At 67.7% G+C, this 111,450-nt stretch carries 109 protein-coding genes (2 of these 109 only partly in view); 47 read left to right on the forward strand and 62 right to left on the reverse strand.

Translation table 11 applies throughout. The features are described from left to right. The 5 genes from BMY35_RS20595 to BMY35_RS20615 form a co-directional block, all read right to left on the reverse strand. Window positions 1-3,753, reverse strand: partial view of a two-partner secretion domain-containing protein gene (locus BMY35_RS20595; protein ID WP_093203068.1) — the 5' end (the start) only. It extends 5,073 nt beyond the left edge of the window; only the first 3,753 of its 8,826 coding nucleotides appear in the window; it begins with the start codon at window positions 3,751-3,753; its stop codon lies off the left edge, out of view. Window positions 3,754-4,020: 267 nt separating this feature from the next. Further along, on the reverse strand, window positions 4,021-4,977 hold the full coding sequence (locus BMY35_RS20600) for an alpha-E domain-containing protein (protein WP_019656032.1): 957 nt from the start codon (window positions 4,975-4,977) through the stop codon (window positions 4,021-4,023). 13 nt (window positions 4,978-4,990) lie between these two features. Next, window positions 4,991-6,487 carry a circularly permuted type 2 ATP-grasp protein gene (locus BMY35_RS20605; protein WP_093203071.1) on the reverse strand — a complete coding sequence of 499 codons (1,497 nt, stop codon included), beginning with the start codon at window positions 6,485-6,487 and terminating at the stop codon, window positions 4,991-4,993. A 98-nt stretch (window positions 6,488-6,585) separates the two neighbouring features. Further along, window positions 6,586-7,434, reverse strand: coding sequence for an oxepin-CoA hydrolase, alternative type (locus tag BMY35_RS20610; RefSeq protein ID WP_093203073.1), 849 nt, complete (start codon window positions 7,432-7,434; stop codon window positions 6,586-6,588). Between the two features lie 159 nt (window positions 7,435-7,593). Continuing rightward, window positions 7,594-10,050, reverse strand: coding sequence for a DNA internalization-related competence protein ComEC/Rec2 (locus BMY35_RS20615; RefSeq protein ID WP_093203076.1), 2,457 nt, complete (start codon window positions 10,048-10,050; stop codon window positions 7,594-7,596). Between the two features lie 141 nt (window positions 10,051-10,191). On the opposite strand from BMY35_RS20615, the gene BMY35_RS20620 reads away from it, so the two are divergent. The 6 genes from BMY35_RS20620 to BMY35_RS20645 all read left to right on the forward strand — a co-directional run bounded on the left by BMY35_RS20620 (window position 10,192) and on the right by BMY35_RS20645 (window position 19,582). Beyond that, window positions 10,192-13,710: a transglutaminase family protein gene (locus BMY35_RS20620; protein WP_093203079.1), complete on the forward strand. Its 3,519-nt coding sequence runs from the start codon at window positions 10,192-10,194 to the stop codon at window positions 13,708-13,710. A gap of 64 nt (window positions 13,711-13,774) precedes the next feature. Beyond that, window positions 13,775-16,531 (forward strand): circularly permuted type 2 ATP-grasp protein, encoded by a 2,757-nt coding sequence (locus tag BMY35_RS20625; RefSeq protein ID WP_093203081.1) that lies wholly within the window; start codon window positions 13,775-13,777, stop codon window positions 16,529-16,531. A 124-nt stretch (window positions 16,532-16,655) separates the two neighbouring features. After that, window positions 16,656-17,477 carry a basic amino acid ABC transporter substrate-binding protein gene (locus BMY35_RS20630; protein WP_093203084.1) on the forward strand — a complete coding sequence of 274 codons (822 nt, stop codon included), beginning with the start codon at window positions 16,656-16,658 and terminating at the stop codon, window positions 17,475-17,477. Between the two features lie 34 nt (window positions 17,478-17,511). Then, window positions 17,512-18,480 (forward strand): transglutaminase family protein, encoded by a 969-nt coding sequence (locus tag BMY35_RS20635; protein ID WP_093203086.1) that lies wholly within the window; start codon window positions 17,512-17,514, stop codon window positions 18,478-18,480. Continuing rightward, the gene (locus tag BMY35_RS20640) at window positions 18,477-18,935 is read left to right on the forward strand and encodes a RidA family protein (RefSeq protein WP_093203089.1); all 459 of its coding nucleotides are present in this window, start codon (window positions 18,477-18,479) and stop codon (window positions 18,933-18,935) included. The genes BMY35_RS20635 and BMY35_RS20640 overlap by 4 nt, the downstream gene beginning before the upstream one ends. 65 nt (window positions 18,936-19,000) lie before the next feature. Beyond that, window positions 19,001-19,582 (forward strand): nucleotidyltransferase family protein, encoded by a 582-nt coding sequence (locus BMY35_RS20645; RefSeq protein WP_093203093.1) that lies wholly within the window; start codon window positions 19,001-19,003, stop codon window positions 19,580-19,582. Window positions 19,583-19,597: 15 nt separating this feature from the next. Here BMY35_RS20645 and BMY35_RS20650 read toward each other — a convergent pair whose 3' ends face one another. Together BMY35_RS20650 and BMY35_RS20655 are read right to left on the reverse strand one after the other, a co-directional pair. Next, window positions 19,598-20,131: a hypothetical protein gene (locus BMY35_RS20650; protein ID WP_093203095.1), complete on the reverse strand. Its 534-nt coding sequence runs from the start codon at window positions 20,129-20,131 to the stop codon at window positions 19,598-19,600. 88 nt (window positions 20,132-20,219) lie between these two features. Further along, on the reverse strand, window positions 20,220-21,806 hold the full coding sequence (locus BMY35_RS20655; RefSeq protein WP_093203098.1) for a serine hydrolase domain-containing protein: 1,587 nt from the start codon (window positions 21,804-21,806) through the stop codon (window positions 20,220-20,222). Between the two features lie 258 nt (window positions 21,807-22,064). Here BMY35_RS20655 and BMY35_RS20660 point away from each other — a divergent pair, with 258 nt between their 5' ends. After that, entirely contained in the window at window positions 22,065-23,801 is a 1,737-nt protein-coding gene (locus BMY35_RS20660) for a GMC family oxidoreductase (protein WP_093203100.1), read from the forward strand. On the opposite strand, the gene BMY35_RS20665 is transcribed toward BMY35_RS20660, so the two are convergent. The 8 genes from BMY35_RS20665 to BMY35_RS20700 all read right to left on the reverse strand — a co-directional run bounded on the left by BMY35_RS20665 (window position 23,701) and on the right by BMY35_RS20700 (window position 30,680). Continuing rightward, on the reverse strand, window positions 23,701-24,726 hold the full coding sequence (locus tag BMY35_RS20665; RefSeq protein ID WP_093203101.1) for a LacI family DNA-binding transcriptional regulator: 1,026 nt from the start codon (window positions 24,724-24,726) through the stop codon (window positions 23,701-23,703). The two genes, BMY35_RS20660 and BMY35_RS20665, sit on opposite strands and share 101 nt — an antisense overlap. 124 nt (window positions 24,727-24,850) lie before the next feature. Continuing rightward, the gene (locus BMY35_RS20670) at window positions 24,851-25,834 is read right to left on the reverse strand and encodes a 2-hydroxyacid dehydrogenase (protein ID WP_093203104.1); all 984 of its coding nucleotides are present in this window, start codon (window positions 25,832-25,834) and stop codon (window positions 24,851-24,853) included. 5 nt (window positions 25,835-25,839) lie between these two features. Further along, window positions 25,840-26,793 carry a sugar kinase gene (locus BMY35_RS20675; RefSeq protein ID WP_093203106.1) on the reverse strand — a complete coding sequence of 318 codons (954 nt, stop codon included), beginning with the start codon at window positions 26,791-26,793 and terminating at the stop codon, window positions 25,840-25,842. A 16-nt stretch (window positions 26,794-26,809) separates the two neighbouring features. Further along, entirely contained in the window at window positions 26,810-27,553 is a 744-nt protein-coding gene (locus tag BMY35_RS20680; protein WP_093203109.1) for a sugar phosphate isomerase/epimerase family protein, read from the reverse strand. Window positions 27,554-27,564: 11 nt separating this feature from the next. Further along, window positions 27,565-28,320: an amino acid ABC transporter ATP-binding protein gene (locus tag BMY35_RS20685; protein ID WP_093203111.1), complete on the reverse strand. Its 756-nt coding sequence runs from the start codon at window positions 28,318-28,320 to the stop codon at window positions 27,565-27,567. Window positions 28,321-28,457: 137 nt separating this feature from the next. Continuing rightward, window positions 28,458-29,255, reverse strand: coding sequence for a transporter substrate-binding domain-containing protein (locus tag BMY35_RS20690; protein ID WP_093203114.1), 798 nt, complete (start codon window positions 29,253-29,255; stop codon window positions 28,458-28,460). A gap of 71 nt (window positions 29,256-29,326) precedes the next feature. Then, entirely contained in the window at window positions 29,327-29,980 is a 654-nt protein-coding gene (locus BMY35_RS20695) for an amino acid ABC transporter permease (protein ID WP_093203117.1), read from the reverse strand. Window positions 29,981-30,008: 28 nt separating this feature from the next. Beyond that, window positions 30,009-30,680, reverse strand: coding sequence for an amino acid ABC transporter permease (locus BMY35_RS20700; protein WP_093203119.1), 672 nt, complete (start codon window positions 30,678-30,680; stop codon window positions 30,009-30,011). Window positions 30,681-30,848: 168 nt separating this feature from the next. Here BMY35_RS20700 and BMY35_RS20705 point away from each other — a divergent pair, with 168 nt between their 5' ends. Further along, window positions 30,849-32,519 carry a magnesium transporter CorA family protein gene (locus BMY35_RS20705; protein WP_093203578.1) on the forward strand — a complete coding sequence of 557 codons (1,671 nt, stop codon included), beginning with the start codon at window positions 30,849-30,851 and terminating at the stop codon, window positions 32,517-32,519. Between the two features lie 24 nt (window positions 32,520-32,543). Here BMY35_RS20705 and BMY35_RS38815 read toward each other — a convergent pair whose 3' ends face one another. After that, window positions 32,544-32,882 (reverse strand): hypothetical protein, encoded by a 339-nt coding sequence (locus BMY35_RS38815; protein ID WP_256229014.1) that lies wholly within the window; start codon window positions 32,880-32,882, stop codon window positions 32,544-32,546. Between the two features lie 342 nt (window positions 32,883-33,224). Here BMY35_RS38815 and BMY35_RS20715 point away from each other — a divergent pair, with 342 nt between their 5' ends. Then, window positions 33,225-33,968 (forward strand): metallophosphoesterase family protein, encoded by a 744-nt coding sequence (locus BMY35_RS20715; protein WP_093203124.1) that lies wholly within the window; start codon window positions 33,225-33,227, stop codon window positions 33,966-33,968. Window positions 33,969-33,975: 7 nt separating this feature from the next. Here the strand turns inward: BMY35_RS20715 and BMY35_RS20720 are convergent, their stop codons facing one another. The 3 genes from BMY35_RS20720 to BMY35_RS20730 form a co-directional block, all read right to left on the reverse strand. Continuing rightward, window positions 33,976-34,512, reverse strand: coding sequence for a cysteine hydrolase family protein (locus BMY35_RS20720; protein WP_093203127.1), 537 nt, complete (start codon window positions 34,510-34,512; stop codon window positions 33,976-33,978). A 35-nt stretch (window positions 34,513-34,547) separates the two neighbouring features. Then, a complete protein-coding gene (locus tag BMY35_RS20725) occupies window positions 34,548-34,964 on the reverse strand; it encodes a hypothetical protein (protein WP_093203130.1) in 417 nt (138 codons plus the stop codon). Window positions 34,965-35,062: 98 nt separating this feature from the next. Beyond that, window positions 35,063-36,658 carry an esterase/lipase family protein gene (locus tag BMY35_RS20730; RefSeq protein ID WP_093203132.1) on the reverse strand — a complete coding sequence of 532 codons (1,596 nt, stop codon included), beginning with the start codon at window positions 36,656-36,658 and terminating at the stop codon, window positions 35,063-35,065. A gap of 198 nt (window positions 36,659-36,856) precedes the next feature. Between BMY35_RS20730 and BMY35_RS20735 the strand changes: the two genes are divergently transcribed. Next, window positions 36,857-37,978 carry an MBL fold metallo-hydrolase gene (locus BMY35_RS20735; protein WP_093203135.1) on the forward strand — a complete coding sequence of 374 codons (1,122 nt, stop codon included), beginning with the start codon at window positions 36,857-36,859 and terminating at the stop codon, window positions 37,976-37,978. A gap of 27 nt (window positions 37,979-38,005) precedes the next feature. Here the strand turns inward: BMY35_RS20735 and BMY35_RS20740 are convergent, their stop codons facing one another. Genes BMY35_RS20740 through BMY35_RS20760 form a run of 5 tightly spaced genes read right to left on the reverse strand, consistent with a single transcriptional unit; the run spans window position 38,006 to window position 44,718 of the window. Further along, on the reverse strand, window positions 38,006-38,197 hold the full coding sequence (locus tag BMY35_RS20740; RefSeq protein ID WP_093203137.1) for a hypothetical protein: 192 nt from the start codon (window positions 38,195-38,197) through the stop codon (window positions 38,006-38,008). Between the two features lie 2 nt (window positions 38,198-38,199). Further along, window positions 38,200-40,596, reverse strand: coding sequence for a DNA topoisomerase IV subunit A (gene parC / locus BMY35_RS20745; RefSeq protein ID WP_093203140.1), 2,397 nt, complete (start codon window positions 40,594-40,596; stop codon window positions 38,200-38,202). 47 nt (window positions 40,597-40,643) lie between these two features. Beyond that, entirely contained in the window at window positions 40,644-41,765 is a 1,122-nt protein-coding gene (locus BMY35_RS20750) for a Kelch repeat-containing protein (protein ID WP_093203143.1), read from the reverse strand. Window positions 41,766-41,788: 23 nt separating this feature from the next. Continuing rightward, on the reverse strand, window positions 41,789-42,697 hold the full coding sequence (locus BMY35_RS20755; protein WP_093203146.1) for a lytic transglycosylase domain-containing protein: 909 nt from the start codon (window positions 42,695-42,697) through the stop codon (window positions 41,789-41,791). A 23-nt stretch (window positions 42,698-42,720) separates the two neighbouring features. After that, a complete protein-coding gene (locus tag BMY35_RS20760) occupies window positions 42,721-44,718 on the reverse strand; it encodes a DNA topoisomerase IV subunit B (protein ID WP_093203149.1) in 1,998 nt (665 codons plus the stop codon). Window positions 44,719-44,874: 156 nt separating this feature from the next. On the opposite strand from BMY35_RS20760, the gene BMY35_RS20765 reads away from it, so the two are divergent. From BMY35_RS20765 to BMY35_RS20785, 6 genes are all read left to right on the forward strand, one after another. Continuing rightward, on the forward strand, window positions 44,875-46,104 hold the full coding sequence (locus BMY35_RS20765) for an MFS transporter (RefSeq protein WP_093203151.1): 1,230 nt from the start codon (window positions 44,875-44,877) through the stop codon (window positions 46,102-46,104). Window positions 46,105-46,132: 28 nt separating this feature from the next. Beyond that, on the forward strand, window positions 46,133-46,273 hold the full coding sequence (locus tag BMY35_RS38335; RefSeq protein WP_177213670.1) for a hypothetical protein: 141 nt from the start codon (window positions 46,133-46,135) through the stop codon (window positions 46,271-46,273). 13 nt (window positions 46,274-46,286) lie between these two features. Then, on the forward strand, window positions 46,287-46,856 hold the full coding sequence (locus BMY35_RS20770) for a class I SAM-dependent methyltransferase (RefSeq protein WP_093203154.1): 570 nt from the start codon (window positions 46,287-46,289) through the stop codon (window positions 46,854-46,856). A gap of 78 nt (window positions 46,857-46,934) precedes the next feature. Continuing rightward, complete coding sequence (gene dapA, locus BMY35_RS20775; protein WP_093203156.1) at window positions 46,935-47,825, forward strand: 4-hydroxy-tetrahydrodipicolinate synthase; 891 nt, start codon at window positions 46,935-46,937, stop codon at window positions 47,823-47,825. Window positions 47,826-47,969: 144 nt separating this feature from the next. Continuing rightward, window positions 47,970-49,055 (forward strand): outer membrane protein assembly factor BamC, encoded by a 1,086-nt coding sequence (bamC, locus tag BMY35_RS20780; protein WP_093203159.1) that lies wholly within the window; start codon window positions 47,970-47,972, stop codon window positions 49,053-49,055. A gap of 5 nt (window positions 49,056-49,060) precedes the next feature. Then, complete coding sequence (locus BMY35_RS20785) at window positions 49,061-49,837, forward strand: MBL fold metallo-hydrolase (protein ID WP_093203161.1); 777 nt, start codon at window positions 49,061-49,063, stop codon at window positions 49,835-49,837. A 94-nt stretch (window positions 49,838-49,931) separates the two neighbouring features. On the opposite strand, the gene BMY35_RS20790 is transcribed toward BMY35_RS20785, so the two are convergent. From BMY35_RS20790 to BMY35_RS20800, 3 genes are all read right to left on the reverse strand, one after another. Next, a complete protein-coding gene (locus tag BMY35_RS20790; protein WP_093203164.1) occupies window positions 49,932-50,213 on the reverse strand; it encodes a hypothetical protein in 282 nt (93 codons plus the stop codon). Between the two features lie 94 nt (window positions 50,214-50,307). Then, a complete protein-coding gene (locus BMY35_RS20795; protein ID WP_093203166.1) occupies window positions 50,308-50,811 on the reverse strand; it encodes a hypothetical protein in 504 nt (167 codons plus the stop codon). Further along, window positions 50,801-51,943: a JmjC domain-containing protein gene (locus BMY35_RS20800; protein ID WP_093203169.1), complete on the reverse strand. Its 1,143-nt coding sequence runs from the start codon at window positions 51,941-51,943 to the stop codon at window positions 50,801-50,803. The genes BMY35_RS20795 and BMY35_RS20800 overlap by 11 nt, the downstream gene beginning before the upstream one ends. A 14-nt stretch (window positions 51,944-51,957) precedes the next feature. On the opposite strand from BMY35_RS20800, the gene BMY35_RS20805 reads away from it, so the two are divergent. Further along, a complete protein-coding gene (locus tag BMY35_RS20805) occupies window positions 51,958-52,482 on the forward strand; it encodes an FKBP-type peptidyl-prolyl cis-trans isomerase (RefSeq protein WP_093203171.1) in 525 nt (174 codons plus the stop codon). Between the two features lie 71 nt (window positions 52,483-52,553). Here BMY35_RS20805 and BMY35_RS20810 read toward each other — a convergent pair whose 3' ends face one another. The 4 genes from BMY35_RS20810 to coaBC form a co-directional block, all read right to left on the reverse strand. After that, a complete protein-coding gene (locus BMY35_RS20810) occupies window positions 52,554-53,054 on the reverse strand; it encodes a glycine zipper 2TM domain-containing protein (RefSeq protein ID WP_093203174.1) in 501 nt (166 codons plus the stop codon). Between the two features lie 205 nt (window positions 53,055-53,259). After that, window positions 53,260-53,706 carry a dUTP diphosphatase gene (gene dut / locus BMY35_RS20815; RefSeq protein WP_019655978.1) on the reverse strand — a complete coding sequence of 149 codons (447 nt, stop codon included), beginning with the start codon at window positions 53,704-53,706 and terminating at the stop codon, window positions 53,260-53,262. Further along, on the reverse strand, window positions 53,707-54,168 hold the full coding sequence (locus tag BMY35_RS20820; RefSeq protein WP_093203177.1) for a hypothetical protein: 462 nt from the start codon (window positions 54,166-54,168) through the stop codon (window positions 53,707-53,709). It lies immediately after the preceding gene. Further along, entirely contained in the window at window positions 54,168-55,391 is a 1,224-nt protein-coding gene (gene coaBC, locus BMY35_RS20825) for a bifunctional phosphopantothenoylcysteine decarboxylase/phosphopantothenate--cysteine ligase CoaBC (protein ID WP_093203179.1), read from the reverse strand. The genes BMY35_RS20820 and coaBC overlap by 1 nt, the downstream gene beginning before the upstream one ends. A 125-nt stretch (window positions 55,392-55,516) precedes the next feature. On the opposite strand from coaBC, the gene BMY35_RS20830 reads away from it, so the two are divergent. From BMY35_RS20830 to BMY35_RS20860, 7 genes are all read left to right on the forward strand, one after another. Then, window positions 55,517-57,199 carry a CTP synthase gene (locus BMY35_RS20830; protein WP_093203182.1) on the forward strand — a complete coding sequence of 561 codons (1,683 nt, stop codon included), beginning with the start codon at window positions 55,517-55,519 and terminating at the stop codon, window positions 57,197-57,199. After that, window positions 57,196-57,486, forward strand: coding sequence for a DUF1330 domain-containing protein (locus tag BMY35_RS20835; protein ID WP_093203184.1), 291 nt, complete (start codon window positions 57,196-57,198; stop codon window positions 57,484-57,486). Before BMY35_RS20830 ends, BMY35_RS20835 begins: the two co-directional genes overlap by 4 nt. Before the next feature lie 73 nt (window positions 57,487-57,559). Then, window positions 57,560-58,843: a phosphopyruvate hydratase gene (eno, locus tag BMY35_RS20840; protein WP_093203187.1), complete on the forward strand. Its 1,284-nt coding sequence runs from the start codon at window positions 57,560-57,562 to the stop codon at window positions 58,841-58,843. A 19-nt stretch (window positions 58,844-58,862) separates the two neighbouring features. Next, window positions 58,863-59,141 carry a cell division protein FtsB gene (ftsB, locus tag BMY35_RS20845; RefSeq protein WP_093203189.1) on the forward strand — a complete coding sequence of 93 codons (279 nt, stop codon included), beginning with the start codon at window positions 58,863-58,865 and terminating at the stop codon, window positions 59,139-59,141. A 54-nt stretch (window positions 59,142-59,195) separates the two neighbouring features. Next, a complete protein-coding gene (gene pnuC, locus BMY35_RS20850; protein WP_093203192.1) occupies window positions 59,196-59,822 on the forward strand; it encodes a nicotinamide riboside transporter PnuC in 627 nt (208 codons plus the stop codon). After that, entirely contained in the window at window positions 59,819-60,490 is a 672-nt protein-coding gene (locus BMY35_RS20855) for an AAA family ATPase (RefSeq protein ID WP_093203195.1), read from the forward strand. Before pnuC ends, BMY35_RS20855 begins: the two co-directional genes overlap by 4 nt. 33 nt (window positions 60,491-60,523) lie before the next feature. Beyond that, entirely contained in the window at window positions 60,524-61,498 is a 975-nt protein-coding gene (locus BMY35_RS20860; protein ID WP_093203197.1) for a hypothetical protein, read from the forward strand. A 19-nt stretch (window positions 61,499-61,517) separates the two neighbouring features. Here BMY35_RS20860 and BMY35_RS20865 read toward each other — a convergent pair whose 3' ends face one another. The 6 genes from BMY35_RS20865 to BMY35_RS20890 all read right to left on the reverse strand — a co-directional run bounded on the left by BMY35_RS20865 (window position 61,518) and on the right by BMY35_RS20890 (window position 66,719). Continuing rightward, entirely contained in the window at window positions 61,518-62,516 is a 999-nt protein-coding gene (locus tag BMY35_RS20865; RefSeq protein WP_093203200.1) for a MurR/RpiR family transcriptional regulator, read from the reverse strand. Continuing rightward, complete coding sequence (locus BMY35_RS20870) at window positions 62,476-63,540, reverse strand: C45 family autoproteolytic acyltransferase/hydrolase (protein ID WP_093203202.1); 1,065 nt, start codon at window positions 63,538-63,540, stop codon at window positions 62,476-62,478. The genes BMY35_RS20865 and BMY35_RS20870 overlap by 41 nt, the downstream gene beginning before the upstream one ends. Window position 63,541: 1 nt before the next feature. Further along, window positions 63,542-64,270, reverse strand: coding sequence for a glutamine ABC transporter ATP-binding protein GlnQ (glnQ, locus tag BMY35_RS20875; protein ID WP_093203205.1), 729 nt, complete (start codon window positions 64,268-64,270; stop codon window positions 63,542-63,544). Then, entirely contained in the window at window positions 64,267-64,923 is a 657-nt protein-coding gene (glnP, locus tag BMY35_RS20880) for a glutamine ABC transporter permease GlnP (protein WP_093203207.1), read from the reverse strand. Before glnP ends, glnQ begins: the two co-directional genes overlap by 4 nt. A 22-nt stretch (window positions 64,924-64,945) precedes the next feature. After that, on the reverse strand, window positions 64,946-65,698 hold the full coding sequence (gene glnH, locus BMY35_RS20885; RefSeq protein ID WP_093203210.1) for a glutamine ABC transporter substrate-binding protein GlnH: 753 nt from the start codon (window positions 65,696-65,698) through the stop codon (window positions 64,946-64,948). Window positions 65,699-65,918: 220 nt separating this feature from the next. After that, window positions 65,919-66,719 (reverse strand): AraC family transcriptional regulator, encoded by an 801-nt coding sequence (locus BMY35_RS20890; RefSeq protein WP_093203212.1) that lies wholly within the window; start codon window positions 66,717-66,719, stop codon window positions 65,919-65,921. Between the two features lie 145 nt (window positions 66,720-66,864). Between BMY35_RS20890 and BMY35_RS20895 the strand changes: the two genes are divergently transcribed. Both BMY35_RS20895 and BMY35_RS20900 read left to right on the forward strand, forming a co-directional pair. After that, complete coding sequence (locus BMY35_RS20895; RefSeq protein ID WP_093203215.1) at window positions 66,865-67,632, forward strand: SDR family oxidoreductase; 768 nt, start codon at window positions 66,865-66,867, stop codon at window positions 67,630-67,632. A 34-nt stretch (window positions 67,633-67,666) separates the two neighbouring features. Next, window positions 67,667-68,521: an NAD(P)-dependent oxidoreductase gene (locus tag BMY35_RS20900; RefSeq protein ID WP_093203217.1), complete on the forward strand. Its 855-nt coding sequence runs from the start codon at window positions 67,667-67,669 to the stop codon at window positions 68,519-68,521. 21 nt (window positions 68,522-68,542) lie between these two features. Here BMY35_RS20900 and BMY35_RS20905 read toward each other — a convergent pair whose 3' ends face one another. Together BMY35_RS20905 and BMY35_RS20910 are read right to left on the reverse strand one after the other, a co-directional pair. Beyond that, complete coding sequence (locus BMY35_RS20905) at window positions 68,543-69,541, reverse strand: Hsp33 family molecular chaperone HslO (protein WP_093203219.1); 999 nt, start codon at window positions 69,539-69,541, stop codon at window positions 68,543-68,545. A 46-nt stretch (window positions 69,542-69,587) separates the two neighbouring features. Continuing rightward, window positions 69,588-70,112: a gamma carbonic anhydrase family protein gene (locus BMY35_RS20910; RefSeq protein ID WP_093203221.1), complete on the reverse strand. Its 525-nt coding sequence runs from the start codon at window positions 70,110-70,112 to the stop codon at window positions 69,588-69,590. A gap of 41 nt (window positions 70,113-70,153) precedes the next feature. Here BMY35_RS20910 and BMY35_RS20915 point away from each other — a divergent pair, with 41 nt between their 5' ends. Further along, complete coding sequence (locus BMY35_RS20915) at window positions 70,154-70,966, forward strand: ferritin-like domain-containing protein (protein ID WP_093203224.1); 813 nt, start codon at window positions 70,154-70,156, stop codon at window positions 70,964-70,966. Further along, a complete protein-coding gene (locus tag BMY35_RS20920; protein WP_093203227.1) occupies window positions 70,963-71,649 on the forward strand; it encodes a pentapeptide repeat-containing protein in 687 nt (228 codons plus the stop codon). The genes BMY35_RS20915 and BMY35_RS20920 overlap by 4 nt, the downstream gene beginning before the upstream one ends. A 7-nt stretch (window positions 71,650-71,656) precedes the next feature. Here the strand turns inward: BMY35_RS20920 and BMY35_RS20925 are convergent, their stop codons facing one another. The 7 genes from BMY35_RS20925 to BMY35_RS20955 all read right to left on the reverse strand — a co-directional run bounded on the left by BMY35_RS20925 (window position 71,657) and on the right by BMY35_RS20955 (window position 78,045). Continuing rightward, window positions 71,657-72,109, reverse strand: a complete 453-nt coding sequence (locus BMY35_RS20925; protein ID WP_093203229.1) for a MaoC family dehydratase — start codon at window positions 72,107-72,109, stop codon at window positions 71,657-71,659. Between the two features lie 51 nt (window positions 72,110-72,160). Next, complete coding sequence (locus BMY35_RS20930) at window positions 72,161-73,294, reverse strand: thiolase family protein (RefSeq protein ID WP_093203232.1); 1,134 nt, start codon at window positions 73,292-73,294, stop codon at window positions 72,161-72,163. Between the two features lie 95 nt (window positions 73,295-73,389). Then, entirely contained in the window at window positions 73,390-73,965 is a 576-nt protein-coding gene (locus BMY35_RS20935; protein ID WP_093203235.1) for a TetR/AcrR family transcriptional regulator, read from the reverse strand. A 55-nt stretch (window positions 73,966-74,020) separates the two neighbouring features. After that, entirely contained in the window at window positions 74,021-75,013 is a 993-nt protein-coding gene (locus tag BMY35_RS20940; protein WP_093203237.1) for a Bug family tripartite tricarboxylate transporter substrate binding protein, read from the reverse strand. Window positions 75,014-75,064: 51 nt separating this feature from the next. Continuing rightward, a complete protein-coding gene (locus BMY35_RS20945; protein ID WP_177213671.1) occupies window positions 75,065-76,036 on the reverse strand; it encodes a Bug family tripartite tricarboxylate transporter substrate binding protein in 972 nt (323 codons plus the stop codon). 43 nt (window positions 76,037-76,079) lie between these two features. Continuing rightward, window positions 76,080-77,000 (reverse strand): site-specific tyrosine recombinase XerD, encoded by a 921-nt coding sequence (xerD, locus tag BMY35_RS20950; RefSeq protein WP_093203240.1) that lies wholly within the window; start codon window positions 76,998-77,000, stop codon window positions 76,080-76,082. A 70-nt stretch (window positions 77,001-77,070) separates the two neighbouring features. Further along, entirely contained in the window at window positions 77,071-78,045 is a 975-nt protein-coding gene (locus BMY35_RS20955; protein ID WP_093203242.1) for a tripartite tricarboxylate transporter substrate binding protein BugE, read from the reverse strand. A 110-nt stretch (window positions 78,046-78,155) separates the two neighbouring features. Between BMY35_RS20955 and BMY35_RS20960 the strand changes: the two genes are divergently transcribed. Further along, on the forward strand, window positions 78,156-79,073 hold the full coding sequence (locus BMY35_RS20960; protein ID WP_177213674.1) for an AEC family transporter: 918 nt from the start codon (window positions 78,156-78,158) through the stop codon (window positions 79,071-79,073). 667 nt (window positions 79,074-79,740) lie between these two features. Here BMY35_RS20960 and BMY35_RS20975 read toward each other — a convergent pair. Both BMY35_RS20975 and BMY35_RS20980 read right to left on the reverse strand, forming a co-directional pair. After that, the gene (locus tag BMY35_RS20975; protein WP_093203247.1) at window positions 79,741-80,493 is read right to left on the reverse strand and encodes a sulfite exporter TauE/SafE family protein; all 753 of its coding nucleotides are present in this window, start codon (window positions 80,491-80,493) and stop codon (window positions 79,741-79,743) included. Window positions 80,494-80,542: 49 nt separating this feature from the next. After that, window positions 80,543-81,808 carry an MFS transporter gene (locus tag BMY35_RS20980; RefSeq protein WP_093203250.1) on the reverse strand — a complete coding sequence of 422 codons (1,266 nt, stop codon included), beginning with the start codon at window positions 81,806-81,808 and terminating at the stop codon, window positions 80,543-80,545. Between the two features lie 89 nt (window positions 81,809-81,897). Between BMY35_RS20980 and BMY35_RS20985 the strand changes: the two genes are divergently transcribed. The 4 genes from BMY35_RS20985 to BMY35_RS21000 all read left to right on the forward strand — a co-directional run bounded on the left by BMY35_RS20985 (window position 81,898) and on the right by BMY35_RS21000 (window position 85,117). Then, complete coding sequence (locus BMY35_RS20985; RefSeq protein WP_093203253.1) at window positions 81,898-82,776, forward strand: AraC family transcriptional regulator; 879 nt, start codon at window positions 81,898-81,900, stop codon at window positions 82,774-82,776. Between the two features lie 62 nt (window positions 82,777-82,838). After that, window positions 82,839-83,573: a phosphatase PAP2 family protein gene (locus BMY35_RS20990; RefSeq protein WP_093203255.1), complete on the forward strand. Its 735-nt coding sequence runs from the start codon at window positions 82,839-82,841 to the stop codon at window positions 83,571-83,573. A 96-nt stretch (window positions 83,574-83,669) separates the two neighbouring features. Further along, entirely contained in the window at window positions 83,670-83,912 is a 243-nt protein-coding gene (locus BMY35_RS20995) for an acyl carrier protein (protein ID WP_093203258.1), read from the forward strand. Further along, on the forward strand, window positions 83,909-85,117 hold the full coding sequence (locus tag BMY35_RS21000) for a beta-ketoacyl-[acyl-carrier-protein] synthase family protein (RefSeq protein ID WP_093203261.1): 1,209 nt from the start codon (window positions 83,909-83,911) through the stop codon (window positions 85,115-85,117). The genes BMY35_RS20995 and BMY35_RS21000 overlap by 4 nt, the downstream gene beginning before the upstream one ends. Here BMY35_RS21000 and BMY35_RS21005 read toward each other — a convergent pair. Beyond that, entirely contained in the window at window positions 85,114-86,025 is a 912-nt protein-coding gene (locus tag BMY35_RS21005) for a LysR substrate-binding domain-containing protein (RefSeq protein ID WP_093203264.1), read from the reverse strand. The two genes, BMY35_RS21000 and BMY35_RS21005, sit on opposite strands and share 4 nt — an antisense overlap. Window positions 86,026-86,185: 160 nt before the next feature. Between BMY35_RS21005 and BMY35_RS21010 the strand changes: the two genes are divergently transcribed. The 4 genes from BMY35_RS21010 (at window position 86,186) to BMY35_RS21025 (ending at window position 90,817) form a co-directional block, all read left to right on the forward strand. Further along, the gene (locus BMY35_RS21010) at window positions 86,186-87,550 is read left to right on the forward strand and encodes a M20/M25/M40 family metallo-hydrolase (protein WP_093203266.1); all 1,365 of its coding nucleotides are present in this window, start codon (window positions 86,186-86,188) and stop codon (window positions 87,548-87,550) included. Window positions 87,551-87,645: 95 nt separating this feature from the next. After that, window positions 87,646-88,110 carry a DUF2501 domain-containing protein gene (locus BMY35_RS21015; protein WP_093203269.1) on the forward strand — a complete coding sequence of 155 codons (465 nt, stop codon included), beginning with the start codon at window positions 87,646-87,648 and terminating at the stop codon, window positions 88,108-88,110. 87 nt (window positions 88,111-88,197) lie between these two features. Then, entirely contained in the window at window positions 88,198-89,916 is a 1,719-nt protein-coding gene (locus BMY35_RS21020) for a SulP family inorganic anion transporter (RefSeq protein ID WP_093203271.1), read from the forward strand. Between the two features lie 13 nt (window positions 89,917-89,929). Beyond that, a complete protein-coding gene (locus BMY35_RS21025; RefSeq protein WP_093203274.1) occupies window positions 89,930-90,817 on the forward strand; it encodes a LysR substrate-binding domain-containing protein in 888 nt (295 codons plus the stop codon). Between the two features lie 10 nt (window positions 90,818-90,827). Here the strand turns inward: BMY35_RS21025 and BMY35_RS21030 are convergent, their stop codons facing one another. Continuing rightward, window positions 90,828-91,412: a DUF3299 domain-containing protein gene (locus tag BMY35_RS21030; RefSeq protein ID WP_093203276.1), complete on the reverse strand. Its 585-nt coding sequence runs from the start codon at window positions 91,410-91,412 to the stop codon at window positions 90,828-90,830. 128 nt (window positions 91,413-91,540) lie between these two features. Here BMY35_RS21030 and BMY35_RS21035 point away from each other — a divergent pair, with 128 nt between their 5' ends. After that, window positions 91,541-92,074, forward strand: coding sequence for a DUF2306 domain-containing protein (locus tag BMY35_RS21035; protein WP_093203583.1), 534 nt, complete (start codon window positions 91,541-91,543; stop codon window positions 92,072-92,074). On the opposite strand, the gene arfB is transcribed toward BMY35_RS21035, so the two are convergent. From arfB to clpB, 4 genes are all read right to left on the reverse strand, one after another. Next, window positions 92,043-92,450 (reverse strand): alternative ribosome rescue aminoacyl-tRNA hydrolase ArfB, encoded by a 408-nt coding sequence (gene arfB, locus BMY35_RS21040; protein ID WP_093203279.1) that lies wholly within the window; start codon window positions 92,448-92,450, stop codon window positions 92,043-92,045. The genes BMY35_RS21035 and arfB overlap by 32 nt on opposite strands. A 5-nt stretch (window positions 92,451-92,455) precedes the next feature. Then, complete coding sequence (locus BMY35_RS21045; RefSeq protein WP_093203281.1) at window positions 92,456-93,640, reverse strand: acetyl-CoA C-acyltransferase family protein; 1,185 nt, start codon at window positions 93,638-93,640, stop codon at window positions 92,456-92,458. 124 nt (window positions 93,641-93,764) lie between these two features. Beyond that, a complete protein-coding gene (locus BMY35_RS21050) occupies window positions 93,765-94,109 on the reverse strand; it encodes a hypothetical protein (protein ID WP_256229043.1) in 345 nt (114 codons plus the stop codon). 9 nt (window positions 94,110-94,118) lie between these two features. Then, complete coding sequence (clpB, locus tag BMY35_RS21055) at window positions 94,119-96,740, reverse strand: ATP-dependent chaperone ClpB (RefSeq protein WP_093203286.1); 2,622 nt, start codon at window positions 96,738-96,740, stop codon at window positions 94,119-94,121. Window positions 96,741-96,849: 109 nt separating this feature from the next. Here clpB and BMY35_RS21060 point away from each other — a divergent pair, with 109 nt between their 5' ends. Continuing rightward, entirely contained in the window at window positions 96,850-97,842 is a 993-nt protein-coding gene (locus BMY35_RS21060; protein WP_093203289.1) for a Bug family tripartite tricarboxylate transporter substrate binding protein, read from the forward strand. Between the two features lie 9 nt (window positions 97,843-97,851). Here the strand turns inward: BMY35_RS21060 and BMY35_RS21065 are convergent, their stop codons facing one another. Then, window positions 97,852-98,328, reverse strand: a complete 477-nt coding sequence (locus tag BMY35_RS21065; protein WP_093203291.1) for a molybdenum cofactor biosynthesis protein MoaE — start codon at window positions 98,326-98,328, stop codon at window positions 97,852-97,854. A 264-nt stretch (window positions 98,329-98,592) separates the two neighbouring features. Between BMY35_RS21065 and dapA (BMY35_RS21070) the strand changes: the two genes are divergently transcribed. Further along, on the forward strand, window positions 98,593-99,489 hold the full coding sequence (dapA, locus tag BMY35_RS21070) for a 4-hydroxy-tetrahydrodipicolinate synthase (RefSeq protein WP_093203294.1): 897 nt from the start codon (window positions 98,593-98,595) through the stop codon (window positions 99,487-99,489). Here the strand turns inward: dapA (BMY35_RS21070) and BMY35_RS21075 are convergent. From BMY35_RS21075 to BMY35_RS21105, 7 genes are read right to left on the reverse strand one after another with little or no spacing between them, the layout of a single operon-like run. Further along, window positions 99,476-99,727 carry a MoaD/ThiS family protein gene (locus BMY35_RS21075; protein WP_093203296.1) on the reverse strand — a complete coding sequence of 84 codons (252 nt, stop codon included), beginning with the start codon at window positions 99,725-99,727 and terminating at the stop codon, window positions 99,476-99,478. The two genes, dapA (BMY35_RS21070) and BMY35_RS21075, sit on opposite strands and share 14 nt — an antisense overlap. Window positions 99,728-99,732: 5 nt before the next feature. Continuing rightward, window positions 99,733-101,019, reverse strand: a complete 1,287-nt coding sequence (glp, locus tag BMY35_RS21080; RefSeq protein ID WP_093203299.1) for a molybdopterin molybdotransferase MoeA — start codon at window positions 101,017-101,019, stop codon at window positions 99,733-99,735. Then, complete coding sequence (mobB, locus tag BMY35_RS21085) at window positions 101,012-101,557, reverse strand: molybdopterin-guanine dinucleotide biosynthesis protein B (RefSeq protein WP_093203301.1); 546 nt, start codon at window positions 101,555-101,557, stop codon at window positions 101,012-101,014. The genes glp and mobB overlap by 8 nt, the downstream gene beginning before the upstream one ends. Window positions 101,558-101,572: 15 nt before the next feature. Then, window positions 101,573-102,988: a threonine synthase gene (thrC, locus tag BMY35_RS21090; RefSeq protein WP_093203304.1), complete on the reverse strand. Its 1,416-nt coding sequence runs from the start codon at window positions 102,986-102,988 to the stop codon at window positions 101,573-101,575. Between the two features lie 22 nt (window positions 102,989-103,010). Further along, complete coding sequence (locus BMY35_RS21095) at window positions 103,011-104,333, reverse strand: homoserine dehydrogenase (RefSeq protein WP_093203307.1); 1,323 nt, start codon at window positions 104,331-104,333, stop codon at window positions 103,011-103,013. Window positions 104,334-104,356: 23 nt separating this feature from the next. Continuing rightward, complete coding sequence (locus BMY35_RS21100) at window positions 104,357-105,397, reverse strand: DUF1176 domain-containing protein (RefSeq protein ID WP_093203309.1); 1,041 nt, start codon at window positions 105,395-105,397, stop codon at window positions 104,357-104,359. Then, the gene (locus tag BMY35_RS21105; protein ID WP_093203312.1) at window positions 105,394-106,626 is read right to left on the reverse strand and encodes a pyridoxal phosphate-dependent aminotransferase; all 1,233 of its coding nucleotides are present in this window, start codon (window positions 106,624-106,626) and stop codon (window positions 105,394-105,396) included. Before BMY35_RS21105 ends, BMY35_RS21100 begins: the two co-directional genes overlap by 4 nt. A gap of 110 nt (window positions 106,627-106,736) precedes the next feature. Between BMY35_RS21105 and BMY35_RS21110 the strand changes: the two genes are divergently transcribed. From BMY35_RS21110 to BMY35_RS21140, 7 genes are all read left to right on the forward strand, one after another. Then, window positions 106,737-107,120, forward strand: coding sequence for an Mth938-like domain-containing protein (locus BMY35_RS21110; protein WP_093203314.1), 384 nt, complete (start codon window positions 106,737-106,739; stop codon window positions 107,118-107,120). Between the two features lie 149 nt (window positions 107,121-107,269). Beyond that, window positions 107,270-107,746 (forward strand): peroxiredoxin, encoded by a 477-nt coding sequence (locus BMY35_RS21115; protein ID WP_019655927.1) that lies wholly within the window; start codon window positions 107,270-107,272, stop codon window positions 107,744-107,746. Between the two features lie 211 nt (window positions 107,747-107,957). Further along, window positions 107,958-109,736, forward strand: coding sequence for a PhoH family protein (locus tag BMY35_RS21120; protein WP_093203317.1), 1,779 nt, complete (start codon window positions 107,958-107,960; stop codon window positions 109,734-109,736). Between the two features lie 155 nt (window positions 109,737-109,891). Next, window positions 109,892-110,263, forward strand: a complete 372-nt coding sequence (locus BMY35_RS21125; RefSeq protein WP_093203319.1) for a VOC family protein — start codon at window positions 109,892-109,894, stop codon at window positions 110,261-110,263. 6 nt (window positions 110,264-110,269) lie between these two features. Beyond that, entirely contained in the window at window positions 110,270-110,719 is a 450-nt protein-coding gene (locus BMY35_RS21130; RefSeq protein WP_093203322.1) for an EVE domain-containing protein, read from the forward strand. 13 nt (window positions 110,720-110,732) lie between these two features. Then, window positions 110,733-111,182 carry a GyrI-like domain-containing protein gene (locus BMY35_RS21135; protein ID WP_093203324.1) on the forward strand — a complete coding sequence of 150 codons (450 nt, stop codon included), beginning with the start codon at window positions 110,733-110,735 and terminating at the stop codon, window positions 111,180-111,182. Beyond that, window positions 111,179-111,450: the 5' portion of an MGMT family protein gene (locus BMY35_RS21140; RefSeq protein ID WP_093203327.1), read on the forward strand. Its footprint extends 199 nt past the window's final position; 272 of the gene's 471 nt are visible here — the first part of the coding sequence; the start codon lies at window positions 111,179-111,181; its stop codon lies beyond the right edge, outside the window. The genes BMY35_RS21135 and BMY35_RS21140 overlap by 4 nt, the downstream gene beginning before the upstream one ends.

Consider the following 111,450-nt stretch of genomic DNA (forward strand, 5'->3'; position numbering starts at 1 on the left):
ACTGAAGATGAGGGCGCCGTCCTCGTTGTTGAGAGTGCCTACGCCAAGGTCCAGGCGCACTCGCGCGGCGATGGTGGCGGCGCTGGTAGTGGCCCCCGAGGGACCATTGACGGTCTCGGCCTGATTGTTGAGCGTGCCGACAGCGATGGAGATCTGGTTGCCGTAGATGCGACCGGTGCCGATGTTGGTCAGCGTGTCCGCATCGATGCGGGTCACGGTGCCGTCGATCACGCCCCGGTTGGTCACGGTGCCGCTGGTGCTCAGGCGGGTGGTAGTGCCCTGGATGTCGCCGGTCGCTTTGTTGTCGATGTTCGCGGCCGACAGCGAAAGATCGTCGCCGGAGGCGATCCGGCCGCTGTTGGAGAGGTTGCCGCTGGTGGCGATGCCCAGATCGTGATTGGCGATGGTCTCGCTGCCTGAGGCCAGCGCGATGTTCTGCGTCGCCGCAACGTTCAGGTCGCCCTGGGAGAGCAGCTTGCCGCTGCTGGTAAGCGAAGCCACATTCACCATGAGCGACTTGCCGGCAAGCATGGTGCCGCCAGAGTTGGATACGCTCAGAGTCTTCGTGGCCGGATTTGCGGCATTGGGATCGACGACGCTGACGGTATCGCCTGCGGAGATCAGGCCACCGGTACCGTTCTCGACGAGAGCCGTACTCGTCAGAGTGGTGTTCACGTCGGCACGGATGGCTCCAGACGTGTTCTTGACAGTCGCAGCCGTAATGGCAACGTTCTGGCCCTCGATGCCCTGGTCGGTGCCGGAGGTGGCTGTGTTGTCGAGGCTTGCGGCGCGTACCGTGGTCTTGGCGCCCGAACGGATCAGGCCGCCCGTGTTCTTCGCGGCACCGGCTCCGGCATCGATCAGCAAGTCGCCCGCCGCCAGCGTTTGGCCGTCCTTGTTGTCGTAGGCGGCGCCTTGGGTGTTGATGGACAGCGTCGATTGACTCAACACCACCCCTGCATCGCTGTTGACGAACTTGCCGTTGACGAATTCTCCAGTGTTTGCGCTCAGCGCACTCTTCGAGCCGATGAAGCCGGCCGTGTTACTGACGTTGCCGGTCTTCAGCGTGAGGGCGTCGCCGCTGACGATGCCGCCCAGGCCGTTCGCGTAGCCTGCGGCATTCGTATTGACCAATGCGCCGCCATGCGTGTCGACGGCCATCGCGCCGCCTGACTGGATCAGGCCCGCATCGTTCGAGATCGCGCCGGAATTCACGTCGAGGGTGCCGCTTGCGCTCAGGGTTCCTCGCGTATTGACCAGCGCACCGCCGTGCGTGTCGATGGCAAGACTGCTACCGCTGGCTTTGCCGTCCGTATTGGTCAGACCGCCGTTCGCAAGCACAACAGCACCCGAAGCCAGCAGACTGCCTGAGGTGTTATCGGTCGCGCCGGTGGTCGCGACGTGAAGGTCTCCTGCCACCGCGGCAATCGTTCCGGATGCGTTGCTCAGGCTCGCGGCATTGACGAGGGTGCCACTGTTGGAGCCCAGCGTACCTCCGATGTTCGACAACGCACTGGCTGCCGTGATGCTCAGTGTGCCAGGGGTTGTGACCGTCGCACTATTGGTGTTGACATCGCCCTGCGTGGCTGTGATGGCCACGTTGCCACCGTTGGTCTTGCTGGCAGAGAGATCGACACTTGCACCTTGGAGCGTCGCATTGCCTGCGGCCAGATGGGTGCCCTTGGCAACCAGCGCACCTGTGGAGGCAACGTGCAGATCGCCAGCGCTGCCCAACGTGCCGTCGCTCTTGATGCCGGCACCGAGTACGCTCGCCTTGCTGCTCTGCACGCTCGCGGCCGTAATCGTTGCGTTCCGACCGGATGTGATGTTGCCGTCGTTGACGAGCGTGCCGGCGACGGCCACGCTGACGTCGTTCTCGCCGCGCAGCGTGCCGGCATTCGTGAGCACTCCTGCCTGGACTCCCAGGTCGGTGGTCGCTTTGATCGAACCGCCTCCGCCGTTGACAAGTTGACCTGTCGACGTGACCCGCACGCCGGCCTGGGCCGATTGGATGTTGCCCTTTGTGTTTTCCAGTGAGCCGGTATTGAGCGTCAGGCCCTGATTGGAAGCCAGGGTGCCGGAGCTGTTGACCGTGGCTCCGGTGACGCTGGCTGCAAGTGCCCCTGCAGCCGAGACGTTGCCGCGCAAGTTGTTGGCCGAACCGCCGACGGTGAAGTTTGCATTGCTGTCGCTGGTCAGCACACCGTCCTGGTTGTTCAGGTCGCCGGAGGTAGTGATGTCCAGACTGCCGGTGCGCAGGGTGCCGGATGAGTTGTCGAAACTGCCCAGATTGGCAGTGAAGGCCCCGGACACATTGATGGTCCCGCCCTGGTTGGAAAAGGTGGGCTGACTGAGTGCCAGACTCGCCACGCTCAGGGTTCCGCCGTTGTTCAGCAGGTTCGCCGTCTGCAGCGTGATCGGGCCACCTGCGTAGACCTTGCCGCCATCGTTGCGGAATGCGCCCGCGGCATTGATGCTGCCTGGCTTGATCGGCGTTGCGGCGGGTGCCGAGGTACCTCCGGTGGTAGTTCCACCTGTCGATGTCGTGGTGCCGGTCGAGCCGCTCGAGCCCGTGCCCGCGGTGGTGCCCGTGCCAGGGTTGCCGCCGTCACTGCCACCCGTTGTCGGCGTCGATGTGGGCGGAGGCGGAGGCTCGCTGCCGATCCACCCGCCCTGGGTATTGCTGATCGTCGGTGCCGACAGCGACAGCGACGCCATGCTGGTCTGGCGGATCGTGCCCTGGTTCACGATGTCGCCGCCCGTGCTGGCAAGCTGCACGCTCTGGCCTTCGAGTGTGCCGGTGTTCTCCAGGCGGCCGGAAGCCGTGACGACGAGGCTGCCGGCGCTCGCGCCGATGTTCCCGGCGTTGCGCACGCCCAGGCCCTGCTCGGTTCCCAGGAGCACGATCTTTCCGGCGTACATGCCTCCGAGCGCAGCCACGTCCAGAGCGAAGGTCGGTGCAGCGCCGGCGCCTGTCGTGGGCGTGATCTGCGCGTGGTCGGCGCTGATCTGGTTCGCACCGGTCACCACCTTGAGATCCGTGGCGTAGATCGCCGCGTTGAGCTGCACGGCACGAGCGAGGACGGCAGCGTAGTCGGTCTTGCTGGCATCGAGGCCCGCGCCGTCGATGGTGACGGTGCCACCACGAACAAGGAAACTGTCGAGACCGCCGACGGCGTTGAATTGCGGCGTACCGGTAGTGAGGGTGGCGCGGCTGGCATTGATGAAGCCACCACCATCCACACTGATGCCCGCCGGGTTCGCAATGATCACTTCGGCGCGTTGGCCACCCACTTCGATGTAGCCACGAAGCTGGCTGGGCGTTCCGCCGTTGACCTCATTGAGGATGATGCGTGCCGGACCCGATGCCAGGAACGGGTTGCCCTGAACGAACCCACCAAGCTGGGTCTGCACGTTCACCCGACTGTTGTTCAGGATGGCGCCATTCGCACCGACGTTGAACTGGTTGTAGACGTTGCGCGAGACACCTGCTGCGGAAGGCGTCTGGATGTTGACCAGCGGCACGCCATTGGGCGCTGTCAGCACGGTCGGGCGGAGATTGCCGGGAACGTTGGGAGCGCCGACGATCTGGGCATGTGCCGCCCCTGCGATAAGTGCCCCTGCGACGGCTGCAGCACCTGCGACGGTAGTAGCTCTACTCGCTCCCTTGCCAGTGCTCGCGGCCGTTTCCTGGACCGCCATGCGCAGTCCTCTCGCCGCGTTGAAGACCACGCGGTGCAAGTGCCGATTCATCGCTTTTACGCTCCCTCATAGTTGTCAATCTGCAGCCACATCTGTGACCAAATGAAAACTGCGGAGCGCGATTATGAAAGAGCGGTGCTTGCTTTCAAGGAATTAATACATGCTTTTCAACGACAGAATTTGCTCAATTCCGTCGAGTTAATCCTTATTTATTAAATTCCCATTAACAGGGATCGACCCGTCAACAATTGTCAAAAATTCGCATCAAGCCAGGCAGGCTTCACCCCCGGAAAAAGGATGAAGCCTCCGCATTCCCAATCAATGCGCCGGAACCAGAAAATCCTGGCTGATCCGCACACCCAGCTCATTCACGCGATCGAGGAATTGCGTGAGATACGCATGCAGCCCCGTCGCCAGAATTTCGTCGACGCGCGCATATTGCAGATCGGCAAGCAGCTTTCCGGCGCGGCGCTGGGTTTCGGCGCTCTGCTCGTTCTGCACCTTCGCTAGGTTGTTGACCACCTCGACCAAGCTGGCGTGCAGCGAGCGCGGCATGTCGGCGCGAAGAATGAGCAGCTCAGCCACGCGCTCGGGCTTGATCACGTCGCGGTACACCTTGCGGTAGACCTCGAAGGCCGAGACGCTGCGCAGGATCGCGCTCCAGTGATAGAAGTCGTACTCCTGATCTTCCTCGGTGGCGGCGCCGAAGAACTCGCTGTTGAGCGCGTGGAACTTCACGTCGACCAGGCGCGCGGTGTTGTCGGCGCGTTCCAGGAAGGTTCCCAGGCGCGAGAAGTAGAAGGCCTCGTCCTGCAGCATGGTGCCCAGCGTGACGCCGCGCGACAGGTGCGAGCGGAACTTGACCCATTCGAAGAACTGGCCGGGGTCGCGCTCGAAGTCGCCCGAGCGCAGCATGCGGTTGACTTCGAGCCAGGTGGTGTTCTGCGTTTCCCAGGCTTCGGTGGTGAGCGCGCCGCGCACTGCGCGAGCGTTCTCGCGAGCGGCCTTGAGGCAGGAGACGATCGACGAGGCGTTGCTCTCGTCCTTGACCATGAACTCCATCACCTCCTTGGGCGCGATCTGGTCGTACTTCTGGTTGTACCAGGGCAGCAGCTCGCTGATGGAAAGCACGCCCTGCCAGCCGTACTTGGCCACTTCGGCGGACTGCGGCAGCAGCGAGGTCTGGTAGTTGACGTCCAGCATGCGCGCGGTGTTCTCCGCGCGCTCGGTGTAGCGGGACATCCAGTAGAGATGGTCGGCGGTACGTGACAGCATCTTCGTTGTCCTCCTACGATTGGCTTTGCGACTGCTCGGCCGCAGCCTTGGGCTTGGGGGTTCGGTCGGCCTCGAGGATCCAGGTGTCCTTGGTGCCGCCGCCCTGCGACGAGTTGACCACCAGCGAGCCTTCTTTCAGCGCCACGCGCGTGAGGCCGCCGGGCACCATCTGCACCTCGCTGCCCGAGAGCACGAAGGGGCGCAGGTCGATGTGGCGCGGCGCGATGCCGGCGTCGACGAAGGTGGGCGAGGTCGAAAGGCTCAGCGTGGGCTGGGCGATGTAGCCGTCGGGCTTGGCGATCACGGCCTTCTTGAAGTCCTCGATCTCGGCCTGCGTGGCGGCCGGGCCGATCAGCATGCCGTAGCCGCCGGCGCCGTGCACTTCCTTGACGACCAGGTCCTTCATGTTGTCGAGCGTGTATTGCAGCTCATCCTTGTTGCGGCACATGTAGGTGGGCACGTTCTTCAGGATCGGCTTCTCGCCGAGGTAGAACTCCACCATCTTCGGCACGTAGGGGTAGATCGACTTGTCGTCGGCCACGCCGGTGCCGACCGCATTGCAGATGACGACGTTGCCGTCGCGGTACGCGCGCATCAGGCCCGAGCATCCCAGCGTCGACGTAGGCCGGAACACCTCGGGGTCGAGGAAGTCGTCGTCCACGCGGCGGTAGATGACGTCGACGCGCTTCGGCCCGCGCGTGGTGCGCATGTAGACGAAGTTGTCCTTGACGAACAGGTCCTGCCCTTCGACCAGCTCCACGCCCATCTGCTGGGCGAGGAAGGCGTGCTCGAAGTAGGCGCTGTTGTACATGCCGGGCGTGAGCACCACCACCGTGGGCTCGGCCGTGGCCGGCGGCGCGCTGGCGCGCAGGGTCTCGAGCAGCAGGTCGGGGTAGTGCGCGACCGGCGCGATGCGGTTCTGGTTGAAGAGCTCCGGGAAGAGCCGCATCATCATCTTGCGGTTCTCGAGCATGTAGCTCACGCCGCTGGGCACCCGCAGGTTGTCTTCGAGCACGTAGTACTCGCCGTTGCCCGAGGCATCGGGGGCACGCACGATGTCGATGCCGGAGATGTTCGAGTAGACGTTGTGCGGCACGTTCACGCCCATCATCTCGGGGCGGAACTGGGCGTTGTTCAGGATCTGCTCGGCCGGGATGATGCCGGCCTTGATGATTTCCTGGTCGTGGTAGACATCGTGAAGAAAGCGGTTGAGCGCCGTGACGCGCTGCACCAGCCCTTTTTCCATGCTCGCCCACTCGTGGGCGGGAATGATGCGAGGCAGCAGGTCGAACGGTATGAGCCGCTCGGTGCCGGAGCCGTCCTCGTCCTTGGCGCCGTACACCGCGAAGGTGATGCCGACCCGGCGGAAGATCATTTCCGCCTCTTCGCGTCGCGAACGCATCACCTCACCGGGTTGCTTCGCGAGCCATTGGTCGTAGCGCTTGTAATGCTGTCGGATCGCAGCTCCAGCGTAGGGAAGCTGCTCGTACATCTCGTCAAATTTGTGCATGGAACGACCAATCTCCTTGAGTTCATAGCTTAGCAAGTTCAGGGCCAGTAGAACCCCTGATGCCAAGGCCGGAGACGGGTCGGATGATCTTTCCGCGCTCAGGTCGCGGGGCCCTCCTCGCTCGTTTCCTGCTTCTTGCGGGGCGACAGAAATTCCTTGATGCGCTCCCCGCTCTCGTCGCCGTAGAGGCTGGCCAGGAAGGACTCGCGCTCGGCCTCGAGTTGCTCGCGCCGGCTGCGTCCGCGCGCTGAATACACCAGCTGCTTGATGCGCGCCTGCACCTCGAACGGGCCGCGCGCGAGTTGCTGTGCCCAGGCGAGAGCCGTGGCGCAGGCTTCCCCGTGCGGCACGACCTTGTTGACCACGCCCAGCTCGTGCAGCCGCCCGGCGGTGCAAGGCGTGCCGTCGAGCAGCATCTCGAGCGCGGCCTGCGGCGGCAGCGCGCGCACGAGCGAATCGGTGCCGCCGCCATCGGGCGACAGGCCGACGTTGACGTACGACATCGCGAACTTCGCGTCCTCGGCGGCCACGATCAGGTCGCAGGCCAGGCACAACGAGAAGCCGCCGCCCATCGCCGCGCCCTCCACCGCCGCGATGACGGGCTGGGGCGCCTCCTGTATCGCCATGATCCATTCGTGCAGCGCGCCGATGTGGCCGTGCTGCTCGGAGGCCGGCAGCTTGCGTTGCCGCGCAAGGCGGCGGAGGTCGCCGCCGCCGCTGAAGTGTTCGCCCTCGCCGCACAGGACGATGGCGCGCACCGTGCGAAAGCCCGAGGTGGCCCGCATCGCCTTGGCGGCTGCCCGATAGACCGACGGATTGATCGCATTGCGCGCCGTCGGATTGCTCAGCGTGAGCACGAGCACCGGGCCTTCACGGTGCATCTTGAGCCGCGCGCCCGGCGCAGGCGCGGCGCTCACGCTGGTGATGGCCGGAACCGCTGTCGTCATGAAACGCCCCCCGCAGTCATGCCCCACCTGAAGCGTGGACGGTTGTACATGTTGCCCCCTGGTTGTCGAGTTGTAGCCAAACGATACAACGCGGAAGGCCCCCGCGTGGATTCATAAAAAGAGTACTTTCAAGCTACTTTTGACAATTAGTTCACGATTTCAAGAATCCGGCGGCTCCGACGGAGACGAGCGATGCTGCCAATACCGGGCGCGGCGCTCGCGCTCGCAGGCCACCTCGGCGGGACGGGCGCTGCTCCAATGCGCGGCGCCGCAACGGGTGTTCTCGACCAGCTGCACGCCCCGGTCCAGGTAGCGCGCGACCACCTCCGGCGCCGGATGGCCGAAGCGGTTGCGGTACCCCGCCTGCACGAGCGCGATGCGAGGCTGGACCGCGTCGAGAAACGCTTCGCCCGACGAGGTCCTGCTGCCATGGTGCGGTGCCAGCAGCACGTCGGCGCGCAGCAGTTGCGGCGTGCGCATGACAAGCGCGGTTTCCTGCAGCCGCTCGATGTCACCGGCCAGCAGCGCCGATGCGCGCCCGTTGTCGATGCGCACCACACACGACACGGCATTGGGTTTGGTGAAGCTCCTGTAGTCGCTCTCGAACGGATGCAGCACCTCGAAGCGCACGCCATCCCAGGTCCACGCCTGCCCGGCCTCGCAGCGCCGTGCCGGGCGCACCGCCTGCAGTGGGTGCGCGGCCTCGATGGAGCTCAGCAGCGCGGCGCCCGGCTGCATCGCGAGCACTGCGGGCGCGCCGCCGATGTGATCGGCATCGCGATGGCTCACCACCAGCGTGTCGAGGCGCTCGCCGTAGGCCCGCAGCAGCGGCACGAGCACGCGATGGCCCGCGTCGCTCTCCAGGCTGTAGCGCGGACCGGCGTCGTAGAGCAGGCTGTGCGTGGCGGTGCGCACCAGCACCGCGTTGCCCTGGCCCACGTCGGCCGCGAGCAGTTCGAACTCGCCCACCGCGGGCCGGGGTGCCTGCCACAGCAGCACCGGCAGGAGCAGAGGAACGCCGAGGCTGCGCAGCGACCACGGCAGCCGCATCGCCAGCAGTGCACCACCGCCCACGCCGCAGGCGGCCATCCACAGCGGAGGCGCCGCCATAGACAGCGTGGCATGCGGCAGGCCGGCCAGCCATTGCAGCATGAGCGCCAGCGCATGCACGGCCCAGGTCGCGAGATCCCACAGCGTGGGAACGAACACGCCGAGCATGGCAAGCGGCGTGATGACGAGCGTAACCCACGGAATCGCCACGGCATTGGCCAGCAGCCCGACCAGCGACACCTGCTGGAACAGCAGCAGGCTCAAGGGCGTGATCGCCAGCGTGATGGTCCATTGCTCGCGGAAGAACCGGAGCATGCGCACGGCCGCGCCGGCCTTCTGCCCGTCAGACGGCCCATCCGTGGCGAAGAGCACGCCCACCGCCACGAAGCTCAGCCAGAAGCCGGCCTGCATCAGGGCCCACGGGTCGAGCGCGACCACCACGGCGGCCGTCAGCAGCCACACGTTCGGCCACGGCCAGCGCCGGCCCGTGAGGCGCAACAGCCCGACAGTCGCCAGCATCCAGACCGTGCGCTGCGCGGGCACGCCCCAGCCGCTGAAAAGCGCGTAGAGCGTGGCCAGCAGCACGCCGCCGACCAGCGCGGCCTGCTGCGCGGGCAGACACAGCATCAGCCGCGTGCTCCGCCGCCAGAGCAGGCCCACGGCATGGGCCGCCAGCCAGGCGAACATCGTGACGTGGAGGCCCGAGATCGACATCAGGTGCGCCACGCCCGTGGCGCGGAACACGTCCCAGCCCGCACGGTCGATGGCACCCTGGTCGCCGGTGACCAGGGCCGCGATCACGCCAGCCCTGGCGCGGTCCGGCACGCGCTCGAAGACGGCATCGCGCACCGCCTCGCGGGCTCTCTCGACGGGATGCCACCAGGTGCTTTCCAGCAGCACGGGAGCATCGTCGCGCGCGCCTGTTCGTACATGGCCGCTGGCGTGGAGGCCCTGCTCCCACATCCAGAGCTCGCTGTCGAAACCGTGGGGGTTGCGGTTGCCGTGGGGTGCTCTCAGGCGCACTGTGAGCTGCCATCGCTCGCCGGCGTGCGGAGAGCGGTTGGCGTCCGTCGACGGCATCGGGCTCCCGGAAGACCGGCTCCACAGGCTGGAACCGTCGGCGTACCAGCCGAGGGCGATGCGATCGGGTACGGCAGGTCGTCCGGCGATTTCCGGGTCGGCCCAGCGCGCGGACTCGACATCGAGACGAAACCGCGTTCCGGCTTCGCTGCGCTGCGGCATCTCCGACACGACGCCCGTGAGCCGGAGGTCGCGCCCTTCGAGCGACGGGTCGAGCGCGCCGTCCAGGTAGGCCGTCGCGCGCCATCCCGCAAGCCCCGCTCCAATCATCGCGCCACATGCGAAGGCGACGATCACGAGCGCCCTGCCCGGCATGCGCCGCCACCATGCAGCGGCGACGCCGAGGGCCGACAAGCCCATGTAGATCCATGCCGGCCAGAGCGCTTCCTGCTGCAACTGCAAGGCCGCCCCGACGAGCGAACCACCCAGTGCGGCGAACGCGCGAGCCCCGCCCACGGCACTGCCGGACGCACGCGACGGCGTCATCGGACGACTCCCGAAACCATGATGCAAACCCTCCCCAGACTCACGCTCAGTGGCGCGTTAATTGCTAAGCATCTGGGCTAGTATGCGTCTCACCAAAGACATCTTCTCGATGCAATCTGCCAGCTCTGCACACAAAAACGCATGTCCATTCACGCCGCTCTCCACCACGTCACCCACTACAAGTACGACCGCCTGGTGCAGCTGGGCCCGCAGGTCGTGCGCTTGCGGCCCGCGCCGCATTGCCGCAGCAACGTCATCTCGTATTCGCTGCGCGTCGAGCCGGCCGAGCACTTCGTCAACTGGATGCAGGACCCGTTCGCCAACTACCAGGCGCGGCTCGTGTTTCCCGAGAAGACGCGCGAGTTCAAGGTCACTGTCGACCTCGTGGTCGAGATGGCGGTCTACAACCCCTTCGACTTCTTCCTCGAGCCGCAGGCCGAGAACTTCCCCTTCAAGTACAAGCCCTCGCAGGCCGAGGAGCTCGCGCCCTACCTCGTGGCCGACCCGGTCACGCCGCTGCTGCAGGCCTACCTCGACAAGATCGACCGCAAGGAGCAGCGCACCATCGACTTCCTGGTCGGCATCAACCAGCAAGTCCAGAAGGATGTCAACTACCTGATCCGCATGGAGCCCGGCGTGCAGACGCCGGAAGAAACGCTCACCAACGGCAGCGGCTCCTGCCGCGACTCGGGCTGGCTGCTGGTGCAACTGCTGCGCCACTGCGGACTGGCCGCGCGCTTCGTCTCGGGCTACCTGATCCAGCTCACGCCCGACGTGAAGGCGCTCGACGGCCCGAGCGGCACCACCGTCGACTTCACCGACCTGCACGCCTGGTGCGAGGTGTTCCTGCCCGGCGCCGGATGGATCGGCCTCGACGCCACTTCGGGCCTGCTGGCCGGCGAAGGCCACATTCCGCTGGCCTGCACGCCCACGCCTTCGAGCGCCGCGCCCATCGAGGGCGGAGTCGACGAATCCGAGGTCGAGTTCGGCCACGAGATGAAGGTGACGCGCATCTACGAATCGCCACGCGTCACCAAGCCCTACACCGAAGACCAGTGGGCCGAGGTGCTGGCCCTGGGCGACGCGGTCGATGCGCGCCTGAAGGCCGGCGACGTGCGCCTGACCATGGGCGGCGAGCCCACCTACGTGGCCACCACCGACCGCGACGCGCCCGAGTGGAACACCGACGCGCTCGGCCCTACCAAGCGCGGCTACGCCACCGAGCTCGTGCACAAGCTGCGCGCCGAATACGGCCAGGGCGGCTTCCTGCACTTCGGCCAGGGCAAGTGGTATCCGGGCGAGCAGCTGCCGCGCTGGGCGCTCTCGATCTTCTGGCGCGCCGACGGCCAGCAGCTGTGGCACGACCCGGCCCTCTTCGCCGACGAGCGCTTTCCCACGCACTACACGAGCGAGGACGCGCGCCGCTTCACCAACCTGCTCGCGCAGAAGCTGGGGCTGACCGAGCGCTACATCCAGCCGGGCTACGAGGACATCTACTACTACCTCTGGCGCGAACGCCGCCTTCCCGTCAACGTCGACCCTTTCGACTCGAAGCTCGACGACGAACTCGAACGCGTGCGCCTGCGCCGCGTGTTCACGCAGAAGCTCGACGCGGTGATCGGCTACATGCTGCCCATCGAGCCCGGCAACGCGAACGGTGATGCTCCCGCGCTCGCGGGTCCGGCCTGGAAGACCGGCCCCTGGTTCCTGCGCGACGACAGGCTCTATCTCATTCCGGGCGACTCGCCCATGGGCTACCGCCTGCCGCTCGACTCGCAGCCGTGGGCCAGCAAGGGCGACTACCCCTACCTGATCGAACGCGACCCCACCGCGCCGCGCGGCGCGCTGCCGAGCTCTGCCGACTACCGTGCGCGCTATGCCGTGGGCACGGGTGAAATTGGCAGCGCGGGCGCAGACCTCGGCGCCGTGCCCTACGCCTTCGGCACGCCGCCCGTCGTGCCCTCTGCATTGCGCATGCAGACGCCGGGCGCCGCGAGCGACGGTGAAGGCGACGGCACGGACGACAACGACGACGCCGACTCCCTTTCGGCCCGCCAGCCCCGTCGCGGCGAATCGGCCCACTGGATCACTCGCACCGCGCTGTGCGTCGAAGTGCGCGACCCGCGCCGCGCCAACGGCCCCGCCGCCGAGAAGAAGGGCGATGCCTCGGGCGTGCTCTACGTCTTCATGCCGCCGCTGGCCCGACTGGAGGACTATCTCGACCTCGTGGCCGCCGTGGAAGCCACCGCGCGCGACCTGGGCGTGCGCATCGTGATGGAAGGCTATCCGCCGCCGCGCGACCCTCGCCTGAAGATGCTGCAGGTCACGCCCGACCCGGGCGTGATCGAGGTCAACATCCATCCGGCGCACAACTGGAAGGAACTGGTCGACCACACCGAGTTCCTCTACAACGCCGCCTTCGAAACCCGCCTGTCGGCCGAGAAGTTCATGACCGACGGCCGCCACACCGGCACCGGCGGCGGCAACCACTTCGTGCTGGGCGGAGCCACGCCCGCCGACAGCCCCTTCCTGCGCCGGCCGGAGCTGCTGGCCAGCCTGCTGCTGTACTGGCACAACCATCCGTCGCTGAGCTACCTGTTCTCGGGCATGTTCATCGGCCCGACGAGCCAGGCGCCGCGCGTGGACGAGGCGCGCAACGACCAGGTCTACGAGCTGGAAATCGCGCTGAAGGAAATCGCGAAGAACCGCGAGATCTACGGCCAGAACATGCCGGCGTGGCTGGTCGACCGCACGCTGCGCAACATCCTGATCGACGTGTCGGGCAACACACACCGCAGCGAGTTCTGCATCGACAAGCTCTACTCGCCCGACTCCAGTACCGGCCGCCTCGGCCTGCTGGAGTTGCGCGCCTTCGAGATGCCGCCGCATGCGCGCATGAGCGTCGCGCAGCAGCTGCTCATCCGCGCGCTGGTGGCCCGCTTCTGGAATGAGCCCTACAAGGCTCCCGTCACCCGCTGGGGCACCGAGCTGCACGACCGCTTCCTGCTGCCGACTTTCGTGAAGATGGACTTCGACGACGTCATCAGCGAGATGCGCCAGGCCGGCTTCGCCTTCGACCCCGACTGGTTCGCGCCGCACTTCGAGTTCCGCTTCCCGCTGGTGGGCCAGATGCAGGCGATGGGCGTGGAGTTCTCGCTGCGCAACGCGCTGGAGCCCTGGCACGTGATGGGCGAGGAAGGCGCGGCCGGCGGCACGGTGCGCTACGTCGATTCGTCGCTGGAGCGCATCGAGGTGCGCGTGACCGGCCTGAACGAGAGCCGCCACGTCGTCACAGTCAACGGCAAGGTGCTGCCGCTGCAGCCCACGGGCGTGGCCGGCGAGTTCGTGGCCGGCGTGCGCTACAAGGCCTGGAACCCGCCCTCGTCGCTGCACCCCAGCATCAAGGCCCACGCGCCGCTGACCTTCGACCTGGTCGACACCTGGATGAAGCGTTCGCTGGGCGGCTGCCAGTACTTCGTCGCCCACCCGGGCGGGCGCAACTACGAGACCTTCCCGGTCAACGCCTACGAGGCCGAGAGCCGCCGCCATTCGCGCTTCACCCGCACCGGCCACACGCCCGGGCTGCTGCGCACGCCTCCCGCGACCATCGAGCTGCCGGGCAGCCGCGAATTCCCGTTCACGCTCGATCTGCGGCGCTGAAGGGGACATTCAGCACACTGCCCGAACGGCCACCCCGTGACGGCAGTGTGACAATCCATCCCCTGTGGAACCTTTGAACGAATCCCTGTTCGACGCCCAGGCACTGGAGTTTCCGGCGGCCCTGGCGTCGGCGCTCGCCCCGCCCGCCCTGCCAGGCCACTACGACGAACTGCGCGGCCAGGCCACTCCGGTGGCGCCCGTCCGGCCGGCGCCCGGGCCCGCGACGGCCCCCGCCCCTGCCGCCCCGCAGCTCTACGATGCCGCGGCCGAGCGGCCGGTGGCAGCCGGCCAATCGCAGTCCCAGCTCCAGTCCCCGTCCCAGTCGCAATCCCAGACACAGACGCAGGCCCCGGCCGGCGAGCAGCCGCCCCTCACCCCCGCCTGGAACGCCTTCTTCGAGCAGCTCGGCCCGGGCGGCTTCAACGACCTGCCCCGGCGCGCGGCCAGCCTGGAGCGGCAGATCCGCGACAACGGCGTCACCTACAACGTGTATGCCGACGCCAACGGCCCGCAGCGGCCGTGGTCGCTCGACCTGTTCCCGCTGATCGTCTCGCCCGAGAGCTGGAGCCAGATCGAGGCTGGCGTGCTGCAGCGCGTGCGCGTGCTCGACCGCGTGATGGCCGACGCCTACGGCCCGCAGCAGCTGCTGGCCGAAGGGCTCATTCCCCCGGCGCTGGTACGCGGCCACCCCGGCTACCTGCGCGCGCTGCACGGCGTGAAGCCGCCGGGCGACACCTGGCTGCACATCGCCGCCTTCGACCTCGCGCGCGGCCCCGACGGCAACTGGTGGGTGGTCTCGCAGCGCACCCAGGCGCCCTCGGGCCTGGGCTACCTGCTCGAGAACCGCCTTGCCATCACCCGGCAGTTTCCGCAGGCCTTCGAGGCGCTGCACGTGCAGCGGCTTGCCGCCACCTACAGCGCCATGATGGAAGGCCTGCAGCGCATGTGCCCGGCCGGCGTGCCGCCTCACATAGCGCTGCTCACGCCCGGCCCGTACAACGAGACCTACTTCGAGCACGCCTACCTCGCGCGCTACCTGGGCATCACGCTGGTCGAGGGCAGCGACCTCACGGTGCGCGACCAGCGGCTCTACCTGAAGACGCTGCAGGGCCTGCGCCCGGTGCACGGCCTCATCAAGCGGCTGGACGACCAGTTCCTCGACCCGCTGGAGCTGCGCCCCGATTCCACGCTCGGCGTGCCGGGCCTGCTGCAGGCGATCCGCGCGGGCAACGTGCTGGTGGCCAACATGCCGGGCTCGGCGTTTCTCGAATCGCCCGCGCTGCTCGGCTTCCTGCCCGGGCTGGCACGCCGGCTGATCGACGAGAAACTCATGCTGCCCGCCCTGCCCACCTGGTGGTGCGGCGAGCGCGCCGCGCTCGAATCGGTGCTGCCGCAGCTGGGCGACTGCGCCATCAAGCCCACCTACCCCGGCTTCGACGGCCGCGCCAGCTTCGACGCGGTGCTCGGCAGCCAGCTAGGCCGGCGCGAGCTCGACGAATGGGCCGGCCGCATCGTGCGCGAGGGCGACGTCCACACCGTGCAGGGCTACCTGCCGCTGTCGCAGATGCCCACCTGGGCCAACGACATGGGCCCGGGCCACATCGCGCCGCGCGCGGTGATGCTGCGCGTCTTCGCGGTGAGCGACGGCGCGCGGTCGTGGCGCGTGCTGCCCGGCGGGCTGGCGCGGCTCACCGAGCCCGATGCGCAGTTCGCCTCGATGCAGCGCGGCGGCAGCAGCGCCGACGTGTGGGTGCAGACGCACGGCGAAGTCGACCGGACCACGCTGCTGCAGCCGCACAGCACGCCGGCCTCGCTCGCGCGGCACCGCGCGCCGGTCACCAGTCGCGCGGCGGAGAACATGTTCTGGCTCGGCCGCTACACCGAGCGCGCCGAGAACGCCGTGCGGCTCGCCCGTCTCACGCTCAGCCTGCTGGGCAGCGAAGACCAGTCCTCGCGCCCGCTGCTCGAATGGCTGCACCACATGGCGCTGCGCAATGCGCTGGTGCCGTCGGGCGTGCCGAGCGCGCCGCAGTCGCGCCGCGTGTTCGAGCGAGCGCTCATCGCCGAGCTGGGCGACGTGACGCGCGGCGGCAGCGTGGGCTTCAGCCTGCGCTGCATCCGGCAGGCCGCGGCCGCGGTGCGCGAGCGCCTGTCGCAGGACAACTGGAACCAGATCGTGCGCACCGAGGCCGATTTCCTGCGCCGTGCCGCCGAGCAGGCCGACGAAGGCAGCTTCGCCGCCAGCGCCGCACTGCGCGCCCTCGAATCCGCCAGCACCGCGCTCGCCGCCATGACCGGCGCACAGACCGACCGCATGACGCGCGACGACGCCTGGCGGCTGCTTTCCATCGGCCGCCACATCGAGCGGCTGGGCTTCCTGGCGAATGCGCTGGAGGCCGGCTTCGACAACGGCGCGGTGCACGAGGTGAGCGGCTTCGAGGCCATGGTGGCGCTCTTCGACAGCACCATCACCTTCCACGCCCGCTACCAGCAGCGCCGCGACGTCGCCACCATGGTCGACCTGCTGGTGCTCGACGCCGAGAACCCGCGCTCGCTGGCATGGGTCACGCAGACCCTGCGCGGGCGCATCGCGCGGCTGGCCGGCAGCGCGCCGGGCAAGCTGACCGCGCTGTCGTACGAGCTGCCCGACCCCGCCGGCTGGACGCTCGAGCACCTCTGCGCCGCCGGGCCGGATGCCGACTATCCGGAACTCGTGAAGCTGCTCGCCAGCTGCGAGGCGGCGGCCTACCATGTGTCCGACGCCATCGGCACGCGCTACTTCACGCTGACTTCCGAATCGCTGCGCTCCGTCGGAGCGTGAACTGGTACTCCCCCATGCTTCGCGCACTTCGTGTCGCTTCGCACACCCCCTCACCGGGGGCAACGCCTGCGGCCCGGCAAAGCCGGTTCCGCGGCGTTTCTCGATAAACCCCAAGGAGGCACCCATGCTCGACAACAACATCAACCGCCGCTTCGCTCTCACCGCCGCAGGTCTCTTCGCGGCCCTCGCCATCGCCGGCTGCGGCAAGCAGGAATCCGCGTCCGCCCCCGCAGCCGGCGCGCCGCCCGCGCCGGCCGCCGCGCGCGTGCTCGTGGTGGGCACCGATGCCGCCTACACGCCCTTCGAGTCGCAGAACGACAAGGGCGAGATCGTGGGCTTCGACATCGAAGTGGTGAAGGCCGTCGCGCAGAAGGCCGGCTTCGAGGTGAAGTTCGTCAACACGCCGTGGGAAGGCATCTTCAACTCGCTCGACCAGGGCGACCGCGACCTGCTGGTGTCGGCCATCACCATCACCGACGAGCGCCGCCAGACCATGGACTTCTCGCAGTCCTACTTCGACGCGCGCCAGCTCATCGCCGTGCGCAACGATGCGCCCATCACCAGGTTCGAGGACATCAAGACGCTGAAGGTCGGCGTGCAGAACGGCACCACAGGCGACGAGGTGGTCGGCAAGCTGCTGGGCAAGTCGAGCACGGCCATCAAGCGCTTCGAGTCGACGCCGCTGGCGCTGAAGGAACTGGAGGCCGGCGGCGTGCAGGCCGTGGTGGCCGACAACGGCGTGGTGGTGCACTACCTCGCCAACAACACCGCCGGCGGCTTCAAGACGGTGAGCGACACGAGCTTTCCGGTCGAGAAGTACGGCATTGCCGTGAAGAAGGGCAACGCAGAGCTGCTCGCCAGGATCAACCAGGGGCTGGAGGCCATCCGCGCCGACGGCACCTACGCGAAGATCTACGCTTCGTACTTCGGCTCCGAGTCGAAGTAGGCAGGCGACGCAAGCCATCCAACGGGCATCGGCCATGCTGCTCCACGTCACCCACGAAACGCGCTACGAATACTCGCCGCCGGTCGAGACGGCGCAGCACCTCGCGCACCTGAAGCCGCTGGCCACCGGCTCGCAGAAGCTCGTGAGCCACAAGCTCGCCATCGATCCCGCACCCGCGCAGCGCAGCGAGCAGGCCGACCTGTACGGCAACACGCGCGCCTTCTTCGCGCTCGAGGCCACGCACGACCGGCTGGTGGTCACGGCCGAGAGCGTGGTCGAGACCTCGGTGCCCGTGCTCTCGCCCGCCGTGGCGCGCGACCTGCCCTGGGAGGCCGTGCGCGAGCGCTTCCGCTTCCGCAAGGACGCCACCTTCGACGCGGCTTCGGAATTCGTCTTCCCCTCGCCCTACGTGCCGCGCCACGACGACTTCGTGGCCTACGCGCGCGCCAGCTTCATCCCCGGGCGTCCGACCTTCGACGTGGCGATGGACCTCACCGAGCGCATGTACGAGGACTTCGCCTACGACGCCGACAGCACCGAGATCAACACCCCCGCCGTCGAGGCCCTCGCGCAGCGCAAGGGCGTGTGCCAGGACTTCGCCCACATCATGATCGCGTGCTTCCGCACCATGGGCCTGCCCGCGCGCTACGTGAGCGGCTACCTGCTCACGCAGCCGCCGCCCGGCCAGCCCCGGCTGGTGGGCGCCGACGCCTCGCACGCGTGGGTGTCGGTGTACCTGCCCGGCGAGGACGACGGCACCGGGGGCAGCCCCGGCGACTGGGTCGACTTCGACCCCACCAACGGCCGCCAGCCCGGCGAGGACTACGTCACGCTGGCCATCGGCCGCGACTACTCCGACGTCTCGCCGATGCGCGGCGTACTGCATGGCGGCGCAAGGCACACGCTGAGCGTCGGCGTGACCGTGCAGCCGGTGGGGGAAGTGGTCGATGGCCTGCCGCAAACACAGACACAATCGCCTTCCCAAGACAAGGAGTCTCCATGAGCGTTTACGACAAACTTTCCAGCCTCGGCATCACCCTCCCGCCCGTCGCCGCCCCCGCCGCCGCGTACGTGCCCTTCGTGCAGACCGGCAACCTCGTGTTCCTCTCGGGCCACATCGCGAAGAAGGACGGCAAGGTCTGGACCGGCCAGCTCGGCGCCAACATCAGCACCGAAGAAGGCAAGCAGGCCGCGCGCGCCATCGCCATCGACCTGCTGGGCACCCTGCATGCGGCCGTGGGCGACCTGAACAAGGTCAAGCGCATCGTCAAGGTGATGAGCCTGGTCAACTCCGTCGGCACCTTCACCGAGCAGCACCTCGTGACCAACGGCGCGAGCGAGTTCTTCGCCGAAGTCTTCGGCCCCGAGAAGGGCGCGCATGCGCGCAGCGCCTTCGGCGTGGCCCAGGTTCCGCTCGGTGCCTGCGTGGAGATCGAGCTGATCGCCGAAGTCGGCTGATCCCTGCGCTCGCAGGATTCGAGGCTTGGCGGCGATGGTCGCCAAGCCTCTTTTCATTTGGCACCATGACATTGACTTCAACCGAATTCATCGATCAGGCCATGCGGGACCCAGTCAATGCCGCGCTGATGTCGCGGCTGCCAGGCCTCGGCCTGCAGCAGGGTTTCCTGACAGCCGGCAGTCTCTTCCAGGCGACATGGAATCACCTCTCCGACAAGCCGCCCGGATGGGGCGTGAAGGACTACGACGTCTTCTATTTCGATGATTCGGATCTCTCGTGGAATGCCGAAGACGCCGTGATCCGGCGCGTGCACGAAGCGGTGGCGGACCTGGGGGTGTCCGTCGAGGTGAAGAACCAGGCGCGCGTTCACCTCTGGTACGAGAAGCGATTCCACTCGCCCTATCCTCGACTCCTCTGTTCGCGCGACGGCATCGATCGCTACCTGATCGCCTGCACCCGCGTCGGCATCGACCTTGCGTCCGGAACGCTTTACGCACCCGACGGGCTTGGCGATCTGGCAGCAGGCATCCTGCGCATGAATCCCTTGCTGCCGATGCGCGAGCTTTTCCTCAGGAAGGCTGGCGACTATCAGGCGAGATGGCCATGGCTTCAGGTGGTTGCGCCTGAATCCGTACAGGCCGATTGACAGGCCAGTTGCACTTCAACTCGGCTCGCGCTCGAACGCTCGGGTATCCCGCCGTGTGGCAGCGACGTGTGCTCTTTCCCGCCGGCCGCGAAACTTGGCGGGTCGAGTCCGACGCCAGGCCGGCACCCTCGCACGCCCCCGCTGCACTGCCTCGACAACAAGCGCTGGCTGCGCAGAATTCCGATGCGCCTCGAAGCGCGCTTCCTTCTGCTTCAGGTAGTGCATGAGCACGTGCGAGACCATGTTCAGCCCGAAGGTGCCGAACGCGGCCGGAAAGATGTAGAGCGCGATCGACAGCTCCGAGGAGAAGACGATGTCGTCGGCCAGCGAAGGCGTGGCCTGCGCCTCCAGAGAAAGCGCCCGCAGCAGGAAGATGTCCATGCCCGCGAGCACGATCAGCAGCAGGCCGAAGGCAAGCACCGTTCTCTTGGAGAACTCGCGCCGCACGAAGAGCGTGATGAAGATCGCGCCCGGGATGACGAGCGAACACAGCACCAGCCCCCAGAAGCGCACCTGCGTGAAGAGGCTGGCATCGGACAGTGCATGCATGGTGGCCGATTGAGCCACGAAGCGCGCGCAGCAGTTTGTCCGGCAGGTGAAGCGCCGGTAAAAGCGCCTCTCAAATGGTGAAGCCCCTCTAGGCGGCCGCCTTCGCGCGCGTTCCGGTGAGCGTGGGCATCTCGGTCGCACTGGAGTTGACGTTCACGCTGCGGTCGAAGCGCAGGTACGGCCCGGAGAAGCGGCACACCGCGGTGTCGCGGAAGGCCGACTCGACGAAGGTCCAGGTCATGACGAAGGTTCGCGCGTCGAGCCATTCGCCGCTGGCCACCACGCGCATCACGTCGGGCTGGTACTCGTGGTGCAGCTTGTTGCCGGTGATGGTGGTGTCGCCCTCCACCGGCTTGCGCAGGCCGACCTGCACCTTGTGCGTGCCGCGCTCGTCCTCCATGGTGAAGGTGCAGGCCTCGCCGGAAGCGGCGAAGTCGAGCTGCATCGACTTGATCTTCTCGGGGTTGTCCGCGAAGTCGTAGCGCCGGCCGGAGACGTTCGCTGCAACCGGCGAGCTCGTCGGCTTCACAGGAGGCAGCAGATGCAGCGTGCGCGTGCGGGCCTTGAGCGCGGCGTTGTCCTTCTCGCTGGCGGGCACGCCCGAGGCCGGGCCGAAGGCCGCCGGGAAGTGCTTGTAGAGCATGCCTGCGTTGAAGCCCGCCTTGGGTGGCAGCGCCGAATTGAGCGCGAGCACCGCGTTGTGCTCCGGGAACACCACCGAGTACTGGCCGAAGAGGCCATCGGCGTTGTAGGCGCCGTTGGGGCCCAGCCACCACTGGTAGCCGTAGCGGTCCTTGGTGTGCGGCGCGTGCACAGAGTCGACCCACTCTTTCGTGAGGATCTGCTTGCCGTTCCACATGCCGTTCTGCGCATGCAGGATGCCGAGCTTGAGCGAGTCGACCGTCTTCCAGCTCAGGCCGTTGGCGCCGGGCGAGATGCCCTCGGGGCCCACGTCCCACTCGTAGCCGGTGATGCCCAGCGGCTCGAAGAAGCGCGGCTTGAGATAGTCGGCCACCGATTGGCCGGTGGTCTTGGTGACGATGGCCGAGAGCATGTAGGTCGCAGCGCTGGTGTAGACGAACTTGCTGCCCGGCGCATGGACCACCGGGATCTTGAAGAACTCCGCGATCCAGCTCGTGCGGATCGGCCGCCACACCGAGCCCGACACCATCGACTCGTGGCCGGTGCGCATGGTCAGCAGGTCGCGCACCGTCATGGCCGCGAGGTTGGCGCTGACCGTGGGCGGCAGGTGCTCCGGGAAGAAAGAGACGACCTTGTCGTCGGGCTTGAAGCGCCCCTCGGCGATGGCCATGCCGACCGCGCACACGGTCACGCTCTTGGTCAGCGAGTGCGTCATGTGCCTGCGCTCGGGCTTGTACGGGTCCCACCAGCCCTCGGCCACCACATGGCCGTTGCGCCACAGCATGAAGCCGTGCAGTTCGAACGCGCCGCGTTCGGCGTCGTCGAGGAAGGCGAGGATCGACGCCGGCGAGATGCCCTGCGCCTCGGGCCGGCTTCGCGGCAGGCCGTCGGAGAAGGCGGCCGTGCTCGCGGCGCCGGTCGCTGCCCAGCCGATGCCCGGCAGCGAGGCCATGGCGGTGCCGCCGAGCGAAAGGCGCAGCAGGCCGCGGCGCGAGATGGAAGAGGAAGAAGGTGCTGTTGTTGTAGTCGTCATCGTTGTCTCTTGAATGCTCCTGGAGGCTCCGTCCTGCCGCACGGAGGGATGCACCAGTTTCGTGCGGAGACCTGTCAATCGCCTGTCGCCGACGGCAGGGGAAACCCGGGAACCATCGGGAAAAAACCACCACGCTGACACAGGCTGCGTACCTTCGGCCAACGGGAAAACGCTAGGAATGCGCCTTCGCGTTGTTCCTACAGTCGATCCCGCCCCGAAAGGGCGAGGCGGGACACGACAACAAAAGGAAGAAGCGCCATGGAATTCGACTACGTCATCGTGGGCGGCGGCTCCGGCGGCGCCACTCTGGCCAGCCGGCTCAGCGAAGACCCGGCCGTGCGTGTCTGCCTGGTAGAGGCCGGCGGCGACGGTCGCGGCATCCTGGTGCGGGCGCCGGCCGGCGCGGCGGCCATGATCTCGGGACGCCCGCGCATCAACAACTACGCCTACCAGACCGTGCCCCAACCCGGCCTGAACGGGCGCCGCGGCTACCAGCCGCGCGGGCGCTGCCTGGGCGGCTCCAGCGCCATCAACGCCATGCTCTACGTGCGCGGCCATCCCGACGACTACGACGACTGGGAACGCGCCGGCTGCAAGGGCTGGTCCTTCGACGACGTGCTGCCCTTCTTCAAGCGCGCCGAGGGCAACCAGCGCGGCGAGAGCGCGATGCACGGCGCCGGCGGCCCGCTGCAGGTGGCCGACCAGCAGTCGCCGCGCGAGATCGGTGAGGCTTTCGTGCGCGCCGCCATGGAATGCGGCATTCCGCGCAACGACGACTTCAACGACGGCGTGCGGCAGGAAGGCGCCGGGCTCTACCAGGTCACGCAGTTCCACGGCGGCGCGAAGAACGGCGAGCGCTGCTCGGCGGCGGCTGCCTACCTGCACCCGGTCATGAACTCGCGCTCCAACCTCACGGTGATGACCGGCGTGCAGGCGCAACGCGTGCTGCTCGACGAGCGCCGCGCCACCGGCGTCGAGATACGTCGCGACGGCGAGATCGACACCCTCTTCGCACGCCGCGAGGTGGTGCTGTGCGGCGGCGCCTTCAACTCGCCGCAGCTGCTGATGCTCTCGGGCATCGGTGACCCGGAAGAACTGGCGCGCCACGGCATCGAGGTGCGGCACGCGCTGCCGGGCGTGGGGCGCAACCTGCAGGACCACGTCGACTTCATCCTCTCCTGTCGCACGAAGGAAAAGGGCCTGCCCGGGCTCGGCCCCGCCGGCCTGCTCAACTTCGCGAAGGCGATTCCCGAATGGCGGCGCAGCGGCAAAGGGCTGGTCGCCACGCCCTACGCCGAGGCCGGCGCCTTCATCAGGACAGATCCCGGGCTGGGCAAGCCCGACCTGCAGCTTCACTTCGTGATCGCGCTGGTCGACGACCATGCGCGCAAGCTGCACGGAGGCTTCGGCTTCTCATGCCATGCCTGCGTGCTGCGCCCCAACGGACGCGGCGACGTGCGGCTGAACGACGTCGATCCGGCGTCGGCGCCGCGCATCGATCCGAAGTTCCTCTCGGACGAGGAAGACGTGGCGCGGCTGCTGGCGGGCGTGAAGAAGATGCGCGAGATCCTGCGCGCGCCCGCGCTGCAGAAGTACCGGCAGGCCGAGCTCTACACGGCCGGCGTGAACACCGACGAAGAGCTGCTCTCGCACATCCGCTCGCGCGCCGACACCATCTACCACCCGGTGGGCACCTGCAAGATGGGCACCGACGCCATGGCGGTGGTCGACACGAAGCTGCGCGTGCACGGCATCGCGAACCTGCGCGTGGTCGACGCCTCGGTAATGCCCACGCTGATCGGCGGCAACACCAATGCGCCGACGATCATGATCGCCGAGCGTGCCGCCGAGTGGATGCGCGGCCCGCTCACCTTCGACCGTGCCGAGATCGACGCTAGACGGCCCGCGACGATCCCCGCACCACCAGTTCTCCAGGCAGCAGGAGCTGGCGCGGCGCCGCATCCAGCCCCCGCAACCGTTCGATCAGGCATGTAGCGGCCGCGCGGCCGATGGCGTCGGTGGGCTGAGCCACCGTGCTCAGGCCGGGGCCGATGAGCGAGGCCCATTCGGGATCGTCGAAGCCCACGAAGCCGAGGTCGGTGCCGAACTGCCAGCCCAGCCGCGCCATCGCCTGAGCGATGCGCAGCGTGACCACGGCATTGCCCGCGACCACCGCCGCGCGACGGCCGCGCTTCGCACGCTGGCGCAGGGCGCGCAGGGCCTCGTCGAGCGCATCGGTCTCCCCTTCGACGGACTCGAACACCTCGCCCGCCACGCGCGGCTCGTGCGCGGCCACGCAGGCGCCGAAGGCCGCCGTACGTTCGCGCCGCGAGCTCACGCCCTTCTGCGGCTCCGTGACGTAGAGCAACTCGCGGTATCCGCCTTCGACCAGATGGCCGCAGGTGGCGGCCATCGCGGAATGGTTGTCGAGCGAGACGAAATCGGTGTGCATGCCCGTGTGGCGCCGGTCCACCAGCACAGCAGGCTTGCCGTGCAGCGTGACCGCATCGACCACGTTGCTGCCGCGCCCCAGCGTGTTGAGGATGAAGCCGTCGACCTGGTAGCCCGCGAGCGCGTCGATGGCCTCGCGCTCGCGTTCGCTCTCGTTGCCGAGGTTGAACAGCATCACGAGGTAGCCGGCGTCCTGGCAGGCCTTCTCGGCGCCGCGCAGCACCGCGACGGAATACGGGTTGGTGATGTCGGCCACGATCAGGCCGACGAGCCGCGAGCGGCCATGGCTCAACGCCTGCGCCATCGGGCTGGGCGAATAGCCCAGCTTGGCGATGGCGACTTCGACGCGCGCGGCGATGTCGGGGCTCAGCAGCCGCTCGCGGTGGTTGAGAAAGCGCGAGACGGTGGCCTTGGAGACGCCGGCGGCTTCGGCGACATCGGCGATGGTGGCGCGGCCCGTGGGCTTCATGGTCTTGCTCCTTCCCCCTCTGGGGGAAGGTCGGGATGGGGGCAGGCAGAGCGCTCCGTGGATGCGCCGCTTGCCCCCACCCCGGCCCTCCCCCAGCGGGGGAGGGAGAAAAGCCTGGCACCGGTCATGCGCTTGCCGTGTCGTACGGCGCCGTGGGCTTCTCGCCCGCCAGCACCTGCAGCAGATTGGTTGTCGCGAGCTCGGCCATGGCATGGCGCGTCTCGTGCGTGGCCGAGCCGATGTGCGGCAGCGGCGTCACGCGCGGGTGCGTGCGCAGCGACGAATCGGCCGGCAGCGGCTCCTTCGCGAACACGTCGAGGCCGGCGGCGCGCAGCGTGCCGTGGTCGAGCGCGTTCAACAGCGCTTCTTCGTTCACCGAGGCACCGCGGCCGCCGTTGATGAAGGCCGCGCCGGGCTTCATGCGCGCGAAGAAGGCGGTGTCGATCATGCCGCGCGTGGCGTCGGTCAGCGGCAGCATCGCGAGCACGATGTCGGCGCGCGCGAGCAGGTCGTCCAGCGGCGTGTGCGTGGCGCGGCCCTGCAGCTCGGGCGCCTGCGCGGCCAGGTCGACCGGGCGGCGCGAGTGGTACAGCACCGGCATGCCGAAGCCCAGCGCAGCACGGCGCGCCACGGCCTGGCCGATGCGGCCGAAGCCGAGAATGCCCAGCGTCTTGCCGTGCACGTCGGTGCCGAAGAGTTCCTCGCCGATGTTCTTCGTCCAGCGGCCTTCGCGCACCATGGTCGAGAGCTCGACCACGCGGCGCTGCGTGGCCATGAGGATCGCGAACACCGTGTCGGCCACCGTCTCGGTGAGCACGTCGGGCGTGTGGCACAGCACGATGCCGCGCTTGTGCAGCTCGGCGAGCGGGTAGTTGTCGACGCCGACGGACACGCTCGAGATCACCTGCAGCTGCGACGCCGCGTCGAGCAGCGCTGCATCGACCGGATGGCTGGAGCCGATCAGCCCGTTCGCGGTGCGCAGCGCGGCGGCGAAGGCCTCGGGCTCCTTGCGCGGATCGGCCACCACCACGTGGTGCACGGCCTGCAGGCGAGCCAGCTGATCCGCGGGCAACGGGCGGAAAACAAGGACGTTCTTCTGTTGCGTCATGGCGTTCAGAGCCCCGCTTCCTCGAGCTGCGCCCGCGTCGGCAGGCCTTCGGTATCGCCCAGCACCTGCACGGCGCGCGCGCCGATCCATGCGCCGCGACGCACTGCATCGGGAACGCTGCGGCCTTCGAGCAACGCGCTCACCACGCCGGCCGCGAAGCCGTCGCCGGCGCCCACGGTGTCGATCACTTCCTTCACCGGGAAGCCGTCGACACGGCCAGTGCCGGCCACGTCACTGTCGTAGTAGGCCCCCTCTGCGCCGAGCTTCACGACCACCAGCTTGGCGCCACGCTCGCGATAGAACTTCGCCACGTCTTCCGGCTTGCTGTGGCCGGTGAGCAGCAGGCCCTCCTCGATGCCGGGCAGCACCCAGTCGGCGCGCGAGGCGAGCTCGTTGACCCAGTGGCGCATGGTCTCGGTGGACGACCACAGCGTGGGACGCAGGTTGGTGTCGAAGGAGATGGTGCGGCCGGCGGCGCGCATCACGTCCATGCTCTTGAGCGCGGCCTGCAGGCTGGTGTCGGAGATGGCGGCGAACACGCCGGTGGCGTGCAGGTGGCGCGCCGAGCGCAGCCATGCCTCGTCGACATCGGCCGGGCCCATGTGGCTCGCGGCCGAGCCCTTGCGGTGGTATTCGATCGGCGGGTCGCTGCCGTCGGTGACGCGGCCCTTGAACTGGAAGCCGGTGCGCTGCGTCGCGTCGGTGATCACGTGCGAGCAGTCGATGCCCTCGGCGCGCATCGCGGCCAGCAGCGCGCGGCCCATCGAGTCGGTGCCGAGCCGGCTGGCCCAGCCCACCTTGAGGCCCAGGCGCGAGAGGCCGATGGCCACGTTGGTCTCTGCGCCGGCGGTGCGCTTGTGGAAGGACTGTGCGTCCTCCAGCGGACCGGGCCGGTCGGCCACGAGCAGCAGCATGGCCTCGCCGAAAAGCGCGACGTCGAAGGCAGCGGGTTCCGTCATGTGTGTTCTTGTGTGCTTATGCGCGCGCGGCGCGGATGAAGTCGATCTGTGCGCGGGTGACGGCCAGCAGGTCGTCGCCCACCAGAGGGTATTCGATGGCGTGCGGCACGTCGGCAGGCAGCGCGCGCAGCACCGAGCGCCACGGCGCGACCGAATCGCCCAGCGGCACCGCCACCCACTTGTGCGGCAGCCGCTGCGCGCCCTTGCAGTGCACATAGCGCACGCGGTGGCCGAGCGCCTGCGCGGCCTGCAGCGGGCACTCGCCTAGCCAGTGCCAATTGCCCATGTCGAAGGTCATGCCCAGCGACAGGCCCGCGCGGTCGGCCGCGTCGAAGAAGGCCTGCAGCGCGGGCAGCGTGCCGGCGCGCACGGTCTGGTCGTTCTCGATCAGGAGTTCGACGCGGGTTTCGGCGAGTTCCACCTTCAGGCCCCAGAGCGAGCCATGCGACGAAGGCTGGAAGTCGCCGATGGACATCTTCAGCCGCCTGGCACCCACGCGCGTGGCGGCGGCGATGCCGCGCTTGAGCGCGGCGCTGTCGAGCCAGCCGCCCTCGGCCCAGAGGCCTTCGGGGCTGGAGTAGACCGAAGCAAGGCCGTTCAGTACGGGCAGCTCCGAATCGGCGTCGCGCAGCATCTCGCCGCGCACTTCGACCGAATCGGCGCCGGCAGTTCTCGAGAGCTGCGAGCACCAAAGCTGGCCGTGCCGTCCCACCTCGGCCGCGCCGAAGGACGACAGGGAAACAAGAAGCTCGAAAGACATCAGTGGGCGGGTCAGTGGGCTTGGTGCGAACTCAGGATCTGGCCGAGGAACTGGCGCGTGCGCTCGTCCTTCGGGTTGCCGAAGAACTCCTGCGGCGGCGCCTGCTCGACGATCTTGCCTTCGGCCATGAAGATCACGCGGTCGGCCACGCTGCGGGCGAAGCCCATCTCGTGCGTCACGCACAGCATGGTCATGCCGTCTTCCGCAAGGGCGATCATGGTGTCGAGCACTTCCTTGACCATCTCGGGGTCGAGCGCGGAGGTGGGCTCGTCGAACAGCATGATCTTGGGCGCCATGCACAGCGCCCGCGCGATCGCCACGCGCTGCTGCTGGCCGCCCGAGAGCTGGCTGGGGTACTTGCTGGCCTGCTCGGGAATGCGCACGCGCGTGAGGTACTTCATGGCCACCTCCTCCGCCTGCGCCTTGGTCATGCCGCGCGAGCGCATCGGCGCGAGCGTGCAGTTCTCGAGGATGGTGAGGTGCGGGAACAGGTTGAACTGCTGGAACACCATGCCCACTTCGGCACGCACGGCATCGACGTTCTTGCCGCCGGCCGTGAGGTCGATGCCGTCGACCACGATGCGGCCCTTCTGCACCGTCTCGAGACGGTTGATGCAGCGGATCAGCGTGGACTTGCCCGAGCCCGAGGGCCCACAGATCACGATGCGCTCGCCCTGGCGCACCGACAGGTCGATGCCGGTCAACACCTGGAATTCACCGTACCACTTGTTGACCGCTTCCATGCGGATGATCGATTCCGTCGTCATGCTCGTTGTTCCGATACTCACTGTGGGGCGCCCTGCGCCTTCTCAAGGAACACCGCGGAACCGGCTTTGCCGGGCCGCAGGTGTTGCCCCCTGCAAGGGGGTTGGCGTAGCGACACGAAGTGCGCGAAGCCTGGGGGTTAGTTCATTTTCGGCAGGTCGGCCTGCAGCCACTTCTGATACAGCTTGTTGAGTTCACCGTTTGCAGTGTTCTTCTGCACGAACTCGTTCACCGCCTTGTGCAGCTCTTCCTGGCCGGGGCGCATCGCGATGCCCATCGACTGCTGCACCAGCGTGAACTTGTTTTCGAAGGTGTTGGCGGGCACGCGCTTGGCGATCTGCGCAGCCACGGTCACCGAGCAGCCGATGGCGTCGACCTGGCCCGAGATCAGTGCCTGCATGGCGGAGGCGTCATCGTCGAAGCGGCGGATTTCGGTGCCTTCGGGCGCTGCCTTGGTCACGGCCACGTCCTGCGTCGAGGCGCGGGCCACACCCACGCGCAGGCCCTTCAGGTCGCCAGCCGCCTTGATGGGAGTCTTGGTTGCGCCGTACAGCACGATGGTGGCAGCCGCGTAGGGCTGCGAGAACTGCACCTGCTTGGCGCGCTCGGGCGTCACAGCCAGCGAGGCCACCAGCAGGTCGACCTTGTTGGTCAGCAGGAAGGGAATGCGGTTCGGGCCGGTGACGGGAACGATGTTGGCCTTCACGCCCCAGTCCTTGGCCAGCAGCTTGGCCACGTCGGCGTCGTAGCCGTCGGGCTGGTTCTTCGCGTCGGTGGTGCCGTAGGGCGGGAAGTCGACCAGCATGCCGATGGTGATCTCGCCCTTCTTCTTGATGTCGGCCACGGTCTGCGCCGAGGCGAAGGGAGCGAACACGGTGAGGGCTGCGCCGAGGCCGAGGGCTGCGAGCGCGACGCGGCGGGAGGTGGTACGGGTCATGGGGTATGTCTCCTGGAGATGAAAGGAAGGACGGGAAAGAAAAAAACGGGAAGCGGAAAGAAGAACAGGGCTCAGCGCGCGAGTGCACGGGCGCGCTTGCGCTCCATGCTTGCGGCCAGCAGCGACAGCGGCCAGCAGATGACGAAGTAGATCGCCGCCACCACCGAGAACACGATGAGCGGCTGGAAGGTGGCGTTGTTGACGATCTGCCCCGCGCGCGTGACCTCGACGAAGCCGATGATGGCCGCCAGCGAGGTGCCCTTGATGATCTGCACCAGGTAGCCCACCGTGGGCGCCAGCGCGATCTTGAAGGCCTGCGGCAGCACCACGTCGCGCATGCGGTCGACATACTTGAGGTTCAGGGCCTGCGCAGCCTCCCACTGGCCGCGCGGAATGGCCTCGATGCAGCCGCGCCAGATCTCGCCGAGGAAGGCGGCGCTGTTGAGGATGAGCGCCACGCCCGCGGCGATCCACGGATTGATGTCCAGCCCCAGCACCGGCGCGCCGAAGAACACCAGGAACAGCTGCAGCAGCAGCGGCGTGCCCTGGAAGATCTGGATGAAGGTGGTCGAGATGCCGCGCGCCCATGTCGATTCCGACGTGCGCATCAGGGCGATGATCAGGCCCAGGATCGCGCCGCCCACGAAGGCGATGGCCGACAGCGCGAGCGTCCACTTGGCCGCTTCGAGGATGAAAAGGAATTCGGGAAAACCGAAGGTACGCATGGTGTTGTGCTCCGTCCGTCGTCTGTGTTCACCGGCGGTCCGGGTAGTCGAGCGTGCGCTTGTAGATCAGCTTGAACATGGCCGAGAAGGCCAGCGCCAGCGCGAGGTAGATGGCGGCCACGACGATGTAGATCTCGAAGCTGCGGAAGGTCTGCGACTGCAGGTTGGCGGCCACCGAGGTCAGGTCGTCGGCCGAGATCACCGACACCACCGCCGAGCTCAGCATCAGCAAAATGAACTGGCTCGTGAGCGCCGGGTAGATGGCCTTCAGCGCCGGCTTGATGATGACGAAGCGGAAGATCTCCCAGGACTTGAGGTTGAGCGCCCTGCCCGCCTCGATCTGCCCCTTGGGAATCGACTCGATGCCCGCCCGGATGATTTCCGTGGCGTAGGCGCCCAGGTTCACCACCATGGCCACCAGCGCGGCCGTCTGCGGCGACCACCGCAGCCCGATGGCCGGCAGCGCGAAGAAGAAAAAGAACAGCTGCACGAGGAAAGGCGTGTTGCGGATCACCTCGATGTAGGCGTTGACGATGAAGCGCAGCCAGCCCGGCCCCGAGGTCTTGCCCCAGGCGCAGAAGATGGCCACCACCAGCCCCAGCACCGTGGCGATGAGCGAGAGCTGGATCGTGATCCACGTGCCCTTGAGCAGCAGCGGCCAGGCGGCGAAGACGGCGTCGAATTGAAACTGGTAGTTCATGGAGGGCGGACCCGGAATCTGCGCGGCGCGGACGCACGCATACCCTGAAAGCAATGCTTGCAGCTTATATGAAACCGGTTTCAGGATTTCATAGGGATTCCCCTAGGTGGTCGTTTTGTCCCACCTTCTGCCTACTTCAATGTCATGCTGAATCCACCCGCGGCCAACATGCCCACAGAGGCAAATGCGTCTTCCACGAGCGCACCCACCGTGCAGCACTTCAGGCAGGCGCTGCTCTGGCCCCTGCGGCTGATGCCCGCGCCGCACGCCGGACACCATCACGCTCCCTGGCACGTGCTGCGCGAGATGGGCGACGCGTCGCCCTGGCGCGAGGAAGTCGACGAATACACCGGCGACAGCAGCCGCTTCCACGAACGGCACTACAACGAGTTCGTGAGCTTCCTGCCGTACGTGCAGCGCTTCCTCTACGGCGAGGGCCGCTCGCGTGGCAAGGACGGCGGCAGCGATGGCGACTCACCGATGCGCATCTTCCGCCGCCATGACATCTCGGCCGTGCGCCTCGTGTCACGCCCGGGCGATGCGCCGGTCACGCTCGACGTGATCCATTGCGACCTGTACTTCTTCTTCGACATCGACGTGGTGATGCTCAACCTCGAAGTCGGCGCGAGCAACCTGAGCCTCGCGCAGGCGCAGGACATCCTCTATCGCTTCGGCCGCGCCTACCCCTCGGGCTGGGAGGCCGACGGCTCGGCGCTGCACTGCATGGCCAGCGTCGAATGGCTGGGCGCCGACGGCCGCGTGCTCGCGAGCTCCGACGCGCAGCAGCGCGAGGCATTTCTCTCGCACGTGGCACAGCACCGCGCGCCGCGCATCGCCGCGCACTGGGCCTACCTGATGCAGCCGCTGGTGAGCGACCATTCGGAAGACGCGGGCGTGCTGCGCTACCGGCAGATCGAGTACTACCGAATGCCGGTGATGGCGTACCTCTCGCTGGATGACCCGCGCCGCCTCACGCGCGACGACTTCGTGCGGCTCGCGCTGGTCACCGGCGCGGGCTCCGGCACGAGCGAGGCCCACCTGCCCTACGCCGACCACCATCTCGCCGACTTCGAACACAAGTACTGCTACGACCGCTTCTGGGTGAACGCGGGCGCGGCGCCCAACACGCGCTACCTGTGCAACGGCCACGCGCTCATCGTGGTGGGCGACGCGCGCTCCGAGTTCTTCTGCTGCCGCGACCGCGGCGTGCTCGCGCAGTTCAGGCACCAGCACTTCCTGCTGTTCCTCATCGCGCACTTCCAGAAGGCCTCGCTGCTGATGTTCTCCGACCAGCTGGTGGAGGCGCTCAAGCGGCTGGACATACGCAGCACGCCGAGCGTGAAGCAGTTCAAGCGCGCCATCCGCGCGAGCTTCGAGCGCTTCCTGCGCTTCACGCACCGCTACTGGTTCCACGAAATCTCGGAGCAGGCGCAGGTGCGCGCCCTCTCCCACATGTGCGCCACGCACCTCGGGCTCGATCCGCTCTACGACGAGGTCAAGGCGCGCATCGCCGACATGAACACGTACCTCGACGCCGACAGCCTGCGCCGCCAGGCCGCCACCGTGGTGCGGCTCACGGTGGTCACGCTCTTCGGCCTGATCGGCACCATCACCACCGGCTTCCTCGGCATGAACCTGCTGGCCGAGGCCGAGGCGCCGCTGTGGCGCAAGGCCGTGTGGTTCGGCGTGGTGTTCGTCGCGACGACGTGGCTCACGATCTACACGATGGTGAAGTCGCAGCGCCTGTCGGACTTCATCGATGCGCTGTCGAACGACAGGCTGGGGTTCAGGGGCAAGCTGGCTGCGCTGGCGAAGGTGTGGAGGCCTGGGGCGGATTGACCGGCGCTTGTCCCGAGCCGGTCATCAATGAGGTTCGCGGACCTGCTTGCTCAGAGCATCGCGCAAGGAACCGATCGTGCTGTCCGCGGCTTCGATTCGCCGCTGCATTTCCTCATTGACCACGCGGAACAGTGCGCCGAGTTCGGATCGGGTCGGATAGATCTCCTCGCGCTCATCCACCTGCATCGGCACGACGAGCTTTTCGCGGCATACGTAGGCGCTGTGCACTTGGCGGATGCTCTCGATGTCATCGCCTGCTTGCAGGGCAACCGACTCGGCATTTGACTGGGGATGAGCCGACTTCGGCGTTGAAGCGGTATCAGTTTTCGGCGCGTGCTTGAGCACGCGAGCAGACTTGGTCACAGACGACCTCCAGAGGTTGCGATTTGCAAAAACCGCCACACCCGCTGCTAAACGAGGCGGCAGCTCGGACGGGTTAGCAGACCGGGCAACCTCTTGCGAGAAACCGGCAGGGCGCGAGCCCTCCCATCCGAGCCGCCAAAACTGGAAGCGCGAATGACAAAGCCGCAGGTCCTGCGGGGAAACTGCGGCTTGCGTCGCAGAGATTGCTTCGGGCTGCTAAACCCGATCACGCCTTGTTCGACGTGACGGGCGCAGTATAGCCACGCAGGTGGGTTGCGGCTGGGTGGCTCGGCGTGGTGTTCGTGACGGTGAATCGGCTCGCGATTCCCCCAGAATCGGCGCATGCGCATCGCCATCGTCTCCGACATCCACGGAAACCTTCCCGCCCTCGAAGCCGTCGTCGAGGACATCGGCCGCCGCGGCGCGGACACCGTCGTCAACCTGGGCGACAGCCTCTCCGGGCCGCTGATGCCGCTGGAAACGGCGCGCTTCCTGATGGCGCAGGACTGGGTCCATCTTGCGGGCAACCACGAGCGCCAGGTGCTCACACTGCCTGCCGGCAAGCGCGGAGCATCGGACGAGTTCGCTCACGCTCGCCTCGGCCCGCAGGAGTTCGCCTGGCTGGCCTCGCTCGAACACAGGCTCCAGTTGAGCCCCGAAGTGCTGCTGTGCCACGGCACGCCCGAGAGCGACCTGCACTACTTCTTGGAGACGGTCGAGCCGTCTCTGCTCAGGCTGGCCACGATGCTGGAGATCGATACGCGGCTCGGTCAGGTCGATGCGCGGGTGCGACTGGTCGCCTGCGGGCATACGCACGTGCCTCGCGTGGTTCGTGCTTCGGGTGGGCAGTTGATCATCAATCCGGGCAGCGTCGGGCTACAGGCCTACGACGATGTTCATCCGCATCCGCACGTCGTCGAGACGGGTTCGCCTGATGCGCGCTATGCCATCGTCGAACGGCTGGCCACGGGCTGGGCTTCGACGCTGATCACTGTGCCCTACGACCACGCGAGCATGGCGGCGCTCGCAATGTCGAACGGCAGGCCTGACTGGGCCAGCGCCCTCGCCACCGGCCGGATGCCCTGAGGCCGGATCAGTCGCCGAACGCGACTTCCGCGCTGGCCACCGCACGGATCGGCACGCCGAAGCTGGTGATGTCCGCGAGCGTGGCGTTGTGATGCTCGCGGATCTGCGCGCCCGTGGCGTGCGGCTTGTCGTGCGAGGTGTGGGCATCGGCCGCGAGCACGACGTGATAGCCCAGTGCCGCAGCGCGGCGCACGGTGGTGTCGACGCAGAACTCCGACGAGTAGCCGCAGACCACCACGCGCTTCACGCCGTGCTCGGAGAGCCAGGCTTCCAGCGGCGTGCGCAGGAACGAATCGGGCGTGGTCTTGCGGATGCGCGCGTCGCGCGAATCGGTGTTCAGCGCGCTCGCAAGCTGCCAGCGCTCGGAATCGAATTCGAGGTCGACGGCGTTCTCATGCTGGATGAAGGCCACCGGCACGCCTGCCGCGCGGGCACGCCCGGTGAGCGCGTTGATGCGCTGCATCACCTCGCCGGCCTCATGGGGGCGCGGCGGATCGTCGCAAAGGCCACGCTGGACGTCGATGACGAGAACGGCAGTTTTCATGGGATCCATCTAGCAGAAGACGATCGGAAGGGGGATCAGAAGGAGGCGAGGCTCTTGACCGACCAGAGTATGGCGCCCGACACCAGCGTGGAGATCAGCGCCACGACCGCGCTGGCGCCGAAGGAAGTGCCGATGCCGATCTGGAAGCCCAGCGTATAGGCCACGAACAGGCCCGCCAGTACGGCCACCGCGGGCCAGCCATCGACGTGGTGCATGCCGGTGCCGCTGGAGAAGCTCATGAAGGCCAGCAGGGCCAGCGCCACGAGAAGCGACGCATAGAAGACCGACTTGAATGATTCGCCCAGCGTCGGCGAATTGCCGGCGACGACCTGCGCCGACACCTTGACGACCACGGTGACGACCAGCACCAGTGCACACACGGCCACTGCGAGCTTCAGCGGCGTCATGAACGCGAAGAACAGGATCGCGCCGATGAACAGGAGGTAGTGCATGGGGCGGGATTGTGGCCGATCCGGCCCCGATCGGACCTGACTTTCAGCCTGCCTGCATTCCCACGAGCCCACTCACCGGAAACGCACTCTCTGGAAGCTCATTCCCAGGCGCTCACCTCCAGCCGCACCTTGCCGCTGATGCCGGGCGCGGCCGGCGCGGCGCCCAGGCTCGACAACGGCACCACGAACTGCAGCTTGCCGCTCGCCAGCTGCTTCGGGCTCATAGGCAGCGAGGCACGGCCGGCGGTGTCGGTCTGCCAGCCGTACTTGACGTTCCAGTTCTCGGCCGGGTCGCCGGGCTGGGGCGGAGCGATCTCGATGATCAGCGTGTCGCGAAAGAGCGAACTGCCTTCGTAGTGGCCGTCGAGCCAGAACTTGTTGTTGACCTGGTAGTCGGGCACGCGCACGCCCAGCGTCATGGCGTAGGCCAGCGTCGGACGGTCCTGCTTCACGCGCGCCCTGTTGGCGAGGAACACGGTCGACAGATAGATCGAGCGGCGGGCGGCCGTTGCCGGGTCGGTCAGTTCCTTGTGCGTGCGGCAGGCGGGCGAGTCTTCTTCGGCGATGCGGCGGCTCAGGTACCAGCGCTTGCCGCGCGGCGCGGCGAGCAGCTCGACCTGGTAGAGCGCATCGACGTCAGCATCCTTGGGCAGGTCGGGCGGCAAGGTGACGCCGTCGACGTCGAACCACAGGTCCACGCGCACGTCGCCGAACAGGAAGCGCGTGAGGTTCTGGTAGGCCTCCTCCGAATTCACGATGCCGAAGTAGCCCGAGTGCGAGCGGTAGGTATACGCGGTGGCCACCGGCTGCGTCTTGCCCGCATCGTCGACGGCCCAGAGCGAAGCGTTCTCGATGCGCACGAGGCCGTCGCTGCCGTGGCCCGCGAACATGCGCGAAAGGCCCTTGGCGGTTTCGTAGTCGCCGCGGTTGGTGCCGACCATGCAGAAGAAGCGCTCGGGCGGAAAGGCGGCGGCCGGCAGGTAGTCCATGCGGCCGTTGACCGCAGGCGTTGCCAGGAACTCGGACATCTTGTCGCGGTTGAAGGTGTTCATCTCGTTCACCGTGAGCCAGGCCGGTACGTTGATGCCGCCCATGTCGATGCCGTTGTGCGGCGTGGCGTAGGTGAACACCTTGTCGACGCAGGCACGGGCCTTCGCGTCGCCGAGCGCCGGGTTCTGCAGGAAGGCGCGCACCACCAGCCCGCCCATGGAATGCGCGACGAGGTAGCAGCGGAAGTCGTCGGCCGTGAAGCCCGAGGGCCCTTCGCGCTGCACCACGAGGTCGCGCACGCGAAGGATCAGCTGGCTCAGGCCCTGCGCGTACACCTTGACGTCCTTGGCCTTGCCGTCGCCCAGCAGCTCGGAGCCCGAGTCGTAGTAGCGGTAGATGATGACCGAGGCCGAGGGAATGCCGTCGACGTCGTTGCCGTTCGCGTCGGGCGAGGGCTTCCAGTCGGGGTCGAGGATGTCCAGGCCGTTCTGGTAGACGCTCTGGTACTGGAAGTCGGCCAGCAGCCGCACCATCGGCGATTCGAATACGAACTTCTGCGCCGGCGCTTCCTTCTTCACGGTGGCCCGGTAAACCGTGGAGCCGATGTTGAAGCCGCAGAACGGATCGGCCGCGGTCTCGTCGCGCTCCGACTCGGTCATGGCGTAGCCGCGCACGTAGATGATGGGATAGCGGTTGGTGCTCATGGATCTGGTGCCTCCTCAGAACGGGTGAAACCGATGAAGTCCGGCAGTGTGCCGGGCCTCGGCCGCGCCCGCCATACGGCGCATGGCATAGCACCGGAATGCCCCTCCTGCCCGAATGTTTCTATCGCTGAAACCATTGAAACACGCGCCTTCGATAGTCTCCGGCCATCCGACAAACACAATCCAGAAGGCTCTCCCATGGCTGAAGACCCGGGCTCGCAAGGCTCCTACCTGCCCCAACTCCTGCGCCGCGGCACCGCGCTCGCCGCGGCCGGCTGTGCCTTCGTCGCGGGCTGCAGCGCCGCCGGGGGCGGCGAGACGCGCTACGAGAACTCGCCCCAGTTCAAGGACGGCGGCTTCCACAACATGGCCAACCCCGACCTGCCCGCGCAGGCCAGCGCATGGCGCATCTGGTCGCGCTTCATCGTCGGCAGCAAGGTCGACACCGTGCCGGTCGATCCCATTCCCGTGAAGCCGCTGGACAAGGCCGCGCTCGACGCGCTCGACACGAAGACCAACCACGTGGTGCGCCTGGGCCATTCGTCGCACCTGCTGAAGCTGCGCGACAAGTACTGGCTGATCGACCCGGTATTCAGCGACCGCGCGTCGCCCGTGCAGTGGGCGGGGCCGAAGCGCTTTCACAAGACGCCGATCGCGCTCGAGGAGCTGCCGTCGATCGAGGGCGTGATCCTCTCGCACGACCACTACGACCACCTCGACGTGGCGACCATCGAGTACCTCTCGAAGGACGTGAAGCGCTACTTCGTGCCGCTGGGCGTGCGCTCCCGGCTGGTGGCGATGGGCGTGCCGGCCGAGCGCGTGACCGAGCTCGACTGGTGGCAGTCCGCCGAACATGACGGCGTGAAGCTCACCGCCACGCCCGCGCAGCACTTCTCGGGCCGCACGCTGGGCGACCGCGACCGCACGCTGTGGGCCTCATGGGTGGTGCAGAGCGGCGACCAGCGCATCTTCTACAGCGGCGACTCGGGCTACTTTCCGGGCTTCAAGCAGATCGGAGATCGCTTCGGCGGCTTCGACATCGCGCTGATGGAAAACGGCGCCTACGACAGCATGTGGCCCGCCGTGCACATGACACCCGAGCAGAGCGTGAAAGCCTTCGAGGACCTGCGCGGCAAGACCTTCTTCTCGGTGCACAACAGCACTTTCGACCTCGCCTTCCACGCCTGGCGCGACCCGCTGGACCGCATCGCGGCCCTCACGGAGGCAAAGAAGATCGATCTGGCCACGCCGGTGATCGGCGAGGTGGTGACGGTGGGAGCCGCGCGGACCAACACGCGCTGGTGGACCGACCTGCGCTGACCGGCCCTCCCTTCCCGAACCGGCGAGCTACTCGCCGCGCTCCTTGCGTTCACGGGCGCGCCGCACCTGGCGCGTCTCGTTCGCCTGAGAGGCGATGCGGTCCTTCTCGCGCTTCTTCGCCGCCCTCTTCTCGCGCATGCGCCGGCCCAGCACGTAGCTGCCGATGCCGGTAACCACGGCGATGAAGACGCCGATGACGCTGATGTCGATGCCGCCCATGGCTATTGCACCCGCACGATGCTCGACGGCTTGAAGCCCAGGTCGGCCGCCTTGCCCTTGCGCGCGCGGCTGCCGCGCGCGTTGTTCAGCGTGCGGATCTCCAGCGTTTCCTCGCGCTCCTTGCCGCCGCGGCCGATGCCTTCGATCTTCACGCTGCGCGTGTAGGCAGCCGCACCGGCCAGGGTGTCCTTGGCTTCCAGGTCGATCAGCGTGAGGCCGCGGCCGCCCTTGGGCAGGCTCTTGAGCTCGGCGATGTCGAAGGTCAGGATGCGTCCGCCCGTCGAGGCGCAGGCCACGTGCGTGGCCGCGGGCATCGGCTCGGCGCCGCTCGCGCCGCCCACCAGCGACGGACGACAAAGCTGCTCGCCTTCGCCCACGTCGATGAAGGCCTTGCCGCCGCGCTGGCGCGACATCATGTTCTCGACCGTGGCGATGAAGCCGTAGCCGCCGGTGTTGGCCAGCAGCAGGCTGGCACCCACCGGGCCCGCGAAGAAGTGGGTGACGTGCGTGCCGGCATCCAGATCGATGAGCGTGGTGACGGGCTGGCCGTCGCCGCGACCGCCCGGCAGCGAGGACACCGGCACGGTGTAGACGCGCACGCTCTTGTCCTTGGCGCTGCCGAACACCAGCAGCGTGTCGACGCTGCGGCACTCGTAGGCGCCGTAGAGCGCGTCGCCCGACTTGAAGCTGTACTCGGGCGCCGCGCCGTTTCCGTTGCCGGCAGCCTTCTCGCTGGCCCAGCCCTTCTGCGCGCGAACCCAGCCCTTCTGCGACACGATGACGGTGACGGGTTCGTCGACCACTTTCACTTCGGCCACGGCACGCTTCTCGGCCTGGATCAGCGTGCGGCGCGCGTCTTCGAAGGTCTTGGCGTCGGCTTCGATCTCCTTCACCAGCAGGCGGCGCAGCGCGGCGGGGCTGGCGAGGATGTCTTCGAGCTTCTTCTGCTCCTCGCGCAGGCTCGACAACTCCTGCTCGATCTTGATGGCCTCCAGCCGCGCGAGTTGGCGCAGGCGGATTTCAAGGATGTCCTCGGCCTGGCGTTCGCTGAGGTTGAAGCGCGCGATGAGCGCAGCCTTCGGGTCTTCCGCCGCGCGGATGATCGCGATCACCTCGTCGATGTTCAGCAGCACCAGCTGCCTGCCTTCGAGGATGTGGATGCGGTCCTGCACCTTGCCCAGGCGGTGTCGCGAACGCTTTTCGACGGTGATCTCGCGGAAGGCGATCCACTCGTTGAGCATCTGGCGCAGCGACTTCTGCGTGGGCTTGCCGTCGATGCCGACCATCGTGAGGTTGATCGGCGACGAAGTCTCGAGCGAGGTCTGCGCGAGCAGCGTGGTGATGAACTCTTCCTGGCTGATGCGCGAGGTCTTGGGCTCGAACACCAGGCGCACGGCGGCGTCCTTGCTGGACTCGTCGCGCACCACGTCGAGCACCGACAGCATCGCGGCCTTGAGCTGCGTCTGCTCCGCGCTCAGCGCCTTCTTGCCGGCCTTGACCTTGGGGTTGGTGATTTCCTCGATTTCTTCCAGCACGCGCTGCGAGCTCACGCCCGGCGGCAGTTCGTTGACCACCAGCTGCCACTGGCCGCGCGCCAGCTCTTCGATCTTCCAGCGCGCACGCACCTTGAGCGAGCCGCGGCCGGTGCGATAGGCGTCGGCGATGTCGGTCGGGCTGCTGATGATCTGCGCGCCGCCCGGATAGTCGGGGCCGGGCACGATGGCGAAGAGTTCTTCCTCGCTGAGCTTGCCGTTCGACTTGATCAGCGCCACGCAGGCATCGGCGATCTCGCGCAGGTTGTGGCTCGGGATTTCGGTGGCGAGGCCGACCGCGATGCCGCTCGCGCCATTGAGCAGCGTGAACGGCAGCCGCGCGGGCAAGAGGCGCGGCTCTTCGGTGCTGCCGTCGTAGTTGGGAATGAAGTCGACCGTGCCTTCGTCGATCTCGTCGAGCAGCAGGCTGGTGATGCGCGCCAGGCGTGCTTCGGTGTAGCGCATGGCCGCGGCGCCGTCGCCGTCGCGGCTGCCGAAGTTGCCCTGGCCGTCGACCAGCGGGTAGCGCTGCGAGAAGTCTTGTGCCATGCGCACCAGCGCGTCGTAGGCGGCCTGGTCGCTGTGTGGATGGAAGCGGCCGAGCACGTCGCCGACCACGCGCGCGCTCTTCACGGGCTTGGCGCCCACGGTGCCGTTGGTGCCGCCGAAGCCCAGGCCCATGCGCGACATCGAGTACAGGATGCGGCGCTGCACCGGCTTCTGGCCGTCGGACACATCGGGCAGCGCGCGGCCCTTGACCACGCTGAGCGCGTATTCGAGGTAGGCGGTCTGGGCGTAGTCGGCGAGGGTCAGGGTGGTGTCGCCGTCGGTGGGACCGAGTAGATCGAGCGGAGGTTGGGAATCCATGAAAGAGCTGGTGAGAAAAACTGTTGTTGTGTCTGCAGGCTGCGCGCTCAGCCCAGGGTAAAGGCTTCGTGGACGGCGGACTGCACGGCGCCGCCGAGCACCGCGCCGCCGCCGGCGACGTAGATCCAGTCGCCGATGACGGCCGCGCCCACGGCGTGGCGCGGCGTGGTCATCGGGGCGTGCCGTTGCCAGGTGTCGTCGACGGGGTTGTAGCTTTCCATCTGGCCGAACACCTTCGCCTGGCGCGGCACGCCATTGACGAGGATGCCGCCCTCCCCGCCCATGGCGAAGAAGCGTCCGCGATACACCACGAGCCCATGGCCCGAACGCGCGGTGGGCAGCGGCGAGCGCAGCTCCCAGGTGTCGCGTGCGGGCAAGTAGACGTGGTGCAGGTCGGTGTTGTATTCGAAGGTGTTGAAGCGCCCGCCGATCACGTGGATCTGGCCGCCGTGCGACACGCAGCCGACGTGGTCGCGCGCACCGGGCAGCGGTTTGCGTGCCGACCAGCGGTCGGCCTTGGGGTCGTAGACCTCGTGCCAGCCGACGCTCGCGCGCTCCGCCGCGGGCTCCGAGGCACCGCCGATCAGGTGCAGCGCGCCGTCGAGCATCACGGCGGCGGCGGCGCCACGCGGGCGCGGCAGCGGCGCGATGGCGCTCCAGCGGTTGGCGGCGATGTCGTAGACGTAGGCGTTGGTGTCCGAGCGGCGGTTCTGCTCGACGAAGCCGCCAAGCGCATAGACGCGGCTGCCATCGGCCGTTACCGCGACATGGTTGGCGCCTCGTGGCAGCGGCGCGCCGTCGAGCCAGCGGTCGGCCTTTGGGTCGTAGATGTGGTGGTAGTCGCGGTTGACCTTGCCTTCGCCGTACCCGCCGACCACGTGCATGCGGCCCATCGCGGCGGTGGCCCAGGCCATCTCGCTGCGCGGGATCGGCAGCGCCGCGCGCGGCTCCCAGCGCCCCTGCGGACCGGGCGGCGCGGCACTCTCGGTGAAGCGTTGCGCCTCCTGCTCGGGCGTCATGTGGTGCGGCACGCCGCCCTGCAGTCGCGCATAGGGCTCGGCCGACGAGGGCACGGCCGGCAGCGTGTCGTGCGTGGCCGGATGCTGCGCACGCGCCGTGCCCGCCACCATGCCGGCGGCGGTCGCGAGAACGAAGCTTCGACGGTGCATGGTCTCCTCCCTACTCCGGTCGATCAGGACAACGGCGTGCCCGGTGGTGCATCGGCCGCGCCTGTGGGCACCGCCGATGGCTCGGGTATGTCGGGCATGGTCGGCATGCTGCGCGGCGCGTCTGAAGGCATGTTGCCTCGGCCGAGCGCGCCGCCCTGCGGCACCGTCAGCTCCATGCGGATACGCCCGGGCGCCTTGCCACCGCCGCGCGCAACGCCGCCACCCGCAGCAACGGAGGGCTTCAGGTACGCATACAGCTGCAGCACGGTCTGCACGTAGTTCTGCGTTTCCTTGTAGTTCGGGATCTTGTTGCCCGCGCGCTGCACCGCGCCCTCGCCCGCGTTGTAGGCGGCCAGCGCGAGCTCGATCTGCCCCGGGAACATCGCGATCAGGTCGCGCAGGTAGCGCGATCCGGCGGCGATGTTGATGCGCGGGTCGAACAGCTTCTTCTCGATGGTCGCGCGCTTGTCCGCCGACACGCCGTAGCGCTGCGCGGTAGCGGGCATCAGCTGCATCAGCCCCATCGCGCCCTTGGGCGAGACAGCCTGCGCGTCGAAGCCCGACTCGGTGGCGACCAGCGCCTGCAGCAGCTCGTAGTCGATGTCGTGCTTGTTAGACGCATCGCGCAGCGCCGACTTGGCGGTCTTGTAGCTCGGCGAGGCCTCGAACATGGCGAGCAGGCTCTGCGAGGCGGCCGGCACCTTGCCGTCGAGCCTGCTGGCGCCACGGCCCAGCGGAGAGATGCCCTTGGCGGTGTCGAAGCTCTGGCCACCGCGGAAGAAGATCTGGTAGCGCTCGTCGATCTTCTCGGAGGCGAAGTGCGCGTTGCCCTTGCTGTCGATGTAGCCGTAGATGTCGGCGGCGTGCGCCGGCCCCTGCTGCATGGAGAGCAACAGGACGACCAACGGCAACAAGCGCTTGAGAACCGACATGCGTGTTAGTGGAGAAGGGGAAATCAGACGTCGATATCGACATCGTCGGCGCGCAACTCCATGAGCTCGCGCCGCGCCGCCGCTTCGCCCTTGCCCATCAGCTTGGTGATTTCGCCCTGGGTGGACGTGAAATCGAATCGGCCCAATTGGACCTGCATCAGGCGCCGGGTGTCCGGATTGAGCGTGGTTTCCCACAATTGTTCCGCGCTCATTTCGCCCAGGCCCTTGAAGCGGCTGATGCTCCAGGCGCCTTCGCGCACGCCGTCTTTACGCAACTTGTCCAGCGTGGCGGTCAGTTCGCCTTCGTCCAGAGCATAGACCTTGGAGGCCGGTTTCTTGCCGCGCGCGGGGGCGTCGACCCGGAACAATGGCGGCTTCGCGACATACACGTGGCCGGCTTCGATGAGTTTCGGAAAGTGCCGGAAGAAAAGCGTGAGCAGCAGCACCTGGATGTGGGAGCCGTCCACGTCGGCATCGCTCAGGATGCAGATCTTGCCGTAGCGCAGGCCGCTCATGTCGGGCGTGTCGTTGGGGCCGTGCGGATCGACGCCCACGGCCACCGAGATGTCGTGGATTTCGGTGTTGGCGAAGAGGCGGTCGCGCTCCACTTCCCAGGTGTTGAGCACCTTGCCGCGCAGCGGCAGGATGGCCTGGCTTTCCTTGTCGCGGCCCATCTTGGCGCTGCCGCCGGCGGAATCGCCCTCGACCAGGAAGACTTCGTTGTGGCTGGTGTCCTTGCTCTCGCAATCGGTCAGCTTGCCGGGCAGCACGGCCACGCCGGAGCCCTTGCGCTTCTCGACCTTCTGGCCGGCGCGCTGGCGCGTCTGCGCGGCCTTGATGGCCAGTTCGGCCAGCTTGCGGCCGTAGTCGACGTGCTGGTTGAGCCACAGCTCGAGCGCGGGGCGCACGAAGCTCGACACGAGGCGCACGGCGTCGCGCGAATTCAGGCGCTCCTTGATCTGGCCCTGGAACTGCGGGTCGAGCACCTTGGCGCTCAGCACGTACGAGGCGCGCGCGAACACGTCCTCGGGCAGGAGCTTCACGCCCTTGGGCAGCAGCGAGTGCAGCTCGATGAAGCTCTTCACCGCGGTGAACAGGCCGTCGCGCAGGCCGCTTTCGTGCGTGCCGCCGGCGCTGGTGGGAATCAGGTTGACGTAGCTCTCGCGCACCGGCTGGCCTTCTTCGGTGAAGGCCACGGCCCAGTCGGCGCCCTCGCCCTCGGCGAAGTTGTCGGCGTTCTTGTCGGCATGGCCGCTGCCCTCGAAGAGCGGAATGACCGGGTCGCCGTTGAGCGTCTGCATCAGGTAGTCGCTCAGGCCGCCCTTGTAGAGCCACTGCTGCGTTTCCTTCGTCTTCTCGTTGACCAGCGTGACGCTCACGCCGGGCATCAACACGGCCTTGCTGCGCAGCAGGTGGGTGAGCTCGCCCATGGGCAGCGCGGCGGTCTCGAAATACTTGGCGTCGGGCCAGGCGCGCACGGTGGTGCCCTGCTTGCGCTCGCCGGCCTCCAGCTTGCGCACTTCTAGCTGCTCGATCACGTCGCCGCCGCTGAAGGCCAGCCTTGCGATCGAGCCTTCGCGGTGGGTCGCCACCTCGAGACGCTTCGACAGCGCATTGGTCACCGACACGCCCACGCCGTGCAGGCCGCCCGAGAAGCTGTAGGCGCCGCCCGAGCCCTTGTCGAACTTGCCGCCGGCATGCAGCCGGGTGTAGACCAGCTCGACCACGGGAGCCTTCTCTTCGGGATGCAGGCCGAAGGGAATGCCCCGACCGTCGTCCTCGACGCTGACCGAGCCATCGGTGTGCAGCGTGACCTTGATCTTCTTGCCGTGGCCCGCCAGCGCCTCGTCGGCGGCGTTGTCGAGCACTTCCTGGATGATGTGCAGCGGGTTGTCGGTGCGGGTGTACATGCCCGGGCGCTGCTTGACGGGCTCGAGGCCCTTGAGCACGCGGATGGAGCCTTCCGAGTAGCCGGAGGATGCGGACGATGAGCTGGGGGGAGTCTTGGGGGGAGTCGCCATGGGGGCGAATTGTAGTCAGTCGCCGCCAAAACAACTGGATGTTCATACAGGCCGCGCTTTGATGCGACATGCGCATCGAAACACCGCGGATAAATCATCAATGGCTCCGGCCGCCACGCCACCTGCCGGAGCAGGCGAATCGTTACATTCGAAGTCATGCAATCCCCCTCCGCCCCCGCGCTCTCGGTCAAGCAAGTCCTTTTCTGCGGGGCGATGATCGTCACGCTGTCGATGGGCATACGCCACGGCTTCGGCCTCTGGCTTCAGCCGATCACTCAGGCGCAGGACTGGAGCCGGCAGACCTTTTCCTTCGCGCTGGCTATCCAGAATCTTTCCTGGGGCATCTTCGGCGTGTTCGCGGGCATGCTGGCCGACAGGTTCGGCGCGTTCCGGGTGCTGATCGGCGGCTCGCTGCTCTATGCGCTGGGGCTCTTCGGCATGGCGCATTCGCCGACGCCGCTGCTCTTCACGCTGAGCGCGGGCATCCTGATCGGCGCGGCGCAGGCGGGCTCGACCTATGCGGTGATCTACGGCGTGATCGGGCGGCAGATTCCGGCCGAGCGGCGCTCGTGGGCCATGGGCGTGGCGGCCGCGGCCGGCTCGTTCGGCCAGTTCCTGATGGCGCCCATCGAGGGACGGCTGATCGGCAACCTCGGCTGGCAGACGGCGCTGGCCGTGGTTGCGGTGCTGGCGCTGGTGATCGTTCCCCTGGCCTTCGGGCTGCGCGAGCCGAAGACGGCGGCGCAGGCCGGGCACCGCGAGCAGTCGGTGATGCAGGCGGTCGGCGAGGCCTTCCGGTACCCGAGCTTCGGCCTGCTGATGGCGGGCTACTTCGTCTGCGGCTTCCAGCTGGCCTTCATCGGCATCCACATGCCGACCTACCTGCGCGACCGCAGCCTGCCGGCCGAGGTGGCCGGCTACGCGCTGGCGCTGATCGGGCTCTTCAACGTGTTCGGCACCTACACGGTGGGGCTGCTGGGGCAGAAGCTGGCCAAGCGGAAGATCCTGGCGGCCATCTATTTCGCGCGGGCGGTGTCGATCGCGCTCTTCCTGATGGCGCCCATCTCGCCGATGAGCGTGTATCTCTTCTCCGCCGCGATGGGCTTCCTGTGGCTTTCCACGGTGCCTGCGACCAACGCGATCGTGGCGGGCATCTTCGGCGTGGCGCATCTTTCGATGCTCAGCGGCTTCGTGTTCCTGAGCCACCAGGTCGGCTCGTTCCTGGGCGTGTGGCTGGGCGGCTATCTGTACGACACCACGGGCAGCTACGACATCGTCTGGTACATCGCGATCGCGCTGGGCGTGTTCGCGGCGGTGGTCAACCTGCCGGTGAAGGAAAGCGCGATCTCGCGCCCGTCGCCGCGGCCGGCGGGCGCAACCGTCTGATCGGCCCGGTTGCGCAAGAATCGGGGCCATGACTCCTCGAATGCGCCATCACGTCGTCCACGCGGGCTGGCTGGCCACCGCGCTGGCGGTGCTGGGCGGCGTGTTCGCGCTGTACGTGCACCCCGACTTCCTCGTGACGCTGGTCGACCAGATCTGGTCCTGCTTCTGAGTTACGACTTGCTATGAAAGAAATAGCACCGATGCACGGCCTGGCCGCCCCCTCCGAATGGATCGTCCGCTGGTCGCACCTGCTCGCCCCCGAAGCCGACGTGCTGGACGTGGCCTGCGGCGGCGGGCGGCACATGAAGTGGTTCGCCGGGCACGGACACGCGGTCACCGGTGTCGACCGGTCTCCTGAAGCCGTCGAGGCTGCCGGCGCGTTCGGCAAGGTCGTCGAGGCGGACATCGAATCGGGCCCATGGCCCTTCGCCGGCCAGGCCTTCGGCGCCGTGATCGTCACCAACTACCTCTGGCGGCCGCGCATGGCAGACATCGTGGCCGCGGTCGCGCCAAGCGGCGTGCTGCTCTACGAAACCTTCGCCGCGGGCAACGAAACCGTCGGCAAGCCCTCGCGGGCCGACTTCCTGCTGCAGCCGGGCGAGCTGCTGGCGGCCTGCGCCGGAATGCGCGTGGTGGCGTACGAGGACGGCTTCATCGCGCAGCCGGAACGATTCGTGCAGCGCATCGCCGCCGTCCGCCCGTCAGCAGTCGACTCCGGGCTGCCGGCGCGCCACTTCCTTAAGGGAAACTAAGGGGCCCGGGGCCGCTGTCTGGAGGGGCGCCGGAGTAAGTAGAATCGGCGCTTTCGTCCACCGACAAAGAGATTCCCCTTGGAGCAACTGACAGGCAGCATCGTCGCGCTCGTCACGCCGATGCACGACGACGGCAGTGTCGACTACCCCGCCCTGCGGCGACTCATCGACTGGCACATCGAAGAAGGCACCGACTGCCTGGGCGTGGTCGGCACCACCGGCGAGTCGCCGACGGTCGATGTCGAGGAGCACTGCGAAATCATCCGTGTCTCGGTCGAGCAGGCCAAGGGCCGCGTGCCCGTGATGGCCGGCTGCGGCGCGAATTCCACCAAGGAAGCCATCGAGCTCGCCAAGTTCGCCAAGGGCGTCGGCGCCGACTCCCAGCTCCAAGTCGTGCCGTACTACAACAAGCCCACGCAGGAAGGCCAGTACCAGCACTTCAAGGCCATCGCCGAGGCCGTGGGCGACCTGCCCATCGTGCTCTACAACGTGCCCGGCCGCACCGTCGCCGATATGGCGCACGACACCGTGCTGCGCCTGGCGCAGGTGTCCGGCATCATCGGCATCAAGGAAGCCACCGGCAACATCGAGCGGGCCCAGTGGCTCATCCGCGAAGTGCCGAAGAACTTCGCCGTCTATTCCGGCGACGACCCGACCGCGGTCGCGCTCATGCTCTGCGGCGGCCAGGGCAACATCAGCGTCACGGCCAACATCGCGCCGCGCAAGATGCACGAGCTGTGCGTGGCAGCGCTGGCGGGCGACGTGAAGCGCGCCATGGAACTCCAGTTCGAGCTCATGCCGCTGCATCGCAACCTGTTCGTCGAGCCCAATCCGATCCCGCTGAAGTGGGCGATGGCACGGCTCGGCCTGTGCGGCGGCGCGCTGCGCCTGCCGCTCACCGAACTCGGCGAAGCGAGCCGCCCCGCGGTCGAAGGCGCCCTGCGCGCCACCGGCCTGCTGAAGGGCTGAGCACTCCTCTCCAGCACGTCCCGGACCCGCCTTTCCCCTGGCCGCAGCAAGGTTAAGCAACCTTTTGCCCGAACCGCGCTCAGAGATGGCGGCGGGCACTGCGGCCCCTAGATTGACCGAACCATTCCAACAAGGAAGACGACGTTGAAGAACATTTCGCGACTTGCACTGCTGGCCCTCGTTGCCAGCCTCGCCGCCTGCTCCGTCCTCGAGAGCGACAAGATCGACTACAAGAGCGCAGGCAAGGCCCCGACGCTCGAAGTCCCACCAGATCTCTCCCAGCTTTCGCGCGACAACCGCTACGCCATCCCCGGCGGCGCCGTGACCGCCAACTCCTACCAGGCAGGCATCGCCAACGCCCCCGGCATCCCCACTGCGGTGGCCAACATCGGCGACGTGCGCATGGAGCGCTCGGGCACGCAGCGCTGGATCGTCGTCAACCGCACCCCCGACCAGCTCTGGGATCCGGTGAAGGACTTCTGGCAGGAAAACGGCTTCCTGCTGACCACCGACCAGCGCAACCTGGGCATCATGGAAACCGACTGGGCCGAGAACCGCGCCAAGCTGCCGCAGGACATCATCCGCGGCACGCTGGGCAAGCTGGTCGACTCGGTCTACTCGACCGGCGAACTCGACCGCTTCCGCACCCGCCTGGAGCGCAGCACCACCGGTACCGGCACCGAGATCTTCATCAGCCACCGCGGCATGCAGGAGGTCTACAACAACTCCCGCCAGGACCAGACCGTGTGGCAGCCCCGCCCGAGCGATCCTGAACTCGAGACCGAATTCCTCCGTCGTCTGATGGTCAAGCTCGGCGTGTCGCAGGAGCAGTCGAAGATCCTGGCCGCGACCACCGCAACGCCCAAGACCGCGACCATCTCCAAGGTCGGCAACCAGCCGGTCGTGCAGATCAGCGAAGGCTTCGACCGCGCATGGCGCCGCGTCGGCCTCGCGCTCGACCGCACCGGCTTCACCGTGGAAGACCGCGACCGCAGCGCCGGCCTCTACTACGTGCGCTACGTGCCGCCGAACCCCGACAAGAAGGAACCCGGCTTCTTCGGCAAGCTGTTCGGTGGCTCGAGCAAGACCGAGGCGCCTGCGAAGTTCCGCATCTCGGTCAAGGGCCAGGGCGAAGCCACCACGGTGTCGGTGCTCAACGAAGCCGGCGCGCCCGAAACCTCGGCCAATGCCGAGCGCATCGTCAAGGTCATCGCCGACGACCTGAGATAACCCGCATGCTCCGCTTCCGAAGCCTCGGCAGCGGCAGCACGGGCAACGCCGCGCTGGTCGAGACGACCAGCGGCGGCCGCACCTCCCGCCTCCTCGTCGACTGCGGCTTCGGCCTCAAGCAGCTCGACCTGCGCCTGGCCCAGGCGGGCCTTGCAGCCAGCGACATCGATGCGGTCTTCGTGACCCACGAGCACGGCGACCACATCGGCTGCGCCCATTCGCTGTCGCGGCGCAACCGCATTCCCGTCTGGATGAGCGAAGGCACGTGGCTCGCCACCGGCGGGCGCGACTTCGAGGGCTTGCTGAACCTGGCGCGCGACGATGCCGAGTTCACGGTCGGCGACATCTGCGTGCAGCCCTTCACCGTTCCGCACGATGCGCGCGAACCGCTGCAATTGCGCTGTACCGACGGCAACCGCACCCTGGGCGTGCTGACCGACCTGGGTCACGCCACCGCTCATGTGCTGGCCCGGCTGGGCGGCGTGCATTCGCTGCTGCTGGAGTTCAACCACGACAGCGAGCTGCTGGCCAACTCGAGCTACCCGCCATTTCTCAAGCACCGCGTGGGCGGCAACTACGGGCACCTGTCGAACACCGCCGCAGCGGAGATCGCGCGCGCGCTTCTTCACGACGGCCTGCGGCACGTCGTCGCGGCACACCTGAGCGAGCAGAACAACCGGCCCGAGATCGTGCGGCGCCTCATGGCTGAAGCGCTGGGCGGCAACGAGTCGGAGATGCTGACCGCCACGGCGGCGGGAGGCTCGCCCTGGCTCGACGTCTGAGCACCCAGCCCCTTACAAGGCACAAGACGCTCACGCTCTCCTAAGAAAAAAAGCCGCCTCATGGCGGCTTTTTGCATGTCTGATGCAGCGCTGATTACTGCTTCGGCGCTTCATTCTTCTTCGCGGCCTCGGTGGCGGCATTCGCGGCGTCGAGCGCGGACTGCGCGCCCGGGGACGGCGTGGTCGAGGACGAAGACGATGTGCCCGGATCGGCCGATGGCGCAGGTGCCGGAGCTGCGGGGGCAGGCGCTGGTTCGGTCACGGGCGCAGGAGGCGGCGTCACGACAGCCGGCGCTGCATCCTCCTTCTTCCCGCAGGCGACGAGCGCGGCAGCGGCAATCAGCGAGGCGATCAGGACGGATGATGACTTCTTCATGGAATCTCCTTTGGCAATGAAGGTCTGGAACGAAAAAATTCTAGACCTGCATATCCGCCCGAATATGTCTCGCGGCCGCATTCGCGGCATTGGCTTACAAGCCCAGCGTCGATGCCGGAAACGCAGGGCGCCCGAGGCGCCAGCATTCGTCGATGGCCTCGCGCAGCTCGCGGCGCGCACGCGAATCGGTGCCGCTCACGCCCCTGCTGCGTTCGGGGTCGATGCGGTGCACGAACCACGTGGGCGTCCAGATGGCGCTCGGCACTTCCGAGCCTGCGGCCTTGCCGGTGGCGCGGCATTCGATGATGTGGTCCCACATGCGACGCCACGACACGAAGCGCGCATGGCCGCGTTCGAGAATGTCGAAGCGCTGCGCGAGCAGCATCAGGCGGCGACCACTTGCCGACCAGGCCTGCAGCGCCTCGATGGTCGCGCGCTCGCCGAGGGGCCACTCGGCGAAATCGATGTCGCTGAAGACGATCTCCTTCCAGCCCTCGCGCGCCGCGGCTGACAGCGCATTGCGCAGGAGCACGTCGAAGGCTTCGCGGCCGTCGAAGCGCCCTTCAGGCAGCGAAAGTGCGGGGGCCTCATCCGGCATGAAGCCACCCTGCCTCGCACCATTCGCCCAGTAACGCGAGGGCACCTTCGCTGGCCCGCGCGAGTTCGCGCGGGCCGAGTTCGCGACGGTCGGCCAGCTTGCGCATCAGCGTCGCGTCGGCGCCGCCCGCGCGAAAGCTCTCGCCGTTGATGTAGACGTGCCGCGCGTCGTAGAGCATGCGCGTGCGGCGATCGAGCTTCACCTGCTGCATGGCGTCGGGCGCCTCGCCGCCTTCGCCGAACCACACGTTGGCCTTGGGCTCGGTGAGCGACTCGCCGAGAGCGCGGTCGATGGCATCGGGGTCGCGCAGCGCAGCCTCGATGGCCTTGCGCGCGAAGCCTTGCAGCGCGGCGGGCATCGCGGCCGGTGCATCGACCGCGGGCTGCGTCGGATCGCGGTAGCGCGCCAGTTCGGCCGGGCCGGCGTCCTCCAGGTCTTCCGCATAGGCCTGCGCCATGCGCGCGAGCAGGTCGGCACCAAGCTCGCCCACGGCCGACGAACGCAGGCCGATGGAACAGGTCATGCAGTCGTCGCCCACTGCCACGCCGTCGTGTGCATAGCGCGGCGGCAGGTAGAGCATGTCGCCGGGCTCGAGCACGAAGGTCTGCTCGGGCTCGAAGTTCTCGAGGATCTTCAACGGCAGCCCAGGCTGCAGGCGAAGGTCGCTCTGCTTGCCGATGGACCAGCGGCGTCGCCCCTGCGCCTGCAGCAGGAACACGTCGTAGCTGTCGAAATGCGCGCCGACGCCGCCGGTGTCGCTCGCGTAGCTGATCATCAGGTCGTCGAGCCGGGCGTCGGGCAGGAACCGGAACTGCCGCAGCAACTGGTGCACGCCCTCGTGATGCAGGTCGACGCCCTGCACCAGCAGCGTCCAGGCCGGCTGCTTCAGCGGCGGCAGCGCGCGCCGGGCCAGCGGCCCGTGCTTGAGCGACCAGCCGGCCTTGCCGTGGCGTATCAGGCGCGATTCGACATCTTCGCGTTCGGCAAGCGCGAACAACTCGGAACGCTCGATCGGTGGCACCATCGCGGGTATCGCCTGCCGCACGAGCAAGGGTTTCTTCTGCCAATGCCGCCGCATGAACTGCGCGGCGCTCAAGCCGCCCAGCAAGGGCAGCGGTTCGTTAATCTCCATGGGAGAATTCTGCAATGGAAATCTCTGAACAATGCGTGGTCGGCCTGACCTGGACGATGAAAGACACGCTCGGCGACGTGCTGGACGTGCTCGACGAGCCGGTCGAATTCCTGATCGGCGGCGACGATCTCTTCGACGTGATCGAAGCGGCCCTGCAGGGCCATGAACCCGGCGCCCGGGTGCAACTGCAGATCGAGCCCGAGCAGGGCTTCGGCGACTTCAACGACCAGCTGCTCTTCCTGGAGCCGCGCTCCCTCTTCCCCGAAGGCACCGAAGAAGGCATGACCTTCGACGGCTCCGCCCTGCCCAAGGGCGTGAGCGGCGACATTCCCAAGGACACGATCTACACCGTGGCCGAGATCTACCCCGAGCACCTGGTGCTCGACGGCAACCACCCGCTGGCCGGCATCGCGATCCGGCTCGACATCACAGTGCGCTCGGTGCGCGAGGCCACGGAGGAAGAAGTGGGTCGCGGCACGGCGGGCACGGGCTTCTTCAAGGTCGCGCCGATGGCGCCGGGCAACCAGACGCTGCACTGACCGCCGCGCAGCACCCATGAAAAAAGCCGGGCAGTGCCCGGCTTTTTTGTGTCCCGATGAATCGGATTCGCTTACATGCGCGAAATCTGGCCGTTGTCGATGCGAACGCGGTCGCCGATGCGCAGGTCGCCGGGGCTCTGCACGTCGAAGGCGCGGTAGCCGCCTCGGTCGGTCTGCACCGACACCCGATAGATTTCGTAGGCGCGCGGACCGTTCTGCTGCGCCTCGATGGTGTTGCCCAGCAGGGCGCCACCGACGATGCCCAGCGCGGTTGCCGCGGCACGGCCGTTGCCGCGGCCGAACTGGTTGCCCACCACGCCGCCGATCACGCCACCGGCGACGGCACCGCCGCCCGTGGTGCCGGTGCCGGCGGTTTCGCTGCGCAGCACCTCGATGTTGGCTACGTGGCCGTATTCGACGTAGGAGGCTTCACGGTACTGGATGGCCTGCGGGGGCGCCTGGTAGGGGTAGCGCGAGGTCTGGTAGACCGGCGCCGGGGCCACGCACGCCGTGAGCGTGGCCAGGGCCAGCACGGAAGCGGTGACGGAAACAAAGCGCGTTGAAATCTTCATGTTGGGAGGCTCCTCGGAAAGAACGGTGCACGGATGATGAATGCATGCACCCTGCGTGTGCCTGACTAACGCCGCAGCATCCGCCGCGATGACGCCGTTCACACACTGAAACCTTCGAGGCCGCGCGGCCCGTGCCGGTTCCGTTCTTTACCGCCCGGAAACCCTGCAGATCCCCTTCCGGCCCTTCCCGGCCTTCAAGATCCGCTCAATGTTTGCCGGTGGAGCCGTATCCGCCCTCGCCACGTTGCGTAGGTGCAAATTCCGTGACCACTCGAAACTGCGCCTGCACCACGGGCACGATCACCAGTTGCGCCAGCCGCTCCATCGGGTTCAGCACGAAGGGCGTGTCGCTACGGTTCCAGGCGCTGATCTTCAGCTCGCCCTGGTAGTCGCTGTCGATCAGGCCGACGAGATTGCCCAGCACGATGCCGTGCTTGTGGCCAAGCCCCGAGCGAGGAAGGATCAGCGCCGCATAGGCAGGGTCGGCCAGGTGGATTGCGATGCCGGTGCCCACCAGCTGCCAGCCGTTGGGCTCCAGCGTGATGGGAGCGTCGAGGCAGGCTCTCAGGTCGAGGCCGGCGCTTCCGGGGGTGGCATACGCGGGGAGTTGATCCACCATGCGCGGATCGAGGATGCGGACGTCGACTTTCACTTAGTTGTTGCCTTGCTTCTGTTGCTGTTCTCTTTGCTTTCGGGCTGCCTCTTCGAGCACCTGCTGCCACTTGGCGACGCCCGGGGTGAGCTTCACGCCCTTCAATTTCCTGCCGAACCACATGGCCAGCGCCGCGAGCAGCACCAGCACGCCGAACGGCACGCCCGCGGCCCACAACACGAGGAACACCACCGCGCCGACGGCGCCCAGCACCTTGAGCAGCGCCGGGTCGAATGAGCCCGGCTGCTTCTTCGGCACCTCGCCGTTCGGCAGCTCGGCACGCTGCATCGCGGCCGTGACGGGCCCCTGCCCCTGCTGCGGGCCGGAGGTCTGCGTCATGCCGACGTCGAGGCCGTGCTCACCGGGCGAAGCAGCTCGCTTCGGCAGCGCCGCCTGCGCGGCCAGCCGCTCCACATAGCGCGCGAAATCGCCGTTCGGCGGCGTGTTCCATTGGGGATTCATCAGACCCTCCAGTCGGGAAGCCGGGCCGCGATCTCGGCCATGAGTTCGCGCGCCAGCGTGAGCTTGGGCGCGCGGGGAAGCTCGCGCACGCCCTTGGCGTCCACCAGCAGCATCGCGTTGTCGTCCTGTCCGAAGGTCAGCGGGCCGATGTTGCCCACCAGCAGCGGGATGCCCTTGCGCTCGCGCTTGGCCTTGGCATGTTCGGCGAGGTTCTCGCTCTCGGCGGCGAAGCCCACGCAGAAGAGCCTCTTCGACTGTGCCCGCTCGCTCTTCGCCACTGTGAGGAGGATGTCCGCGTTCTCGACGAAATCGAGCACCGGCGTCTTGCCGCTGCCGTCCTTCTTGATCTTCTGGTCGCTCTGGTTGGCCGGGCGCCAGTCGGCTACAGCAGCCGTAGCTACAAAAATGCTAGCGCTCTGCGCAGCACGGGTCGTGGCTTCGAGCATGTCCTGCGCCGAGAGCACGTCGACGCGCGTCACGCCGCGAGGCGTGGGCAGGTGCACCGGACCGGCCACCAGCGTGACCTCGGCGCCCGCCTCGCGGGCCGCCCGGGCAATGGCGAAGCCCATCTTGCCAGACGAATGGTTGGTGATGCCCCGGATCGGGTCCAGTGCTTCGAAGGTCGGGCCGGCCGTGACCAGCACCTTCTGCCCCGCCAGCAACTTGGGGGCGAAGAAGGCCGTGATGTCCTCCAGCAGCTGCGCCGGCTCCAGCATGCGGCCATCGCCGGTTTCGCCGCAGGCCTGCCAGCCGTTGCCCACGCCCAGCACGGTCGCGCCGTCGGCCGCCACCTGCATCAGGTTGCGCTGCGTGGCCGGATGGACCCACATCTCGCGGTTCATGGCCGGCGCGATCAGCAGCGGGATGCGGTCCATGGGGCGGGCCAGGCACATCAGGCTCAGCAGGTCGTCGGAGCGGCCCTGCACCAGCCGGGCGATGAAGTCGGCGCTGCAGGGCGCCAGCACGATCGCGTCGGCCTCGCGGCTCAGGTTGATGTGCGGCATGTTGTTGGGCTCGCGGGTGTCCCACTGCGAGGTGTAGACGGTACGCCCCGAGAGCGCCTGCATGGTCACGGGCGTGATGAACTGCTCGGCCGCCTCGGTCATGACCACCTGGACGGTCGCGCCCGCCTTGACGAACAGCCGGCACAGCTCGGCCGACTTGTAGCAGGCGATGCCTCCGGTGAGGCCCAGGACGATGTGTTTGCCGGCGAGATCTTGCATGGGGCGTATTGTTGCTCACATGCCATCGTCCCCCGGGGCAACAAGCCCTTGGCGAAAGGTGTCGCGAAGGGCACACCTATAATCGCAATTTCCCACTGCCCGGATTCACAGCGTCCGGAACTGGCATGACCAAATTTGTCTTCGTCACCGGTGGTGTCGTTTCTTCCCTTGGCAAGGGAATCGCCTCCGCCTCGCTCGCCGCGATCCTCGAATCGCGCGGCCTCCAAGTCACCCTCATCAAGCTCGATCCGTACATCAATGTCGACCCCGGCACGATGTCGCCCTTCCAGCATGGGGAAGTGTTCGTCACCGATGACGGCGCCGAGACCGACCTCGACCTCGGCCACTACGAGCGCTTCATCAACACGCGGATGCGCAAGGCCAACAACTTCACGACCGGCCAGATCTACAAGACCGTGCTCGAGAAGGAACGCCGCGGCGACTACCTCGGCAAGACGGTGCAGGTGATCCCGCACATCACCAACGAGATCCAGGAATACATCAAGCGCGGCGCCGGCATCGGCACGGCGCACGAGGTGGACGTGGCCATCGTCGAGATCGGCGGCACCGTGGGCGACATCGAGTCGCTGCCCTTCCTGGAGGCCGTGCGCCAGATGAGCCTGCGCATGGGCCCGAACAACTCGGCCTTCGTGCACCTGAGCTACGTGCCCTGGATCGCCGCCGCCGGCGAGCTCAAGACCAAGCCCACCCAGCACACCGCGCAGAAGCTGCGCGAAATCGGCATCCAGGCCGACGCCCTGCTGTGCCGCGCCGACCGCCCGATCCCCGACGACGAACGCGCCAAGATCTCGCTGTTCTCGAACGTGCCCGAATGGGGCGTGATCTCGATGTGGGACGTGGACACCATCTACAAGGTGCCCCGCATGCTGCACGAGCAGGGCCTGGACGGCCTGATCTGCGACAAGCTGCGCATCAACACCCCGCCCGCCAAGCTGCAGCGCTGGGACGAGCTGGTGTACGAGGTCGAGCATCCGCAGAAGGAAGTCTCGATCGCCATGGTCGGCAAGTACGTCGACCTGTCGGACAGCTACAAGTCGCTGAACGAGGCGCTGCGCCATGCCGGCATGAAGAACCATGCCCGCGTGAAGATCGACTACATCGACTCCGAGACCATCTCGCCGCAGGACGTGTCCCGCCTGGCCAAGTACGACGCCATCCTGGTGCCCGGCGGCTTCGGCCAGCGCGGCGTGGAAGGCAAGATCTCGGCTGCCCGCTTCGCCCGCGAAGGCAAGGTGCCCTACCTGGGCATCTGCCTGGGCATGCAGGTCGCCACCATCGAGTACGCCCGCCACGTGGCCGGCCTGAAGAACGCCAACAGCACCGAGTTCGACCCCGAGACGCCCACCCCCGTGATCGCGCTGATCACCGAGTGGAAGGACCGCGACGGCACGGTGAAGACGCGCGACGAGAAGTCCGACCTCGGTGGCACCATGCGCCTGGGCGCTCAGAGTTCCGACGTCTCGCCCGGCACGCTGGCACACAGCATCTACGGCGACGTGGTCACCGAGCGCCACCGCCACCGCTACGAAGCCAACGTCAACTACCTCGACGAGTTGCGCAACGCCGGCCTCGTGATCTCCGCGCTCACGCAGCGCGAGTACCTGACCGAGATCGTCGAGCTGCCGCAGGACGTGCACCCGTGGTTCATGGGCGTGCAGTTCCACCCCGAGTTCAAGTCGACCCCGTGGGGCGGCCATCCGCTGTTCAACGCCTTCATCAAGGCGGCGCTCGAGCACAAGGAAAAGGGCGCGGGCAGCACCAACAAGGCACTGAAGGCTGTTGCATGAGCAGCGGATACGTCATTGCCCAGGTCGAGGTGACCAACCCGACGCAGTACGAGGAATACCGCAAGTGGTCGACCGTCGCCATGCAGGCGCACGGCGCCGAGGTGTGCGTGCGCGGTGGCCAGATCCAGCCGCTGGAAGGCGACTGGAAGCCCACGCGCGTCGTGATCCTCAAGTTCCCCAGCTTCGAGAAGGCCAAGGCCTTCTACGAGACGCCCGAATACCTGAAGGCGCGCGAGGCGCGTGCCGGCGCCGCGATCATGAACATGATCGCCGTCGAAGGCCTCTGATCCTTCCGCTCCCTCCGACCCGTTCCCCCATCTATTCATCCGCCCAAAGAGACCAGAAAGAGAAAGACAGAAGATGAGTGCAATCGTTGACATCGTCGGCCGCGAAATTCTCGACAGCCGAGGCAATCCCACCGTCGAGTGCGACGTGCTGCTCGAATCGGGCACCATGGGCCGTGCGGCCGTGCCCTCGGGCGCATCGACCGGTTCGCGCGAAGCGATCGAGCTGCGTGACGGCGACAAGAGCCGCTACCTCGGCAAGGGCGTGCTCAAGGCCGTGGAGAACATCAACACCGAGATCTCGGAAGCCGTGCTGGGCCTCGACGCCAGCGAACAGGCCTTCCTCGATCGCACGATGATCGACCTCGACGGCACCGACAACAAGGGCCGCCTGGGTGCCAACGCCACCCTCGCCGTCTCGATGGCCGTAGCCCGCGCCGCGGCCGAGGAGTCGGGCCTGCCGCTGTACCGCTACTTCGGCGGCATGGGCGGCATGCAGCTGCCGGTGCCGATGATGAACGTCATCAACGGCGGCGCGCACGCCAACAACAGCCTCGACCTGCAGGAATTCATGATCATCCCCGTGGGCGCCAAGAGCTTCCGCGAGGCAGTGCGCTATGGCGCCGAAGTGTTCCATGCCCTGAAGAAGATCCTGGGCGACCGCGGCATCAGCACGGCAGTGGGCGACGAAGGCGGCTTCGCTCCCAGCGTCGAGAGCCATGAAGCGGCCATCCAGCTGATCCTGGAAGCCATCGACAAGGCCGGCTACACCGCCGGCGAGCAGATCGCCCTGGGCCTCGATTGCGCGGCCAGCGAGTTCTACAAGGACGGCAAGTACGTGCTGTCGGGCGAAAACCTCTCGCTCACGTCCGAGAGCTGGACCGACATGCTGGCGACCTGGGTCGACAAGTACCCGATCATCAGCATCGAGGACGGCATGCACGAAGGCGACTGGGACGGCTGGAAGCACCTGACCGAACGCCTGGGCAAGCGCGTGCAGCTGGTGGGCGACGACCTGTTCGTCACCAACACCAAGATCCTGCAGGAAGGCATCGAGAAGGGCATCGCCAATTCGATCCTGATCAAGATCAACCAGATCGGCACGCTGACCGAGACCTTCGCCGCCATCGAGATGGCCAAGCGCGCCGGCTACACCGCCGTGATCTCGCACCGCTCGGGCGAGACGGAAGACAGCACCATCGCCGACATCGCCGTGGGCACCAACGCCGGCCAGATCAAGACCGGCTCGCTCTCGCGTTCGGACCGCATCGCCAAGTACAACCAGCTGCTGCGCATCGAGGAAGACCTGGGCGACATCGCCGTCTACCCCGGCCGCGGCGCGTTCTACAACCTGAAGTAACGCCCGGACGCCACGCGGCATGCGCGCCCGCCTCGTTCCTCCGATCGTCCTGCTGCTCCTGTTGGCCATCCTGCAGTGGCAGCTGTGGAACGGGCGCGGCAGCGTGCGCGACGTGGCCCAGTTGCGGACCAAGCTGGCCGACCAGAAGGAAGCCAACGCCAAGGCTGCGCTGAACAACGAGCGCCTGAGCTCCGAGGTCAACGACCTCAAGGACGGCCTCGAGATGGTCGAGGAACGGGCGCGCGCCGAGCTCGGCATGGTCAAGCCGAACGAAGTGTTCGTGCAGATCGCGCACTGACCTCGGCCTTCCCTCGCCCCTCCCTCCCCTTTTCTTTCTTCGTCCGCCGAGCCGATGACCGAGCTACTCTCGGCCCCCGCGTTCATGCTGTGGGGCTCTCCCGTGAGCTGGCTCGAGCTCGTCGCGTCGACGCTGGCGCTCGCCATGGTCGGCTGCAACATGCGCGAGATCCACTGGGGATGGCCGCTGGCCATCGTCAGCTCGCTGCTCTACGTGGCGGTGTTCGCCAAGGCGCGCATCTACGGTGACGCCTCGCTGCAGGTCTTCTTCGCGCTCGTCGCCTTCTGGGGCTGGGCGCAATGGCTGCGCGGCCACCGGGCCGACGGCAGCGCGCTGCGCGTCAGCCGGCTTTCGTCGCGCGGCATCGCGCTCACGCTGCTGGCCTGCGCGCTCGCATGGCCCGCGGTCGCACTCTTCCTGCGCCGCTTCACCGACACCGACGTGCCCTGGTGGGACGGCTTCGCCACCGGCCTGAGCCTTGTCGGGCAGTTCCTGCTCGGGCGCAAGTTCATCGAGAACTGGCTGATCTGGCTGGCGGTGAACGTCGTGAGCGTAGGCCTCTTCATCCACAAGGGCCTGTGGCTCACCGTGGGGCTGTACGCGGTGTTCGCCGTGCTCAGCGTGGCCGGCTACCTCGCCTGGCGCCAGCGCATGCCCTCTGCAGGGGCTGCGCGCGCATGACTCCCGTGCTGCCGACCGGCTGCGTCATCGCCCTCGTGGGCGCCGAGAGCACCGGCAAGACCGAACTGGCCCGCGCCATCGCGCAGCGCCTGCACGACCGCGGCGTGCCCGTCACGCTGGTGAGCGAATACCTGCGCGAATGGTGCGAGCGCGAAGGCCGCACGCCGCGCCCCGACGAGCAGCAGGCCATCGCCGACGAGCAGACCCGACGCATTGCGATGGCCGCAGCCACCGGCGTGGTGGTGGCCGACACAACGGCGCTCATGACGGCCGTCTACAGCGAACAGCTCTTCGCCGACACCACGCTCTACGACAGCGCGCTGGCGGCCCAGCGGCGCTATGCGATCACGCTGCTCACCGCGCTCGACCTGCCCTGGGTCGCCGACGACATGCGCGACGGCCCGCATGCGCAGCAGCCGACCGACACGCTGGTGCGCGCCGCGCTCGCGCGCGCGAAGCTCTCGTACGCGGTCGTGCACGGCACAGGCGGCGAGCGGCTCGCGAACGCCTGGAACGCCATCGTCTCCATCGCGGGCAACGAGGGCCGGCCGCGCACGCGCGCCCGGTCCGACGCGAAGCCCGCCTCGTGGTCATGGCCTTGCGAGAAATGCTCCGACCCGGAATGCGAACATAAGCTGTTCAGCGATCTCATCGCGCGCCGCGAGTAACGCACTCGCCCCTTTCCTCTTACCGGAGACCCGATGCCCCTTTCGACTGCCGCGCGCATCGCGCTTCTTCCCGGCGCCCTGGCCGCCCTGCTGCTGGCCGCCACCGGCCCGGCTCATGCAGCCCCCGTCGCCGCCACCGTCGAGAACGGCACCACCACCACCGCCTGCGCCGAGGAAGACAACGTCTCGCTCACCCTGCGCGGCGAAGGCATCCGCCGCATGCGCATCGAGGCGCTGCAGCCCGATTACCTCGACAAGATCGGCAACGACGTCACCGCCCCCGACTTCTCGGGGTGCAACTTCGACGGCGGCGCGCACCCCACCGACCCGGCCTACCGCTTCCGCAAGCGCACCGTGGTGCTGATGGACAACGCCCAGTGGCGCGTCGTCGGCATGACGCTGCCGAGCTTCTGGCGCCCGCAGCGCGTGCCCGTGCAGGTGGGCAAGCGCAAGGACCGCGGCTTCCACCTGCTGCAGGTGTTCAGGAAGGAAAACGGCAAGGCGCTCGAAGCCATCGTGCTCTATCCGTCCGACGGCTACTGGCGCATCAAGCCGCTGCCCGAGCCGCGCTTCGGCGACGGCGTGTACGGCTCGTCCTTCCTGCTCGGCCCTGTCGAGGCGGCCGCGCGGCCGGTGGTGAACATCGCGTCGATCCGCATCGTGCCGCGGCCGCTGGCCATCCACGTACGCTTCACCGATGGCGGCAGCGCCGCGGTGAAGGTCGACGAAATCAGCCGCACGCGCACCGCGCTCGACGTGACGCTGTCGAAACCAACGGCAAGCGCCCAGCCCTTCGCGGTGCTGCGCTCGATGTACGTCACGCCCGACAACGCCGACGTGAGCGAAGTGCGCTGGCAGGCATCGCCCGGTGCCGCACAGCAGGTGCTGCCGCTGCCGGAGGTGAAGAGTCTTCAGGCCACGCAGGTGCGCTTCGGCCGCAGCCTGCCGTCGAAGCACAACACGAGCGCGCCGGACATCGCCTTCGGCGGCTTCGACGACCAGAACTGAGCGCCGAGCGCGGCCAGCCCTACTCGATGCCCAGGTCGGCGATGAAGCGCTCGCGCCGCTCGAGCGCCTCCAGCGCCTTCTTGCCCAGGCCTGTCGCGACCAGGTTCAGCAGGCCCTCGCAGAAGATGACGTAGGCGCCCATCGAATTGCTGAAGAAGGTGCTGCCATGCGGCACGAAGAAGGAGTGCTTCGCGAAGGCCGCGAGGGGCGAGGCGCGGTGGTCGGTGATGGCGATCACGACCATGCCGGCCTTGGCTGCGGCCTCGGCCGTTTCCGCGATGCTGCGCGTGTAGGGCTCCACGCTGGTCACCACCACCAGATCGCCTGGCTGCAGCTGCGCCAGCCCCTCGGCCACGCCGAGCCCATGAGGATCGAGCAGCGCCACGTCGCCGCGCACCATCGCCAGCCCGTAGGCCAGGAAGCTCGCCAGCGCGCTGAACTGCCGCAGGCCGTGCACCCGCACCCGTGGCGCGGCGGCAAGGAGCCGGGCAGCCTGTTGCAGCTCGTCGGCCGACAGCTGCGCGAGAAAACCTTCGGTGTTGGCGATCGAGTCGCGGGCGATCTGCACCATCGTGTCGATCTCCGGGCGCTGCCCCGGCCCTTCGGACTGCGAACGCTCCGACGCGTGCGCCACCAGCCGGCCGGCCTGTTCGCTGTAGAAGTGGCGGTGCCGCGACGCCAGCCCATCTCGAAACACGGTCTGAAACTCGACGAAGCCGGCGTAGCCAAGCCGGGTGGCAAGGCGCGTGAGCGTCGATGCGTTCACGCCCAGCGAGTCGGCCAGCTCGGTGATGGTGCGCACCGCGACCTCTTCCGGGCGCTCGACCAGGCGAGCCAGCACGCTGTGCGCCTTGCTGCCCATCGAGATCAGCGCGTCGCCGCGCCCGAGGCGCACCGTCAGTGCGCGCAGTTCCTCGACGGTTCGCGGCGGCGAGGCGCCGTCCGCACTGCCGCCTGCGCCGTCGGTGTCATCGGCATCAGGCTGGGCGGGCACGCTGGCTTTTTTCGGTGCTTGCATGGCCGTCGATCATATGGAATCGCGGCGGCCGGGCCGGGTGCTCGTACACATCCCATTCGATGTGCGAAGCGCCGGCGACGATGCGGATGTCTGCGGTCGCCATCGTGTTCTCCGCGTCGCTGTCGTCCGGGGCGGCACGCAGGATCGGGAACGACGCATCGCTGCCGTCGGCCAGCAGGCGCAGCGGATCGATCGTCGCGCCATCTTCCGCCAGCAGCGCATCGCCGCGCTCCTGCCTGTGCCGCGAAGAGCCCGTGACGATCTGCGGCAGGTCGCGCAGCGACGAGTGCAGCGCATGGTTGGCATGCAGCCGGCGCCCGTCGATCTCCACGATGGAGCAAGCCCCGGAGCTGAACTCCACGCTCAACAGCCCGGGCGAGGCCCGATGCGCCACCGTGAGGTGAAAGCCGCCCGCGCGTTCGTTCGACGCGAGCAGCGCGCGCACATCCTGCAGGCTGGCGGCTTCGAGCAGTGCCCGCGTGAGCACCATGCGCGGCACGCCCGGCCGCACGTTCAGGCATCGAAGGTTGTTCACCGTCATCGCTAGGCCGCCGTCGGTCACGGCGAAGGTATGGCCCGGCAGCGATCCCGGATAGACGAAGGACGCGAAGGGCACTCTGCCCTCGACAGTGCATTCCGCGATCGCGCAATGCCCCGCGAAGGCCGGGTCGCCGTCTTCGTTGTGCGTGATGCGGCGCAGCGTGCCCGTCGATTCCTGCACCGTGGTGCAGCCGTCGGGCGCCATGGCCCACAGGTCGCCGCGGCAGTTCCACAGGAACACGTCTTCGAGGGGCAGCTCCAGCCCCGTGGCGAGGCCCTGGAGTTCGTCCCATATGCGCGGGAAGCGCGAACGCACCAGCGCGGACATCGCCGCGGCAGCGGGTGTGCCGCGATGGTGCATCACCGATGCCCATGCAGGCGAATGCCGCGCATAGTCCTGCATCGCCGCGGCGCCGAAGCGGCCCAGCGTCCGTCCCGTCTCGAACGGCGATCCTCCGGCTTCGAGGTAATTCAATGTCGGCATGTCACTCCACGTGCTGAAGAAAGTCGCGCAGGCGCTGGTTGGGCGGGTTGTCCAGCAACTGGCCCGGCGGTCCGTCGACCGTGATGTGGCCGTGCTCCATGAAGATCAGTCGCGTCCCGACCTTGCGGGCGAACTGCATCTCGTGGGTGACGACCACCATGGTCATGCCCTCCTCGGCGAGCGACTGCATCACGCGCAGCACCTCCTGGCGCAGCTCGGGGTCGAGCGCGGAGGTCGGCTCGTCGAACAGCATCAGCTTCGGCCTGACGGCCAGCGCGCGTGCGATGGCCACGCGCTGCTGCTGTCCGCCGGAAAGTTCGCTGGGATAGTGGTTCACGCGCTCGGAGAGCCCCACCTTGGCGAGCAGCTCCTCGGCCTGGGCCCGGGCCTGCGACCTGGAAGCGCCGCGCACCTGGCGCGGACCGAAGGCGACGTTCTCCAGCGCGGTCATCTGCGGGAACAGGTTGAACTGCTGGAACACCATGCCGGCCTCCTGGCGGATCTCGCGCGCCACGGCATTGCCGCCGCGCACGCTGAGGCCGTCCACCAGCAGGTCGCCGCCGTCGATCTGCTCCAGCGCGTTGATGCAGCGCAGCAGCGTCGACTTGCCCGAGCCCGAGGGGCCGATCAGCACCACGACCTCGCCCTTGCGGATCTGCAGGCTCACGCGGTCGAGCACCTTGTTGGCGCCGAAGCGCTTCTCCACATTCTTGAATTCGACGATGTTCACAGGATGCGCATCCTTCTTTCGACAGTCCGCAGGCCGAGCGTGAGCAGCCCGATCAGCAGCAGGTAGATGGCCGCGACCGCGCTCCAGATCTCGATGGCGCGGAAGTTGGCGGCCATGATTTCCTGTCCCTGGCGCGTCAGCTCGCCGACGCCGATGACGATGAAGAGCGAGGTGTCCTTCAGGCTCACGATGAACTGGTTGCCCAGTGCCGGCGTCATGCGCCGGAACGCGACCGGGCCGACGACGAACGCCAGCACCCGCCAGCGGGGCAGGCCCATGGCCAGCCCCGCCTCGCTCAGGCCGCGGGGCACGGAGAGGAAGGCGCCGCGCACGATCTCCGCGATGTAGGCACCTGAATTGATGACGATGGAGGCGATGGCCGCCGTCATCGGGTCGACGCGCACGCCCAGCAGGCCGGGCAATGCGAAGTAGATGAACATGACCTGCACCACGATGGGCGTGCCCCGCACCAGCCCCACGTAGGCGAAGCCGATGCTCGCGACGAGGCTGTTTCCGTAGGCGCGCATCAGGCCGAACAGCACGCCCAGCAGCGTGCCTCCGGCAAGACCCGCCACGGTGATGAGCACCGTGAGTTGCGCGCCCTTCAAGAGCGCCGGCAGCGCGCCGGCGATCACTGACCAGTCGAAATCCATGAATGGCTCCGTGGCGTGCCGCTCAGGGCTTCGGCGGTTCGGCCTTGAACCACTTGCGGTAGATGGTGGCGTAGCGGCCGTCGGCCTTGATCTTCGCGAGCGCCGCGTTCACCTGCGGCACCAGCGGGCTGCCCTTGGGGAAGCCGATGCCGTACTGCTGCGCCATCATCTGCTGGCCCACCGCCTTGGCCTTGCCCGCGCCGGCGGTCGCGATGTAGTACAGGACGTTCGGCGTGTCGTGCATGGCGGCGTCGACACGGCCGGTCATCAGCTCGAGGTAGGCGTTGTCGATGTTCGGGAACTGGCGCAGTTCGGTGCCGGCGAAGTTGGCCTTGGCGTAGTCGGCGGCGGAGGTTCCGGTCTTGATGGCCAGCGTCTTGCCCTTCAGGTCGGCCACGCCGGCGATCTTGCTGGCGGCGGGCACCATGAGGATGAAGCCGCTGTCGTAGTAGCCATCGGAGAAGTCGATGACCTTCTTGCGCTCGTCCTTGATGGTGATGCCGGCCAGCGCGACGTCGACGTTCTTCGTCTGCAGCGCGGGCAGGATGCCGGCGAAGTCCATCGGCTGCAGCTTGTATTCGAGCTTCAGCTCCTTGGCCACGGCCTCCCACAGGTCGATGTCGAAGCCCACGTACTTGTCGCCTTCCTTGAACTCGAAAGGAACGAAGGCGGTATCGACCGCCACCAGCAGCGGGCCGGCCGCGGTAGCGGGAGCGGCGATGAACGACGTGGCGACGGCCGTGGCCGCGAGCAGTCGGAGTACGAGTTTCTTCATGACAATCCTTCCGGAGTAAGAGCTCACCGAATTGGTGCAATTGAATTTGCATGAAAATCAAATTCGCAAATCCATTTGCATAATGTGTGCCATGCGGCAGCGCGCGGCAAGCTCGGGTTTGCCCTGAGCGCCGCCGTGCCACCGTGCCGCCAAGGCAGGTTTCGGAGGGAGGATGGGAAGAAATCGGCCGCGTCGCCCGGCCGATGGCGGAGCAGGCGCCCTAGCCCGCGCGCCGCACTTCGCCCGGCGTGACGCCGAGCACGCGGCGCATGCAGCGCGCCATGTGGCTCTGGTGCGAGAAGCCGCTCTCCAGGGCGACCATGCTCGCCGGCATCTCGCTGCGCAGCAGCAGGCCGCGCGCGCGGTCTACGCGGCGGTGCACCACGTACTCGTGCACCGGCAGGCCGATGGAGCGCTTGAACTGAGTCTTCAGGTGCGATGCGCTGAGGCCGGCAATGTCGGCCAGCGCGGCCAGCGAAAGATCGCCGTCGAGATTCGCCTCGATGAACTCGGTCACGCGGCGCAGCTGCGGTCGCGTCAATCCTTGCGTCGAAGCTGTGCCTGCGGCGGCTTCCTGCCCCGCGAGCAACTGCACCGCGAGTGCCGTGCCCAGGCTGTCGGTGTAGAGCCTGCCGTTGGGAAAGCCCGCTCGCCGCTCGGCGTCGAGCGCCCATGCGACGTGCTCGATGCGCGCGTCGCGGAACTGGTGGCGCTGGTCGAGCACGGCCCGCTCGGGCGGCAGCCCCATCTCTTCGGCGGTGCGCTTCAGCAGCACGGGCGGCATGCGCACGACGACCGAGGTGCTCGGCGCTTCCTCGTGCCAGACGTCGGTGATGCCCGCCGGCAGGATGTCGAGATCGCCGCGCGTGTACAGGAAGTTGTGCAGCCTGCAGGCGCCAGCCACCGGTCCGCCGATGTGCAGCTTGATGCGGTGATCGGGCAGCGCGTCGTAGCCGACGATGCCGCCGGGCGTCTCGCGCAGGTCCACGCGCAGGCTCGTGTCGAGATCGGTGTCGCTCATCGGAACATTATCGAGCGCGGTGCTTCACGGCATCGCGCGGCGTCGTCCGTTCGTGCTCCAGCACGGCCGAACGTGCGCGACCCGGCGGGCACCGATCCGGATCATTCGCAGCCTTGAACTTCATCCACTCAAAGGCAAGCGAATCATGACGAACATCTACGGCGGCAAGAAGGCCGTCATCACCGGCGGAACCATCGGCATGGGCCTCGCGACAGCGCAGGCGCTGCTCGCGGGCGGTGCCGAGGTGCTGGTGACCGGGCGCAACCCCGAGAACCTCGAATCCGCGCGGCGCACGCTCGGCTCGGGTGCCCATGTGCTGGCGTCCGACGCAGGCTCGCTGGCCGACATCGACGCGCTGGCAGCCACCGTGCGCGAGCGCTTCGGCCAGATCGACCTGCTGCACATCAACGCCGGCATCTCCACGCTGGAACCCTTCGACCAGGTGACGGAGGCCGGCTACGACCGCGCCTTCGCGATCAACACCAAGGGCCCGTTCTTCACGGTGCAACGCCTCGCGCCGCTGATCCGCGAGGGTGGCTCCATCGTCGTCACCTCGTCCATCGCCGACGAAGGCGGCATGCACGGCCTGAGCGTCTACAGCGCGACCAAGGCCGCGCTGCGCTCCTTCGCCTCGGGCTTCGCGGCGGAGCTGCTGGCGCGCGGCATCCGCGTGAACGTGGTGAGCCCGGGCTTCATCGACACGCCCACGCTAGGCGTTGCCGACGCGACGCCGGAGGAACGCGCGGAGTTCATCCGGCTGGGCGACCAGATCACGCCGATGCGGCGCCACGGCACCGCCGAGGAGGTGGCGCGCGCGGTGCTGTTCTTCGCCTTCGAGGCGACCTTCACGACCGGCGCACGGCTGACCGTCGACGGCGGGCTGGGCCAGAAGCTGACGCCCGCCGCGGCCTGACGACGAACAGACAAGAAAAGGAACGGAGAACGACATGACCGACGTATCCCTCATCGGCCTCGGCCCCATGGGCATCGCGCTGGCGCGCGCCCTTCAGCCCCGGTACACGCTGACCCTCTGGAACCGCACCGCCGAGCGTGCGAAGCCGCTGCTGAACCAGGGCACGCTGCTCGCCGCCGACGCACGCAGCGCCGTCGAAGCGAGCCCCATCGTGCTGATGTGCGTGGCCGACTACGCGGCAGCGCGCGCGATCCTCGCCATGCCCGGCGTGGCCGCCGCCTTGCGCGGCAAGGTGCTCGTGCAGCTGAGCACCGGCACGCCGCAGGACGCGCGCGAGGCCTGGGCAGCCGCCGACGGCGTGGCCTATCTCGACGGCGCCCTGCTCGCCACGCCTGGCCAGATCGGCCGGCCCGACACGCCGCTCTTCATTTCCGGCGAGGAACGCGCGCTGGCCGCCTGCCGCCCGGTGCTCGAGACCATCGCGGGCAATCTCATGTACATGGGCGAAGCCATCGGCAACGCGGCGGCCTGGGACCTGGCCACGCTGTCGTGCATGTTCGGCGCGATGAGCGGTTTCTTCCACGGCGCACGCATCTGCGAGTCCGAAGGGCTGGGCGTGGGCGAGTTCGGCCGGATGATCGGCGCGATATCGCCGGTGCTGGGGGAAATGATCCGCGCCGAGGGTGACGCCATCGAGGCCGCACGCTACGGCGAGCCGGAGAGCTCGATGGCCACCTGCGCGGGCTCGGGCCGGCTGTTCGTGAAGCAGGCGCGAGAGGCGAAGCTGGACGCGAGCTTTCCCGATTTCCTGGCCGGCATGTTCGACCGCGCGATGGCGGCCGGCTACGCGAACGAGCGGCTCGCCGCGATGGTCAAGGTGCTGCGCTGAAAGGCTCGTTGGCGCAGCCGCTCACTGCACGACCGGGCTGCCCGGGATCTGGTCGCCCAGCGGCGTGAACAGCTGCGCAGCGTCGACTGCGTCGAAGCGGTATTGCTTGCCGCAGAAGTCGCAACCCACCTCGATGTTGCCGCGCTCGGCGAGGATGCTCTCGGCCTCCTGCTCGCCGAGGCCGCGGATCATCTGCGCCACGCGCTCGCGGCCGCAGGTGCAGGCGAAGCGCGGGCCGAGCATGCCGGCCTGCGGCTCGAAGCGCAGCAGCTTCTCTTCCCAGAACAGGCGGCGCAGGATGGTCTCGACGTCGAGCGTGAGCAGCTCGTCGCGCGTCAGGCTCGACGCGAGGATCGAGATGCGGTTGTAGTCCTCGTTGCGGCCGATCTGGTCTTCGTTGGCCTGGTCGTGGTCCTTGTCGGCGGCGCCCTCGAGGTTGCCCTCGCCCTTCACCGGCAGGCGCTGGATCAGCAGGCCCGCGGCGACCTTGTCGTCGGCGGCCAGCACCAGCGTGGTGTCGAGCTGCTCGCTTTGCAGCATGTAATGCTGAAGCACGTCGCTGAGCTTGCCCAGCTTCTCGCCGTTGTCGCCGAAGAGCGGCACGACGCCTTGATAGGGCGTGGTGCCCGGCAGCTTGTCCTTGGGGTCGAGCGTGATGGCGCAGCGGCCCTTGTTGTTCACGTTGACCATGTCGGGCAGGTGCGCATCGGCGGGCAGTTCGCCCATCACCTTGGCGGTGGCGCGCAGGCTCAGGTCGGGCTTGGACTCGGCCACCGCCACCTTGACGGGACCGTCGCCGAAGATCTGCAGGATCAGCGCACCGTTGAACTTGATGTTGGCCTGCATCAGCGTGGCCGCCGCCGTCATTTCGCCGAGCAGTTCGACCACGGGCTGCGGATAGGCGCCGGTTGAGGTGTTGGAGGCGCGCCGCGCGAGGATCTCCTGCCACGCATCCGTCAGGCGCACGATCATGCCGCGCACCGGCAGGCCATCGAACAGGAATTTGTGCAGCTCGCTCAAAACGTCTTCTTTCTGTGTGTGTTTGCCTGCAACCGGAATGGCTTGGTCAGGCGATCTTCTTGAGGCCCTTGGCGAAGCGCCGGGCGTTGGCCACGTAGTTCTCCGCGCCCTGGCGCAGCTTGGCGGCCGCCTCGTCGTCGAGGGTGCGCACCACCTTGGCCGGCGAACCCATGATGAGCGAGTTGTCGGGAAACTCCTTGCCCTCGGTCACGACGCTGCCGGCGCCAACGATCGAGTTGCGGCCGATCCTCGCGTTATTCAAGACCACGGCCTGGATGCCGATCAGCGTGTTGTCGCCGATGGTGCAGCCATGCAGCATCACCTGGTGGCCGACGGTCACGTTGTCGCCGACGGTCAGAGGGCAGCCGATGTCGGCATGCAGCACCGACAGGTCCTGGATGTTGCTGTTGCGCCCGATGCTCAGCGTCTCGGTGTCGCCGCGCAACACGGCGCCGAACCACACGTTGGCGTTGTCCGCCAGCCTGACGTTGCCCATCACCTCCGCGCTGTCGGCCACCCATGCACCTTCGCCCACCTGGGGTGCCACACCGTCGAGTTCGTAGAGCGCCATTGTTTCCGGTTCCTGCAAGGTCAAAACCTAGAATTGTAGGGATGCACCCCCGATTGAGCGCGCTGGCCGCGCTTCGCCTTACAGACCCCGATGAGAAGGTAGCGGCGACGCGCGCCATATCGGCGTCCGGCGCTACCGAATCCATAGCAACAGACCCCATCCGCGTCGCGGGCGACGACATCGGCGTTCCGGGCCGTCCGGAGCGTCCGCTGCGCGTGGCCGCCACCGCCGTGCAGAAGCGTTCGCCCTTCACCACCGAAGGCCGGGCCGCGCTGATCCATTCGATCTGCCACATCGAGTTCAACGCGATCAACCTCGCGCTCGACGCCGTCTGGCGCTACGACGGCATGCCCGAGGCCTACTACCGCGACTGGCTTCGCGTGGCCGACGAGGAGGCGCTGCACTTCACCCTGCTGCACGCGCACCTGCAGGACATGGGCTGGCGCTACGGCGACTTCCCCGGCCACGACGGCCTGTGGAACATGTGCGAGAAGACGAAGGACGACGTGCTCGCCCGCATGGCGCTGGTGCCGCGCACGCTGGAGGCGCGCGGGCTCGACGCCACGCCGCTCATCCAGGGCAAGCTCAAGCGCGTGAACACGCCCGATGCGCTGCGCGCGGTGGAGATCCTCGACATCATCCTGCGCGACGAAGTGGGCCACGTGGCCATCGGCAACCACTGGTATCGCTGGCTGTGCGATGGCGCCGGCCTCGATGCGGAGGCGACCTATCCGGCGCTGGTCGCGCGCTATGACGCGCCGCGCCACAAGCCGCCCTTCAACCTCGAGGCACGCAGCCGGGCGGGCTTCAGCCCCGAAGAACTTCGTGCGCTGACCGACTCCCGCCCCGAATGACCATCGTGATCTCCGACCAGACCTGGTCACGCCCCGACCTGCTCGCCTGCCTGCAGGACCGCAAGGGCAACGAGCCGCTGCATTTCGAGCGCTGCAATTTCGACGAAGCCGACCTGTCGCGCCTCGACCTGCGCGGCGTGCAATTCACGCTGTGCAACTTCGCCGAGACCTCGTTCGACCGCACCCTGCTGTCGGACAGCCGCTGGGCCGGCTGCAGGGCGCGCCAGGCCGACTTCGGCCTCGCGGATCTGACGAACGCCCGCTTCCAGGACAGCGACCTGAACAACACGCAATGGGCGCGCGCCAAGCTGGCTTCGGCGTTCTTCAACGGCGTGAAGCTCACCGGCGCGCACTTCGGCGAAGTGTCGGCGCTGGGCATCGGTTTCAAGGATTCGCTGCTGGTCGACGCGCACCTGCGCGGCATGTCGTTTCGCAAGCAGAAGCTCGAACAGCTCGACTTCTCCGAGGCCGACCTGTCCGGCTGCGATTTCCGCGAGGCGGTGTTCGAAGGCGGCAGCCTGCGCAACGCGCACCTGAAGCTCGCGCGCTTCGAGGGCGCCGACCTGCGCGAGGTCGACCTGGGAGGGCTGCGGCTCGCGAACGCGGCGCAGTTCAAGGGCGCCACCATCTCGCACCGGCAGGCCGCCTCGCTGGTGGAGGAACTGGGCCTGCGCGTGGTCTGAACGCGGCTCAGGCCGATGCGGGCCTGGCGTGCACCACCAGCTTCGGCGAGAAATCCTGGAGCACCTCCCCGCGCTGGTTGAGCGTCTGGCAGTGCATCGTCACCATCGCGCGGCCTGGCTTGGAACGCGAAGGCACGATCGCGGTCACTTCGCCCTCCACGTGCAGCACGTCGCCGGGCCGCGTGGGCCTGGGCCACTGCAGCTCGCCGCCCGAGCCGATGATGCCGTCGGCCAGCGGGATGCCGCTCTCGACCAGCAGCTTCATCGTGAGCGCGGCCGTGTGCCAGCCGCTCGCGGCGAGGCCGCCGAAGAAGGTGTTCTTCGCGGCCTCCTCGTCGGTGTGGAAAGGCTGCGGATCGAATTGCTGCGCGAAGGCCTTGATCTGCGCCACATCCAGCGCGTGCTCGCCGCTCCGGAAGCGGTCGCCGACCTTCAGGTCTTCGAGATACAGCTTGGCCATGAGGTCTCCTTTTTTGTCAGTGGCGATCGCCATTCTCGGGCGGCTCGGCGCTCAGACGCGCTCGAGGATCGTCGCGATGCCCTGCCCTCCGCCGATGCACTGCGTCGCCAGCGCATAGCGGCCGTTCTCGCGCGCCAGCAGCGACGCCGCCTTGCCGGTGATGCGCGCACCGGTCGCGCCCAGCGGATGACCGATGGAAAGGCCGCCGCCGTCGAGGTTGATCTTCGCCGGGTCGAGCCCGAGATCGCGGATGCAGGCCAGCGCCTGCGAGGAGAAGGCTTCGTTGATCTCGATCACGTCGAGGTCGGCTGCGCTGAGGCCTGCGCGGGCCAGCGCCTTGCGCGTGGCGGGGATCGGGCCGATGCCCATGATCGCCGGGTCGACGCCCACGGTCGCGAACGAGCGGATGCGCGCCAGCGCCTTCAGCCCGTGCTTCGCCGCGAATTCGTCGCTGGTGACGAGCACCGCTGCAGCGCCGTCGGTCAGCGGCGAGGAGGTGCCGGCCGTGACCACGCCGTCGGGGCGGAACGCGGGTTTCAGATTGGCCAGCGCCTCGGCAGAAGTGGTCGGGCGGATGCAGCCGTCAGCATCGACGACATCGCCCGAAGCCAGGCGCACCGGCACGATCTCGCCCGCCAGCCGCCCCTGCGCGCGCGCCTCGGCCGCCTTGCGGTGCGACTCCACCGCGAAGGCTTCCTGGTCGACGCGGCTCACGTTCCAGCGCTGCGCCACGTTCTCGGCGGTCTCGCCCATCGAGATGTAGGCGTCGGTGTTCTCCTTCAGCTCCGGGCTCGGCGAGAAGTTGAAGCCGCCCTGCGGCACCATCGTCATCGACTCCACGCCCACGCACAGGAACGCATCGCCCATGCCCGCCTCGATCTGCGCGGCGGCGATGTGAACGGCCTGCATCGACGAGCCGCAGAAGCGGTTGACCGTCATGCCGCCCACCTCGTGCGGCAGGCCGGCCAGCAGCCCGACGATGCGCGCCAGGTTGTTGCCCTGCGAGGCCTCGGGGTAGGCGCAGCCGAGGATGACGTCTTCGAGCAGCGCGGGATCGAGATCGGTGCGCTGCAGCAGGCCGCGCACCACGCCGGCGGCGAGCGTGTCGGGCCGCACTTCGGCGAGCGCGCCTTTCTTCGCGAAATGGAACGGGGAACGGGCGTAGGCGGAAATGACGGCTTTCATGGGATGTGCTCCAGCAGGTTTGACTACCTTCCAATCGGTAGGCTTCGAGGTCGAAAAATAAGCACGCCGAAGCGTGCCTGCGCGAGGCCGGGCGTTCAGCCCGGCAAGGAACTCCTGAGTTGGGCGATGGCTTCGTCGAAATCGTCGACGCGACCCGTCATGCGCGCCGACAGCAGCGCGCCCTGGCAGACCGAGAACACATAGGCGGCCAGCGAAGCCACCGAGGCGCCCGTCTTGCGCTCGGGCATCAGCGCACCCAGCACGCCGGTGAGCCACGTCACCTGCGTGTTGCGCAGCTCCTGCACGGCCAGGCGCAGCTCGTCGTTGATGACGCCCCAGCCGGGAGCCACCGCCCCCGCGGGGCACATGCCCGAGCCGGCCCGCAGCGTATTGCGATACATGCGGAAATACGATTCGAGCGCGTCCTTCGGCTCGCGCGCCCGGGCGGCGTCCCAGTCCTTGAAGCCCTGCGTCGCCCCGCGGATCACCGCGACGCCCAGCGCCTCCTTGGTCGGGAAGTGGTGATACAGGCTGGCCTTGCGCACGCCGACCGCGTCGGCCACGTCCTGGAAGCTGAAGCCCAGGTAGGAGCGCGTTTCGATGAAGCCGCGCGCCACCGCGAGGATCTGCTCGCGGGTGCTGCCGGTGGCGAGGGCCGTGGCGTTGGTCATCTACCTACTATAAGGTAGGGACGATCAACCCACAAGCCGAGGTGTCATGAAGGCGTCAGTCCGCCTTGATGCCCGCCGCCTTGACGATGCGCCCGTTGCTCTCGAACTCGCTGGCGATTTCCTTCGCGAACGCGGCCGAAGTGCCGCCGGTCGGCACGTTGTCGGTGGCCGTGAGCTTGGCGCGCAGCTCGGGGCTCGCCAGCGCCTTGTTGATCTCGGCGTTGTACTTCGCGACCAGCGCGGCAGGCGTGGCTGCGGGCGCGAACACGCCGAACAGCGAATTGATGTTGGCCGCCTTGTAGCCCAGCTCGCCCAGCGTGGGCACCTGCGGCAGGCTCTCGAGCCGCGCGGGTGCGCCCACCGCCAGCGGACGCAGCTTGCCCGACTGGATGTGCGAAGAGAGCGTCGGGCTCGCGTTGGTAGACAGGATCTCGAACTGCCCGCCGATCGCGTCGTTGAGCTGCTGTCCGCCGCCCTTGTAGGGCACGTGCGTGATGTCGACGCCGGCCGCCGCGCGCAGCTGCTCCAGCACGATGTGGCCGAGCGAGGCCGGCCCCGAGGTGGCCCAGCGCACCGCACCCGGATGCGCCTTGGCATCGTCGATCAGCGCCTTGAAGTCCTTGGCCTTGCTCGCCGGCGTGGCGATCAGCAGCACCGGCGAATACATCACGCTGGCCACCGGCGCCACGTCCTTCAGCGGATCGAAAGGCAACTTGCCCAGGTGCGGGCTCAGCACCAGCGGGCTGATGGCCGAGAAGCCCAGCGTCGCACCGTCGGGCGCGGCCTTGGCGACCGCGTCCATGCCGATGGCGCCGCTCGCGCCGGCACGGTTGTCCACGATCACGGTGACGCCCATCTGCGCCGCGAGCCGGTCGCCCAGTGCGCGCGCGACCACGTCGCTGACGCCGCCCGCCGGGTAGGCGACGATGAGGCGCACGGTCTTGGGCACGGCCTGCGCGAACGCGCCGGATGCGGCGCACAGCGCGGCGGCGGCGAGGAGTCGGGTCGCCGTGCGGCGCGAAGGCTTCGAGGAAGCGAGGAAATTCATGTCGTGTGTTTGGCAGCCCGGATCGTCTGCCTGCTTGCGTGATGGATGGCGTCAGTCCAGCTGCAGCTTGCGCTCCTTGATCAGCCTGGACCACTTCTCATTGTCCGCCTTCACGAAAGCCGCGAACTCGACCGGGCCGAGCGAATGCACCTCGGCGCCCGCCGTCGCGAACTTGGCCTTGATCTCCGGCTGCGCCAGCGCCTTCGCCAGCTCGCCGGAGAGCCGCTCGACGACCTCCTTCGGCATGTTCGCCGGCCCGACCAGCCCCTGGAAACCGACCGACTCCATGCCCGCAAGGCCCAGCTCCTTCACCGTCGGCACGTCGGGCAGCTGCGGATCGCGCACCGGGCCGGTCACCGCCAGCGCCTTGAGCTTGCCGCCCTTCACCTGCGGCAGCAGCACGCTGCCCGCGTCGATCAGGATCTGCGTCTGCCCGCCGATCAGGTCCTGCACGGCGGGCGCGCTGCCCTTGTACGGCACGTGGGTCATGTCGAGCCCCGTCACTTGGTTCATCAGCTCGCCGTTGAGGTGCGTCGAGGTGCCGTTGCCGCCCGAGGCGAAGTTGACCTTGCCCGGCTGGCCCTTGGCCCAGGCGACGAACTCCTTGAGGTTCTTCGCCGGATGGTCGGGCCGCGTCACCGCGATGTAGCTGCCCTGGCTGATCTGCCCGATGTAGGTGAACTGCCTGATCGGGTCGTACGGCGGCTTGCTCTGCAGGTACGGCGCGATGGCGAAAGGCCCCGTGTTGGCCAGCAGCAGCGTGTAGCCGTCGGCGGGCTGGCGCGTGAGCTCGGTGGCCGCGATCATGCCGCTCGCGCCGGGTTTGTAGTCGACCACCAGCTGCTGCTTGAGCGCCTCCTGCAGCGGCACCTGCACTGTGCGCGCCGCGAAGTCGATACCGCCGCCGGGCGGATAGCCGACGATCAGGCGGATGGGCTTGGCTGTCGGAAAGCCCTGCGCGAACGCAGCGGTGCCCGCAGCCAGCAGTGCTGCCGCGAGCAGCGTCGTCATCTTCTTTTTCATGAATCGTGTCTCCTTGTTTTTCGGGGAAAGAAACTGCGCGCCCTCAACCGCGCGGATGGTGCTGCGCATGCAGCTGCTTCAGGCGCTCGCGCGCCACGTGCGTGTAGATCGTCGTCGTCGAGATGTCGGCGTGCCCCAGCAGCAGCTGCACCGCGCGCAGGTCGACGCCGTGGTTCAGCAGGTGCGTGGCGAAGGCATGTCGCAGCGTGTGCGGCGACAGCGGCACGTGGATGCCGGCCGCGGTGGCGTGCTTCTTCACGATGATCCAGAACATCACGCGCGTCATGCCCGCGCCGCGTGCGGTCACGAACAGGTCGGGCGTCTGCTGTCCGTCGAGGATGGCCGGGCGCGACTCTTCCAGGTAGCGCTCGATCCAGCGCCGCGCCTCGCCGCCGAAAGGCACCAGCCGCTCCTTGTTGCCCTTGCCGAGCACGCGCAGCACGCCGTCGTTGAGGCTCATATCGATCGCCTTGAGCGCGACCAGCTCGCTCACGCGAAGACCGCTCGCGTACATCAGCTCCAGCATCGCGCGGTCGCGCAGGCCCAGCGGCGACTCGACGTCGGGCGCGCCCAGCAGGTCGTCGACCTGCTTTTCGGAAAGCGTCTTGATGGCCCGCGGCATCTGCCGCGCGGGCATGAGCCGGATGCTCGGGTCGGCCGTGATGCGCCGCTCGCGCAGCGCCCAGCGGTAGTAGCGCTTGAACACCGTGAGCCGCCGGTTCGCCGACGTGGCCTTGCCCCTGGTGGACAGGCGCGCACCCATGTAGGCCTGCAGGTCGGTTTCCTTCGCTGCGTCGAGCGCGGTGCCGCTGCGCTGCGCGGCCAGCCACTGCGCGAACAGCGCGAGATCGCGGCGATAGGCCGCCAGCGTGTTCTTCGACAACCCGTCCTCGAGCCACAGGGCGTCGATGAAATCGTCGATCTCGGGTGTCTTCGTCTGTGTCTGCGGGGCGGCCTCGGTCATGCCTTGCAAGATAGCAAAAAGAAAAAGCCGCCCGGCACGCGGGCGGCTTCGCTGGTGCGAGGAGCGACCGTCAGTCGAGCTTCAGGTTCTGCTTCTTCACGACCTGCTTGTAGACCTCGTACTCGGCCTTGATCTGCGCCGAGAACTGGTCGGGCGTGTTCGCCACGATCAGCGAGCCCGTGTCCTCGATGCGCTTGCGCACCGCCGGCTCTTCCACGGCCTTCTTCACGCCCGCGCTGATCTTCTCGACCACTTCCTTCGGCAGGCCCTTCGGGCCGAGGATGCCGTAGTAGGCCATGCGGTTCACCGGCTCCAGGCCCACTTCCTTGAAGGTGGGCACGTTGGGCAGCGCGGCCAGACGCTGCGGGGCCGACACCACGATGGGAACCAGCCTGCCGCTCTGGATGAAGGGCATTGCCGAGGGGATGTTGTCGAACATGATCGGCACCTGGCCGGCCACCACGTCGTTCAGCGCCGGGCCCGCGCCGCGGTACGGGATGTGCGTGACGAAGGTGTTGGTCAGGCTCTTGTAGAGCTCCATCAGCAGGTGGCCGATGCCGCCCGTGCCCGACGAGGCGTACGAGTACTTGCCGGGATTCTTCTTCAGCTCGGCAACGAACTCTGCGTAGTTCTTGGCTGGGAAGCTCGGGTTGACCGCGATGATGTTCGGCGTGGCCGCGATGTTGATGATCGGCGTGAAGTCGTTGATCGGGTCGTACGGCGTCTTCGGGTTGATGGCCGGGTTGGCCGCCGTGCTCGAGACCGTGGCGATGCCGAGCTTGTAGCCGTCGGGCGTAGCGCGTGCCGTCTCGGCCGCGCCGACGATGCCGCCGCCACCGGCACGGTTGATCACCACCACCGGCTGGCCCAGCACCTTGCCCAGCGGATCGGAGATCACGCGCGCCACGATGTCCGTCGTGCCGCCCGGTGCGAACGGAACGCTCAGTTCGACGGGCTTGTTGGGATAACCCTGCGCAAAGCTCTGACCCGCGACCATGACCAGTGCCGCGGCTCCCACCATTGCGCCCCATTGACGACGTTGCATCGAAAACTCCTTATTTGATCTGACTCGACCGATGTCGAAAAACGAAGCACGGATGCTAGCGGCTCGGGGGCGTTCTCCGTGCTCTGGATTACCCATGGTCAAGCGGGTTTATCCTCGAAGCGGTGAATTACGCGCAGCTGCTCTTCCCCGACTTCTCCCTCATCGCCATCGGCTGGCTCCTTTGCCGCTACACCGCCCTCGATCGTCGCGTGTGGGACCAGGTCGAGAGCCTGGTTTACTACTTTCTCTTTCCTGTACTGCTGTTCCACTCCATCGTGCGCAGCCCGCTCGACTTCGGCGCGACCTCGAGCCTGCTCACCGCGGGCGTCGGCGTAGGAGCCTGCGGCATCGCGCTGGCCTATGCCCTGCCCTTCATCCCGGGCCTGCGCGCCCACATCGACCGGCGCGACCACGCGGCCAGCGCGCAGATCGCCTTCCGCTTCAACTCCTTCATCTGCCTGGCACTGGCCGAACGGCTCGGAGGCTCCGAGGGACTGCTGCTGATCGCCGTGCTGATCGGCGTGTGCGTGCCCATCTTCAACATCGCGGCCGTGTGGCCTATGACGCGGCATGCGCAGACGGGGTTCGTGCGGCAGCTGGTGCGCAATCCGCTGATCGTCGCGACCGTGGCGGGGTTGCTGGCCAATGTGCTGGGGCTCACGGTGCCTACGTGGGCCACGCCTACGCTGACGCGAATCGGGGCTGCGTCGCTGGCGCTCGGGCTGCTGGCCGCGGGGGCGGGGATGAAATTCTCTACTCTGGGGGCGGGGAAGACGCTGGCTGTGTCCGTGCTGGCTATACGGCATCTGTTCCTGCCGTTGGTGGCCTGGGGGCTGGCTCGGTTGCTGCGGCTCGATGCTGCGCAGGGGGCTGTGTTGATGGCGTTTTCTGCTGTGCCTACTGCTTCTAGTGCTTATGTGTTGGCGGCTCGTATGGGGTACAACGGGCCCTACGTGGCTGGGCTGGTGACTTTGTCTACCTTGCTGGGGGTTGTCAGTTTGCCGTTTGCTTTGGCTTTGCCTCGGTAGGCGGAGTGCTTGCTTCCCGGGGCCGGGTCTCGGCCCGGCGGCCGACCTACTTTTCTTTGCTTCGCCAAAGAAAAGTAGGCAAAAGAAAGGCGACCCTACTGTCTGCGTCCCTTCGCTTCGCTACGGGCAACCTGCGGTGCTCGACGTAGGAGGGGGTCCGCAGAACTCGCTTCGCTCAAACAGCTGCGGCCCTTATCCCTCCTACGTCTGCGCTCCTCGGCGCAGCCAGAAGGGAGTTGGAGACCGAGCAGGCCATCGCTGCGCTCGGCCTTCTGAACAGCCCACACTGGCCTTCGCTTCGCTCGGCCACATATTGAGTCCCCGCGACTCCTGCAGACACTACGCTCTATTCCAAGCACAGCAGGCGCGAAGCGCTTGCTGTGCCTTGGGGGCCGAGCGAAGCAAAGGCCCGTGCGTATCCACTCCCCTCTGGCTGCGCCGAGGAGCGCAGCGTTTCGCGGACAAGGGCTCGCAGCTGTTTGAGCGAAGCGAGTTCTGCGAGACCCCGCGAAACGCGAGCACCACAGGTTGCCCCGTAGCGCAGCGAAGGGGTCGCAGACAGTGGGGTCGCCTTTTCTTTGCCTACTTTCTTTTGGCGAAGCAAAAGAAAGTAGGTCCGCCGCCGGGCGGAACTCCCGGCCCCGGGAAGCAAACACCCAAAAAAACCTCAGCCACGAGCCAACAGTGCAGGAACAGCAGAAGCCAACAAAGCCACCCCGGAAGCCGTCAACAACCCCAACACAACCTTCCGAAACGCCACCTCACTGATCCCGATATAAAGCCGAGCCCCCAACAAAACAGGCACAGCAACAGCCAGCGCAACAACCCCCAGCAAAGGCACAACAGCCCGCCCGATATTCCCGCTGAAAACGTGAATCCCGAACGCCACCAGCAACATCGACAAATTGAAGTTCTGGATCACAGCCCGCTGCGTATCCCGCTGAAACCCACGCAACGTGCACCACAGCGTAGGAATGGTCCCCGAGAACCCTCCGATGCCCGCCATCGCTCCCCCGATGGCACCGGCCACAGCATCAGCCGCGCGCCCGCCGAACTCGACCTTCGGCAGATGCTGCGACATCAGCATCGCCGGGCACCACAGCACCAGCAGCACACCGAGACAAAGCTTGAAGACGACAAGATCGAGGTGCGGCAGCAGCCAAACGCCGAACGGCACTCCGACCAGCCCGCCGAGCACGAAGGGCCAGAGAACGCTCTTGTCGAAGGAGCGCCGCACGGTGACCGCGGCAATCACCTGCCCCGTCAGCGCCCCGAACAAGGCGAGCACGGCGGCAAGCTGGGGCTCCAGCGTCCACGCCCAGACGGACATCGCCACCAGGCCGAACGCAAAGCCCGACAGGCCCTGCACGAAACCCGCCAGCACAGCGCCGGCGACCACATAGACATACAAGGCTTGCATGCGGTCGATGATATCGACCGCACTTCGTTCAGCCGCGTGGGCCGCAGACTCAGGCGGAGGCCGGCACCACCAGCGCCGTGCGCCGCACGCGACGCACGTTGAAGGCACTGGCGATCAGCACGCCCTGCACCAGCGCCAGGCCCACGATCACGCTGGTGTACTGGCCGTGGTCCATGAGCCGACCGAACACCAGCGGCGCCACGGCCTGTCCGATGTCGAGGCCGGCGTACACCACGCCGTAGACGCGCCCGGTCGCATTGGGCGGGGTCGATTTCTTCACCAGCAGGTCGCGCGACGGGCCCGCGACACCCGAGACGAAGCCCATGGCACCGAAGAGCACCGGCACCACGATCGGCGGAAAGTCGGCGAAGGCCAGCGCGAGAGCCAGCGCAGCGGCGACGCCGAAGCCCACGCCCACGATGCGCTCGCAGCGCGAGGGATCGGAAGCCAGGAAGCCGCCCACCACCATGCCCGCGGCGCTCGCCACCATGTAGACCGTGAGGCACACCGCCACCAGCGCCACCGGCACGGCGTGCAGGTGCCCCGCGGCCACGGGCGCGAAGGTCTGCACCACGCTGATCACCACGGCATAGAAGAAGAAGAAACCGAAGCACATCCACACGGCCGGGATGCGCAGGAAGTCGAACTCGCCGCCGGCGGGTGCGTGCTCGCCCTGCCCCGTGGCCTTGTGCACGGCCGCCGCGTCGAGCGACAGCACGCTGCGGTAGATCCACAGCACCAGCAGCACCAGCAACGCCACCGCGCCGGCCGAAGCCAGCGCCACGCGCCACGAGAAGGCGATGGCGATCGGCACCACGAAGGCCGGCGCCAGCGCCCAGCCCAGGCTGCCCGTGATGCCGTGCACGCTGTAGGCATGGCCCAGGCGGGTCGGCGCGACCTTGCGGTTGAACAGCGTGTAGTCCACCGGGTGGAACACGCCGTTGCCGATGCCACCGATCACCGCGCACACCAGCAGCATCCAGTAGCTCTGGGCCACCGAGTAGCCGAAGGCCGCCAGCCCCAGCGCCCCGAGTCCGACGAACAGCACCGGCCGCGGCCCCAGCTTGTCCACGATGAAGCCCGAAGCCGCCTGCACGATGCACGAGACCACGAAGAACACGGTGAGCACAGCGCCCAGCTCGACGTAGCTCACGTTGAACGCGTCCTTCAGCCACGGGAACAGCGGCGCCAGGATGAGCTGGCTGAAGTGGCTGACCGCATGGGCCAGGCCGACCAGTCCGATGAGCTTGGCGTCGGTGCGCAGGGTTGTCTGGGGGGAGGAGGAAGCGGCGCTCGTGGGCGAGGTTGAAGACATGGATTGCTACAAAAAAACGGGGCGGGCACCGATGCTATGCGGCGGGGAAGCGGCAGAATGGCGATACAGCGACAACATTTGTCGAAACCATGCCAAGCGCCGCCTCATCCCCCCCAAGGAGCGCCGCGTCCGCCGCCAGGCTGCGCGGGCCCACCCCGATCAACAGCGTTGCCTCCCTCACGCCGCACCTCTACGCCCCCGACGCGGTGCGGCCGCTGCGCGCCAAGGAGCATTTCCTGAGCGCCGACACGCTCGTCGAGCTGCACGAGCACCCGTGGCCGCAGCTCACCTTTTCCACGCGCGGCGTGATCCGCCTGAGCACGCAGGACGGCAGCTACATCGTGCCGCCCTCGCGGGCGCTCTGGGTGCCGGCCAACATGCCGCACAGCATCACGCTCATCGAAGACGCTGAACTGCGCACCGTCTACCTGCACGCCTGGATCGCGCCCTCGTGGGAGAAGTGCGAGGTGCTCGAGATCAGCCCCCTGCTGCGCGCGCTGATGCTGGCGCTCGACACCACGCCCGACGGCCTGCCGCCGGCCGACGCGCATGCGCCGCAGCGCGAACGCATGATCGCGCCGCTGCTGGTCGACGAGCTGGAGCGCGCCACGCAGATCCGCATCGACGTGCCGCTGCCCACCGACAAGCGCCTGCGCCAGCTCTGCGAGACGCTGCTGCGCAACCCGGCCGACCGCGCCACGCTGGCCGAGCGCGCCGCCGCCATCGGCGCCAGCGAGCGCACGGTGGCGCGCCTGTTCCGCGACCAGCTCGGCATGAGCTGGCAGCAGTGGCGCCAGCAGGCCGTGATGGCGCACGCGCTGCCGCTGCTGGCGCGCGGCATGGCGGTGAGCCAGGTGGCCGCCGCCAGCGGCTACGCCACCGACAGCGCCTTCTGCGCGATGTTCAAGGCCGCCACAGGCCGCTCGCCCACCTCGTTCCAGCACCGCAAGCGGCCCGCGCCCGCCTGACACGGCGACGCAGCGGCGGGTGCTTCACGGCGCTCTGGCAAGATCGGCGGCCGACAAACACCATGCACTCACCGATCTCCCTGAACGCAGCATCCGGCGCCAGGCCGCCCACATGGACCGCCGACATCTGGCTGCGCGTGCGCCGCCATTTCCTGCTGAAGGCGGTCGGCACCACGGTCTTCACGTGGCTGTTCTTCATCGGCTACTTCCACCTGCTGCGCAATCCGTCGTTCCCGATCGTCGTGATGCCGCTGACGCCGCTGGACCACCTGATCCCGTTCCAGGCCTTCCTGCTGGGCCCGTACCTCTCGCTCTGGGTGTACGTGGGCATCGCGCCGGGGCTGCAGCTCACCTTCCGCGAACTGGTGGTCTACGGGCTGTGGATCGGGGGGCTGTGCATCACCGGCCTGGGCATCTTCTACTTCTGGCCGACCCAGATACCCCCTTTGGCCATCGACGTCTCCGGCTACCCGGGCTTCGCGATGCTGCAGGGCGTGGACGCGGCGGGCAACGCCTGCCCGTCGATGCACGTGGCGGTGGCCATCTTCACCGCCATCCGCATCGAGGACGTGCTGCGCGAGGCGCGCACGCCGGCCTTCTGGCGTGTGCTGAACTGGGCCTGGTTCGCCGCCATCGCCTATTCGACGCTGGCGGTCAAGCAGCACGTGGCGCTCGACGTGGCGGCCGGGGCGCTGCTGGGTATGGCGTTCGCCCTACCCTCGATGCGCTGGCGGCCGGGCGCGCGCGAGCGCAGGGATTCCCCTTGCGTGGGAGCGGATATCATCCGTAAACACTGACCACTCACCACTGGCCGACGAGGAAGGGATCGATTGACTCAAGGACCGCACAGGGCGGCGATCGATCGGACGGCACACGACGACAGGCATTGCACGATGAGTTCGCTGAAGGAATTGCAGGACCTGATCCACGAGAAGTACGGCATCGAACCGTCGAAGCTCGACCCTCACGCCTCCATGCGTGAAACCGGCGGACTCGATTCGCTGGCCCTCGCCGAGTTTCTGTTCGCCATCGAAGACCATTTCGGCATCACCATGCCCGACGAGGACGCGAGCATCGACACCCTGGCCGAACTCGCGCTGCTGGTCGACAAGGTCAGGGCCGCGAAAGCCGCGTGAACCACGAGGTCGCAGTCACCGGGCTGGGTGTCGTCGCACCGCATGGCGACGAACCCGGCGCCCTGTTCCAGGCCCTGCTGCAGGGCCGCTCCGCCATACAGCCCGTCTTTCCCGACCTGCCCAAGCCGGCCGCCGCGGCCACCGCGGCATTCGACGAAACCCGCTGGTTCACCAAGCTGCAGCTCGCCGGCGTCGACCGCGTGAGCCAGCTGGCCGTGGCCGCCGCCGACCTGGCGATGCGCGACGCGGGCCTGGCCGTTTCAGATGCCGACCCCGAGCGCGTCGGCGTCTTCTCCGGCTGCGGCATGGGCGGAGCCGCGGCACTCGAGGCGGCCTACCGCGGCAACGGCCGCGTGTCGCCGCTCACCATTCCCGCCTTCATGCCCAACGCACCGGCCGCCCATGTGGCAATGCGCCAGGGCGTGCAGGGCCCGGTGCTCACCTATTCGGTCGCCTGCGCCTCGTCGTCGGTCGCGATCGCCGAGGCGGCCAAGGCCGTGCAGCGCGGCGAAGTCGACTTCGCCATTGCCGGCGGCAGCGAGGCGCTGATCGTGCCGGGCGTGGTGGTGGCCTGGCAGGCCATGCAGACGCTGGCCAGCTTCCAGCCCGGCGAGGCTGCCGGCGCGGTGCGGCCCTTCGCCACCGACCGCAGCGGCTTCGTGCTCGGTGAAGGGGCGGCCTTCCTGATCCTCGAATCGGCAGAACGCGCACGCGCGCGCGGCGCCCGCAGCTACGCCACGCTGGCCGGCTGGGGCCTGAGCAGCGATGCCACCCATCTCACCAAGCCCGACTCGCCGGGCCAGGCCCGCGCGCTGCGCGCCGCGTTGCGCACGGCCGGACTGCAGCCGCGCGACGTGGGCTACTGCAACGCCCACGGCACGGCAACGCGCATCGGCGACGTGGTCGAGCGCAACGCGCTGGCCGAGGTGTGGGGCGACGATCTCGACGCGCTGCGCGTGAGCTCCACCAAAGCGCTGCATGGCCACATGCTCGGTGCGGCGGGCGCCATCGAGGCGCTCGTCACCGTGCTGGCGCTGAACCAGCGGCAGCTGCCGCCCAACGCGAACTGCCGCGAGATCGACCCCGACTGCCAGCTCAACCTCGTGACGCAGGACGACGCGGCAGCACCGTCGCTCGAAGCCGCCGTCAGCAACTCGTTCGCCTTCGGCGGCACGAACTCGGTGCTGCTTTTCAAGCGCGCCTAGGCGGCCACCGCCTGCACTGGCGGCGCGGCCGCCGCGCGCAGCCATGCCACGAAGGCGCCGACCAGCGGGTCGTCCGTGCGGCTTGGCGCCACGAACACGCTGTAGCCCCGGCTCGAGGGCGCACGGTGCGGGCAGGCCAGCACCAGTTCGCCCGAACGCAGTTCGCGCTCCACGAAGTAGTCGGGCACGAGCCCCACGCCGAGGTCCGCCCGCACCGCCGCAACCAGCGACGAGAAGAGGTCGAAGCGGTGCCCCGCCACCAGGTTGTCCGGCGCGCGCAGGTTCGGGACCTGCCCGAACCACTCCTCCCACGCCCCCATGCGCGTGCGCAGTTGCAGCAGCTGTGCCGCGCGGAAGTCTCCCCGAGCCATGGCCGCACGCCCCTTCGCCTGGGGAGAACACACCGCGACGCAGGATTCGCCCATCAACGGCTGCGCATTCGCGCCCGGCCATACGGCGTCGTCGTACTGCACGCCCACGTCGAAGGGCTGGTCCTCCATGTAGAGATGCGTCGGAAACACCTGCAGGTGCAGGCTGCAGCCCGGATTCCGCGAGACGAACTCGGGCAGCCGCGGCGTGAGCCAGCCCTCGGCCAGCACCGGCACGGCGCCCACCAGCAGGCGCAGGCCGTCGGCGCGCTGCGCCATGGCCTCCAGCGTGTGGTTCTGCAGCCGCAGCAGGTCGCCGGAAATCTGCCCGTGATAACGCCGCCCGGCCTCGGTGAGCTCGGTGCCGCGCGCGGTGCGCTGCACGAGCCGCACGCCGATCTGCTCCTCCAGCAGCCGCAGCTGCTGGCTCACTGCGCTGTGCGTGAGGCACAGCTCCTCGGCGGCCTTGCCGACGCCGTGGTGGCGGGCCACCGCGTCGAAGATCAGCAGCGCTCGGGTGCTGGGAATGTGGCGGCGCATGGGAGCTTCGTTAGAAAAACTGACAACGCGGAAGATTAAACCAGAGCGCGCGCCTAACACAGCCATAAGAATTGCTGACGACGACGCCGCACCCGGCCAGCTTCCGCGGCGCCGTTCACCTCGACCTGGTTCGCCTCAAATACAAGGACATCCCCGCACCATGCCTCGTCACGCGCCGCTTCGCCTCGCCCCGCTCGCCTCGATCGTCTTTGCCCTGGCCGCCGCGGCCACCGGCATCGCCCATGCCCAGGGCGGCTCCGTCGCCGCCACGCCGACGCAGGTGCGGCCCGAAGTGGACAAGGCCTACACCCAGCTGATGGCCTCGCCCGCGATCCAGAAGCTGCTGGAGGCCGTGAAGGCCGACCACGACCGCTCGGTCGAGGACCTGAAGATGCTCACCGAGATCGAGGCCCCGCCCTTCAAGGAGCAGAAGCGCGCCGAGGCCTTCCTGGCCCGCATGAAGGCGCTGGGCCTCACGGACGCGAAGATCGACGCCGAAGGCAACGTGGTCGGCCTGCGCAAGGGCACGGGCAACGGGCCGAAGCTGCTGATCTCCGCCCACCTCGACACCGTGTTCCCCGCCGGCACCGACGTGAAGGTGAAGGAGCGCGACGGCAAGCTCTACGCGCCCGGCATCTCCGACGACACGCGCGGCCTGTCGGTGCTGCTGTCGTGGCTCAAGGTGCTGAACGACAACAAGATCCAGACCGTGGGCGACCTGCTCATCGTGGGCAACGTGGGCGAGGAAGAGCTCGGCAACCTGCGCGGCATCAAGGCGATCTTTCGCGACAACCTCGACATCGACGGCATGGTCGGCCTGGAGCCGGCGGCCGACGGCACGGTGCTGATGCTGGGCACGGGCAGCCACCGCTACGAAGTGACCTTCAAGGGCCCCGGCGGCCACAGCTACGGCGCCTTCGGCCAGGTGCCCAGCGCCATTCACGGCATGGGCCGCGCCATCGCGAAGATCGCCGACATCCGCACGCCGAGCTTCCCCAAGACGACGTTCACGGTCGGCACGGTCGGTGGCGGCACTTCGGTGAACACCATCGCGCCCGACGCGCGCATGGCGGTCGACATCCGCTCAGACGAAATGGCGCCGCTGCTCGAGACCGAGAAGAAGATACTGGCCGCCATCGACGAAGCCGTGGTCGAGGAGAACAAGCGCTGGAACGTCAACACGCTGAGCGTGAGCACCAAGCTCATCGGCGACCGTCCGGGCGGCCGCACGCAGTCTGACACGGTGATCGTCGAGGCCGCCACGCGCTCGAACGCGGCCTTCGGCCACAAGACGCTGCTGACCGGCGCGAGCACCGACGCCAACGTGCCGATGTCGCTGGGCATCCCGGCCATCATCATCGGCGGCGGCGGCAAGACCGGCGGCTTCCACGCGCTCAGCGAGTGGATCGACGTGACCGACGGCTGGAAGGGCGCGCAGAACTCGCTGGTGACGGTGCTCGGCCTGGTCGGCGTGCAAGGCACCAGCGCGCCCCTGCTCGAAAAGCGCCCGCCGCGTTCGAAGTAAGCACAGGCGCGAGGGCGACTGCAGCCGGGGCCTCGCCCCGGCGTCTCCGTTATGCTGGTGGCCGCTTTCCACCACGCTACCGACAGGAGGACAACATGCACGCCCGTTCCACCCTCATCGCCCTGGCGCTGCTCGCCGCAGGCGCCTCGGCACAAGCCAACAACCTGCTCGACCAGCTGAAGGAAAAGGCCGGCGAGGCGGCCACCGCCAACTCGCAAGGCGGCGCAGGCAGCAGCACAGGCGGATCGGCTCTCGGCAACCTGGGCAGCAGCCTTGGCTTCAAGATGCCGGCCATCGGCACCAGCACCATGGGCAACGCGGCCGGCGTGCTGCAGTACTGCGTGAAGAACAACTACCTGGGCGGCGACGCCGCCTCGGTGAAGGACAAGCTGCTCGCCAAGATCACCGGGCAGAAGAAGCAGGAGACCGGCTTCGCCAGCGGCGCCAAGGGCCTGCTGCAGGGCGGCGACGGCAAGTCGCTGAACTTCAAGGGCCTGTCGTCGAAGGTCAAGGAAAAGGCCTGCGACTACGTGCTCAAGAACGCCACTTCACTGATCTGACCTGACCTCGCCCCGCATTCCGCATCGCTCCCGCGCGGCGCACCGCGCATGTGCCTGCAGTTCTCTCCCGTGCGCCCGCAAACATCCATGACCCCGGCTGCCCCCTCTCCCTCCCTGCGCCAGCGCCTGTCCCGCTGGGTTCCCTGCCTGGCCTGGCCCCGTCCTTCCGCAGCGCTGCTGCGCAACGAGGCGATGGCCGGCATCACCGTGGCGCTGATGGTCATTCCGCAGGGCGTGGCCTATGCGGCGCTGGCGGGCATGCCGCTGGTCACCGGCGTGTACGCGGCGCTGTTCCCGGCGCTGATCGCGGTGATGTTCAGCTCGTCGCAGCGGCTGTCGGTGGGGCCCACGGCGCTTACCAGCCTGCTGGTCGGCGCCTCGCTCGCGCCGCTGGCCGTGGCGGGCAGCGCCGAGTGGGTGGCGATGGCGGTGTGGCTCACGCTGATGTCGGGCGCGATCCAGATCGTGCTGGGCGCCGGGCGCTTCGGCTGGCTGCTGCGGCTGGTGAACTCGCCGGTGCTCATCGGCTTCACGCAGGGCGCGGCGGTGCTGATCGCCATTTCACAGCTGCCGGCATTGCTGGGCTTCACCGGGCGGACCATTCCGCAGGTGCTGCAGGGCGGGCCGCTGCCCGACCTCGTGGCCATCGCATTCGGCCTCGGCAGCATTGCGGTGCTGTGGCTGGGCAAGCGCCTGCTGCCGCGCTTTCCGACCACCATGGCGCTGGTGGCCGGCGCGGCCGCCATCAGCTGGCTCGTCGACTACGCGCTGCGCGGCGGCGCGGTGGTGGGCACGCTGCCCTCGGGCCTGCCCTCGTTCTACTGGCCCGGCCTGCTGCCGCTGAGCACCTTCAGCGCGCTGGTGCTGCCGGCGCTGATGATCACGCTGGTGAGCTTTCTCGAGACGGCGTCCAGCGCCAAGGTCGACAACGCGCGCGCCGGCACGCTCTGGAACGAAAACCAGGACCTGATCGGCCAGGGCCTGGCCAAGCTGGCATCGGGCTTCACGGGTGCGTTTCCCACCAGCTCGTCCTTCTCGCGTTCGGCCATCACGCTGTACGCGGGCGCGCAGACCGGCTGGGCGACGCTCTTCAGCGTGGTCGTGGTGGCCGGTGCGTTGCTGTGGCTGATGCCGCTGCTCTATCACGTGCCGCAGGCGGTGCTGGCGGCAGTGGTGGTCACGGCCATCCTCGGGCTGGTGAAGCCGGCGAGCTTCACCGCGCTGTGGCGCATCTCGCGCATCGAGGCGGGCATCGCCTTCGGCACCTTCGTGCTGACCATCGCGACCGCGCCCAGCATCTACTGGGGCGTGCTCGGCGGGCTGCTGGCCGCCCTGGCGCACTACATGTACCGGCACCTGCACCCGCGCATCATCGAGGTGGGCCTGCACCCCGACGGCAGCCTGCGCGACCGCCACCTGTGGAAGCTGCCGCCGCTGGCGCCGAATCTCTATGCGCTGCGCATGGACGCCGAACTCGACTTCGCCTCCGCCTCCACGCTCGAACGCGCGCTCACGGTGGCAGTGGCTGAGCAGCCCGGGCTCACCGACGTGTGCCTGTTCGCGCAGCCCATCAACCGCATCGACATCACCGGCGCCGAAGTGTTCGGTTCGATCCGCCGGATGATGGAATCCAAGGGCATCCGCCTTCACCTGAGCGGGATGAAGCTGCCCGCGATGCAGGTGCTGGAAAGCGCCGGGCTGCTGGCGCCGGGGCCGATGCTGTTCAGCTATCGCACCGACGGCGAGGCGCTCGCTGCACTGATGCCGCGCGTCGAGGTGCCTGCGGAGCATGAAGCCGCCGCCTGACGCGCCAGCCCCCATGAAGACCACCATCGAAGAACTCGTCGCGTTCCGCACGGTGGTGGACACGGGCTCGATCACGGCCGCGTCGGAGCAGCTGTCGCAGACCGTCTCGGGCATCAGCCGCGCGCTGAGCCGGCTCGAGCAGAAGCTCGACACCACGCTGCTTCGCCGAACCACGCGGCGGCTCGAACTCACGGAGGAAGGCGCGGCCTTCCTGCAGCGCACGCGCGCGATCCTCGATGCCATCGACGACGCCGAGGAGCACATGGCCGCGCGCCGCCAGCAGCCTGCGGGCCGGCTGCGCGTGAACGCGGCCTCGCCTTTCATGCTTCATGCCATCGTGCCGCTGGTGCCCGAGTTCCGCAGCCTCTATCCGCAGATCAGCCTCGAGCTCGACACCGACGACCTGCCTATCGACCTGCTGGAGCGCCGCACCGACATCGCGATCCGCATCGGCCCGCTGCGCGACTCCACGCTGCATGCGCGCCCGCTCGGCACGCACCGGCTGCGCGTGCTCGCGAGCCCGGCGTATCTCGAGGCGCACGGCAAGCCGCGCAAGGTGGCCGACCTGGCCGACCACACGCTGCTGGGCTTCACGCAACCCGAATCGCTGAACCGATGGCCCCTGCGCGGCGTGCACGGCGACGAATGGAACATCGCGCCCACGCTGGTGGCTTCGAGCGGCGAAACGCTGCGCCAGCTGGCGCTGGCAGGCGTGGGCATCGTCTGCCTGTCGGACTTCATGACGGGCGCCGACCGCGAAAGCGGCGCGCTGGTGCAGGTGCTGGCGAAGGAGACGGCGGACGTGCGCCAGCCGGTGAATGCCGTGTACTACCGCAACACGCAGCTGTCGGCGCGCATCACGTCGTTCCTGGATTTCCTGTCTCGCCGCATGGGCGGCTGAGCACGGCCGCTCACTGCGGCTGCTTCGGCACGAAGCGCTCGACCGCGGCCGACTTGATCTCGTAGCCGCTCACGCCCATGTCCGCCGACGAGTAGCGCGCCGCCTTCAGCGTGCCGCTGACGTACACCGTGTCCATCGCGTGCAGGCCCTTCACGGTCGAGGCCGCGACCACGCGCACGATCTGGTTGGCGGGCGGCGGCGGGGTATGGATGCAGGCGCCGAAGTACGGCACCAGCAGGAATTCGCGGATGCCCTCCTGCGTGTTGTCCAGCGGGACGACGAAACCGGCGAGCTTGGCCGCCTTGCCATCGAGCGCTACGTTGACCGGCGCGTTGTCCCAGACGGCGCGCATCTCGTCGAGCATCTGGATCGCGCGCGGATCGTTGTCGCGTAGGGCTTCGAGGCTGATGTTGCGGTAGCGCCTGGTGGGGTCCCAGCTCTTGGGGATCAGCTCTTCCCACTTGAGCTCGGGCGCCGCGGCGGTGCTCTGCACCGGCCCGGCCACGCCCGGGCCACAGGCGCTCAGCAGCGCGGCCAGCGGCACCAAAAGGAGCGCTGCAGCAAGCCTCGCACGCGGAAAGAGAACTCTTCTCATGAATACGATTGTGCTTGGGAGATGTTTCAGACCCGTAAAGCAGGGCCTTTGGCACTCAATTCATCCCAGATTCGGCAAATTTGAAACAAAGCGCCAGAATGCCGCACCACGATCACGAGGAGGTCCGCATGGCACCGACAGGATGGCTGGGGCTCACGTCCCTGGGTATCGTTCACACCGCGATCAGCCTGATCGCCGTCGTCGCGGGGCTCCTGGCCCTGTTCCGCTACAAGGAAATCACGATGCGCACCGGGCTGGGCCGGCTCTTCGTGTGGACCACCGTGCTGACCTGCCTCACGGGCTTCGGCATCTTCCAGCACGGCGGCTTCGGCAAGCCGCATGCGCTGGGCATCATCACGCTGCTCGCGCTGGCCGTGGGCGCGCTCGCCGGGCGTGGCGTGCTCTTCGGCAAGTGGGCGCGCTACGTGGAGGCCATCGCGTTCTCGGCGAGCTTCCTGTTCCACTGGATCCCGGCCTTCACCGAAACGCTCACGCGCCTGCCGCTCGGCGCCCCGCTGCTGCCGAATGCCGACGTGCCGGAGCTCAAGGCGATCACGGGCGTGCTGTTCGTGCTGTACCTGATCGGCGTCGGCCTGCAGATTCGCCGGCTGCGCGGCGGTGCCGGAACGCTCAGTCCCGAACCGGCCCGCGCAGGCTCTTGATCTGCGAGCGCTGGCTCTTGCCTTCGAGCCGGCGCTGCTTCGAGCCGTAGGTGGGCTTGGTCGCGCGCCGCACGCGAGGAGCGACGGCCACGCTGTCGACCACCGCCTGCAGGCGCGCGAGCGCGTCGGCACGGTTCATCTCCTGCGTGCGGTACTGCTGCGCCTTGAGCACGAACACACCTTCCTGCGTGATGCGGCTGTCGCGCAGCGCGAGCAGCCGTTCCTTCACGTCGGCCGGCAGCGAGCTCGCGTGGATGTCGTAGCGCAGGTGCACCGCGCTCGACACCTTGTTGACGTTCTGCCCGCCCGCGCCCTGCGCCCGGATGGCGCTGAAGTCGACCTCGTCAGGGTCGATCAGGACAGGCGGACGGAGCATGCGGCTCAGACGCGTTCGAAGACGGCCGCGATGCCCTGCCCGCCGCCGATGCACATCGTGACCAGCGCATAGCGACCGCCAGTGCGCTGCAGCTCGGCGATCGCCTTCGTCGTGATGATCGCGCCGGTCGCGCCCACCGGGTGGCCCAGCGAGATGCCGGAACCGTTCGGGTTCACCTTGGCCGGATCGAAGCCCAGCTCCTTGATGACCGCGCAGGCCTGCGCCGCGAAGGCTTCGTTCGACTCGATCACATCGAAGTCGCTCACCTTCAGGCCGGTGCGCTCCAGCACCTTGCGCGTGGCCGGCACCGGGCCGATGCCCATGTACGCGGGCTCGACGCCGGCGTGCGCATAGCCGACAAGGCGCGCCAGCGGCTTCAGGCCGCGCGCCTTGACGCTCTCGCCGCTGGCCAGCACCACGGCAGCCGCGCCGTCGTTGATGCCCGAGGCGTTGCCGGCGGTGACCAGGCCGTCCTTCTTGAACGCGGGCTTCATCTTCGACAGCGTCTCGACGGTGGTGTCGGCGCGCACGTGCTCGTCGGTGTCGAAGAGCACGACGCCCTTGCGCGTCTTCACCTCGACCGGAACGATCTGCTCCTTGAAGCGGCCCGCCGCGATGGCAGCCGCCGCGCGCTGCTGGCTGCTCACCGCCAGCTCGTCCATCTGATCGCGCGTAATGCCATAGCGCGCGGCCACGTTCTCGGCCGTGATGCCCATGTGGATCTTCTCCCACGGGTCGTGGAGGATGCCGAGCATGTAGTCGACCAGCACCGCATCGCCCATGCGCGCGCCGTAGCGCGCCGAGGTGTCGAAGTACGGACCGCGGCTCATCGACTCCGAGCCGCCGCCGATGGCGATGTCGCAGTCGCCCAAAGCGATGGCCTGCGCCGCCGACACGATGGCCTGCAGGCCCGAACCGCAGAGGCGGTTGACGTTGAAGGCCGGCGTCTCGATGGGGCAGCCCGCGTCGATGGCCGCCACGCGGCTCAGGTAGGCGTCCTTCACGTCGGTGGGGATCACGTTGCCCATGACCACGTGGCCGATGGCATCGGCCGCGACGCCGCTGCGCTCGATGGCGGCCTTGACGGCGGTGGTGGCAAGCTGGGTGTTGGGCACGTCCTTCAGCGAGCCGCCGAAGGTGCCGATGGCGGTGCGGGCGGTGCCGACCACGAAGATGTCGCGCGAAGTCATTGGATGTCTCTCCTGGATGAAAGCAAAAAGCCGCGGCTGGCGAGCCGCGGCTCCAGGAGGACGATTCTGACGGCGAACGGAGCGACCGGCTGTCGCGCCCGAAATAGCGCCGGACGGCGGCCGGTCAGCCGCGCGGAGAGACCGATTTCGGCGAAACGTCGGTCACGTCGCTGGCGCTGCCGCGGATGCGCACCGGTCGCTCCACCGATTCGCCGCGTGCCCGGGCGTTGGCAACGTCGGCAGCAGTCGGCTCGGCGGGCTGTGCCGCATTGCGAAATCGGTCGAAGCCCGAGCGGGGGTTGAAACGCCCACCCATCGAAGCCATCCAGGGCGTCACGGGCTTGCCCGTGAGGCGCCCCCAGGCGTAGCGAACGCCCCAGACGGCCGCCAGCAGCATGACCGCAACAGCCAGGCTGGCCGCGAAAACCAGCCCCAGGAGCAGAAGAATGACGCGTATTACGAAGTTCATCATCCGACTTTAGGCCGAAGCGACCGCCGTTGGTTCCCCCGCCTTTCGGAAGGCGAACTGGCCGGGCGACTGGATCGGGTCGGTCGTGACCTCGATCGTGTCCTTCGGCCCGAAGCTTCCGTCGAGCAGCAGCTTCGACAGCGGGTTCTCGATGCGCTGCTGGATCGCGCGCTTCAGCGGACGCGCGCCGAACACCGGATCGAAGCCGACCTTGGCGATCTCCGCCAGCGCCGCCGGCGACACCTCCAGGCCCAGGTCCATCTTCGCGAGCCGCGCCTGCAGCACCTTGAGCTGGATCGCGGCGATCGATTCGATGTTCTTCGCGTCGAGCGCATGGAACACGACCGTCTCGTCGATGCGGTTCAGGAACTCGGGGCGGAAGTAGTTCTTCAGCTCGTCCCACACCGCTTCCTTGATCTCTTCCGAGGGCTTGCCCACCATGGCCTGGATGATGGGCGAGCCGATGTTGCTCGTCATCACGATCACGGTGTTCTTGAAGTCCACGGTACGGCCCTGGCCGTCCGTGAGGCGGCCATCGTCGAGCACCTGCAGCAGCACGTTGAACACGTCGGGGTGGGCCTTCTCGACCTCGTCGAGCAGCACCACGCTGTAGGGCTTGCGGCGCACGGCTTCCGTGAGGTAGCCGCCCTCCTCGTAGCCCACGTAGCCCGGCGGCGCGCCGATCAGGCGTGCGACCGAATGCTTCTCCATGAACTCGCTCATGTCGATGCGGATCAGGTGGTCTTCGCTGTCGAACAGGAAGCCCGCGAGCGCCTTGCACAGCTCGGTCTTGCCGACGCCCGTGGGGCCGAGGAACAGGAACGAGCCGGTCGGGCGGTTCGGATCTGAAAGACCCGAGCGCGAGCGGCGAATCGCGTTGGCGACCGCGCCGATGGCCTCGTCCTGGCCGACCACGCGCTCGTGCAGCTTGTCTTCCATCACGAGCAGCTTGTCGCGCTCGCCCTGCATCAGCTTGGCGACCGGGATGCCGGTGGCACGAGCCACGACCTCGGCGATTTCTTCCGAACCGACCTGCGTGCGCAGCAGCGTGGGCGCGCTGGACTTGCCCTTGGTGGCCTCGCTGGCCTCGGCTTCCTTCAGGCGCTTCTCGAGCGCCGGCAGCTGGCCGTATTGCAGCTCGGCGACCTTGTTGAAGTCGCCCTTGCGCTTCCATTCCTCGATCTGGAACTTGATCTTGTCCACGTCTTCGCGCACCTGCGCGCTGCCTTGGGCCTGGGCCTTCTCGGCCTGCCAGATCTCGTCGTAGTCGGCGATCTCCTTCTGCAGCTTCTCGATCTCGTCCTCGATCAGGCCGAGGCGCTTCTGCGAGGCCTCGTCCTTCTCGCGGCGCACGGCTTCGCGCTCGATCTGCAGCTGGATGAGGCGGCGGTCGAGGCGGTCCATGACCTCGGGCTTGGAGTCCATCTCGATCTTGATCTTGGCCGCGGCCTCGTCGATCAGGTCGATGGCCTTGTCGGGCAGGAAGCGGTCGGTGATGTAGCGGTCACTCAACTCCGCCGCGGCCACGATGGCCGGGTCGGTGATCTGCACGCCGTGGTGCACTTCGTACTTCTCCTGCAGGCCGCGCAGGATGGCGATGGTGGCCTCCACGCTTGGCTCGCCCACGATGATCTTCTGGAAGCGGCGCTCCAGGGCGGCGTCTTTCTCGATGTACTTGCGGTACTCGTCGAGCGTGGTGGCGCCCACGCAGTGCAGCTCGCCGCGCGCGAGCGCCGGCTTGAGCATGTTGCCCGCGTCCATGGCGCCCTCGGCCTTGCCGGCGCCGACCATGGTGTGCAGCTCGTCGATGAAGACGATGGTCTGGCCTTCGTCCTTCGCAAGCTCGTTGAGCACGGTCTTCAGGCGCTCTTCGAATTCACCGCGGAACTTGGCACCGGCCAGCAGCGCGGCCATGTCGAGCGACAGCACGCGCTTGCCCTTGAGCGAATCGGGCACTTCGCCCGCAACGATGCGCTGCGCCAGGCCTTCGACGATGGCGGTCTTGCCCACGCCGGGTTCGCCGATGAGCACGGGGTTGTTCTTGGTGCGGCGTTGCAGCACCTGGATGGCACGGCGGATTTCCTCGTCGCGGCCGATGACCGGGTCGAGCTTGCCCAGCCGGGCGCGCTCGGTGAGGTCGAGGGTGTATTTCTTGAGGGCTTCGCGCTGGCCTTCGGCGTCGGCGCTGTTCACGCCCTGCCCGCCGCGCACGGCGTCGATGGCGGCCTCGAGCGACTTGCGGCTCAGGCCGTTTTCCTTGGCGATCTTGCCGATGTCAGCCTTGCTGTCGGCCAGCGCCAGCAGGAAGAGTTCGCCGGCGATGAACTGGTCATTGCGCTTGATGGCTTCCTTCTCGGTGGCCTGCAGCAGCTTGCCGAGCTCGGGGCCGACCTGCACGATGTCGTGGCCCTGCACCTGCGGCAGCTTCTTGATGGCGGCCTCGGCCGCCTGCGTCAGGCCCGGGACGTTGACGCCGGCACGCTCCAGCAGGGCGCGCGGGCCATCGTCCTGGCGCAGCATCGCGACCAGCAGGTGGGCTGGTTCGATGTAGGCGTTGTCGTTGCCCAGTGCGAGCGACTGCGCGTCGCCCAGTGCTTCCTGAAATTTGGTGGTGAGTTTGTCTTGTCGCATGGCTTGATTCCTGCATTCAAAATAGGGACGTCGGCCGTCCCTTCAAGTGCGAAAACGCTTGCGGGGCTTTTTCTTGTTCTTTCCACTTCTGCTGTTTTTGGAGTCCATCATGTCCTTTTCAAGGCGCAATGTCGTGTCGCTCGGGGTGCAAATGCTGCTGGCGCTGGGTCTGTCGGGTGCCGCGCTGGCACCGGCCCAGGCGCAGAGCGGCACGCCGATCCGTCTGCTGGTGGGCTTCCCCGCCGGTGCCGGCACCGACGCCATTGCACGCACGCTGGGCGAAAAACTCAAGGACGTGCTGGGCGTGCCGGTGGTGGTCGAGAACCGTGCCGGCGCAGGCGGGCAGATCGCGGCGACGGTGCTGAAGTCTTCGCCGGCCGACGGCCACACGCTGTTCCTGTCGCACGACCACACCATCTCGATCCTGCCGCAGGTGGTGAAGAACCCGGGCTTCAACCCCGCCACCGACTTCGTGCCCGTGGCCGGCTTCGCCACCTTCGCCAACGTGCTGGCGGTGTCGGGCGGCACGCCGGCCAAGAGCATCGACGAGTACGTGAAATGGGTCCGCACGCAGAAGGGCGGCAAGGAAACCATCGGCATCCCGGCGCCGGCCTCGATTCCGGAGTTCCTGGTGAAGATGATCTCGGACAAGTACAAGATCGACGTGCAGCCCGCGCCCTACCGCGGCAGCGCGCCCATGACGGCCGACATGCTGGGCAACCAGATCACCGCGGGCATCGCCTCGGTGCCAGACTTCATCGAGAACCACAAGGCGGGCAAGGTGCGCATCGTGGCCTCCATCGGCTCCAAGCGGCAGGCGGTGATTCCGAACGTGCCGACCTTCACCGAGCTGGGCTTCTCGAACCTGGAGGACCTGCCCTACTACGGCATCTTCGCGCCCGTGGGCACGCCGCAACCGATCATCGACAAGTACGGCGACGCGCTGCAGAAGGTACTGGCCATGCCCGACGTGAAGCAGAAGCTCACGACGATGGGCCTGACGGTGGGCTACGAGCCGCAGGGCCAGTTCGCGGGGCGCGTGCGCACGTACACGCAGACCTGGGAAAAAATCATTCAATCGAGCGGCTTCAAGCCACTCTGAACAGGGTTCTCAGGCGTTCGGGGCGCTGATGCCCCAGCGCGCCAGGGCCGCGTCGTCGGCTACGCGCGCATCGACCCAGCGGGCGCCTTCGGGCGTCTGCTCCTTCTTCCAGAAGGGCGCCTGGGTCTTGAGGTAGTCCATCAGGAACTCGCAGGCCTCGAAGCTCTGGCCGCGGTGGGCCGAGACCACCGCCACCATCATGATCTGGTCTTCGGGCTGCAGCAGCCCGACGCGATGGATCACGCGGGCGCCCAGGATGTCGAAGCGGCGGTGGGCCTCGTCGATCATGGCCTCGATGGCCTTCTCGGTCATGCCGGGGTAGTGCTCCAGCTCCATCGACGAGACGCTGCTGCCGTCGTTGCGGTCGCGCACCGTGCCGACGAAGCTGCAAATGGCGCCCACGCGTTTGTCGCCGTCGCGCAACGTGGCGACCTCCCGCGAGAGGTCGAAATCGTTCGTCTGGATCGAAACACGCGCAACGCTCATGTCCGAATTGTGGCATCGCGATAGACTGTGCCGATGCCCTGCCTTGCCACGCCCACGCTCTTCCCGGTGCCTTCGCACCCCGAAGGCCGCCGCGCAGGCCAAGGCAGCAGCAACAAAGCCAAAAAACCAAAGCTCGTCTGACCGGAGCCGAGGTTCCGTCGTCGGATGAGCGACGGAACCTGCAGAAGGCTTTGGCCCCTCCCGGGTTGCGCGCGCATCGGACGATGGTTCTTTCCATCGGTCGATTCCTGAAAGGAAGCCCGCGTGCCTCAACAACAACCAAGCCCCGACACCCCCGACTTTTCCGGTTTCTGGGTGGCCCTCGTCACTCCGTTCCGCGACGGCGCGGTCGACCACACCGCCCTCGCCGCGCTTGTCCGGCGCCTTGCCGACGACGGCGTGACGGGCTTCGTGCCCTGCGGCTCCACCGGCGAGGCCGCCGCGCTCGACGAGACCGAGCAGCTGGCCGTGCTCGACACGGTGCTGGGCGCGGCCGGCGGCCTGCCGGTCGTGATGGGAATTTCCGGCTATCACCTGGGCAAGGCCACGGCCTGGGCACGCAGGCTCTCCGAACGCCCTCTGGCGGGCCTCCTGGTGGCCGCGCCGCACTATGTTCGCCCCTCGCAGGCCGGTCTGCTCGAATGGTTCCATGCCATCGCCGACGCCAGCTCGGTGCCCGTGCTGGTCTACGACATTCCCTACCGCACGGGCGTCAGCATCGCCCGCGAGACGCTGCTGGCGCTGGCCGAGCATCCCCGCATCCGCGGCATCAAGGACTGCGGCGGCGACATGGCCAAGACGCGCGCCGTGATCGCCGATGGCCGGCTGCAGGTGCTGACGGGCGAGGACCACCAGATCTTCGGCACCATGGCCGAAGGCGGCGTGGGCGCCATCGCGGCCAGCGGCAACGTGCAGACGCGCCGTTTCGTGCAACTGGTGAAGCTGCTGGCAGCCAACCGGCTGGCGGAGGCCCGCGCCGAATGGCAGGCGCTGCAGCCGCTGGTGGAGCTGCTGTTCGCCGAGCCGAATCCCGGTCCAGTGAAGGCGCTTCTGGCCCACGCCGGCGAAATGCGCGACGAACTGCGCTCGCCGATGACCCGTGCGTCCGACAGCCTGCGCGAGCGCCTCGTGGCGCTGGACGCCCGGCTCAACCGCCCGTGACGGGCGGGAAGAAGGCGACCTCGCAGCCTTCTCGCAGGGCCGCGTCTTCGTCGCTCATGACCTGGTCGAGCGCCATGCGCACCGCCTTGCCGCGAGCAAGCGCGGTGGCGTAGGCGCCGCCCCTGCCGATGAGCTCGTCGCGCAGGGCCGACAGCGTTTCGGCGCGCGTCTCGACGGCTTCGCCGCTGCTGGAAAGCGCCTCGCGCACCGAGGCGAAATAACGGACCTGGACTTTCATGCGATTCAGCCCAGCAGCGATGCGAAGGGAATGAAGTCGACGATGTCGCCCGACTTGATCGTCCTGCCCGCCGGGTTGTCGACCACGCCGTCGCCCCAGACCATCGAGGTGAGCACGCCCGAACTCTGGTTGCCGAACAGATCGAGGCCGCCGGCCGCATTGCGCCGCACGCGCAGGAACTCGCGGCGCTTGTCGGCGCGCGGCCAGTCGAAATCAGCGCGGATCTTCACCGACTCGGGCGCAACGCGCGTGGCGCCCTGAAGCGTCAGCAGGAAGGGCCGCACCAGCATCAGGAAGGTGAGGAAGCTCGACACCGGGTTGCCCGGCAGCCCCGTCACATGACAGGCGCCCTGCCCGCTGCTGCGCGCGATGGAGCCGTAGGCGAAAGGCTTGCCGGGCTTCATCGACAGCGACCACAGCTGCAGCTCGCCCAGCGACTGCAGCGCGGCGCGGATGTGGTCTTCCTCGCCGACGGAAACACCGCCGGTCGTGATGATCAGGTCGCTCGCCTCGGCCGCGTCGCGCAGCGCCACGATGGTGGCTTCGCGGTTGTCGGGCACGATGCCCAGGTCGTTCACCTCGCAGCCCAGGCGGTGCAGCAGAGCCCGCATGAAGAAGCGGTTGGAGTTGTAGATGGCGCCGGGCTTCATCGCGCCGGGGGCGACCTCGCCGGGCATCACCAGCTCGTCGCCGGTGGAGAGCATGGCCACGCGCGGCTTGCGCGCGACCTGCAGGCGGTCGAAACCGACGCTGGCCGCGAGGCCCAGCGCAGCGGGTGTCAGGCGCTCGCCCTTCTTGAGCACGACGTCGCCGGAGGCCACGTCCTCGCCGGCGCGGCGAATCCACTGGCCGGCTGCCGGCACGATGGCGATGCGCACCGAACCCAGGCTGCCTTCCTGCGGCGTGGCGGCGGTGTCTTCCTGCATCACGACGGCGTCGGCGCCCTCGGGGATCTGCGCGCCGGTGAAGATGCGCGCCGCGGTGCCGGCCACGAGCGGCGTGCCCACGGTGCCGGCGGGAATGCGCTGGGCCACCTTCAGCTCCGCGCCCGGCGTGGCGCAGTCGGCCACGCGCACGGCGTAGCCATCCATCGCGCTGTTGTCGCGCGGCGGCACCGTGAGGCCGGAAACGAGATCCTGCGCCAGCACGCGGCCATCGGCGTCGAAGGTGCCGACGCTTTCGGTGGGCAGCACCGGCGCCGCCTTCGCGAGCAGCGTCGCGATCGCCTCGTCGAGAGGCATCAGCGGCGGGCGGGAGGACGAAGCGGCGAAGGGAACGGGTGAATCAGCCATGGTGATCGGGGTTGTATTCGAAGCGGTCGCCGCTGTCGATCAACCACTTCGCAATGGCCTCGGCATCGTTGAGGTCGAAGAGCGGCCGCTCGGTGGGCTGCGGCAGGCCGGCGGGCGCATCGGTGGCCACGGCGACGACGAAGGGATCGTCGGGGTACAGCACGGGGCGCAAAGCCTCGCCCGCCCCCGGCTCGCGCCAGATCTCGATCTTGGGCAGGTCGCTGTGCCGGAAACCCTCGACCAGCACCCAGTCGGCGGCCGGATGCGCCTCGGCCAGCAGCTGGTGCACGCTGAGCTCGACGGGAACCTCGAACTCGCGCATCACCGCCAGCCGCTTGTCGGAAGCGACGACCACCTCGAAAGCACCGGCCTCGCGATGGCGGTACGTGTCCTTGCCGGGATGGTCGATGTCGAACTTGTGGTGCGCGTGCTTGACCACCGACACGCGCTGGCCGAGCCGCTTGAGCGCGGGAATGAGGCGCTCGAGCAGCGTGGTCTTGCCCGCGCCCGAATAGCCGGCGAAACCGACGACCTTCATGCCGGAGAGCCGCCGTCAGTCACAGTTTTCTGCGATGAAAGCCTTCACGGCTTCCGCGTCAGCCGGCAGCTTGACGACGCGCTTGGGCAGCGCCTCGATGCCTTCGAACTTCTTCGGGCGCGCGGGCTCCTCGCCCAGCGCTTCGACCAGCGTGGCAGCGAACTTGATCGGCAGCGCGGTCTCGAGCACCACCATCGGCACGCCGGGGGTGAGTTGCTCGCGAGCGGCCTTGAGGCCGTCGGCCGTGTGCGGATCAACCAGCGTGGCGAAGCGCTTGTCGGTGTCGCGGATGGTGGCCAGACGGTCGGCATGCGTGCTGCGACCGCTGCGGAAGCCGAAGCGCCCGGCGGCCTGCGCGAACGCCGGATCGGCGCTCAGGTCGAAGCTGCCGTTCAGGCCCAGGTCGTCCACGAACAGCTTGCGCAGCTTGGCGGGATCGCGGCCGACCAGGTCGAACACGAAGCGCTCGAAGTTGCTGGCCTTGCTGATATCCATCGACGGGCTGGAGGTCTCGTGCGTATCGACCGCGGCGCGCACGCGGTAGACGCCGGTGCGGAAGAACTCGTCGAGCACGTCGTTCTCGTTGGTGGCAACCACCAGCGTGTGGATCGGCAGGCCCATCGAGCGCGCCACGTGGCCCGCGCAGACGTTGCCGAAGTTGCCCGAGGGCACGGTGAAGCTCACGGGCTTGTCGTTGCTCGCGGTGGCCTGGAAGTAGCCGGCGAAGTAGTAGACGACCTGCGCCAGCAGCCGCGCCCAGTTGATCGAGTTGACCGTGCCGATGCGGTACTTGCGCTTGAACGCCAGGTCGTTCGACACCGCCTTGACGATGTCCTGGCAGTCGTCGAACACGCCGGTGATGGCGATGTTGTGGATGTTGGCGTCCTGCAGGCTGAACATCTGCGCCTGCTGGAACGGGCTCATGCGGCCGTCGGGCGAGGTCATGAAGACGCGCACGCCCTTCTTGCCGCGCATGGCGTACTCGGCCGCGCTGCCGGTGTCGCCGCTGGTGGCGCCCAGGATGTTGAGCTCGGCGCCGCGGCGGGCCAGTTCGTACTCAAACAGGTTGCCCAGCAGCTGCATCGCCATGTCCTTGAAGGCCAGCGTGGGGCCGTTGGACAGGGCTTCGAGGTACACGCCGTCTTCCAGCTCGCGCAGCGGAACGATCTCGTCCGTGCCGAACACCTCGGCGGTGTAGGTCTTCGCGCAGATCGCCTTCAGGTCGGCCGACGGAATGTCGTCGATGTAGAGCGACAGGATCTCGAAGGCCAGCTCGGCGTACGGCAGCTTGCGCCATTTGGCGAGCGTGGCGGTGTCGATCTGCGGGTACTGCTCGGGCAGGTAGAGGCCGCCATCGGGCGCGAGGCCTTCGAGGAGGATTTCGCAGAAGCGCTTGCGGTCGGGGTGGCCGCGGGTGCTCAGGTAGTTCACGTTGTTCTCTCTTGGGCCGTCCTCAGGACAGCTCTTCCTTGCGGATGCGCACGATCGGCTCCAGCACGGTCGGCAGCGCCTGCAGCTCGGCCAGCACGTCGTTGACGGTACCTTCGCGCGCGTCGTGCGTGAGGATGATCAGGTCGGTCTGGGTCGAGCCTTCGCCGCCCACTTCATCGGCTTCGCGCTGCAGCACGGCGTCGATGCTGATGCCGGCGGTGGCGAGCAGGCCCGTGACCTTCGCGAGTACGCCGGCCTGGTCGGCCACGCGCAGGCGCAGGTAGTAGCTGGTGACGACTTCCGACATCGGCAGCACCTTCAGGTCGCTCATCGCGTCGGGGTGGAAGGCCAGGTGCGGCACGCGGTGCGCGGCGTCTGCCGTGTGCAGGCGGGTGATGTCGACCAGGTCGGCGATCACGGCGCTGGCGGTGGGTTCGCTGCCTGCGCCCTTGCCGTAGTAGAGCGTGGTGCCCACGGCGTCGCCGTGCACCACCACCGCGTTCATCGCGCCCTCGACGTTGGCCAGCAGGCGCTTCGACGGCACCAGAGACGGATGCACGCGCAGCTCGATGCCCTTGGCGGTGCGCTTGGTCACGCCCAGCAGCTTGATGCGGTAGCCCAGCTGCTCGGCGTACCTGATGTCCTGCGCGGCGAGCTTGGTGATGCCCTCGATGTGCGCCTTGTCGAACTGCACCGGGATGCCGAAGGCGATGGCGCTCATCAGCGTGACCTTGTGGCCGGCGTCCACGCCCTCGATGTCGAAGGTCGGGTCGGCTTCGGCGTAGCCCAGGCGCTGCGCTTCCTTGAGCACGGTCGCGAAGTCCAGGCCCTTGTCGCGCATCTCCGAGAGGATGAAGTTGGTGGTGCCGTTGATGATGCCGGCCAGCCACTGGATGCTGTTGGCCGTGAGGCCCTCGCGCAGCGCCTTGATGATCGGAATGCCGCCGGCCACCGCGGCCTCGAAGGCCACCATCACGCCCTTGGCGTGCGCGGCCGCGAAGATCTCGGTGCCGTGCACCGCGAGCAGCGCCTTGTTGGCCGTGACCACGTGCTTGCCGGCCGCAATGGCCTCGAGCACCAGCTGCTTGGCGATGCCGTAGCCGCCGATGAGCTCGATGACGATGTCGATCTCGGGGTTGGCGATGACTTCGCGCGCATCGCTGACCACCTTCACGCCCTCGCCTGCCACTTCGCGGGCGCGGGCGGTGTCGAGGTCGGCCACCATGGTGATCTCGATGCCGCGGCCGGCGCGGCGCTTGATTTCTTCCTGATTGCGCTGGAGCACCTTGAAGGTGCCGCTGCCGACCGTGCCTGCACCGAGCAGGCCTACTTGGATGGGTTTCATTGGGAGGATCGCACTCATGGCGTTCATGGTTTGGATGGGGTGGCGGACGGCTCGGAAAGCTCCACGCGGGTGACATAGCGCGGCAGGCTCCAGGCACCGCCCGCGAAGCCGCGGCACATGCCGTCGCCCGCGGCGGCGGTGCGCACGAAGTCCTTGCCGTTGAAGCTCCAGGTCTCGCTCGACCAGCAGTCGCCGATGCCGCGGCCCTTCATCGAGGAGGTGACGCTGCCGTCCTTCTCGTCGAAGTCGCCGTTGGCCTCGATGGCGACGGGCGCATAGGGCGGCTTGTCGTTGGCGATCCAGAGCAGGCTGGAGTAGTTGTAGGCGCCCATGCCGCAGCCGAAGGACAGCAGCACCTTGCGATCGGTCAGGCGCGAGACGTTCAGCGACTTGGCGTTGAAGTCGTCGTGGTTGTTGCAACCGTCCTTGGCATCGGACTGCTTCAGCGAGGGGAAGATGCGCGCGGCCAGGCCGTCATCGCCGGGGCGCGCCTTCGGCGGCACGACCACGTGCACGACGGGCGCCTGTACCGGCGGCAGCACCGAGGATTCGGGCTTGCTGCCGCGGCGCACGAGCGCGCCCGGCGTACCGACACGGCCCTGGACCTCGTCCATCTTCAGCAGCACGGCATTGAGGCCGGAGAGCGAGAGAACCCACTTCTGTCCGCCGCGGTCCATGAGCGTGGCATCGTCGTTCTTGAGCAGCTCGGGGAGCACCGCGCGGACCTGATCCTGGTCGAGGCTGACGGAGCTGTCCTTGAGGCCGGACAAGGCGGCCTTGCCGACCTTGAAGCGCACCGGGCCCTTGGCTGCCTTCTCGCCGCCGGTCTGGAGGTCGATTTCGACGGATGTGCCCGGGCCCGCTTTGCGCGTGATGAGCATCGACACCGGCTCCGTGATGTCCGCGCCTTCGGACTGGTAGCCGGCGGCACGGCAGGTGCGGGTGTTGTCGCAGGCCAGTTCCCAGTCGTTGTGCGAGAACGAGACGCCGTCCTTGCCGGCGGCGCCGGCGGACAGTGCGGCGAACGACAGCGCCGCTGCGGCAGCGATGCGGGCAGGGATCATTGGCGCGACTTGCGGCGCAAGCGGTACTGCTCCAGGAACTTCGCGATGCGGTTGATGGCCTCGCGCAGGTCGTCCTCATGGGGCAGGAACACGATGCGGAAGTGGTCGGGCGTGGCCCAGTTGAAGCCGGTGCCCTGCACCAGCATCACGCGGGTTTCCTTCAGCAGCTCGAGGAAGAACTGGCGGTCGTCCTCGATCGGATAGACCTCCGGATCGAGCTTGGGGAACATGTAGAGCGCTGCTGTCGGCTTGACGCAGCTCACGCCCGGGATGGCGGTGATCAGCTCGTAGGCCAGGTCGCGCTGGCGGCGCAGGCGGCCGCCATCGCAGACGAGGTCGTTGATGCTCTGGTAGCCGCCGAGCGCTGTCTGGATGGCCCACTGGCCAGGCACGTTGGCGCACAGGCGCATGTTCGAGAGCATGTTCAGGCCCTCGATGTAGTCCTGCGCGCTGCGCTTGTCGCCCGACACCACGAGCCAGCCGGCGCGGTAGCCGCAGGAGCGGTAGCTCTTGGAAAGCGAGTTGAAGGTGAGCGTGAGCACGTCGGTCGACAGGCTAGCGATGGCCGTGTGCTTCGCGCCGTCGTAGAGCACCTTGTCGTAGACCTCGTCGGCGAAGATCACGAGGCCGTGCTCGCGCGCGATGCCGACGATGCTCTTGAGCAGCGCGTCGGAGTACAGCGCGCCGGTCGGGTTGTTCGGGTTGATGACCACGATGCCCTTGGTGCGCGGTGTGATCTTGGCGCGGATGTCGTCGAGGTTGGGCATCCAGCCGTTGGCCTCGTCGCACAGGTAGTGCACCGGCGTGCCGCCGGAGAGGCTGGTGGAGGCGGTCCACAGCGGGTAGTCGGGGGCCGGCAGAAGCAGCTCGTCGCCGTCGTTGAGCAGCGCGTTGGTGGACATGGCGATCAGCTCGCTGGCGCCGTTGCCGAGATAGATGTCGTCGAGGGTGACGCCCGCGATGCCCTGCTTCTGCGTCTCGTGCATCACCGCCTTGCGTGCCGCGAAGACGCCCTTGCTGTCGGAGTAACCGGCCGAGGTGGGCAGGTTGCGGATCATGTCCTGCTGGATTTCCTCCGGAGCATCAAAGCCGAACACGGCAAGGTTGCCGATGTTGAGCTTGATGATCTTCTGGCCGTCCTCTTCCATCTGCTTGGCCGCGTCCATGATGGGGCCGCGGATGTCATAGAGGACGTTGGCCAGCTTGGCCGATTTCTTGAGCTGCTTCAAAGGGCCCTCCCGGGCGCGGGTTAGAGTTTGCTTACGCGGAATCAAAGGCCCTTGCGAGCCCCGTGGCACTAGGGAAAACCTATAATTTGACCACAGTTCCCAGCGCCCAGATGAAGCTCCAGCCCGACAAATCCGACGCTCAATCGCTCACCGCACACGGCCCCGGCTGGGTGGCGATTAACAACGAAAAAGTAGAAGGCAGCGTAGTGGTTGGCTCGCGCGGCGAGCGCTTCGAGTGGAATTGTTCGAGCTTCGACCAGCTCGGCGCCGAACATTTCGCGCAATTGGCGGCCCTGGGCGCCGAATTGATCATTTTCGGCAGCGGAAACCGCATCCGCTTCCCCCAGCCCGCCTGGCTGAAGCCGCTGATGGCCCAGCGCACCGGCGTGGAGACCATGGATACGGCGGCAGCCTGCCGGACCTACAACATCCTGGCCGGAGAAGGCCGGCACGTGATCGCCGCCCTGCTGGTCGAGAGCCCGGCGGGTGGCTGATAGAGGTGTTTTCGGGGTAAAATACCGGGTTGCGAACAGGCCGGCTACCCCAAAGTTAGCAACGACCAATCCTCCATTCCTTGAGCAAGCCCTGGGCGAAACAGGGCGAGAGGGCTCGGGAGCGGAATCTAACGGAGAAAACAAGTTTCATGGCGATCGTTGTCAACAAACCCATTCCTGAATTCGACGCCAACGCCACGGGCGGCATCAAGGTCTCGAACACCTCGCATCTCGGCCACGTGCTGGTCATGTATTTTTACCCGAAAGATAACACTCCGGGGTGCACCACCGAAGCGATGCAGTTCCGCGATCGTTACAAGGACTTCGAAAAGGCCGGCGCCACCGTGTTCGGCGTGTCGCGCGACAACATGAAGTCGCACGACGAATTCAAGGCCAAGCTCGAGCTGCCCTTCGAGCTCATCGCCGACACCGAAGAAAAAATGTGCCACATGTTCGGCGTGGTCAAGAACAAGATCATGTACGGCAAGAAGGTCAAGGGCATCGAGCGCAGCACCTTCCTGATCGGCGCCGACGGCATCCTGAAGGCCGAATGGCGCGGGCTCAAGGTTCCCGGCCATGTCGACGACGTGCTCAAGGCCGTCAAGGCACTCAAGAAGGCCGCCTGACCGCCGTCCGGCAAGCCGGTCGTGCGCTTTTCCGCTTCCGCGTGGGAATTGCCCAACGCGGTGCGTAAAGAGCCTCCGGCGCGTCATCCGCGGTGTGCATAATGGCCTCATGCCGTTGAGCTCCACGACCGCATCCTCCGAACAAAGCCGCCTTGGTCTTCAGGCGGCTTTTTCGTTTTCTGGTTCCCACTTTCTGCGAGCGATCTGACACATGCCACTGCCTCCCGCACCCACGAAACGCGCTGCACTGCTCTCGCCGGACGCACTCGACGCGCCCGCCCGGTCCTCGCACCGCGGCTCGCGACGCTCCGGTGATTCGCGCGCCGACGAAGCCGTGGCGCGCAGTCCTCAGCCACTGGAATTGTTCGACAGCCTCGGCGCCGAAGGCGCTGGCGGCGGCGAAGCCGTGCGCCCGGCGCGCCGGGCCAAATCGTCGAAATCCACGCCCGCACCCGTGAGCGCACCGCAGCCGCAGGCGCTCGTGCAGGTCGAAACCAAGGTGCCCGCCGCAGAGCCCGTCTCGGCTCCTGCTGCAGCGCCACAGCCTCCGGCGCGCGCCAAGCGCAGCAAATCGACCGGTCCGGCCAAGCTGTTCGTGCTCGACACCAACGTGCTGCTGCACGACCCGATGTGCCTGTTCCGCTTCGAGGAACACGACATCTTCCTGCCGATGATCGTGCTGGAGGAGCTCGACGGCCACAAGAAGGGCACCACCGAAGTCGCCCGCAACGGCCGCCAGACCAGCCGCACGCTCGACGCGCTGGCCGCCGCCCAGGACGCCGACATCGACAAGGGCCTGAAGCTCGACACCACCGGCCACCGCGAGGCCGGCGGCCGGCTGTTCTTCCAGACCGCCCCGCTCGACTACTCCCTGCCGATCAGCCTGCCCCAGGGCAAGGCCGACAACCAGATCCTCGGCGTGGTGCACGCGCTGCGCGACGAATACGCCAAGGACCGCCCCGGCCGGCCGAAGCAGGAAGTGGTGCTGGTGTCGAAGGACATCAACATGCGCGTCAAGGCGCGCGCGCTGGGCCTGGCCGCCGACGACTACCAGAACGACAAGACGCTGGAAGACGGCGACCTGCTCTACGCGGGTTCGCTGGCGCTGCCGGCCGACTTCTGGACCCGCCAGAGCAAGACCATCGAAAGCTGGCAGAGCGGCAGCAACACCTTCTACCGGATCACCGGCCCGCTGGTGCCCAACCTGTTCATCAACCAGTTCGTGTACTTCGAGGCGCCCGGCGAGCCGAGCATGTATGCCCGCGTCACCGAGATCCGCGACAAGACGGCGGTGCTCAAGACGCTCAAGGACTACAGCTCGGGCAAGAACGCCGTGTGGGGCGTGAACACCCGCAACCGCGAGCAGAACTTCGCGATGAACCTGCTGATGGACCCGGAGATCGACTTCGTCACGCTGACCGGCACCGCCGGCACCGGCAAGACCCTGATGGCGCTGGCCTCGGGCCTCACGCAGGTTCTGGACGACCGCCGCTACACCGAGATCATCATGACTCGCGCCACCGTGAGCGTGGGCGAGGACATCGGCTTCCTGCCCGGCACCGAAGAGGAAAAGATGGGCCCCTGGATGGGCGCACTCGACGACAACCTCGAGTTCCTGGCCAAGGGTGACGGCGGCGGCGCCGGCGAATGGGGCCGCGCGGCCACCAACGAGCTGATCCGCAGCCGCATCAAGGTCAAGAGCATGAACTTCATGCGCGGGCGCACCTTCCTCAACAAGTACGTGATCATCGACGAGGCGCAGAACCTCACGCCCAAGCAGATGAAGACGCTGATCACCCGCGCCGGCCCCGGCACGAAGATCATCTGCATGGGCAACCTTGCGCAGATCGACACGCCGTACCTCACGGAAGGTTCCTCGGGCCTGACCTTCGCGGTCGACAAGTTCAAGGGCTGGCCGCATGGCGGGCACATCACGCTGGCGCGCGGCGAACGCTCGCGCCTGGCCGACTTCGCGAGCGACGTGCTCTGATCCACGGGGCACGGCCCCACGCGAGCCCGCGCATGCTCTCCGAGCAGCGCGGGCTTTTTTTCATCCGTGGTGACAGGCTACTGACAAGACGCTGTCAGTAGGCCGGCAGCACCATCCGGGCTCCTTCCAACGCAACGAAAGAAAGAGAGCCCTCAATGCAAAACGCCATCACCTGGTTCGAGATCCCGGTCGCCGACATCGACCGTGCCCAGGCCTTCTACGAGACCGTGCTCGCGCGCAAGCTGCGCCGCGAGGACTTCGGCGGCGAGACGCTCGCCATCTTCCCGCACGACAAGCCAGCCACCGGCGGCGCGCTGCAAGGCGGCGCCAATGGCAGTGCGCGCGCCGGCACGGGCATCCGCATCTATCTCGACTGCAACCCCAGCATCGACGCCGTGCTGGCACGCGTCGAGGCGGCCGGCGGGCAGATCGTGGCGCCCAAGTCCGCCCTGCCGCCCGGCCTGGGCTTCATTGCCCATCTGCGCGACACCGAGGGCAACGAAGTCGGCCTGCACGCGCAGGAGTGATCCACCGTGGCACAGCGCAACTGGATCGCCGTGGCCAGCGCCGAGCATGCACGGCGCGGCCGCGACCACCGGCCGCTCGGCTACATGCAGGTCGGCCACGGCAAGCACGCGCCGCTCAAGCGGCTCTCGGCGGGCGACCGCGTGGCCTACTACTCGCCGGCCTCGGTGTTCGGAGGCACGGACAAGCTGCAGAGCTTCGTGTCGATCGGCATCGTGCAACCGGGCGAGCCGTACGAATTCGACATGGGCAACGGCTTCGTGCCGTGGCGGCGCGACATGGTCTACGCTGACGGGCACGAAACGCCGATCGCCCCGCTGATCGAGCGGCTGGCCTTCATCGAGAACCCAAAGCAGTGGGGCTACAAGTTCCGCTTCGGCATGTTCGACGTCACCGACGCCGACATGAAACTGATCGCCCAGGCCATGAAGGCCGACCTGAAAACACTATTGCTCTGAGGAGAAAAACCAAATGGAACCAGTTCGCCAGCACCATGATGCATTCCGCGTCGCAGGCCTCACCATCCGCACGACCAACCGCGAGGAGAGCGACCCGGCCACGGCACGCATCGGAAAGCTGTGGGGCCGCTTCTTCGGCGAGGAAACCTATGCATCGACGCCGGACCGCACCGGCGACGCCCGCATCTTCAGCGTCTACTCGGCCTACGAATCGGACGCCCACGGCGCCTTCGACGTGACGGCGGGCGTCGCCGTCTCCGGCGGCGATGGCAGCCTTCCCGTGGAGGCCGGCGACTATCTGGTCTTCAACGGCCAGGGCCAGATGCCGCAGATGGTGATCGCCACCTGGGAGCGCATCTGGCAGTATTTCGAGGCGCACCCCGAGGTTGCCCGCCGGTATCGCAGCGACTTCGAAGCCTATGAAGGGCCGGACAAGGTGGCGATCCACATCGGAGTTTCATGAGCACCACAAAGAAGAGCTGGCGCGACCGCCTGGCCAGCTACCCTCACCTGCCGAGCGTCAAGGAGATTCCCGCCGCCATGCGCTCCCGGCACGGCGAGGGCACCATCGCCACGCCATCGCCACAGGAGGTGGAGGCCGCGATGCGCAGCATTCCCGAGGGCCGGCTCGCGACGGTGATGGGCATCGGCGAAGACATCGCGCTGCGCCACCAGGCGACCATCGGCTGCACCGTGACCACGGCGATCTTCGCGCACATGGTCGCGCACGC

The organism is Variovorax sp. YR750 (genome assembly GCF_900109805.1).
Taxonomy (GTDB): Bacteria; Pseudomonadota; Gammaproteobacteria; order Burkholderiales; family Burkholderiaceae_C; genus Variovorax; species Variovorax gossypii.

Coding starts and splice junctions, on each gene's coding strand:
- BMY35_RS20785 (WP_093203161.1), top strand. CDS start 49,061: ATGCTCCGCTTCCGAAGCCTCGGCAGCGGCAGCACGGGCAACGCCGCG.
- BMY35_RS20695 (WP_093203117.1), bottom strand. CDS start 29,980: ATGCGTACCTTCGGTTTTCCCGAATTCCTTTTCATCCTCGAAGCGGCC.
- BMY35_RS21060 (WP_093203289.1), top strand. CDS start 96,850: ATGTCCTTTTCAAGGCGCAATGTCGTGTCGCTCGGGGTGCAAATGCTG.
- BMY35_RS21095 (WP_093203307.1), bottom strand. CDS start 104,333: ATGAAACCCATCCAAGTAGGCCTGCTCGGTGCAGGCACGGTCGGCAGC.
- BMY35_RS20755 (WP_093203146.1), bottom strand. CDS start 42,697: ATGTCGGTTCTCAAGCGCTTGTTGCCGTTGGTCGTCCTGTTGCTCTCC.
- BMY35_RS21005 (WP_093203264.1), bottom strand. CDS start 86,025: ATGCGCCGCCACATTCCCAGCACCCGAGCGCTGCTGATCTTCGACGCG.
- BMY35_RS20675 (WP_093203106.1), bottom strand. CDS start 26,793: ATGACGGAACCCGCTGCCTTCGACGTCGCGCTTTTCGGCGAGGCCATG.
- BMY35_RS20600 (WP_019656032.1), bottom strand. CDS start 4,977: ATGCTGTCACGTACCGCCGACCATCTCTACTGGATGTCCCGCTACACC.
- BMY35_RS20930 (WP_093203232.1), bottom strand. CDS start 73,294: ATGAAAGCCGTCATTTCCGCCTACGCCCGTTCCCCGTTCCATTTCGCG.
- BMY35_RS20705 (WP_093203578.1), top strand. CDS start 30,849: ATGCCCACAGAGGCAAATGCGTCTTCCACGAGCGCACCCACCGTGCAG.
- BMY35_RS21115 (WP_019655927.1), top strand. CDS start 107,270: ATGGCGATCGTTGTCAACAAACCCATTCCTGAATTCGACGCCAACGCC.
- BMY35_RS20665 (WP_093203101.1), bottom strand. CDS start 24,726: ATGAAGCCCACGGGCCGCGCCACCATCGCCGATGTCGCCGAAGCCGCC.
- BMY35_RS21030 (WP_093203276.1), bottom strand. CDS start 91,412: ATGAGAAGAGTTCTCTTTCCGCGTGCGAGGCTTGCTGCAGCGCTCCTT.
- parC (WP_093203140.1), bottom strand. CDS start 40,596: ATGGATTCCCAACCTCCGCTCGATCTACTCGGTCCCACCGACGGCGAC.
- BMY35_RS20640 (WP_093203089.1), top strand. CDS start 18,477: ATGAGCGTTTACGACAAACTTTCCAGCCTCGGCATCACCCTCCCGCCC.
- ftsB (WP_093203189.1), top strand. CDS start 58,863: ATGCGCGCCCGCCTCGTTCCTCCGATCGTCCTGCTGCTCCTGTTGGCC.
- BMY35_RS21015 (WP_093203269.1), top strand. CDS start 87,646: ATGCACGCCCGTTCCACCCTCATCGCCCTGGCGCTGCTCGCCGCAGGC.
- BMY35_RS20830 (WP_093203182.1), top strand. CDS start 55,517: ATGACCAAATTTGTCTTCGTCACCGGTGGTGTCGTTTCTTCCCTTGGC.
- BMY35_RS20765 (WP_093203151.1), top strand. CDS start 44,875: ATGCAATCCCCCTCCGCCCCCGCGCTCTCGGTCAAGCAAGTCCTTTTC.
- BMY35_RS20690 (WP_093203114.1), bottom strand. CDS start 29,255: ATGACCCGTACCACCTCCCGCCGCGTCGCGCTCGCAGCCCTCGGCCTC.
- BMY35_RS20720 (WP_093203127.1), bottom strand. CDS start 34,512: ATGAAAACTGCCGTTCTCGTCATCGACGTCCAGCGTGGCCTTTGCGAC.
- BMY35_RS21025 (WP_093203274.1), top strand. CDS start 89,930: ATGAAGACCACCATCGAAGAACTCGTCGCGTTCCGCACGGTGGTGGAC.
- mobB (WP_093203301.1), bottom strand. CDS start 101,557: ATGAAGGTCGTCGGTTTCGCCGGCTATTCGGGCGCGGGCAAGACCACG.
- pnuC (WP_093203192.1), top strand. CDS start 59,196: ATGACCGAGCTACTCTCGGCCCCCGCGTTCATGCTGTGGGGCTCTCCC.
- BMY35_RS20750 (WP_093203143.1), bottom strand. CDS start 41,765: ATGCACCGTCGAAGCTTCGTTCTCGCGACCGCCGCCGGCATGGTGGCG.
- BMY35_RS20680 (WP_093203109.1), bottom strand. CDS start 27,553: ATGTCTTTCGAGCTTCTTGTTTCCCTGTCGTCCTTCGGCGCGGCCGAG.
- BMY35_RS20975 (WP_093203247.1), bottom strand. CDS start 80,493: ATGCAAGCCTTGTATGTCTATGTGGTCGCCGGCGCTGTGCTGGCGGGT.
- BMY35_RS20945 (WP_177213671.1), bottom strand. CDS start 76,036: ATGAAAAAGAAGATGACGACGCTGCTCGCGGCAGCACTGCTGGCTGCG.
- BMY35_RS20670 (WP_093203104.1), bottom strand. CDS start 25,834: ATGACGCAACAGAAGAACGTCCTTGTTTTCCGCCCGTTGCCCGCGGAT.
- BMY35_RS21035 (WP_093203583.1), top strand. CDS start 91,541: ATGGCACCGACAGGATGGCTGGGGCTCACGTCCCTGGGTATCGTTCAC.
- BMY35_RS20980 (WP_093203250.1), bottom strand. CDS start 81,808: ATGTCTTCAACCTCGCCCACGAGCGCCGCTTCCTCCTCCCCCCAGACA.
- BMY35_RS20870 (WP_093203202.1), bottom strand. CDS start 63,540: ATGCCGACATTGAATTACCTCGAAGCCGGAGGATCGCCGTTCGAGACG.
- BMY35_RS38335 (WP_177213670.1), top strand. CDS start 46,133: ATGACTCCTCGAATGCGCCATCACGTCGTCCACGCGGGCTGGCTGGCC.
- coaBC (WP_093203179.1), bottom strand. CDS start 55,391: ATGCAAGATCTCGCCGGCAAACACATCGTCCTGGGCCTCACCGGAGGC.
- BMY35_RS20605 (WP_093203071.1), bottom strand. CDS start 6,487: ATGCACAAATTTGACGAGATGTACGAGCAGCTTCCCTACGCTGGAGCT.
- BMY35_RS20865 (WP_093203200.1), bottom strand. CDS start 62,516: ATGCAAGCACCGAAAAAAGCCAGCGTGCCCGCCCAGCCTGATGCCGAT.
- BMY35_RS20795 (WP_093203166.1), bottom strand. CDS start 50,811: ATGCCGGATGAGGCCCCCGCACTTTCGCTGCCTGAAGGGCGCTTCGAC.
- BMY35_RS20925 (WP_093203229.1), bottom strand. CDS start 72,109: ATGGCCAAGCTGTATCTCGAAGACCTGAAGGTCGGCGACCGCTTCCGG.
- BMY35_RS20810 (WP_093203174.1), bottom strand. CDS start 53,054: ATGAAGATTTCAACGCGCTTTGTTTCCGTCACCGCTTCCGTGCTGGCC.
- eno (WP_093203187.1), top strand. CDS start 57,560: ATGAGTGCAATCGTTGACATCGTCGGCCGCGAAATTCTCGACAGCCGA.
- BMY35_RS21010 (WP_093203266.1), top strand. CDS start 86,186: ATGCCTCGTCACGCGCCGCTTCGCCTCGCCCCGCTCGCCTCGATCGTC.
- BMY35_RS20635 (WP_093203086.1), top strand. CDS start 17,512: ATGCTGCTCCACGTCACCCACGAAACGCGCTACGAATACTCGCCGCCG.
- BMY35_RS20655 (WP_093203098.1), bottom strand. CDS start 21,806: ATGACGACTACAACAACAGCACCTTCTTCCTCTTCCATCTCGCGCCGC.
- BMY35_RS21125 (WP_093203319.1), top strand. CDS start 109,892: ATGCAAAACGCCATCACCTGGTTCGAGATCCCGGTCGCCGACATCGAC.
- BMY35_RS21065 (WP_093203291.1), bottom strand. CDS start 98,328: ATGAGCGTTGCGCGTGTTTCGATCCAGACGAACGATTTCGACCTCTCG.
- BMY35_RS20800 (WP_093203169.1), bottom strand. CDS start 51,943: ATGGAGATTAACGAACCGCTGCCCTTGCTGGGCGGCTTGAGCGCCGCG.
- arfB (WP_093203279.1), bottom strand. CDS start 92,450: ATGCTCCGTCCGCCTGTCCTGATCGACCCTGACGAGGTCGACTTCAGC.
- BMY35_RS20995 (WP_093203258.1), top strand. CDS start 83,670: ATGAGTTCGCTGAAGGAATTGCAGGACCTGATCCACGAGAAGTACGGC.
- BMY35_RS20890 (WP_093203212.1), bottom strand. CDS start 66,719: ATGAGCGACACCGATCTCGACACGAGCCTGCGCGTGGACCTGCGCGAG.
- BMY35_RS20725 (WP_093203130.1), bottom strand. CDS start 34,964: ATGCACTACCTCCTGTTCATCGGCGCGATCCTGTTCTTCGCGTTCATG.
- glp (WP_093203299.1), bottom strand. CDS start 101,019: ATGGCTGATTCACCCGTTCCCTTCGCCGCTTCGTCCTCCCGCCCGCCG.
- BMY35_RS20650 (WP_093203095.1), bottom strand. CDS start 20,131: ATGCATGCACTGTCCGATGCCAGCCTCTTCACGCAGGTGCGCTTCTGG.
- BMY35_RS20910 (WP_093203221.1), bottom strand. CDS start 70,112: ATGGCGCTCTACGAACTCGACGGTGTGGCACCCCAGGTGGGCGAAGGT.
- BMY35_RS20900 (WP_093203217.1), top strand. CDS start 67,667: ATGACCGACGTATCCCTCATCGGCCTCGGCCCCATGGGCATCGCGCTG.
- BMY35_RS20645 (WP_093203093.1), top strand. CDS start 19,001: ATGACATTGACTTCAACCGAATTCATCGATCAGGCCATGCGGGACCCA.
- BMY35_RS20955 (WP_093203242.1), bottom strand. CDS start 78,045: ATGCAACGTCGTCAATGGGGCGCAATGGTGGGAGCCGCGGCACTGGTC.
- xerD (WP_093203240.1), bottom strand. CDS start 77,000: ATGACCGAGGCCGCCCCGCAGACACAGACGAAGACACCCGAGATCGAC.
- BMY35_RS20855 (WP_093203195.1), top strand. CDS start 59,819: ATGACTCCCGTGCTGCCGACCGGCTGCGTCATCGCCCTCGTGGGCGCC.
- BMY35_RS20990 (WP_093203255.1), top strand. CDS start 82,839: ATGCACTCACCGATCTCCCTGAACGCAGCATCCGGCGCCAGGCCGCCC.
- BMY35_RS21100 (WP_093203309.1), bottom strand. CDS start 105,397: ATGATCCCTGCCCGCATCGCTGCCGCAGCGGCGCTGTCGTTCGCCGCA.
- BMY35_RS21110 (WP_093203314.1), top strand. CDS start 106,737: ATGAAGCTCCAGCCCGACAAATCCGACGCTCAATCGCTCACCGCACAC.
- BMY35_RS20770 (WP_093203154.1), top strand. CDS start 46,287: ATGAAAGAAATAGCACCGATGCACGGCCTGGCCGCCCCCTCCGAATGG.
- BMY35_RS20820 (WP_093203177.1), bottom strand. CDS start 54,168: ATGAATCCCCAATGGAACACGCCGCCGAACGGCGATTTCGCGCGCTAT.
- BMY35_RS20610 (WP_093203073.1), bottom strand. CDS start 7,434: ATGACGACAGCGGTTCCGGCCATCACCAGCGTGAGCGCCGCGCCTGCG.
- BMY35_RS20895 (WP_093203215.1), top strand. CDS start 66,865: ATGACGAACATCTACGGCGGCAAGAAGGCCGTCATCACCGGCGGAACC.
- BMY35_RS20740 (WP_093203137.1), bottom strand. CDS start 38,197: ATGGGCGGCATCGACATCAGCGTCATCGGCGTCTTCATCGCCGTGGTT.
- BMY35_RS20730 (WP_093203132.1), bottom strand. CDS start 36,658: ATGAGCACCAACCGCTATCCCATCATCTACGTGCGCGGCTACGCCATG.
- BMY35_RS21045 (WP_093203281.1), bottom strand. CDS start 93,640: ATGACTTCGCGCGACATCTTCGTGGTCGGCACCGCCCGCACCGCCATC.
- BMY35_RS21050 (WP_256229043.1), bottom strand. CDS start 94,109: ATGAACTTCGTAATACGCGTCATTCTTCTGCTCCTGGGGCTGGTTTTC.
- BMY35_RS20615 (WP_093203076.1), bottom strand. CDS start 10,050: ATGACGCCGTCGCGTGCGTCCGGCAGTGCCGTGGGCGGGGCTCGCGCG.
- BMY35_RS20920 (WP_093203227.1), top strand. CDS start 70,963: ATGACCATCGTGATCTCCGACCAGACCTGGTCACGCCCCGACCTGCTC.
- BMY35_RS20630 (WP_093203084.1), top strand. CDS start 16,656: ATGCTCGACAACAACATCAACCGCCGCTTCGCTCTCACCGCCGCAGGT.
- BMY35_RS20935 (WP_093203235.1), bottom strand. CDS start 73,965: ATGACCAACGCCACGGCCCTCGCCACCGGCAGCACCCGCGAGCAGATC.
- BMY35_RS21135 (WP_093203324.1), top strand. CDS start 110,733: ATGGAACCAGTTCGCCAGCACCATGATGCATTCCGCGTCGCAGGCCTC.
- BMY35_RS20985 (WP_093203253.1), top strand. CDS start 81,898: ATGCCAAGCGCCGCCTCATCCCCCCCAAGGAGCGCCGCGTCCGCCGCC.
- glnP (WP_093203207.1), bottom strand. CDS start 64,923: ATGGATTTCGACTGGTCAGTGATCGCCGGCGCGCTGCCGGCGCTCTTG.
- BMY35_RS21020 (WP_093203271.1), top strand. CDS start 88,198: ATGACCCCGGCTGCCCCCTCTCCCTCCCTGCGCCAGCGCCTGTCCCGC.
- BMY35_RS20715 (WP_093203124.1), top strand. CDS start 33,225: ATGCGCATCGCCATCGTCTCCGACATCCACGGAAACCTTCCCGCCCTC.
- BMY35_RS20835 (WP_093203184.1), top strand. CDS start 57,196: ATGAGCAGCGGATACGTCATTGCCCAGGTCGAGGTGACCAACCCGACG.
- BMY35_RS20790 (WP_093203164.1), bottom strand. CDS start 50,213: ATGAAGAAGTCATCATCCGTCCTGATCGCCTCGCTGATTGCCGCTGCC.
- BMY35_RS20940 (WP_093203237.1), bottom strand. CDS start 75,013: ATGAATTTCCTCGCTTCCTCGAAGCCTTCGCGCCGCACGGCGACCCGA.
- BMY35_RS21120 (WP_093203317.1), top strand. CDS start 107,958: ATGCCACTGCCTCCCGCACCCACGAAACGCGCTGCACTGCTCTCGCCG.
- BMY35_RS20735 (WP_093203135.1), top strand. CDS start 36,857: ATGGCTGAAGACCCGGGCTCGCAAGGCTCCTACCTGCCCCAACTCCTG.
- BMY35_RS20660 (WP_093203100.1), top strand. CDS start 22,065: ATGGAATTCGACTACGTCATCGTGGGCGGCGGCTCCGGCGGCGCCACT.
- BMY35_RS20685 (WP_093203111.1), bottom strand. CDS start 28,320: ATGACGACGGAATCGATCATCCGCATGGAAGCGGTCAACAAGTGGTAC.
- BMY35_RS20915 (WP_093203224.1), top strand. CDS start 70,154: ATGCACCCCCGATTGAGCGCGCTGGCCGCGCTTCGCCTTACAGACCCC.
- BMY35_RS20760 (WP_093203149.1), bottom strand. CDS start 44,718: ATGGCGACTCCCCCCAAGACTCCCCCCAGCTCATCGTCCGCATCCTCC.
- BMY35_RS20805 (WP_093203171.1), top strand. CDS start 51,958: ATGGAAATCTCTGAACAATGCGTGGTCGGCCTGACCTGGACGATGAAA.
- BMY35_RS20700 (WP_093203119.1), bottom strand. CDS start 30,680: ATGAACTACCAGTTTCAATTCGACGCCGTCTTCGCCGCCTGGCCGCTG.
- clpB (WP_093203286.1), bottom strand. CDS start 96,740: ATGCGACAAGACAAACTCACCACCAAATTTCAGGAAGCACTGGGCGAC.
- glnH (WP_093203210.1), bottom strand. CDS start 65,698: ATGAAGAAACTCGTACTCCGACTGCTCGCGGCCACGGCCGTCGCCACG.
- BMY35_RS20620 (WP_093203079.1), top strand. CDS start 10,192: ATGTCCATTCACGCCGCTCTCCACCACGTCACCCACTACAAGTACGAC.
- BMY35_RS20860 (WP_093203197.1), top strand. CDS start 60,524: ATGCCCCTTTCGACTGCCGCGCGCATCGCGCTTCTTCCCGGCGCCCTG.
- BMY35_RS21075 (WP_093203296.1), bottom strand. CDS start 99,727: ATGAAAGTCCAGGTCCGTTATTTCGCCTCGGTGCGCGAGGCGCTTTCC.